Below are 87,340 nucleotides of genomic sequence, written 5' to 3'. Positions count from 1 at the left end.
TTCGGCTGTTAACCGAAGGGTTGTTGGTTCGAGCCCAACTCGGGGAGTGAATGCGACCTGTAAGAAACTCTTACAGGTCAGTTCTTTCAAAAAGTAAATATGGCTCCGTGGTCAAGCGGTTAAGACATCGCCCTTTCACGGCGGTAACACGGGTTCGATTCCCGTCGGAGTCACTGAATATAAAATATTTGTTATGTATGCCGATGTGGCTCAATTGGCAGAGCAGCTGATTTGTAATCAGCAGGTTATCGGTTCGAGTCCGATCATCGGCTCTTTGGACCTTTAGCTCAGTTGGTTAGAGCAACCGGCTCATAACCGGTCGGTCCCGGGTTCGAGTCCCTGAAGGTCCACTTTAGTTCTATATTTTATATTCTGTATATGTCTGGCCCGGTGGCTCAGCTGGTTAGAGCGCCGCCCTGTCACGGCGGAGGTCGTCGGTTCGATCCCGATCCGGGTCGCTTTAAAAAGTCTGCGGAAGCAGGCTTTTTTCGTGTATAAAATTTCTTCCAGCTATAAAAGATGCCGTATTCCAGACATAGAAAAAAGTCTGAAAGACGGCATCTTGCTTAACAGATAAATTAACGGATAAAGTTTGTGCCGACGCGCGGTTCCTTTTCCGGAAGACCAAAGGATTCTTTTCCGAGCTGGATGCTCTTCATCAGAAAACTCATATTCCGTGCAAGGGTACGCATGATCTGCAGGCCTTCGAGATCTTGCTGCGCCTCGTCCGCATTATTTCCATGGATACTGTTCCAATACTGGCCGGAAGCAACCGGCATGCCGGAGATGGTGAAGTATTTGTTCAGCTCATCAAAGGTAGCGGAAAGACCGCCGCGGCGTGCAGAGACAACCGAAGCGCCGACTTTCATGGTCTTGTCAAAGTGTGTGCTGTAGAACAGCCGGTCAAGAAAAGCAATAAGTGTTGCATTTGCAGATGCATAATAAACCGGACTTCCGACAACAAGGCCGTCAGCCTCTTCAAATTTCGGAGCAACCTCATTTACCATATCGGAAAAAGCACATTTTCCGAGCTTGGAACAGGCACCGCAGGCAACACAGCCGCGGATATCTTTATTTCCGATATGTACGATTTCCGCCTCAATACCATTTTCTGTAAAGACTTTTTCCATTTCGTGCAGGGCAGTATAAGTGCTGCCTTTTGCGTGAGGACTTCCGTTGATTAATAATACTTTCATTTGATGGTACCTCTCTTTCGTAATTTTCTTTATTATAACACCGGAAAAGATGCAAATAAAGACGCTTTTTTGGGCAAAAACTGATCTTAACAGAAATAGCTGCTGGACGGTATAATACAATCAGCAAAGAAGGCAAAACTTGCAATGGGAGGTTACCAAATGAAGATAGAGAGAATTCTGATTGAAGATCAGATGGCACCGATCGGGCTGGATGAGAAAAAACCGGCATTTTCCTGGCTGCTGACGGCAGAAGAAGGAGAACAGAATCTGATGCAGAGCGCATGCCGGATCGTTGTGCGCACCGGAGAAGATACTGTGTGGGACAGCGGAAAAATGGAAACCGGCGTATCAACAGGGATTGGTTATGAAGGAGAAGCACTGCAGCCCTGTACCAAATATGAGGTAAAAGCAGAGGTGTGGGATAACCACGGCGGAAAAGCAGAAGCAGAAAGTTCCTTCGAGACAGGCCTTATGGATTCTTTGTATGCAGCATGGGAGGGAGCTGAGTGGATCGGCGCACCGCATGCGACGGTATGCGCGGAAAACCGCGGTGTTTTTACGATCGAGAGTGAATTTCGGATGGAAGGCGGGAAGGGAGAAGCGGGTATCGTCTTTGGAGCCAATGACTTCCGTCTGAACGATCATACGAAAAATGAGCTTGGCATGGAAGGGGAGAACTATATCCGTTATGCTGTGTGCCTTGAGGAGGGAGATGCACGCCTCGAAATTTACCGCGTGGGCTATGCGCCGGAGGATACAGCGGAAAAACCGTTTGCCGTTACGAAACTGGTCAACTGGAAAGAGAAAACACAGGAAATCCTGACACCAGAGAATGCCAATGCCTTTCATAAGCTGACCGTAGAGGTTGACGGCAATGTGGCATACGCCTATGTCGACGGCATCCTCGTGGATGCCATTGAAGAGCATGGATTTTTTGGAACGAAAGTATCAGGCCGCCAGCTGAATCCGAGAGGAAATAACGATGTGCTGCCGTATCCGAGACTGAATGAGATCGGATTTTATGCAGGAAAAGGGACGACAGGATATTTTAAGAATCTGACCGTAAGAAACGTAAGAAAACCATCCGCGGAAATTGTTCGTGAGACGCCGGAAGGACGGCTGGATGGGGGAAAAAGTATCTTTGCGGATCAGATTCCGGTGGAAAACGGATACTTTAAAGTAGAAGACAGCCAGATTACGGCAGATCCGTCCCATCATTCAATTCCAATGCTGCGGTCGTGTATTTCCTGCCAGAAAGAGAAAAAACTGGTATCGGCACGCCTTTATATTACTGCGCGCGGTATCTACGACTGCCGGATCAACGGACAGGAGATCACGGAAGATCTGCTGCGTCCGGGTCTGACACAGTATGACCACAGAATGAACTATCAGACATACGATATCACAGGGCTGATGAAACCGGGCCGAAACGGAATCGGCGTGACGCTGGCATCGGGCTGGTGGAGCGAGGCACAGACCTTTGTGGTGAAGAACTTCAATTACTTTGGAGACAAGGAGAGTCTGCTTGCCAAGGTTGTCATGAAGTACGAGGACGGCAGCCGCGAGGTCTTTGGAACAAATACCGAGGATTGGAAGTATTTCGGAGAAGGTCCTTACCTGTTTTCCAGCTACTTTGCCGGAGAGCAGTACGATGCGCGCCGGGCAGAGGTTTACGAAACTTATTCTCTGCCGGAGTTTGATGACAGCACCTGGGAAAAGCCAGTTGTTGTGGATACCGTCATGATCGAAGAGTTCTGCACGATGCCGGGCTTTGGACGGTCCTGGCCGGCGGTTCATGAGCAGAAGCCGGAATATATCGGTGAGTACGATGCGCCGGTGCGGATTGTGGACCGGAGAACGGCAAAGACGAGAAAAGAGCTGTTCCCGGGTGTGTATCTCTACGATCTGGAACAGGAGATGGCTGGTGTACCGCGGATTACACTGCATGAGAAGGCGGGCACAAAGATCATCATCCGCTATGCGGAGGTGCTTTATCCGGATCTGCCGGAGTATGCCGGAAAAGAAGGCACGATGATGCTGGAAAATTACCGGGATGCGACGAGTACGGATGTTTATATCTGCCGCGGCGGGGAAGAGGTGTTCCAGCCGAAGTTTACCTTCCACGGCTACCGCTATATTGAGATCAGCGGTGTGGAGCATGCGCCGGAGCTGGAAGAAGTAGAGAGTCTTCAGTATTCTTCTGTGACGGAATTCCATGGAAGCCTTACGAGTAGCCATAAACTGCTGAACCGGTTTGCCGAGAATGTTTCCTGGTCACAGAAATGCAACTTTATCAACATTCCGACCGACTGCCCGCAGAGAAATGAGCGCATGGGCTGGGCGGGCGATACGCATATTTTCTGCCATACGGCGCTCAACAACAGCAGCCTGAAGAAATTCTATGAGCGGAACCTGCAGGCGATGTGTGATCTGCAGACACCGGAAGGCCAGTACCCGGAGATTGCACCGGTGGGCGGCGGATTCGGCGGCATTACGTATGAGTGTGCGAGTATTTTTATGGCGTGGGAACTGTATGAGCAGTATGGGGATATCCGCACACTGGAGAAATTTTATCCTGGCATGCAGAAATATATGGACTATATGAAGGATAAGGGTCTGCCGGGAACGAAGGTAAATCCGGCGATCGGACCGCTTGGCGACTGGCTGGCACCGGAAGAGACGGATCTGCTGCTTTTATGGAATGCATTCTATTATAAAGAAGCCGATCTGATGAGCCGGATTGCCGATGCGCTCGGAAGAACAGAGGAGCAGCATCAGTATGAGGCGCTTGCTGCGAAGGTGAAGAAATTCTGGAATGAGACATTTGTACTTCCGGATTCCGGAAAGACCTGCAATGCGGACGGAACGCTGTGTGATACGCAGTGCTCGTATGCAATTGCACTGTCTTATGGTGTGGCAGAAGACAGAAAGAGAATAGGAGAGCATCTGATCCGAAAGACGAGAGCGATCGGCCATACGGTCGGAACGGGATTCTTTGGAACGGGTATTCTGAACCAGATGCTGACCGAGCAGGGCGCTGTGGAGGATGCCTGGAAGATGATGCTGCAGACGGCATTCCCGTCGTGGCTGTATCCGGTGACCCAGGGAGCGACGACGATCTGGGAGCACTGGGATTCCTACACGAAGGAAAAAGGCTTCGGCGGACAGAATGCGATGAACTCGTTCAATCATTATTCTCTCGGAAGCGTTCTTTCCTGGCTGTATCACACGGGACTTGGTATCCATAGAGACGAGACAAAACCGGGTTATCAGCACATTCTGCTGAAACCGCAGCCGGGCCCGCTCGAGTTTATGAAAGGTTCCGTAGACAGCCCGTACGGCGTGATTTCTGCCGGATGGGAGCGGAAAGGTGACAAAATAGAGTATCAGGTTACGATTCCGGTCAATACAACGGCAACCCTGTTTAAAAACACGCAGGATCCGGCGGATACCGTGGAACTGGGAAGCGGAACGTATACTTTTATGCTGTAAAAAGAAAACCCGAAAGGCTCCGGCAAAGAAATGGGAGACTTTCGGGCGGAAAGAGAAACGCTGTCGGAGAGAAGAGAACTCCGGCAGCGTTTTCTTTGTCATGTTTATTTTTCGGCAGTCATGTGCAGATGACGTTTGATCGCTTCAAAGCTTTCCTGGCTGATGACATGCTCGATGCGGCAGGCATCTTCCGTGGCGGTCTGCTCATCAACACCAAGGCTCATCAGGCCGCGGGAGAGGAGCTGGTGGCGCTCATAGATCATCTCTGCGATCGCGCGTCCGCTGTCGGTCAGGTAGATGTAGCCTTCCGGCGTTACGCGGATCTGCTCTTTTTCTCTTAAGTTTTTCATGGCAACGCTGACACTTGATTTTTTAAAGCCAAGTTCTTCTGCAATATCAACACCGCGTACAACGGGTTTTTTCTGACTTAAGACTAAAATAGTTTCCAAATAATTTTCTGCGGATTCGTTCGTTTTCAGCAAGATGTTCACCTCGTTTTTCTAAATAGCTGAAGATTCATAAATATATATACATATAGAATAGCATATTTTTCGGAATAGGGCAATGATGGTTTTTGATGGTTTTTCTTAATTTCAGAAAAGTTGTAAGATTTCAGAAAAAAAGACAATGAGGATAGAAGAAGAAAAGCAAGATAAAAGATGACAGGGGGCAAAAAGAGAGGTAAAATAGGAAAAAACAATGAAATTTAGATGGAGGTTAGGACATACCATGGAACAGGTGATAAAGAAAAGACTGCAGCAGGTGATGGATGCGTCCGTTGCAAAAGGAGAGACACCGGGCTGTCTTCTGATGGTGATCAAAGACGGAGAGGAGCAGGTTTATCTGGAGAGCGGATATGCGGATATCGAAGCAAAAAAGCCGGTTTCCCGCGATAATATTTTCCGTCTCTACTCCATGAGCAAGCCGATTACCGCGACGGCCATGATGATTCTGGTAGAGCGCGGAATCGTCGATCTGGCGGATCCGGTCAGCAAGTATCTGCCGGGCTTCCGGAACCCGGTTGTATGTACAGCGGATGGGAAGATAGAAAAAGCGGAGAGGGAGATCCTTCTGGAGGATATTATGAATATGACATCCGGGCTGACGTACGGCGGAACGGATGAGACGGGACGGCAGACCGATGAACTTTTTCAGGAGGTGATCCACGGACTTGAGGAAGAAAACGGCGGAACGATCAGTACAGTAGAATTTGCAAACCGTCTTGGAAAAGTCCCGCTTCTGTATCAGCCGGGCCAGTCCTGGAGTTATGGAACGTCGGCGGATGTCGTAGGTGCGGTGATTGAGGTGGCAAGCGGCATGCGCTTTGGGGATTTTCTGAAAAAAGAAATTTTCGAGCCGCTCGGCATGAACGATACCGATTTCTGGGTTCCGGCAGAAAAGCAGGATCGTCTGGCGAAGGTGTATGACTGCAGGGAGGGACAGCCGTCCGTCCGTTATCTGGACAATAACCTTGGCATTCAGAACGATATGGCGTACCGCCCGGCATATGAGGCAGGCGGAGCAGGCCTTGCATCTACCATCGACGATTATGCGAAATTTACGCAGATGCTGCTGAACGGCGGCACATACAACGGTGTACAGATTCTCCGTCCGGCGACGGTAAAATTTCTGGGAGGCCACACATTAAGCGCAGTACAGCAGGCAGGCTTTGATAACTGGATCGGCCTGGAAGGATTTTCCTACGGAAATCTGATGCGTGTTCTGGTAGATCCGACGCGTGCGGTAACGCTGGGAAGCAAGGGTGAGTTCGGCTGGGACGGCTGGCTTGGATGCTACATGGAAGTCGTGCCGGAGCAGAATATGACATTTCTGATGATGACCCAGAAAAAAGATGCCGGAACGTACACCCTGTCCCGGAAGATCCGAAATATTATTTTCAGCGAATAACTTTTCATGAGAGTGATTCTCAAGTAAGGCCTTCCGGCCCGTCAGATCAGACGAAAAAAGTGCCGGAAAAGAAACAACTTAACGAATCAGACGGAACATATGAGCAAATTGCTGTAAAACTACGTCGAATTTTGTCTAAAACGGATATTTGCAGTGAGACAGATGTATGCTATTTTAGTGTCAGTCGAAAATGAAGGCGATTTCATTACTACTTTCAGAAAAAACAGCAAAAAAGGGATATCGTGTAAGCTTTTGACCGATTTTGAAGGAAATAAAAGAAAGAATTCAAAATCATGAAAAAAAGACCAAAAAGCAGAAAGGATGCAGAAAATATGATTTCGTTACCGTTAAAGTTTGATGAAGTAGAGAGTGTAGAAGAATTTGTAAATATGGTGAAACGCCTGGATTACGACGTTGACGTAAAAATAGGACGATGCGTCTTTGATGCGAAATCCCTGATGAGTGTCCTGATGATCGCCGGAAACCCGGATGCGGTTGTGGAAGCCCATACGAACGATATCGAAGCATTTAAAAAGAAATTTAAGGATTACCTTCAGTAAGAAAAAAAGTCGGAAAGGCACTGTGTGTAAGATGCATGGTGTCTTTTTTGATGCACGAAAAAGCGGGTGAAGTATCTTGCCGGGGAGACGTGTGCATGGTAAAATAAAGTCTATTGGGATGGAAATAAGAGAATCAAAAGAACGGGCTGATGTAGAAGAAGTTTTTCGTAAAAAAGGAGGCACAAAGTGGAAGAAGAGAAACTGGAAAGAAGCATCAGAAAATCAGAGATTCCCGGACTTACGAGGGAAGAGGAGGAAGCACAGCTTGCGAAGGTGATCGGGATTGCCGAGCAGAATCTGGAACAGGCGAAGGCGGATATCCGGCTGGCGAATGAGGACCTGGCGGATCTGATGGAGACGTACGACGCAAAAGAGGCGGAAGGCCTGGCGCTCTGGAACAACGCGACGGCGAAGCTGAATGCGTACCAGCACGGCATGGCGCGGCTGGAAAAAGCGAGAAAGAAGCCGTATTTCGGGCGGATTGATTTTCAGGATCCGCGGCTTTCGTTTTTAGAGTCCTATTACATCGGGCGCGTCGGCATTTCCGATGAGAAGGCGGAACCGGTTGTGCTGGACTGGCGGGCGCCGATTTCCTCCGTCTATTATGAGAACAGCACCGGGCCGTGCAGCTATACGGTGAGTTCAGAGGGTACTTTTTCGATTGATCTGAAAAGAAAGCGGACGTATGAGATTGAAAATGACCATCTGAAAGACTTTTTTGATTCCGATGTGGTAGCGAACGATGAGCTGCTGACAAAGTATCTGGCGAAGAACAAAAAAGCGGTGCTCGGTGAGATCATTGCGACGATCCAGCAGGAGCAGAACCTCATTATCCGCAGATCCCCGAAGACGAATCTGATCGTACAGGGCGTGGCTGGCTCCGGAAAGACGACGGTGGCGATGCACCGGATTTCGTACATCCTCTATAATTACGAGGAGGACTTCCGGCCGGAGGATTTCTATATCATTGGAAGCAACCGCATTCTGCTGAACTACATTACCAGCGTTCTGCCGGAACTCGATGTGTACGGCATCCGTCAGATGACGATGGAGCAGCTTTTCATCCGGCTTCTGTACGAGGACTGGGACGAAGAAAAGTACACGGTACACACCATCGACCGCGCGGATGAGAAAAACAGCATAAAGGGCGGAAGCGGCTGGTTTTTCGATCTGGAAAATTTCTGCCGTACGTACGAGGCAGAGCAGATTCCGCGGGAGCCGGTGCGGCTGGAAAAAACGGGAACATTGCTTCTGGACGCCGAGTATATTGATAACTATTGCAGGGAGCAGTCCACACTTTCCATGGAAGGAAAGATGTGCATGCTGAACGAGATCCTGCTGGCAAAATTTGAGAACGAGGTTTCGGGAAAAGAAGTGACGTTTCCGGCGCGCGAAAAAAAGGCGCTGAAGCGGAAATACGAGAAATATTTTGGAGATGGAAAATGGCGGGGATCCATTTTTGATCTCTATTTACAGTTTCTGGAGCAGCAGGAGGAGAAAGGAAAAGCGGTGGAAGTGCCGGAAAACTCCTTTGATGTCTATGATCTGGCGGCGCTGGCATACCTCTATAAGAGGATCAAGGAAAACGATCCCGTGCGCGAGGCGAGCCATGTGGTCATCGACGAGGCGCAGGATTTCGGGATGATGGCGTACCAGGTGCTTCATTACTGTCTGCGTGACTGTACGTATACCATTATGGGAGATACGTCGCAGAATATCCATTTTTCCTACGGCCTGAACGACTGGGAGGAGTTGAAAAAGCTGATTCTGACCGGCACGTACGATGCGTTCGGCGTTCTGCGGAAGAGTTACCGGAATACGGTGGAGATCTCCGATTTTGCAAACGAGATTCTGCGGCATGGGGACTTTGCGATCTATCCGGTGGAGCCGGTGCTGCGGCACGGAACGGCGGTGCGGAAAGAAGCATTTGACGATGAAGCGGCGCTGCTCGCCGCGGGTGTTCAGACAATCAAGACATGGCAGGCGCAGGGATATGAGACGATTGCCGTTGTATGCCGGGATGAGGCAGAAGCGGCGGATACGGCGCGGAAGCTGAAACAATACGTGCCGGTTGTGGAGGAGGATCTCGAGACGGCAGAGTTCGGCGAGGGCGTGATGGTGCTCCCGGTGGCATATACGAAAGGTCTTGAGTTCGATGCGGTGCTGCTTCTTGATCCGACGGAAGAAAAATATCCTGAAAATGACGGGCAGGTGAAGCTGCTTTACGTGGCGGCGACGCGGGCACTGCATGAGCTGGCGGTGCTGTATACAGGAGAACTGACGGGAATCCTTGCCAAAGAAGCGCCGAAGGGCCGTCACAATCAGGAATTTGCCATGGAGACGCTGACGAAGGCGAAAGAGTATGAGAAGGTTTCGCTGACGCAGAAGGAGGCGCGTGAGGAGAACCGCGCGATCGGCATTCAGGAGATGGACGAGCGGAACAGCCATGGACCGAAACGGATTGTGATCAAGCCGGAGCAGAGGCCGGGAATGGCGCCTGGAAATACAAGCACGACCGGAACAGCGGTGATGGCAAAAGGCAGTACGGCAACGCGGAGGGGTGCGGCAGAAACGGGAGAAGAAATTGCCGCAAAGACAATGCAGCAGCGTGCACCGGAAGGGGTGTCATCTATTTTTGCTGGTGCGGCTTATCATGGAAAGGCAGGCGGCAAAGCGCCGGGAAGCAGACGGAGTGCAGGAACACAGACAGAAATGCAATATGGAACGGGCACGGCCGGAGTGCAGAGTGCAAAAAGACCGGGCGGAGCAGGTATGGTACCAGGAGAAGCCGAGAAGACGGAGCGCCTGAATACCTCACCTTACGCTTTCGGTGCAATCCCGGAAAACGAGCTGCTGCGCATCAAGGGCCATTCGAAGATCAAGTGTGCGGTGAAATGGGCGAAGAAAGGAAAATCGGCGGTTGAGATTGCCAGCATGTACGGCATCTTACGCATCACCCCGATCACGCCGGAGGTGATCCGCATCAGTTTCGTAAAGGGTGTGACCGCAAAAGTGCAGGACACGTACTGGAAGCCGAAGGCAGATACCGCGTTTCCGTGGAGTGCGAAAGAATCGAAGACGGCGGTGCTGGTCGAGACGGAAAAGCTGCGCGTCATGGTAGAAAAAAAGGACGGCGCGGTGCAGTTACTGACGCCGGACAACAAACCAATCCTTTCCGAGAAGCGTGACGAGCCGCGCATGATCGACGGCGGCATGACATGGACGTTCTTCGACTGGAGCGGTTCCGAAAAGCTGAAAGCAAAAGGCATTCTTTCGACCGAGTGGCTGGATCTGACCGCGAAGGCGCGCTACGTCTCTTTTGGCGGAAAGCAGGCGCGGATGCCGCTGCTTGTTTCGAACCGCGGCTACGGCATTGCGGCCGCCGCGTCCCGGACGGCACTGCTGTGCAATGTACGGACGTTTGGAACGTATCTTCACACCGCAGGGGACGGACAGATTGATTATTACTTCATTCTCGGAAAAGACCGGGAGGAAATTGTAAAACAGTATAAAGAGCTATAAAAGGAGCAGACATTTTATGAAAACTCTGGTAATTGCAGAAAAACCATCCGTGGCACGCGACATTGCGCGCGTACTGGGGTGCAGCAAAAAAGAAAACGGAGCGCTGGAGGGAAACAAGTATATCGTTACCTGGGCGCTCGGCCATCTGGTGACGTTAAAAGATCCGGAAGACTATGACAAAAAGTATAAGGAATGGAATATGGCAGTTCTGCCGATGATGCCGGAAAAACTGCAGATCAAGGTCATTCCGCAGACGGGAAAACAGTACCATGCGGTGACGACACAGCTTGCGCGGAAGGACGTGAATGAGATTGTCATTGCAACCGATGCCGGACGCGAGGGTGAGCTGGTGGCGCGGTGGATTCTCGACAAAGCACATAACCAGAAGCCGTGTAAGCGTCTCTGGATTTCCTCTGTGACGGACAAGGCGATCCGTGAGGGTTTTGCCAATCTGAAGGATGCGAAAGAGTACGACAATCTCTACCGCGCTGCCGTTTCCCGTGCCGAGGCGGACTGGCTCGTCGGCATCAATGCGACGCGGGCGCTGACCTGTAAATACAATGCACAGCTTTCCTGCGGCCGTGTGCAGACGCCGACACTTGCCATGATCGCACAGCGCGAGCAGGAAATCCGTGAATTTGTCCCGAAACCGTATTACACGGTGACGGCCGCGGCGGGCGGTGTGGTCTACACCTGGAAAGATGAAAAATCGGGCGGCACAAGAATCTCCGATCCGGAAAAGGCAAAGCAGATCGCAGAGAAGGCAAAACGGTATCCGCTTGTCTTACAGAACGTAGAAAAGAAGAAAAAGCAGAAAGAAGCGCCATTGCTCTACGATCTGACGGAGCTGCAGCGCGATGCGAGCGCACGGTTCGGCTATTCGGCAAAACAGACGCTGAATCTGATGCAGAGCCTCTATGAGACCCATAAAGTCCTTACGTATCCGCGGACAGATTCACGGTATCTGACGAAAGATATTGTGCCGACGTTAAAAGAGCGGCTGGATGCGGTCAGCATCGGCCCGTACAAAGCACTGGCCCAGCAGGCGAAGCGCAGTCCGCTGAACGGAAAGCTCTCCTTTGTCAATGATGCGAAGGTTTCCGATCACCATGCCATTATCCCGACGGAGCAGTACGTGCAGTTATCCGCACTCTCGAACGAGGAGCGCCGCATTTATGATCTTGTTGTGCGCCGTTTTCTTGCGGTACTGCTGCCGCCGTGTGTATATGAAGAGACGGTGATCCAGGCTTCCATCGAAAAGGAATGCTTTACTGCGCGCGGAAAGCGCATGGTCGAGAAAGGCTGGCAGGAGGCGTACGAGGATAACCGGTACGACGAAGAGGATGAGGCGAAAGAAGAGGTGCGGGAGCAGAATCTGCCGCTTCTGGAGGCAGGCATGAAGATCGGGCAGCCGAAGATCAGTCTCCGCGAAGGAAAGACAAAACCTCCGGCACGCTTCACGGAAGGCACGCTGCTCTCCGCGATGGAAAATCCGGTCCGCTACATGGAAAACCGCGACAGCAGCCTGGTAAAAACGATCGGTGAGGCGGGCGGCCTTGGAACGGTTGCGACCCGTGCGGATATCATCGAGAAGCTGTTCCGCAGCTTTCTGCTGGAGAAAAAAGGCAATGAGATCTATCTGACCTCGAAAGCACGCCAGCTTCTGAAGCTGGTTCCGGCGGATTTGAAAAAGCCGGAGCTGACGGCAAGCTGGGAGATGCAGTTAAACGACATTGCAAAGGGAAAGAAGCGGCGCGATGTGTTTATGAAGGAGATCCGCAGCTACACGGTGGAACTGATCGATGAGATCAAGACGGAAGAGGGAACGTTCCGCCACGACAACCTGACGAACAAGAAGTGCCCGAACTGCGGAAAACGGCTGCTTGCGGTGAATGGAAAGAACGCAAAACTGCTCGTCTGCCAGGACAGAGAGTGCGGCTACCGCGAGACGGTTTCCCGCACGACGAATGCGAGATGCCCGGTCTGCCATAAGCGCATGGAGATGATCGGAAAGGGCGAGGATGCGACGTTTGTCTGCGCCTGCGGCCACAAAGAGCGCATGACAAAATTCCAAGAGCGCCGCAAAAAAGAGGGCGGCGGCGTGACGAAGCGCGATGTGGCAGCTTATATGAAGAAACAGAAAAAAGAGGCCGAAGAGCCGGTGAACAATGCGTTTGCCGCAGCATTAAAAGGAATTAAATTATAAAAAAGGGAGCGAGTTCTGCCGAAAATCAAAAAACGGCGGAACCCGCTTCTTTTGTTAAAATCGTTGAGGAAAAGGTCAAAAAAAGTGATTGTTTTATGCAGAGTTATGCCGTAAAATAGAAACAAATGATATAAGAAACAGGAAAATTCTGAAAATAACAACAGGGAGGTTTTTCAATGAAACAGACAGATCTGGAAAAACTGCTGGCGGATATGTCGCTGAAAGAGAAAGTAGATCAGATGCTTCAGTTAAGCGGAGCATTTTACCTCGGGGATGAAAACAGCGTCCTGACCGGCCCGGCAAATGACATGGGAATCGGAAAAGAGGACCTGGAGATGGCCGGTTCCATTCTCGGTGCAGCCGGTGCCGATACGATGAAAAAACTGCAGGATGACTACATGGCAAAACAGCCGCATCACATCCCGATGCTGTTCATGATGGATGTCATTCACGGCATGAAGACCATTTTCCCGGCGCCGCTGGCGCAGGGAGCCACTTTTGATCCGGAGCTCTCCGGCGAGTGCGCGTCTGCAGCCGCAAAAGAAGCATCCGCGGCCGGACTTCACGTTACCTTTTCTCCGATGGTTGACCTTGTGCGCGATGCGAGATGGGGCCGCGTTGTGGAATCCACAGGCGAAGATCCGTACCTGAACAGCCGCTTTTCCGAGGCGATCGTAAAAGGCTTCCAGGGCGATGATTTAAAAACACCGGGAAAAGTTGCCTCCTGCATCAAACACTTTGCAGGCTACGGCGGAGCAGTCGCAGGAAGAGATTACAACACCGTAGAGCTCTCAGAGCATACCTTCCGTGAATTCTATCTTCCGGCATACAAAGCAGGCATTGATGCGGGCGCAGCGATGGTGATGACATCATTTAACACGATCAACGGCGTTCCGGCGAGCACCAACAAATGGCTGATGCGCGATATCCTGCGCGGCGAGATGGGATTTGACGGCGTGCTGATTTCTGACTTTGCAGCCATTCTGGAAACCGTTGCCCACAGAAGCTCGAAAGATGCCGCCGATGCAGCGAAAAAAGCGCTGGAGGCAGGCGTGGATATTGATATGATGACATCCGTTTACGCCGCAAACCTCTGCCGTCTCGTAGAAGAAGGTGAAGTGGACGAGCATCTGATTGACGAGTGCTGCCTGCGGATTCTGGAGCTGAAAAACAAACTGGGACTGTTTGAAAATCCATATAAAGATGCGGATGCCGAGAAAGAGAAAGCATACAACCTCTGCCCGGAGCATCGTGCACTGGCGAAAAAAGCAGCGGAGGAATCCTTCGTCCTGCTGAAAAACGACGGTGTACTGCCGCTCGACACTGCGAAAAAGATCGCATTTGTCGGCCCGTATACCAACAATCATGAAATCAAGAGCAGCTGGTCCTTCACCGGCGACAGCAAGGACTGCGTGACGATTCAGGAAGCAGCCGAGAAAGTATTCGACGCATCACGCACCACGTATGCAGAAGGATGCCCGGTTATCGGAAACGATGTGGAGCTGATCGGATTTACCGAGACGACACCGAAAAAATACAGTGAGGAAGAGCTTGCTGCCATGGAGCAGAGCGCACTACAGGCAGCAAAAGAGGCCGATCTCGTGGTCATGCCGATGGGTGAGCATTATCTGCAGAGCGGCGAGGCGACCAGCCGTGCCATGATCGATGTGCCGGAAATCCAGATGGAGCTGTTCCACAAAGTGCTGGCCGTCAACCCGAATGTGGTTGTCGTTCTGTTCAACGGCCGCCCGCTGGATCTGCGGGAAATCAGCGTTAAAGCAAAAGCCATTCTCGAGGTATGGTTCCCGGGAACCGAGGGCGGAAGCGCTGTTGTGGATGTCCTGACCGGAAAGAAAAATCCGTCCGGCAAGCTGCCGATGAGCTTCCCGTACTGCGTGGGCCAGGCACCGGTCAGCTACAACGAGTATTCCACCGGAAGACCGAATCTGCCGGGCATGAAAGAGCGGTTCCGCTCCAAATATCTTGACATTCCGAATGCACCGCTGTATCCGTTCGGCTATGGTCTTTCCTACACGACATTTGCCGTTTCGGATGTCGTGCTTGACCAGAACGAGATGGATAAGAATGGCAGAATTGCAGCAAAAGTAACCGTGAAGAATACCGGTGATGCTGCAGGCTGCGAGGTTGTTCAGCTGTACATCCGCGATGATTATTCCGATGTGGTTCGTCCGGTGAAAGAGCTGAAAGGTTTCCGGAAAGTAGAGCTTGCCCCGGGTGAGGAGCAGGAGGTTACGTTCTATATTACCGAAGAGGATCTGCGCTACTACCGGCTCGACGGAACCTTCGGCAGCGAGCCGGGTACCTTTACGGTGATGATCGGCAACAGCAGCACGACGGAAAATAGTGTGGTATTTACTTTAAAATAAATTGGGAAAAGAAAGGTGAAACTTATGGAGAAAACAACGAAAAACGGAATCCACCGGATCCGCCAGGAGGGCGGAAAAACGATCGCCTGGGCAGAGGAGTCCGGAGTTAAGGTACTGGAAAAAGACGGGTATTACTTTAAAGACCTGGCAAAAACCGGCGAACTGCTGCCGTATGAGAACTGGCGCCTCTCCGATGAGGAGAGAGCCGCAGACCTTGCGGGCCGTCTTTCCATCGAAGAGATCGCTGGCCTTATGCTGTACTCACCGCATCAGGCCGTACCGCCGATGCCGGGCGGTCCGTTCCAGGGAACGTTTGACGGAAAAACGTATCTGGAATCCGGCAAAGAACCGTATGCGATTTCCGATCAGCAGAAAGAATTTCTGGAGGACGAGCACATCCGCCATATCCTGTTGACGAACGTGGAAAGCCCGGAGATTTCCGCAAAATGGAGCAATGAGCTGCAGAAACGGGCAGAGACACTGCCGTATGGTATTCCGATCAACCTCTCCTCTGATCCGCGGAATGGAGCAAAGGATTCCGGCGCAGAGTTCAAGAGCGGCGGAAGCGAGATCAGCAAATGGCCGGAGGGTGTCGGCTTTGCAGCATGCTTTGACCCGGAAGTAGCCGGACAGTTTGCAAAGGATGCCTCCCGTGAATACCGGGCACTCGGCATCACAACGGCACTCGGACCGCAGATCGACCTCTGCACCGAGCCGAGATGGATGCGCTTTGTCGATACGTTAGGCGAAGAAGTGGAGATGTCCAAAAAGCTTACCAAAGCGTACTGTGACGGTATGCAGACAACGGAAGGGGAAGCAGACGGCTGGGGAAAAGACAGCGTCAACACGATGGTCAAACACTGGCCGGGCGGCGGCACCGGAGAGGCCGGACGCGATGCACACTATGCATTCGGACAGTTTGCCGTTTATCCGACCGGAAATTTTGAGGAGCATTTAAAACCGTTTACCGAGGCAGCCTTCCACCTGGACGGACCGACCGACTGCGCATCCGCGGTTATGCCGTACTACACCGTATCCTACGGCGTGGACAAGAAAAACGGCAAGAACGTCGGAAACTCCTACAGCGAGTACCTGATCAAGGATCTGCTGCGCGGAAAATATGAATTCAAAGGCATTGTCTGCACCGACTGGGGCATCACCCAGGATCCGGAGAAGACGATTGAGGGATTTGGAAGCCGCTGCTACGGCGTGCAGGATATGACCGAGGCAGAACGGTGTCTGCTGGCGATCACAAACGGCGTTGACCAGTTCGGCGGAAACAGCGAGTCCGGTCCGATTGTCGAGGCATATAAGATCGGCTGTGAGAAATACGGCGAGAAAGCGATGCGTGAGCGCATGGAGCTGTCCGCCAAACGTCTTCTGATCAACATTTTCCACTGCGGCTTGTTTGAGGACCCGTATCTTGATCCGGAAGAATCCGCAAAGATTGTAGGATGCGAAGAGTTCTGCCGCCATGGCTATGAGGCACAGCAGAAATCCATCGTCCTGCTGAAAAACAGTGCGAAACGCGCACCGGAAGGACAGAAGGGTGTGCTGCCGCTGAAGAAAGGTTTGAAGGTTTATATTCCGGAGAGAAAGATCGGACCGTCCAAAGCGTTCTTCCGCATCGATCTGCCGGCAAAAACCGAAGATCCGCTGCCGGATGGACTGCCGTCCAAGTACGGTACACGCGTGGTATCACCGGAGGAGGCCGATGTGGCGCTGGTATTTATCGAAAGCCCGGCATGCAACCCGTATTCCACCGAAGATCTTGCGAACGGCGGCAACGGCTATCTGCCGATTACACTGCAGTACCGCCCGTATACGGCGAAAAAAGCGCGTGAGGTGAGCATTGCCGGCGGTGATTTCCGCGAGAATTTCACGAACCGCAGCTATCTTGGAAAGACAAACACTGCCTACAACGAGGCTGATCTCGACAATATTCTCGAATGCCGCCGCGCGATGGGCGACAAGCCGGTGATCGTCTGCGCAACCGTCAACAACCCGATGGTGATGCATGAATTTGAAGCCGAAGCCGATGCGATCGTCGCAGAGTTCGGTGTTTCGAGAGCCGCTGTGCTCGACGTTGTCTTCGGCGGTTACAACCCGACCGGCCGTCTGCCGATCCAGATGCCGAAGGATATGGATGCGGTTGAGGAGCAGAGCGAGGACCGTGCGTTGGATATGGAAACCTATATTGACAGCGAAGGACATAACTATGACTATGGTTATGGCATGAATTACGAAGGCGTTCTTCCTGCATGGAAAAAGTAAAAGAATAACAGAAAACCTGATCGGCACCGGGACCGCGTGTGTTTCGGTGCCGATATTGGAAACAAAAGACAGAATAAGGAGGACTTAAAAAGAGATGATTGTTCCAAAATATTTCGAAGATTTCGATCACCTGCATGTGAATACCATGCCGAACCGTGCCTACTACATTCCGGCATCCCGCCGCATGGAGGATCTGGTGGAGAACCGGGAGGCGTCGGACCGCTTTTTCCTGCTTTCCGGCGACTGGAAATTCCGCTATTTTACCAGTGTTTACGATGTAAAAGAGGAGTTTTTCGCAGAAGGATACGACACTTCTGCATTCGAGACGATTCCGGTGCCGTCCGTCTGGCAGAATTATGGCCATGACCACCATCAGTATACGAACGTCCGCTACCCGTTCCCGGTGGATCCGCCGTATGTGCCGTATGAGAATCCGTGCGGTGCGTACGTGAGAACGTTCGAGTGGAAAAAACAGGAGGAAGCACCGAGGGCATTCCTGAATTTTGAGGGCGTGGATTCTTGTTTCTACGTATGGATGAACGGCAGCTTCGTCGGCTACAGCCAGGTGTCTCATTCTACGAGTGAATTTGATGTAACAGACTTCTTAAAAGATGGCACCAACACCATCGCCGTACTGGTGCTGAAATGGTGCGATGGAAGCTATCTCGAGGATCAGGACAAATTCCGCATGAGCGGCATTTTCCGTGATGTCTATCTGCTTGCAAGACCAGAAAAAGGCATCCGCGATTACTTTGTAAAGGCAGCGCCGGACGCATCGTACCAAAATGGAGAAGTTTCGATTGCGATTACCTGGAATGACGGGGAACCGCAGGAAGGAACGGCAAAGCTGTTTGATGCAGAAAATCATCTTGTGGCAGAGGCAGCGTTTGGCGGCGATACGGTTCAGATGCATGTAAAAGATGCACATTTGTGGAATGCCGAGGAGCCGTATCTGTATACGCTGGTGCTGGAGACGGCGGGTGAGGTGATCACTGATCATGTCGGCATCCGTGAGATCCACGCGAAGGACGGTGTGCTGTACCTGAACGGCGTGAAGATCAAATTCCACGGAACAAACCGCCACGACAGCGATCCGGTGACGGGATTTGCAATCAGCCTTGCACAGATCAAAAAAGATCTGAAGGTAATGAAAGAGCACAACATCAATGCGATCCGGACCAGCCATTACCCGAATGCGCCGTACTGTTATCAGCTTTATGACCGTCTCGGTTTTTATGTCATCGATGAGGCGGACAATGAGAGCCACGGCACAGAGGCAATTTATGCGGATTACACGAGCTGGGAAGAGTATGCGAAGAACTGGAATAAACTAATTGCGAACAATCCGGTATTTACCGAGGCAACCGTAGACCGCACACAGCGTTGCGTGGAGCGCGATAAAAACCGCCCGAGCGTTGTCATCTGGTCGATGGGAAATGAATGCGCATACGGCTGTACCTTCGAGGCGGCCTTAAAGTGGACGAAGGAATTTGATCCGACGCGTCTGACGCACTATGAGTCGGCACGGTATGTGGATGATCCGAAGAAATACGATTACAGCAACCTCGACCTCTACAGCCGCATGTATCCATCACTCGAGGAGATCAAAAAAGAGCTGGTGGAGTACGGGGATAAGCCGTATATCATGTGCGAATACTGCCATGCGATGGGCAACGGCCCGGGAGATCTTGAAGACTACTTTGAACTGATCCACAGCGAGGAGAAGATGTGCGGCGGCTTTATCTGGGAGTGGTGCGACCACGCGATTGATATGGGAAAAACGATCGAGGGAAAGAAGATGTACGCGTACGGCGGCGACCACAACGAGTATCCGCACGACGGCAACTTCTGCATGGACGGACTTGTTTATCCGGACCGCACACCGCATACGGGACTGATGGAATTTAAAAACGTGTATCGTCCGGTGCGCGTGACGGGATATGATGCCGAAAAGGGTACACTGACCATCAAAAACTATATGAATTTTGTGAATCTGAAAGATTACGCTGTGCTCGGCTATGAGGTGCTTGTGGACGGCGAAGTGACGGAGAGCGGCAAGATTACAGATGAAGCACTGCTGGAGCTTGCGGCAGGCTGTGAGAAGACGATTCCGCTTGCCATTTCCGTGCCGGAGCAGGGAAAATGTGCGCTGAAGGTTACCTGGTATCAGAAACAGGCCACTGAGGTGCTGCCGGAGCAGTTCGAACTGGGATTTGAAGAAGTTCCGGTGAAAACGAAAGACAATCAGAACCAGAAGGCAAAAGAGATGATGAAGCGCCCGGAGGGAACGGCTTCGTTTGGATGGAAAGAGGACGATCATTATCTGACGGTATCGACGGAACAGTTCAGCTATACCTATAATAAGTTCACCGGCCTGTTCGAGAAAATGTGCTATGCCAACCAGAATCTGCTCGACCGCCCGATGGAGCTGAACATCTGGCGTGCGCCGACAGACAATGACCGCAATATCAAGAATACCTGGATGCGTGCGCAGTATGACCGCACCGTGACGCGGGCGTATGAGACAACGGCAAAAGAAGAAAACGGCTGCGTGGAGATCGAGACAAGCTATTCGATTTCGTCTCCGGCTCTGCAGCGGATCCTTGCAGGTGTGATCAAATGGACAATTTACAGCGACGGAACGACCGATGTCCATGTAGAAGCAAAGAAAGACCCGGTATTCCCGGTTCTGCCGCGTTTTGGCCTGCGCCTGTTCCTGCCGGAATCGTTTGCAAAACTGACCTACTGCGGCCTCGGCCCGGTGGAGAGCTACGTGGATAAGCACCAGGCAAGCTATCACGGCGTTTTCCACAGCACACCGGCAGAACAGCAGGAAGACTATATCCGCCCGCAGGAGAACGGCAGCCACTACGACTGCGATTATGCAAGTCTTGCCAGTGATCGTGCGGTATTGACGGCAGTGGGCGAGAAAACCTTCTCATTCCAGGCATCTATTTACACGCAGGAGGAGCTGACCGCGAAAGCCCACAACTATGAGCTTCGGCCGTGCGGAAGCACTGTTTTCTGCATCGACTACCGCCAGGCCGGGATCGGATCGGCAAGCTGCGGACCGATGCTGCTGGAAAAATATCAGCTGAAAGAAACCGAAATCAGCTTCGATGTGCGGCTGAAACCGGAACTTCTGTAAAGTGTAGAATTTGAAAAATAAGAAAAGCGCTGTGCCCTCTCTCTGAAAGGTGAGGGAACGGCGCCTTTTTATATGATGTACAAAAAAAGTCTTGATAAACCTATTGAATTGCTATGAATATAGGATTATAATGGACGAAATTATAATTCAAATCCAATCCAGGTGATTCTGGAAAGAGAAAAGGGAAGGAGAAAATCAAGCATGAGTGAAATTACAAGAGATGAGGCATTTACTTTATTAAAAAAATACAACAAAGATCCCTTCCATATTCAGCATGCGCTTACCGTAGAGGCCGTGATGAAATGGTATGCAAGAGAGCTTGGCTATGGGGCAGAAGAGGAGCACTGGGGTATTGTCGGACTGCTGCATGACATTGATTTTGAGCTGTATCCGGCAGAGCACTGCCTGAAAGCACCGGAGCTTCTGCGGGGAGGCGGCGTGTCGGAAGATATCATTCATGGTGTCGTTTCCCATGGCTGCGGCATTACCATTGAGTGCGGCGTCACACTGGATGTGGAGCCGGTGCATGAGATGGAAAAAGTTCTGTTTGCAGCAGATGAGCTGACGGGACTGATCTGGGCAGCTGCGCTGATGCGGCCTTCGAAGAGCACAAAAGACATGGAACTGAAATCCTTAAAGAAGAAATATAAGAGCAAAGGCTTTGCAGCAGGATGTTCGAGAGAGGTCATTGAGAGGGGCGCCGATCAGCTTGGCTGGCCGCTGGAAAAATTACTGACTATGACCCTGCAGGCAATGGCCGACAGCGAGGATGAGATCAACCGGGAAGTGGAAGCGGAACAGAACGCATAAAAACAGTCTGAGTTTCGGTGTAAAAACGGGAACTCAGGCTGTTTTTTTGCATGGCGCATCTTTTCCCAGGCATTACCATTTCTTTTTTTGTTAGATCGCAAGAAGAAAATACGGAATCCGCACAGGGCAGGAAGAGGCGTTTTTTCAGCATTGGAGGAAGTGACGGACAGGGAATTTTGTGATATAGTAAAACAAAATCTGAGTGAAAAGGTGAAATACAAAATGATCAGTGAAAAAATTTTTGAATTAATTCTTCGAAACGGGGTGACCCAGAAAGAATTCTCTGAAGAAACCGGAATTTCACAGAGCACCATCAGCGACTGGAAAAGAAAGGGGACGAATCCGTCGGCGGATAAGATACTGAAAATCTGCGAAGTGCTGAAGGTTACGCCGTATGAGCTTTTAGGAGAAAATGAGATCGAACGGAAAGCAGTGGATCTCGAAATGTGCGCGGCAAACACAGAGGAGAAAATGATTCTGGAAGGCTTTCGTAATTTGCCCGACAGAAAAAAGGAACGAATTCTGGGATATCTGGCGGCATTGCAGGAGGAATAAAAGGATGCAGAAACCATCTGTGAATATCCTGGCCTCTCAGATGAGGAAAATATTTCAAAAATCTGAGATTTTCTATCGCGAATCTTTCTTAGGAGTGATAAAATAAACCATAATACGTTCGGCAGAAAGAGGGAATCGAGTATGAAATATGCCTACAAAAACGGAAAAATTTTAAACGGAACGAAAGAGATGCAGGTCCAGACCGGTCTTACGATCCTGACGGAGGGAGAAAACATCACGGCGATTGTCCCGGAAGAATCGACCATCCGCAGGTAAAACGTAATCCGGTCGTGACGGCGGAACTGGATAAATTTCTGGTGGATTAAAAACAGGATGGAGAAGACAAACAAGATGGAAGAAACGAAAGAAACACAGGAAAGCTTACAGCGAAAAAGAGAACAGGCCCTGCAGCGGCTCCGCAAGGAGCGGACAGAAGAAGCCCTGTGGGACTGTGTTACTGCGTATCAGGATTTTGAGTTCCATACGTATTCCGGCCTGCCGTATTCCTACCATATGAAATACGGCAGAAGCGGCACCTATACAAAAGAGCTCTGGATCAACCGCAGAGAAAAAAGCAAAAGTCTTGTCTGGAGCTCCGTCCGGAGTGCATATCAGAAAGTGCTGGAATTACAGCAGGAGAGCGAAAGACCGGTTGTCGAGCGCCCGAAAGCGCTGGGCGATATCCGTGGAATCACGTATATTTACGGCATCTTTTACGAGTTTGCCCTGCTGGAAATGCCGGAAAAAGCAAAAGAAAAAATTGCTCTGCAGACAGCAGGACAAAAATCGCCGGAAAAATAAATTTTTCGCCCATGCAGGTCTTGACAACCACGCATTGGGTGATATAATCTAAAACTATCGGGAGCCGAAAAGCACCGAACACAAAAAACAAAGCGTAGAAGAGACGAGTAAATCACAGTGAATGTGACAGAGAGAAACCCCGTTTTGTGGTGCAAGGGTTTTAACAGGAACGTGATCGAAGACCAGCTCTGAGCGGCCCCAATCCGGCCCGGTGATTCCGTTATCGTCAAATGAAGTGGTTTGAAAAAACAAAATGGGTGGAACCGCGGTGAATGAAAATACATCGTCCCTTTTGACAGCATAAGCGTGTCAGAAGGGACTTTTTTGTTGCTGTAAAAAGTATAAAAATTCTGAAACACGCTTGCGAAAAATATACAAAGAAAGAGGTAAAGCAAATGATCATCACACTGAAAGATGGAAGTGCCAAAGAGTACTCCGAACCGAAATCCATCATTGAGATCGCAGCAGACATCAGCGAAGGCCTTGCAAGAATGGCCTGTGCAGGTGAAGTAAACGGAGAAGTAGAAGACCTTCGTACCGTGATCGACAAAGATTGCAATCTTTCCATTCTGACCTTCAACGATGAAGGTGGAAAAGCAGCATTCCGTCACACAACATCCCATATCATGGCACAGGCCATCAAGAGACTGTACCCGGATACCAAACTGGCCATCGGACCGTCCATCGCAGACGGATTCTACTATGATGTAGACAGAGAGACTCCGCTCACCAGCGAAGACCTTGAAAAAATCGAAGCAGAGATGAAGAAAATCGTAAAAGAGGATCTGAAACTGGAGCGCTTCGAACTGCCGAGAGCAGAAGCCATCGCCTTCATGAAAGAAAAAGAAGAGCCATATAAAGTAGAACTGATCGAAGATCTGCCGGAAGACGCAGTCATCAGCTTCTATCGCCAGGGCGAATTCACGGACCTGTGCGCAGGCCCTCATCTGATGAGCACAAAGCCGGTCAAAGCCTTCAAACTGACCAGCCTTGCAGGCGCATACTGGAGAGGCAGCGAGAAAAACAAGATGCTGCAGAGAATCTACGGAACTGCATTCACAAAGAAAGCAGAGCTTGAAGAGTACCTCCACATGATCGAGGAAGCAAAGAAGCGTGACCACAGAAAACTCGGAAAAGAGCTCGGCCTGTTTATGATGAGTGAGGACGGCCCGGGATTCCCGTTCTTCCTTCCAAAAGGAATGGATCTGAAAAATGCACTGATGGATTACTGGCGTGAAATCCACAGAAAAGCAGGATACGTAGAAATCTCCACACCGATCATCCTGAACCGTCGCCTGTGGGAGACCTCCGGTCATTGGGATCACTACAAAGAAAACATGTATACCACCGTCATCGACGATGAAGATTATGCAATCAAACCGATGAACTGCCCGGGCGGCGTTCTCGTTTACAAATCCGAGCCTCGTTCCTACCGTGATCTGCCGCTGCGTCTGGCAGAGGTTGGCCTGGTACATCGTCATGAGAAATCCGGCCAGCTGCACGGCCTGATGCGTGTACGCTGCTTCAACCAGGACGATGCCCATATCTTCATGACACCGGAGCAGATCAAAGATGAAATCAAAGGCGTTGCAAACCTGATTGACCAGGTTTACAAACTGTTCGGATTCAAATATCACGTAGAGCTGTCCACCCGTCCGGAAGACAGCATGGGAAGCGATGAGGACTGGGAGGTAGCAACCGAAGGTCTCCGTGGCGCACTCGATGATCTTGGACTTGACTATGTAGTCAACGAAGGCGACGGCGCATTCTATGGCCCGAAGATCGACTTCCATCTGGAAGACTCCATCGGAAGAACGTGGCAGTGCGGTACCATCCAGCTTGACTTCCAGCTGCCGCAGAGATTCGAACTGGAATACACAGGAGCAGACGGAGAGAAACATCGTCCGATTATGATCCACCGTGTTGTTTACGGTTCTGTTGAGCGTTTCATCGGTATCCTGATCGAGCACTTTGCAGGTGCATTCCCAACCTGGCTTGCACCGGTACAGGTAAAGGTTCTGCCAATCTCCGACAAATACGCAGATTACGGCAAGAAGGTTCTGGACGCCCTTCACGAGGCAGGCATCCGCGCAGAGATGGATACCCGTTCCGAGAAGATTGGATATAAGATCCGTGAGGCACAGGGACAGAAGATTCCATACATGCTGATCGCCGGAGCAAAAGAGGAAGAGGCAGGTCTTGTATCTGTCAGAAGCCGTTTTGCAGGTGATGAAGGCCAGAGAAGCCTGGAGCAGTTTATCGCAGATATCAAAGAAGAAATCGCAAGCCGCGTTAACCGCCCGGTTACTGTTGAAACAAAAGAAAATAAATAAGGTAGGTGTCAAAAAAATTGACACCTATGATACCAGATTGCTCCGTACTTCGTACTCCCGCAATCTTCAAAACATTCGTACTCCGCTCATTTTTCTTCGAAAAATGGCTACTTACTCATGTTTTGGCGTGTCCAAAATTTAAAAATCCTCGTGCAAGCTTTGCTTGCGTCGGATTTCCAAACTTTGGACACTGGTATTATCAAATAAATAAAGCATAAAAAATTACCTCTTGGAAATAATGGTTTCTATGCGGGCGAAACCGCAGAAAACTAAATTTCAGGAGGTAATTTATTATGCCAGCATTAAGTTGTTCCGCTATGACCTGTGTTTACAACCAGAACGAGCTCTGTTCCAAAGGAGATATCCGCGTAGGCGGAAGCGGAGCCAAAAGCTCCATGGAAACGTGCTGCGAGAGCTTCAAGGAGCGCGGTGAGGGCACGATGTCCAACTCCACCGGCTGTGGCTGTACGAAAATCGGTGTCGACTGCAAGGCGCAGAACTGTACCTTTAACGACAACTGTAAATGCGAAGCCGGAGATATCCATATCGCCGGAGACAGCGCATGCAGCTACCAGGAAACCGAGTGCAGCTCCTTCCGCTGTGGCTGCGGGAAATAAATACGAAAAAATGCGAAAATCAGTATTGACAACAGGATGGGAGAGTGCTATACTATAATAGTCTGAGAAAAAGAAAGTAGAGTATCCACTCTCACCCTAGCGCAAACACGCGACTACGGTTCAATATTGATCTTAAGTTCTCTTTGTGTAGAGATTTATGTACAATGTTAAGTGGATAGTCTGTCTATCCACTTTTCTTGCGTTATCAGTCAAATCCGGTCCGGTGAGCCGAGTTTGATTTCGTTACACCGCAAAAGCGGGAACACAGTCTTTTATAATGATGGAGGTGCACTACAATTAGCGAATTAATGATTAATGAGCAGATCAGAGACAGAGAAATTCGTCTGATCGGTCAGAACGGAGAACAGCTTGGAATTATGTCTGCCAGAGATGCGTACCTGAAAGCACAGGAAGCAGGTCTGGATCTTGTGAAAATTGCTCCGACAGCGAAACCGCCGGTTTGCAAAATTATCGACTACGGAAAGTACAGATATGAACTGGCCCGCAAGGAAAAAGAAGCAAAGAAAAAACAGAAAACAATTGAAATCAAGGAAGTTCGCCTTTCTCCAAACATTGACACCAATGATCTTAATACCAAAGTAGGTGCAGCCCGCAAGTTCATTACAAAGGGAGACAAAGTAAAAGTAACACTTCGTTTCCGCGGCCGTGAGATGGCACATATGAACAGCAGCAAATACATCCTCGATGAATTTGCAGAGAGTCTGTCCGATATTGCAACGGTTGACAAAGCGCCAAAGGTGGAAGGCAGAAGCATGACCATGTTTTTGACGGCTAAACGTTAAAATACATTTGAATCAATATCAAGGAGGAAATTAAAATGCCAAAGGTAAAAACAAGCAGAGCAGCTGCAAAGCGTTTTAAAACAACAGGAACAGGAAAATTAGTAAGAAATAAAGCTTACAAGAGCCATATCTTAACCAAGAAATCTCAGAAGAGAAAAAGAAACCTGAGAAAACAGACTACTGTTGATGCAACAAACGTAAAGAACATGAAGAAAATCTTACCTTACATGTAATTTTTGCAAGGTAGAGTTACGCCCAACAGATCAAGGAGGAAAATAAGAAATGGCAAGAATTAAAGGCGGCATGAACGCTAAGAAAAAACATAACAGAGTATTAAAACTGGCTAAAGGTTACAGAGGAGCCAGAAGCAAACAGTATAGAGTAGCAAAACAGTCCGTAATGCGCGCACTGACCAGCTCCTACGCAGGAAGAAAACAGAAAAAACGTCAGTTCCGTCAGCTGTGGATCGCTCGTATCAACGCAGCAGCAAGAATGAACGGTCTGTCCTACAGCAAATTTATGTATGGTCTGAAACTGGCAGGCGTTGAGCTGAACCGTAAAGTTCTGGCTGACATGGCAGTTAACGATGCAGAAGGATTTGCAACACTGGCTGAGCTTGCAAAAAGCAAAGTAGCATAAGTAAAAACATATTCTGTGTGAATATACGAAGAAGCTGTGAGAACCGGTAAGGGGATCGCAGCTTCTTTTGAAATATAGAAAAACATGAGGTGAATATGGAAAAAAGCAAAGTGGCAGTGGTTGCCTGTCCCGACTATGAGCCGGCGCGCGTAAAGGAAAGCCTGCAAAAGGGATTGGAAGCAATTGGCGGCCTGGAATCTCTGATCGGAAAAGAAGAGAATATCTTATTAAAACCAAACCTCGTCCGCTCCGCAAAACGCGAACGCGCCGTCGTGACCGACCCGGAAGTCATGGATGCCCTGATCACGATTTTACAGGAAAATGGCTATGAGAATATTTCCTGCGGCGATTCCTGCGGCCTTGGCACCCCGGAGGGCATTACAAAGGAAGCCGGGCTGAAAGAGGTGCTGGAAAAACACAACGTTCCGCTGAAGGATTTCCTTACGAGCGAGCGCGTAGAAACCGCCGATGGTAAATTTCTGATGATTGCGAAAGATGCACTCGACTGCGACGCCCTCATCAGCGTCAGCAAAATGAAAACCCACGCGCTGGAACGCATCACCGGAGCTGTCAAGAACCAGTACGGCTGCATCAGCGGCGTCTACAAAAAACTCGGCCACACGCAGTATCCGAACGCTGAGAGCTTCGCGCACATGCTGATCGAGCTGAACCAGAAAGTCGCCCCGCGTCTCTATATCTGCGACGGCATCGTAGCAATGGAAGGCAATGGTCCGACTTCCGGCGACCCGGTTTCGATGGGAGTTCTTCTTATGTCCACCGATCCGATCGCACTGGATACCGTGTTCTGCCATCTGGTGAACCTCGATCCGTCGTATGTGCCGACAAATCTCTACGGGGAAACGCTCGGCCTTGGAACGTGGCACGACGACCGCATCGAAATCGTGACAGCGGATGGCACCATATCCGAGGAAGAACTGAAAAGAAAGTACGGAAATCCAAACTTCAACGTCGACCGCCGCAAAGCCCGCAAAAAAGGAGCCCTCGACCTGCTCGAGATCCTCGGGGTCTTCCAGAGCCGCCCCTATATCATAGAAGAAAAATGTAAAAAATGCGGCGTCTGCGTCGAGAGCTGCCCGGTGGAAGGGAAAGCCGTCCGCTTTGATAACGGCCGCAGAAATCCGCCGGTCTACGATTATAAAAAGTGCATCCGCTGTTTCTGCTGTCAGGAAATGTGCCCGCATCAGGCAATCCAGGTAAAGAAACACCGTCTGCCGTGGGGAAAATAAGGGAGCTATCCTACAAAGTGACTGGAAAAGCAAAAAGAGAAGTGTTATACTTGAAACCGGACAAAATTTAGTACAGGAGGAACAACACCATGGAATTAGAAACTTTAAGAAGTGATATGATAGCAGCAATGAAAGCCAAAGACAAAGCGAGAAAAGAGGCCATCTCTTCCCTGATCTCCGCAGCAAAGAAAGTAGCCATCGACGAGGGCTGCCGCGATGACATCAAACCGGAGCTGGTAGACCGCGTCATCTTAAAAGAGCTGAAGACCGTAAAAGAGCAGATCGATACCTGCCCGGCATCCCGTGAGGACTTAAAAGCAGAGTATCAGTTCCGCTATGACGTCATCAGCGAGTATGCACCGAAACAGATGAGTGCAGACGAAGTCAAAGCCTACATCAAGGAGAAATTCGCAGACGTTCTGGCAACCAAGAGCAAAGGTGCCATCATGAAGGCCGTTATGGCAGATATGAAAGGTAAAGCAGACGGAAAAGTCATCAACCAGACCGTTGCAGAACTGTGCAAATGAATATCATCAACATCGAACACATCAGCAAACTGTTCGGCGATAAACTGATTTTTGACGATGCTTCCTTCGGCCTGCAGGAGGGCGACAAGGTCGGCATCGTCGGAATCAACGGAACCGGAAAATCCACGCTGCTGCGCATAGTAGCAGGAGATGAGACCCCGGATTCCGGCCAGATTATCCGCCAGAACAACCTCAAAATGGCCTATCTTCCGCAGACACCGGAATTTCCAAAGGATGCCACCGTGCTGTCCTACGCCCTTTCCGGCGATGAGGAGGACTGGCAGGTGCAGAGCAACCTTGTACAGCTCGGTATCACCGAATACGACGCAAAAATCGACACCCTCTCGGGCGGCCAGCGCCGCAAGGTTGCCCTGGCAAAAGTGCTTGCGTCCGATTTTGACGTCCTGATCCTCGACGAGCCGACAAACCATCTCGACAATGCGATGCTCTCCTGGCTCGAGGATTACCTGAAAAATTACCGCGGAACCGTCTTTATGGTCACCCATGACCGTTATTTCCTGGATAAAGTGTCGAACCGCATCCTCGAAATCAGCCACGGAAAAATGTACAGCTACGATTCCAACTATTCCCGTTTTCTGGAACTGAAAGCTGAGCGCGAGGAGATGGAACTCGCCTCTGAACGGAAACGCCAGAGCATCCTGCGCATGGAACTCGAATGGGCGAAACGCGGCTGCCGCGCAAGAAGCACAAAACAGCGCGCAAGACTCGAACGTCTCGAAGTACTCAAAAATGGCACGGCACCGACCGCAGACGCTGTCGTGGAGATGGATGCTGTCGAGACCCGCATGGGAAAGAAAACGATTGAATTCCATAACGTCAGCAAAGCCTTCGGCGATAAAACGCTGATGAAAGATTTCGAATACATCTTCCTGCGGAACCAGAGTGTCGGCATCATTGGCCCGAACGGCTGCGGAAAATCCACAATGCTGCGGATGATCACCGGAGAAGTCCTGCCGGATGCGGGAACCATCGAAATCGGCGACACGATCCGCATCGGCTATCTGGCACAGGAAGAGCCGGACATGGATACGAATCAGCGCGTGATCGACTACGTGAAAGATATCGCTGAGTATGTCCAGACCCGTGACGGCCGCATCAGCGCATCGCAGATGCTCGAACGCTTCCTGTTCACACCGGATATGCAGTACACCCCGATTTCCAAACTCTCCGGAGGCGAAAAACGGAGACTGTATCTCTTATCCGTCTTAGTGAGCGGCGCCAATGTTCTGATCCTCGACGAGCCGTCCAACAACGTTGATATCCCGACCCTGACCGTGCTTGAGGATTTCCTGAACACGTTCGTCGGCATCGTCATCACCGTTTCCCACGACCGCTATTTCCTGGATAACGTCGTGGACCGCATCTTCGAATTCGACGGAAACGGAAATCTTCTGCAGTACGAGGGCGGCTACACCGATTACCTCGAAGCAAAAGAACGCCGTTTCGGCGGAAGTGCGGAAGAAACAGCAAAAGCAGCGCCGTCCAAAACGTCCGCGGACGAACCTGCAAAGTCAAAGAACAATGACTGGAAGCAGAACCGTCCGACCCGCCTGAAATTTACGTTCAAAGAACAGCGCGAGTACGAGACCATCGATGACGATATCGCTGTACTCGAGGAAAAGATTGCATCGCTTGACGATCAGATGCTCAAAAACGCCACCAACTCTGCAAAGCTCGCCGAACTGATGGTGGAAAAAGAGAAGACCGAAGCTGCTCTGGAAGAAAAAACCGAGAGATGGGTTTATCTCACCGACCTCGCAGAACAGATTGAGGCGCAGAATCAGAAATAAAAGAAGCAAAGGAACTGTCCGCAGAAGAGAAAAAATATGCGGGTCGTTCCTTCTTTTTTTATCGAGAAATTCGACGCGGAATTACCAGAAGTTGTAAAAAACTTGTATTTTTCCCTGAACACCCACAGAAAATCTGGACAGAATGCCCAATCGGTGTTATAATTCAAATACTGGACATAGTGGCATTGCCATGCCCTTATCCGGGTTTTTCGAAGCGCGGAGGCAACCGAAACCCGGCAGAACACCAACCTGAGAAAAGCCAAAGTAATTTTTGGTCATCATTTTTTAAGGAGGATAAAATCAAATGGCTAGAAAGATGAAAACCATGGATGGTAACCAGGCTGCAGCACATGCGTCTTATGCGTATACCGACGTAGCAGCTATTTACCCAATTACCCCTTCATCCGTTATGGCGGAGCATACCGATGAGTGGGCAACCCAGGGAAGAAAGAACATTTTCGGACAGGAAGTTCAGGTAACTGAGATGCAGTCTGAGGCAGGAGCAGCAGGTGCAGTACACGGATCACTGGCAGCCGGAGCTCTTACCACAACCTACACCGCATCCCAGGGACTTCTTCTTATGATCCCGAACCTTTATAAAATTGCCGGCGAGCAGCTCCCGGGCGTATTCAACGTATCCGCTCGTGCCCTTGCAAGCCACGCACTTTCCATCTTCGGAGATCATTCAGACGTTTACGCCTGTCGTCAGACCGGAGTCGCAATGCTCTGCGAATCCAGCGTACAGGAGGTTATGGACCTGACACCGGTTGCACACTGTGCAGCACTGAAAGGCAAAGTTCCATTTATCAACTTCTTCGACGGATTCCGTACCTCCCACGAGATTCAGAAAATCGAGACATGGGATTACGAAGATCTGAAAGACATGGTAGATATGGATGCAGTAGATGCATTCCGTAAACATGCCCTGAACCCGAACCATCCGTGCCAGAGAGGATCCGCACAGAACCCGGATATCTTCTTCCAGGCAAGAGAAGCATGTAACCCGTACTACGATGCTCTTCCGGCAATCGTACAGGAGTACATGGACAAAGTAAACGAGAAAATCGGAACCGATTACAAACTGTTCAACTATTATGGAGCAGCAGACGCTGAGCACGTAATCATCGCTATGGGTTCTGTCTGCGATACCATCGAGGAGACCATCGATTACCTCGTAGCAGCAGGCAAGAAAGTCGGCGTTGTAAAGGTACGTCTGTACCGTCCGTTCTCCGCAGAAGCACTCATCAGCGCTATTCCGGAGACTGTAAAACAGATTTCCGTTCTGGACAGAACAAAAGAGCCAGGATCTCTTGGCGAGCCTCTGTACCTGGACGTAGTAGCAGCATTAAAAGGCAGCAAATTCGAGAGCACACCGGTATTCACAGGCCGTTACGGACTTGGTTCCAAGGACACCACACCGGCTCAGATCGTTGCTGTATATGAAAATACAGAGAAACAGAGATTTACCATTGGTATCGTAGACGATGTTACCAATCTGTCTCTGCCGGTTGGCGCTCCTCTGGTAACAACTCCGGAAGGAACCATCAACTGCAAATTCTGGGGACTTGGCGCAGACGGTACCGTAGGTGCAAACAAGAACTCCATCAAGATCATCGGTGACAACACAGACATGTACGCACAGGCTTACTTCGACTATGACTCCAAAAAGTCCGGCGGTGTAACCATGTCTCACCTGCGTTTCGGAAAGAAACCGATCAAATCTACATACCTGATCCACAAAGCAAACTTTGTTGCATGCCACAATCCTTCCTATGTGAACAAATATCACATGGTAGAAGAGCTGGTAGACGGAGGAACCTTCCTTCTGAACTGCCCATGGGATGAAGCAGGCCTGGAAGAGCATCTGCCGGGACAGGTAAAAGCATTCATCGCAAACCACAACATTAAATTCTACGTGATCGACGGCGTTAAGATCGGTATCGAGACCGGCATGGGACCGACCCGTATCAACACCATTCTTCAGTCTGCATTCTTCAAGCTTGCGAAGATCATTCCGGAAGAAAAAGCCATCGAACTCATGAAAGCAGCAGCAAAAGCTACCTATGGCCGTAAAGGTGATGATGTCGTAGCAAAGAACTGGGCAGCTATCGATGAGGGTGCAAAACAGATCAAAGAAGTTGCAGTTCCGGAAAGCTGGAAAAATGCAGAAGACGAAGGTCTGACCACAACTCATGCAGAGAGCGGCCGCGCTGACGCTGTTAAATTCGTAAATACCATCCAGGCAAAAGTAACTTCCCAGGAAGGAAACAACCTGCCTGTATCCGCATTTGCAGACTACGTAGACGGAACAACTCCGTCCGGCACATCCGCATACGAGAAACGTGGTATCGCCGTAAACGTACCTGTATGGAATCCGGAAAACTGTATCCAGTGTAACAGATGTTCCTTCGTCTGCCCGCACGCTGTTATCCGTCCGGTTGCCATGACCGCAGAAGAAGCAGCAGCAGCTCCGGAAGGCATCCAGACCATGCCGATGACCGGTATGCCGGACTACACCTTCACAATGGCTATTTCCCAGCTTGACTGTACCGGATGTGGTTCCTGTGCAAACGTATGCCCGGGCAAGAAGGGTGTGAAAGCACTGGCTATGGAAAGCCTTGCAGCACACGAAGCAGAGCAGAAATACTTCGATTATGCAGCAGCTCTTCCAGAGAAGACAGACGTTGTAGCAAAATTCAAAGAGAATACCGTAAAGGGCAGCCAGTTCAAGAAACCGCTGCTTGAGTTCTCCGGCGCATGCGCAGGCTGCGGCGAGACTCCTTACGCAAAACTGATCACCCAGCTGTTCGGTGACAGAATGTACATCGCAAACGCAACAGGATGCTCCTCTATCTGGGGTAACTCCTCACCGTCCACTCCTTACACTGTAAACGAGAAAGGACAGGGCCCGGCATGGTCCAACTCCCTGTTCGAGGACAACGCAGAGTTCGGTTATGGTATGCTTCTCGCTCAGAAAGCAATCCGCGGCGGCCTGAAAGCCAAAGTTGAGGATGTTATGAATTCCGAGAAAGCTCCGGAAGAAGTAAAAGCAGCATGCAAAGAGTATCTGGATACCTTTGAATGCGGCGCAACCAACGGAACCGCAACCGATAAACTCGTAGAAGCAATCAAAGATGCCGACTGCGATACCTGCAGAGAAATCGTAAAGAACAAAGACTTCCTCGCTAAGAAATCCCAGTGGATCTTCGGTGGCGACGGATGGGCTTACGATATCGGATTCGGCGGCGTAGACCACGTACTTGCCAGCGGAAAAGATATCAACGTAATGGTATTCGATACAGAGGTTTACTCCAACACAGGCGGACAGTCCTCCAAAGCTACTCCGACCGGTGCAGTTGCACAGTTCGCAGCAGGCGGTAAAGAAACCAAGAAGAAAGATATGGCAAGCATCGCAATGAGCTATGGCTATGTATACGTAGCACAGATCGCTATGGGCGCTGATTACAATCAGGCAGTCAAAGCAATCGCAGAGGCAGAGGCATATCCGGGACCGTCCCTCATTATCGCTTACGCTCCATGTATCAACCATGGTATCAAGAAAGGTATGAGCAAAGCACAGACCGAGGAGCAGCTCGCTGTTCAGACCGGATACTGGCATTGCTTCCGCTTCAACCCGGCACTCGCTGCAGAAGGCAAGAGCGCATTCACACTGGATTCCAAGGCTCCGTCAGGAGATTATCAGGAATTCCTGAACGGCGAGGTACGTTACAACTCTCTGAAACGTGCAAACCCGGCGAAAGCAGAAAGACTGTTCGGCAAGAACGAGCAGGAAGCAAAAGACCGTTACACTTACCTGAACAAACTCGTAAAACTGTACGGCGCAGAAGAAGAGTAATTCTTTTTCCTTAAAAAGAATTTGAAAAAGGAGAGAAGTCATACTTGAGAGAGTATGGCTTCTTTCTTTTTGGGAGAAAAAATGAATTAGCGACATTTGGCAATAGTTTTGTATCGTTTGTCAACATTTTTATCCCGGAAAATGTTGACAAACGATACATTTTTGCGCAAGAAGGCTTTGAGATATGGTATAATGTGCGTATCACGATATAATGAGCGTTAGCGAGAGGAATTTTATTATGTTGAAAATATATCTTGGAGAAATGAAAGGTGCAATCTATCATCCGCCAACCTATTTTGATAATTGTTATGAAGATGAATGGCTGACCACGCCACTGGCAAAAGAAATGATCCGCGATGTGGATCGCTCGGAGGTAATCAGTGCGCATCTGATTGACAGCCCGGTGCTTGGTCCGATTCCACCGAAAGATTTATCCGGAGGAATCAAAACGTTGCTGCTGATGGCATACGATACAGACGGAAAGATCTTTAATGCCTCCGTATGTGGAGATAATTGTGCAAAATGGATTTTAAAATTAGGAGAGCAAAAGGATCTGACGATTAATCTGCGTCATGTGATGCGGTTTGGCAAAGATCCTTTTGAAATCCTGATTTTAAATACAGGGACTATTGTGCGGAATATGTCCGAATTTGTAGATGTTGCCGAGGCTTATGTATAGGTGGATGTATGAAGGGAAAGAAAAGAGTTATTATTCAAAATAACAGAGTTCATTATGAATTTGTGATAAAGCGTAATATTACAATCATCCAGGGGGATAGTGCATCAGGAAAAACAACACTGGTAAATATGATCCGGCAGGCAGAAAATTTAGGGGAGTCCAGCGGAATCAACGTTTCCTGTGAAGTACCGTGCAGAGTGCTGGAAGGTGTTAATTGGAAAATTATTTTGGAAAACAGCCGGGAAAGCATCTTTTTCATAGACGAGGAGAATTATTTTATAAAAACAGAAGAATTTGCTTCTGCCATACGGGGTTCAGAAAATTATTTTGTATTGATTACGAGAGAAAACTTATATAATTTGCCGTATAGTGTAGAAGAGATTTATGGATTGCATGTTTCCGGAAAATACAGAGATACCAGAAAAATATATCAGAAAATGTATCAGATCTATCCCAAAACAGCACGGCTTCCTGTTAGAGTACAAAAAATAATTACGGAAGATTCCAATTCTGGGTATCAATTTTTTGAAAATGTATGTGCAGAAAGGAATATTACATGTGAAAGCGCTGGTGGAAAAACAAAAATACCGGAAATGATCGGCAAGGCAGGAACAGAAGAAACCTGTATTATTGCGGACGGTGCTGCAATTGGAGCAGAAATGAATCTTCTCAGCAATAAAATAGAGGAAAAACAGAACGTACATTTATATTTACCGGAGTCTTTTGAATGGCTGATTTTAAATTCAGATCTTTTACAGGACAAAGAGGTTCGTAAAATTCTGGAAAATCCAGAAGATTATATCGACAGCACAGAGTTTTTTAGCTGGGAACAATATTTTACAAAATTGCTGATTCAGAAAACAGAAGGAACATATTTGCAGTATAAAAAAGCAAAATTAAATCCATCTTATTTGCAGGATAAAAATAAAAACAAAATACTGGAGAGTATACAAGGGATTCAGTGGAAAATAAAATCCTTAAAATAGCAAAAATAATGAAAGAATAGAGAGAAGAACATGAACTATACAATTTATGACTATCTCGGCCTGTTTTTCTTTTACGCCTTCCTTGGATGGCTTCTGGAAACTTCTGTGGCCGCGATCCGGAAAAAACATATGGTAAACAGAGGATTCTTAAATGGTCCGCTCTGCGCCATCTATGGAATCACAGCTGTCTTTATGACACGTTATCTGTATGAACTGCAGTCAAGCCCCGTCTTTTTGTTCCTTGGCTGTATGATTATCGCTACCGCAGTCGAGTGGCTGGCCGGTCACGCACTGGAACGCATTGGCCATGGCAAATGGTGGGACTATTCCAATAAAAAATGGAACATGGACGGCTATATCTGCCTTCAGTATTCTGTACTATGGGGAATTTTAGGACTGCTTGCCATGAAAATCGGCAATCGCCTCTGCTTTACAGTTCTTCATTCAATTCCGGCCGGTTTTCTGCATATCACATCCTGGATTCTCTTTGGTATATTGATAGTAGATGCCGTCGGTTCCTATGCTGTTCTGCACCACATCACGAAAAAAATGCCGCGGATCAGCGCTATGAACGATCAGATCGACGCCTTCACCAGACGCCTTTCTGTCCGTGTTTACCGCTATCTGGAGCGTCGTGTGGAACGTGCCTATCCGGCCGTACAGCCAGTTTCGGAGAAAAAAGAGAAAACAGAAACCGGCGTATTTGCCGAAGGATGCAGCTTTTACAAAATCGTTCTTCTCTTCATCATCGGCGCATTTTTGGGCGATATTACAGAAACCATATTCTGTCGCATCACCGCCGGTGTCTGGATGAGCCGCAGCAGCCTTGTATGGGGCCCGTTCAGCATCGTCTGGGGCCTGGCCATCGCCCTCGCTACCTGGTTCCTCTACAACTACCGCGACCGCTCCGATGGATTCCTGTTTGCCTTTGGTACCTTCCTCGGCGGAGCCTACGAATACATCTGCAGTGTGTTCACCGAAATCGTATTCGGAAAAGTCTTCTGGGACTACAGCGACATTCCCTTCAACCTCGGAGGCCGTATCAACCTCCTGTACTGTTTCTTCTGGGGAATAGCCGCCGTCGTCTGGCTCAAAAAATTCTATCCTGTCATTTCGCGCTGGATTGAAAAAATCCCGATGAAATTCGGAAAAATCATCACTTGGATCCTGATTGTGTTCATGGTGGCCAACATACTCGTATCTACCCTTGCTCTCGCCCGATACGACGAACGCGCCCACCAAAAGCCCGCTGCTAATGCCATCGAGCAGACCATAGATGCCCATTTCCCGGACGCCCGAATGGAAAAAATCTACCCCAATGCCAAAGCGATTAACTAGAATGTGTTAAAAAACAATTCCGTAGTCTGCACGCCCCAATTACAGACTACGAAAAGCCCTCTCCCTCCGTCATGCAAAGTCAGGCCCCGTTTCGACAGCTTTGGTCTGCGCGGTCCGTTACCCCCAAAGAAAACCTTTGGCAACCCACCAAAAGTATGATATAATGTCACATAGATATTTTGGGGATACCATATCCTCTAAGAGCGAAGAAAGGACTCAACCACAAATGACAGTAGACAACAGCTTCACAATGAAGAAATTTCAGAGCATGGAAATCATCTATGTCACATTTTCCCAGATCACGAAACTCCCATACGTAGAGTGCGATCCGGAAACCTTTGATGATCAGGTATACATGTTTACCGAAGAAGAAGCAGCTAAAGAATTTGCAAAATCCTATGTAGAGAAGAATACCCCGCTGCTTACCGTAAAAGTACTGCGCAAGCAGATGCCGAACTTCTATATGGGCCTCTACGCAGAAGGTGTCAACATGGTCATCTTCCACGAAGGCGATCAGACCCGCCGCATCGAGCTGGAGCAGATCTTCCCGAAACCAGACATGGAGAAAATGAACAAACAGCACCTCCCGGTTCTGAACCCGGGCGTACAGCTCACCGTCGTATACTTTCTGCAGGAACTCAGAAAACCAAACCAGAGAAGAGACGATGCCGAGCGCATGCAGCACCTGCGTGAACTCGAGGAAGAAATGCTTGTCAACCTGATGCGAAGCAAATTCATCCTTGCCATCGACATTTCCCAGGTACAGGGCGAATTCGATCCGGCCAACCCGGGACCAGACGTGCGCATCCCGTACATCAAAAACCAGAACGAAGACATCTTCCAGCCGCTGTTTTCCGATATTGGTGAATTCCAGAAATTCCGTCCGGATCCGCAGGCAAAACTCCGTCTGGCAGCCATCCCGTTCCAGCACCTTCTGCCGTACCTGATGAAACAGGCCAAAGGCTTCGTCATCAACCCGTCCGGCTTCAACCTTCTGTTGACCAGAGAACAGCTCCAGAGAATCATGGGAGCCCAGGCACAGAGCGTCCGACCGAACCTTGAGGCAATGATGGCACAGGCCGCTGCAGCACAGGCACAGAAAAATGCACAGAACAACGCTGCAAACGACGAAGTAAAAGAACACGTCGACGAGACAGAGAACACCGCAGCAGAAAACGACAACGAAGAATAAAACCGACAGGGCCGCAGAAAATCCCAGTAAACGGGCACTGCGGTCCGTTTTTGACTGCATAAAACCGGAAATAATAAAGAAAAACAAGAAAGGATATACAAAAATGAACGCAGAACATTGCAAAGCCTATACCCTGCTGCAGGAACAGCAGATTGATGATATCCACGCACATGGCTACCTACTTCGCCACAACAAAAGCGGAGCCCGCGTGCTGCTTCTCGAGACGGAGGATGACAACAAAGTATTCAACATCGCGTTCCGTACCCCGCCGTCCGACAGCACCGGCGTAGCCCACATCCTCGAGCACAGCGTCCTCTGCGGCTCCCGCGAATTCCCGTTAAAGGATCCCTTCGTAGAACTCGTCAAAGGATCCCTGAACACCTTCTTAAATGCTATGACCTACCCGGATAAAACCATGTACCCGGTAGCCAGCACCAACGATGCCGACTTCCAGAACCTGATGCATGTCTACATGGACGCCGTATTCTACCCGAACATTTACAAACACGACGAAATCTTCCGGCAGGAAGGCTGGAGCTATCATTTGGAAAGCGAAGACGGCCCGCTGACCTACAACGGTGTTGTATACAACGAGATGAAAGGAGCCTTCTCCTCCGCAGACGATGTCCTGGAGCGTGAAACATTCAACACCCTGTTCCCGGACACTCCGTACGGCGTAGAATCCGGCGGAGATCCGTCCTGCATCCCGAACCTGACCTACGAAAACTTCCTGAAATTCCATCAGACCTATTACCATCCGTCCAACAGCTATATCTACCTGTACGGAAACATGGATATGGAAGAAAAACTGGCATGGATGGATGAAAAATACCTGTCCCATTTTGATGCAAAAGAAGTAAAATCCGAAATTCCGTATCAGAAACCATTTGCAGAGACCCTCGACATTGTACACGAGTACCCGGTACTCGACGGCGATCCGCTTGAAAACAATGCGTACCTGTCCTACAACATGGTCATCGGCAGCGGTCTGGATGTAAAATTAAACGTGGCATTTTCTGTTCTGGAGTATGCACTCCTTGACGCACCGGGAGCCCCGGTCAAACAGGCACTCCTTGACGCACACATCGGAAAAGATGTTTACGGCTCCTACGAGGACGGCATCCTGCAGCCATTCTTCTCCATCGTAGCCAAGAACGCCGATGAAAATGAGAAAGAAAAATTCCTGTCCATCATCCGCGGCACCCTCAAGGATATCGTGAAAAACGGCATGGATCGGAAAGCCATCGAGGCAGGCATCAACTATTTCGAATTCCGTTTCCGTGAGGCGGACTTCTCCAGCTTCCCGAAGGGCCTGATGTACGGCATTGACGTCTTCGACAGCTGGCTGTATGACGAGAACAAACCGTTCGCCTACCTGCAGCAGCTTGCGATCTACGATGAGCTGAAAAAACTGGCAAAAGAAGGCTATTTCGAAAACCTGATCCAGACGTATCTGCTGGACAACACCCATGCCTCCATCGTGACCCTCATTCCAAAGACCGGTCTTGCCGCAGAAAATGATGCAAAGACCGCAGAAAAACTGCAGAAATACAAAGAGAGCCTGTCAAAAGAAGAGATCGAGAAAATCATTGCTGACACCAAAGAGCTGGCAGCATATCAGGAAGAAGAGGAGAGCGAGGAAGCACTCGAGACGATTCCGCTCCTGAAACGAAGCGATATCAAACGTGAGTCTGTCAAACTTTACAATGACGAGCATGAAGTCGATGGAACGACGGTTCTTCATCACAACGTATTCACGAACGGCATCGGTTACTTAAGCTTGCTGTTTGATACGAAAAATGTGCCGAACGATCTGATCCCGTACATGGGCGTATTAAAATCCGTTCTCGGCTATGTGGACACCGAACACTACACCTACGGCGAACTGTTCAACGAGATCAATGCACAGACCGGCGGCATCAACTGCGGACTGCAGGTATTCCGCATTCCGGAAAATGATGACGACTGCCGCAGAATGTTCGGCATCCGCGCGAAATTCCTGTACGACAAACTGGATTTCGTCATGAAAATGATCGAGGAAATCCTGAATACCTCCCGCCTGGATGACGAGAAACGTCTTCACGAGATCATCTCCAGCATGAAATCCGGCCTGCAGAACCGCCTGTCTTCCGCCGGAAATGCAACGGCTGTGATGCGTGCAGCTTCCTATTACTCCCCGATGAGCAATTTCCAGGACCGCATCGCAGGCATCGGCTTCTGCCAGCTCTTAAAAGATCTGGACGAGAACTTCGATGAGAAAAAAGCAGAACTGATTAAAAATCTGCAGATCCTGATGAAATACATCTTCCGCAAAGAGAATCTGACCGTCTCCTATACCGCAGACGAGACAGGCTACGCACCGCTGGAAGAAAAAATCGCAGCATTCAAAGAGAATCTGTACACCGACGAAGTGGAGCCGGGCAGCATTGTGTATGACTTTGAACAGAAAAACGAAGCCTTCCAGACCTCCGGCCAGGTACAGTACGTGGCACTCTGTGGAAACTTCGAGCGCGAAGGCTACGACTACACAGGAGCCCTGCGCATCCTGCGTGTCATGCTGAGCTATGACTATCTGTGGATCAACATCCGTGTCAAAGGCGGCGCTTACGGCTGCGGCGGAGCTTTCGGAAGAGGCGGAAACGCGTGCATTTCTTCCTACCGTGACCCGAACGTCGGAAGAACCCTTGAAGTATACCGCGGTATCGGCGATTACGTGCGCAATTTCGAAGCAGACGAGCGCCAGATGACCAAATACATCATCGGAACGATCAGCGAACTCGACGTCCCGATGAACCCGTCCGCAAAAGGCCAGACCTCCGAGAGCGCATGGTTCAACGGCATCACCGAAGCAGACTTCCAGCAGGAGAGAGATCAGATCCTCGATGCAACCCTGGATGACATTCATGCACTGGCAGACCTTGTAGATGCAGCCTTAAAACAGAACAACATCTGCGTTGTCGGAAGCGAAGCAGCCATTCAGAAAGAGAAAGAACTGTTTAAGAACGTAGAGAACTTATAAATGAGGAGAAGAGACAGCAATGGAAAACAATGCAAATTATAAATCCGGCTTTGTAGCCCTGATCGGCCGTCCGAACGTGGGAAAATCCACGCTGATGAACCACCTGATCGGACAGAAGATTGCGATTACATCCAAGAAACCGCAGACCACCCGCAACCGCATCCAGACCGTTTATACGTGTGACGAGGGACAGATCGTGTTCCTCGACACACCGGGTATCCACAAGGCGAAAAATAAGCTCGGCGAGTACATGGTCGATGTAGCCGAGAAAACGTTAAAAGAAGTCGATGTGATTCTCTGGCTGGTAGAGCCGAGCAACTTCATCGGAGCAGGAGAGCGCCATATCGCAGAGATCCTGGAGAAAGTCAATGCGCCGGTCCTCCTCATTATCAACAAGACCGATACCGTGGAGAAAGACAAAATCCTGGAATTCATCGATACGTACCGCAAGCTGTTCCAGTTTGCCGAGATCATTCCGTGCTCGGCACTCCGCCATCAGAACACCGATGACATCATTCCGAGCATCTTCAAATATCTGCCGTACGGCCCGCAGTTCTACGATGAGGACACCATCACCGATCAGCCGATGCGCCAGATCGTGGCTGAGATCATCCGCGAGAAAGCACTGTACGCCTTAAACGAAGAGATCCCGCACGGCATCGCCGTTGTGATCGACCAGATGAAAGACCGCCCGAACGGAAAAATCGTTGATATTGATGCGACCATCATCTGCGAGCGCGATTCCCACAAGGGCATCATCATCGGAAAACAGGGCGCGATGCTCAAGAAGATCGGAAGCAACGCGCGGTATGAGCTGGAGCAGATGCTGGAGCAGAAAGTCAACCTGAAGCTCTGGGTCAAAGTCAAAAAAGACTGGCGCGACAGCGATTTCCTCGTGAAGAACTTCGGATATGATAAAAAGAAACTCGATTTATAATATTGCATTATAATAAGGAAGAAACATGCGAGAACCAATCAATGTAAGCGGAATGGTATTATCCGCCTCCCCGGTCGGAGAGTATGACAAGCGCGTCGTGATCCTGACCCGGGAGCTCGGCAAAATCACCGCCTTCGCGCGCGGCGCCCGCCGCATGAAAAGCCCGCTGATGGCCGTCTCCAATCCGTTCGTCTTCGGCGAGTTTCAGGTTTACGAGGGCCGTGACAGCTACACCCTCTCCGGCGCAAACATTAAAGAATACTTCCTCGACCTGGCGCAGATGCAGCCCGGCGTTTATTACGGCTTTTATTTTCTGGAACTGGCCGAATATTTCGGCCAGGAAGGAAACGATGAAACCCAGATGCTGAACCTTCTGTACGTGACGATGAACGCCATCCGCCGCGGAAAACAGGACCTCCGCCTGATCCGGTGCATCTTCGAACTGCGGACGATCACAATCAGCGGAGAAGCACCGCAGATGTTCTCCTGCATGGAGTGCGGCACGAAAGAGAATCTGACCGTTTTCTCCCTGCGCGACAGCGCCATCTACTGCCCAAACTGTGGAAAAACCATCAGAGATCCATGGCCGCTGCAGCCGGGCACCGTGCTGGCATGCCGCTATATCATTGCGGCACCGCTCGCGAAGCTGTATGGTTTTACCGTAAATGAAGAGATCCTGGACGAACTGGAACAATTGCTGCGTGCATATCTCCATCGCTATGTCGAAAAGAAGATGAAAACATTACAGATTCTGGATGTGATGAAATAATATAAAATGTAATAATTTGCAAAAATGTGAAATAATTATGTCCAAAAGTGTGTCCACACCTTTACAAATAAGTAGAAATGGGATAGAATATTTGGAATAAAGAAAAAAATGGTTCTGTATTCGTCACAGAAGATATTGCAAATGCATAGTACCAGAAAAAATGAGAAGGTTTTAGTGAAAATGGTAATATAAAAGCTAGAAAAACTATGCGAAACAAGAGAATGTTACGAGTACGGCGAAAAAAATACGACAGGGGAGAAAGGTATGTACAAAAAATCATCCACAGGATGGCTGAAGCATCTGGATTTTATGGTTCTTGATATTATCTGTCTTCAGCTGGCTTTCGTCATGGGTTATTTCTTAAGACATCACAGTTTTAAGCCATATGGAAGCCCAATTTACCGAAATGAGGCTATCGTATTCGCTCTGATCCAGCTGATGATCATGTTTTTTGACGATTCCTTCAAAAACGTCATGAAGCGCGGATACCTCGTGGAAATCGGAATGACTGTAAAAAATATGGTATACATCATCGTTCTTGGTGTATTCTACCTGTTCCTGATTCAGGAGGGAGATCAGTTCTCCAGAGCAACCATTATGCTGACCGGTGCTCTGTACGGAATGCTTTCCTATCTGATGCGCATCGGATGGAAGGCTGTGGTAAAGAAACGCAGCAGCGGGGAACACAGCGGCCGTTCGCTTCTGATCATCACGACCGAAAAACAGTCACAGTCCATTGTAAAGAGCATGCTGGATTTCGATTACATCGGCGTTCGTCCGACTGGCGTTGTTCTCGTAGACCAGGACAGAACCGGACACAAAATCCACGGCGTACCGGTGGTATCGAACCTTGCAGATGCAGCTGAGTATGTCTGCCGTGAGTGGTTCGACGAAGTGCTGATCGTTCTGCCGGAAGGCAGAGAAATCCCGCAGAAAGTATTCGACGCATTCGCCGAGATGGGCATTACGATCCACGTAAAAATTGCGGACGTGAACGAAATGCAGGGAAAAAATCAGACTGTAGAGCGCATGGGCAACTATACCGTGGTCACCACCTGCATCAATATGGCAAGCGCAGGACAGCTTGTGCTGAAACGAATCATGGACATCTGCGGCGGTCTTGCCGGATGTATTCTGACCGGAATCATCTTCCTGTTCGTTGCCCCTGCGATTTATATCAAGTCTCCGGGCCCGATCTTCTTCTCACAGTACCGTGTCGGAAAGAACGGAAGAAAATTCAAAATTTACAAGTTCCGTAGCATGTACATGGATGCGGAAGAGCGGAAAAAAGAACTGATGAAACAGAACCGCGTCAGCGATGGTCTGATGTTCAAAATGGAGAATGACCCGCGTGTCATCGGAAGCGAAAAAGGACCAGGCAAAGGAATCGGAAACTTTATCCGCAAAACCTCGCTGGATGAATTCCCGCAGTTCTTCAATGTGTTAAAAGGCGACATGAGCCTTGTAGGAACCCGTCCGCCGACAGTGGATGAGTGGGAGAAATATGAGCTCCATCACAGAGCAAGACTGGCAATCAAGCCGGGACTGACTGGTATGTGGCAGGTAAGCGGACGAAGCGAGATTACAGATTTTGAAGAGGTTGTAAAACTGGATACGAAGTACATTTCAGAATGGTCCTTTATGCTGGATATTAAGATTTTGTTTAAAACTGTACTGATTGTATTAGGCCAGAAAGGTTCTATGTAAAAAAAATGAAAAATGGAGATATATTGTAGTTTTGGGAGTAGTGTGGTAAAATAAAGGTAAATTTTAAGAAAAATTTATGAATGGAAGCGCAAAGAAGTCCTGATGACGGCGAAAAGGAAAAAGGCTTCCTTTGACAGGTGGTCCAAATAATGTTAATTATTTGGACCTTTTTATGTGAACTTCCTGAAATATTAACTCTCGTTTCGACATGTTCTTGCTTTAAGCCAGTTGTAGCATACTTTAAAAGGAATTTTATGAGAGTTAATTTTATAGGAAGTTCACATATATACTACCACAAAAGTAATTATCTTTCACTGACAACTATCCTAACACACAGGGGATTGAAAAAGTCATAAAGTTATGGTATAATCGAAAACAAAAGTTCATGAAAAATGAAAGAAGGAAGTATATGAACAACTCAAAACAAGATATATTGAACAACCTGATAAAAGAACCCTTCATCAATCAGCGTATCCTTGCCGCACAGACCGGCCATTCGCTTGGAATCGTCAATCGTTCGATCAAGGAACTGATTTCAGAAGGTTACCTGGATGAAGAGATCCGTCCGACGGAAAAGACACTGCGTGAGGCAAAAGAGAAAGCGCCGAAAAACGCCATTATCCTTGCCGCCGGATTTGGTATGCGGATGGTTCCGATTAATACAGAGACACCGAAAGGACTTCTGGAAATCAAGGGAGAGCGGCTGATAGAGCGCACAATCCGTCAGCTTCATGAAGTCGGCATTACAGAGATTTACGTCGTTGTCGGATTTATGAAAGAGCAGTATGAATATCTGATCGATGAATACGGCGTAGAATTGATCGTCGCTCCGGACTATGTGTCGAAAAACAATCTGCATTCCCTGAAAACGGCGGCAGCCCATTTATCAAACAGCTACATCATTCCCTGTGATATCTGGTGTGAAAAGAATCCATACAGCAGAAACGAATTATATTCCTGGTACATGGTCAGCGATCTGGTGGATGATGACAGTACCGTCCGCGTAAACCGGAAGCAGGAGCTGGTCGTACAGAAAGAACAGGCAGGCGGAAACGCGATGATCGGCATCTGTTATCTGCTGGAAACAGAAGCGGAGATCGTGCGGGAGCGTCTGAAAGAACTGGGAAGAGATTCCCGATACGACGGAGCGTTCTGGGAGGAAACCTTATACCGGAAAGACAGAATGATTGTGACGGCCCGTGTTGTACATGCTGCCGATGCCGTAGAAATCAATACCTATGAGCAGCTGCGTGAGATTGACAGCGATTCCAGCCAGCTGCAGACGGATGCGATTCAGGTAATCTGTGAAGCACTTGGAGCACAGCAGAACGAAGTGACAAACATTACAGTTCTGAAAAAAGGAATGACAAACCGATCCTTTTTATTCTCCTGTAAAGATAAAAAATACATTATGCGAATTCCGGGAGAGGGAACCGATCAGTTGATCAACCGCAGGCAGGAAGCCGCTGTATATCAGACGATCGCCGGCCGCAGGATCTGTGATGAGATTGCCTATATTAACCCGGAGAACGGCTACAAAATCACAGAATATCTCGAAGGTGCGCGGGTCTGCGATGCAGAAAATGAGGAAGATCTTCAGAAATGCATGAAGAAACTGCGGGAGTTTCACGGGCAGAAATTAAGAGTAGACCATTCCTTCGACCTGTTCGGACAGATGGAATACTATGAAAGCCTCTGGGAAGGAACTCCGTCAGCATATAAAGATTACGAAAAGACGAAAGCGCATGTGCTTCAGTTAAAGGATTACATCGAAGCAAATGCCGGAGAGTGGGTGCTCACTCACATTGATGCTGTGCCGGACAATTTTCTGTTTGTGGAAGAAAACGGAAAAGAGGAGATCCGCCTGATCGACTGGGAATACGCCGGAATGCAGGATCCGCATGTGGATATTGCGATGTTCTGTATCTATTCTCTTTACAAAAAAGAGCAGGTGGACCATCTGATTGATCTTTATTTTGAAGGAAACTGTGACGACAGAACACGCATAAAAATCTACTGCTACATCGCAGTCTGCGGTCTGCTCTGGAGCAACTGGTGCGAATATAAACGGAAATTAGGCGTGGAATTCGGAGAATATTCCCTGCGGCAGTACCGTTACGCAAAAGATTATTACAAAATTGTCCAGCAGGAACTGGGAGAGGAAGGAAAAGAAATATGTACAAAGTAGAGCGCGCCATTATTATGGCGGCAGGCCTCGGAAACCGGATGAAGCCGGTAACGTTAAAAACACCAAAACCGCTGGTCCGGGTAAACGGTGTGCGGATGATTGATACCGTCATCAATGGACTGCACAAAAACGGAATCACAGAAATTTACGTGGTAGTCGGTTACCTCAAGGAACAGTTCCAGACACTGGAAGAGGAGTACCCGGGTCTGAAGCTGATCGACAATCCGTGGTACGATACCTGCAACAACATCGCATCGCTGTATGTGGCGCGGGAACATCTGGAAAATGCGTTTATTCTTGACGGTGACCAGATCATCTATCATCCGGAAATTCTGGCACCGGAGTTTGAGCGATCCGGTTACAACAGCGTGTGGACGGATGATGAGACCGACGAGTGGCTGCAGACCGTGGAAAACGGCATTGTGACAGGCTGCAGCAGAACCGGCGGAAAGGGCGGCTGGCAGCTCTACAGCATTTCCCGATGGACAGCAGAAGATGGAAAGCGGTTAAAAGGCCATCTGGAGCAGGAGTTTGAAGTAAAGAAAAACCGTCAGATTTACTGGGACGATGTGGCAATGTTCTGCTACCCGAAAGAGTATCAGCTTGGCATCCGGCCAATGAAGGCAGAGGATATCATAGAAGTAGACAATTTCAGCGAGCTTGTTGCACTCGATGCATCGTATGCGGATTACGCAGAAAGGGAAGAAAATGAACAGTAAGAACCAACAGAAGAAAAAAGAAATCGACTGGATGATTACGCTGGTGCCTCTGGCGCTGATCGTTGCTCTATGTATCGTATTTTTCTTTGCACCGGAGCAGTCGAATCAGGTACTTGGCCAGATTCGATTTCTGTTTGGAGACACCTTTGGAACGTATTACCTGGTCATCGGACTTGGCATTTTCTTTCTGTCTCTGTTTCTGGCAGGCTCCAAATACGGAAATATTGTGCTTGGAAAGCCGGATGAGAAGCCAAAATATTCCTTTTTTGCATGGGGATGCATGATGTTTACCTGTGGTCTGGCAGCAGATATTCTGTTTTATTCGTTCTCTGAGTGGATTTTGTACGCAACAGATCCTCACATCGCAGAACTTGGCAGCATTCAGGACTGGGCAGGCGTATTTCCACTGTTTCACTGGAGCTTTATCCCGTGGGGATTCTATCTGGTACTGGCTGTTGCGTTTGGCTTTATGCTTCATGTAAGAAAACGAAACCGTCAGAAATACAGCGAGGCGTGCCGTCCGATTCTGGGAAAACAGACAGATGGAATTGGCGGCCGTCTGATTGACCTTCTGGCTGTCTTTGCATTGCTGGCCGGAACTGCTACCACTTTTAGTGTGGCAACTCCTCTGATGGCGGAAATCATCGGCGAGCTGTTCCATATGGAAGTCAGCAGAACTGTGATTAATATTATCATTCTTCTGATCACCTGCTGTGTTTATACCTATTCTCTTCTGCATGGATTCAAAGGAATCAGCATTCTGGCCAAGGTGTGCATTTATCTGTTTTTCGGACTCCTTGCCTTCGTCCTGCTGTTTGGGGGAGAGACGCGGTATATTATTGAAACTGGATTTTCTTCTCTTGGAAAAATGATTCAGAACTTTATCGGCTTATCAACGTATACGGACCCGATGCGTACGACAAACTTCCCACAGAACTGGACCATTTATTACTGGGCATACTGGATGGTATGGTGTGTGGCAGCACCGTTCTTCATTGGCAGCATTTCCCGCGGAAGAACAGTGCGCCAGACGATTCTCGGCGGATACGGTTTTGGTGTGGGTTCCACGCTTGTCAGCTTTATTATTCTTGGAAATTATTCGATGGGAAAGCAGATTTCAGGTGCAATTGATTTCATTTCGCAGTATAATGAAAGTGGAGATTTATATCATCTGATCGTGTCGATGATCAAAACCATGCCGTGTGCACCGCTGATTATGGTTGTTGTATTAGTTACGATGGTTGCATTTTATGCGACATCGTTCGACTCGATCGCATTGACGGCATCGTGCTACAGCTACCGGAAACTGGAAGACGGCGAAGAGCCGGCAAAAGGAATTCAGCTGATGTGGTGTATCCTGCTGATCCTGCTTCCGATTGCACTTCTTTTTGCAGAGAGTTCCATGAACAGTCTGCAGTCTGTCAGTATCGTAGCGGCATTTCCGATCGGCATTGTGATCGTGATGATTGCGGTCAGCTTCTTAAAAGATGCAAAACTGTATTTAGAAGAATTGCAGGGAGGAAAAGCGCATGGAGAGGAGAAAAAAGAGAATCGTTAAACTGACAGCATTTTTGTTTCTGCTTGCGGCATCCATTTTTGTGATGCCGCAAAAGGCGTTTGCGGACGAAAATGAGGATGTTACATTGCCGACGGGCGATATTAAACCCATGGAACCACAGCAGGATGAGTCCGGGATTGATACATACGGGGCCGATGAAGGCGATGAGTTCAGCGGAACGGAGTATGAATTGTATACGGTTCTGGAGAATCGTGTGAAAGAAGCGATGCTGGCTGGAAATGAATGGGTATCCATTAAAGATTTAAAAATAAGAAGGGATACCTATGACTTAAGCTTTTATTATGGCTATTCGCCGTATTTTCCGAGTGATACGTATAATAGAATCATTGCCTGGTATGGTGATGCATACTATACAGGTTTGAGAATTACCAATACATTCGGAACACCGGAAGAAACCAAACAGATTTTTAATGCAGTGGATGAGAAACTGGCATCCATCTATAAACTGATGAACAATTCCATGACAGATGAGTAGAAGGCGTTTGTAATTCACGATTATCTGGTATTGCATGCAGAGTATGATCTGAATTATAAGAATTATACCAGTTATGGTGTGCTGATGGACGGAAGAGGTGTGTGTCAGTCGTATGCATTGGCCTATATGTATATTCTGAATCATTTGGGAATCGAAACACATAAAGCAGTGAGAATCCCCCATGGTTGAATGGAAGCGTTCAACCATGGGGGATTTTAATGGATGTTCCTCTTGCAGTCCCCCCCATTTTGTGTTAACATAAAACACGCAAATAACCAACAGCAAGGAGTTCTATTTTACATGAACATTACCTCAAAATACCGTTCTCTCTCCGTCCAGGCGAAGGCGGCGCTTTGGTTTACGATCTGCAGTTTTTTACAGAAAGGCATTTCGTTCATCACAGTTCCGATTTTCACGCGTCTGATGAGCACCGAGGAGTACGGAACCTATACGGTTTATCTGTCCTGGCTGCAGATTTTGACGATTATGACATCGCTGTATTTATTTAATGGTGTTTATGACAATGCGATGGCAAAGTACGAGAAGCAGCGGGATGAATATACATCTGCAATGCAGGGACTGACGCTTGTGATTACGGGTGCGGTTTTTGCATTGTATTGTTTTACATCGGGTTTCTGGGAGAAGATTTTAAATCTGCCGAAATCCATGATTCTGCTGATGTTTCTGGAAGCGCTGCTGAGTCCGGCGCTTTCTTACTGGTCGGGGCGGCAGCGGTTTGAGTATCGGTACCGGATTCTGGTCTGCGTGACGATTCTGCAGGCGCTGATGAACCCGATCGCGAGCCTGGTGCTGATCCGTATCAACGGCGGTACGGCCATGATGCGGATCTTAGGTATCGTCGGGGTGCAGGTCTGCATCTGTGTGCCGATTATTGTGTTCCAGTTTTGCAAAGGAAAAGAGTTCTTTTCGAAGGAATACTGGGGCTACGCACTGCGGATCGGAATTCCGATTGTGCCGCATTATCTGTCCGGTATTATCCTGAATCAGGGCGACCGCATCATGATCGACAAGATGGTCGGAAAGACGGAAGTTGCGCTGTACGGGCTGGCGTACAGCATTGGTATGCTGGTGCAGCTTTTCATCAGCGGTATGAACAGTGCATTGACACCGTGGATGTACAGCAAGATCAAAAAGGGCGACATCCGCTCGATGCGGAAGGTGCTGCAGCTGCTGAGCATTGTAGTGGTCGGCATAGCCGTGGCGCTGATGCTGATCAGCCCGGAGCTGGTGCTGATTTTCGGATCACCGAAGTACCGCGAGGCGGTGTACGTCATTCCGCCGGTGGCAGCGAGTGTGTTCTTTATCTTCATTTATAATATTCTCTCGATGCCGCAGTTTTATTATGAAAAAACACAGTTTCTGATGGCTGCATCCATGGCGGCGGCTGGAGCGAATGTGGTGCTGAACTTTATTTTTATCCGCCTGTTCGGTTACATCGCGGCCGGTTACACGACGCTGGCATGCTATATGCTGTATTCGGTCGGCCATTATATTGTGAGCAAACGGATTCTGGTGAACGAAGGAATCCAGGAAAATCTGATGAGTCCAGGATTTCTTGTGGCGTGCTCCGTTTTTCTGATTGGAGCAAGCATCATCTGCAATCTTATTTTCCCGTACAGAATCCTGCGTTACGCGATTCTGCTCGCAAGTGCAGGGCTGGTCTTCTGGAAGAAAGAACTTCTGCTGAAGACGATGGCGGATATTCGGAAAAAATAAAAAAGTGGGGGAGGATTTGAAACGAATGTTCAGAGACTCCCCGTTTTTGCGCGTTTTTTCTTGACAGCCACAGAAAAAACGATACAATGAAAGAATGAAGAAAAGTAAGGCATTTTAAATTAGAAAAGGAAAAATTACATGAGTACCAGTATTTCAATAAAAGAACTAAAAGAGCTCGATCCGTCAAGCTATCAGATCGTCGATATCCGCGATGCGGTAGAGATCTCCCACGGCGCGATTCCGGGAGCGCTTGGGATGAAGACAGAAGAAATCGAGACAAGTGATGCGATTGACCGGAGCAAAAAGACGATTATCTGCTGCAGCCGCGGCCGGTTCAGTGTGGCTGCTGCGGAAGAACTGCAGGAGAAGGGCTGGGACGCTGTGAGTCTGGAGGGCGGTTACATCGCCTGGCTGATGGACGTGATGAGCGCGCCGGAGGAGCAGGACAAGGCGGCGGATGTCGAGAAGAGTCTCCGCAAGAAGTTCAAAAAGGCGATCTGGTCCAAATTTACGAAAGCGATCAACACGTATGAGCTGGTAAAGCCGGGTGACAGAATTGCCGTCTGTATTTCCGGCGGAAAAGATTCGATGCTGATGGCGAAATGCTTTCAGGAGTTAAAGCTTCACAATAAATTTGATTTCGAAGTAAAATTCGTTGTCATGGATCCGGGATACAGCCCGGAGAACCGCAAAGTGATCGAGGACAACGCAAAGAGCCTCCACATTCCGATCACCATTTTCGAGACAGACATTTTCGATTCGGTCTACCATGTGGAAAATTCCCCGTGTTATCTCTGCGCGAGAATGCGCCGCGGCCATCTGTATCATTTTGCACAGCAGCTCGGCTGCAACAAGATTGCACTCGGCCATCATTACGATGATGTCATCGAGACGATCCTCATGGGAATGCTCTACGGTGCGCAGGTGCAGACGATGATGCCGAAGCTTCACAGCATCCACTTCGAGGGCATGGAGCTGATCCGCCCGCTGTATTTGGTGCGTGAGGACGATATCAAGGCGTGGAGAGATTATAACGGTCTGCATTTCATCCAGTGTGCCTGCAAGTTTACCGATACCTGCACGACCTGCAATAACGAGGAGAATCGTTCGAAACGCGTGGAGATCAAGGAACTGATCAAAAACCTGAAAAAGGTGAATCCGTTCGTGGAGAGCAATATTTTCCGCAGTGTCGAAAATGTCAACATTGACACCGTGGTCGGCTACAAGCAGCACGGCATCCGCCACAATTTCCTGGAAGGATACGACGACAATCCGGGGTATGTGCCGGAGGCAGAAAAAGCAGCGGCGGAAACGGAGCAGGAAAAAGAAGGAAAGTAATGCACAGAAAAATAGAAGAAACGCCGGAGCGGGAGAAAATGCTGATCCGGCTGAAAGAGCTCCGTCTGGAACGCGGTTACTCGATGACACAGGCGGCGCGGAAGATTTTCAGTCACCCGGACACCTACAACCGGTATGAAAAAGGCATCCGTGAGATTCCGTTGGACTGTCTGATTACGCTGGCAAAGCTGTATGACTGCAGTCTCGATTATCTCGCGGGTGTTTGCGATCAGCCGCGAAAATACGGAAGGTGATGTAAATGGCAATTCCTCTTTATCTGACAACGATTGAACAGGATATTTTTGATACATTCCGGTATCTGCCGCATGCGGTTGCAGTCGGTGTCGGCTTTGTGACGGTTGCGGCGGCGTGGAAAAATCAGCAGATACAGAAGAAACGGAAACGGCTGGAGCAGTACCGTGCGCTGCACGGCGGGCAGCTTCTGGCGTGGTTTCTGGTAGCCGTCTATTTTGCCATGCTGATTTCGATTACACTGCTTTCGAGAGAACCGGGTTCGAGAACCGGTGTGGATTTGAAGCTGTTTGAAACCTGGGGAAACCAGTGTCTGCCGGACCGGTATTTTGTGGAAAATATTCTGCTGTTTCTGCCGTTCGGTGTATTACTGCCGGCGGCGGTGCCGTTTCTTCGGAGATGGTGGTACTGCGTGTATGCGGCATTTGCCACGAGCATGATGTTGGAAACTGTGCAGCTTTTAACAGAGCGCGGCTTCTGCCAGTTAGATGATGTTGTGACGAATACGCTTGGAGCAGCCATCGGGTATCTGGTGTTTGCACTGGTGCGGAAATGTTGGAGAGGGAAGATAGAAGAATAGAAGGAAAACAAGAAGGCTCTGCCCAAATGGACAGAGCTTTTTTCTTCCCTGTTTTTATAGCAAGACCCGAAAATAATGCAAAAAATTCAGCACCGCAGAGCGTGAATTACTGCGTCACAGATTTTCGTCGTACCCCGGTACGCCTTCAAATCTGTTCCTTGCAATTCGCGCTCTGCAGCACTGCCTTTTTTGCATTATTTTCGGGTCTTGCTATAGATGGAAGTGCAGGAGAGTTAATCCACCCGTTCTTTCCCCCAGAAAAACAATGCCACGGTTCCTGGCCCTGTGTGGCTGCCGATGGTGGTTCCGATGTTGTTGATCTCGACTTTTCCGTTCAGATTGGGAAAGCGTTCCTCGATAAGATCTGCAACGGCCCGCGCATCTTCGTAGCAGGCGGACTGGGAAATGTAGCATTTGCCGGAGTAGGAGAGGCCGCCCTCGGCGTTTTCTTCCATCTGGTCGACGATTTTTTTGATGACTTTTTTCTTCGTACGGATTTTGAACCGCGGAATCAGCCGTCCTTCGTTGTCCATGTTGAGCAGCGGGCAGATACCGAGGAGGCCGCCGATTGCGCCGGAGGCTTTGGAGATGCGGCCGCCGCGCACGTAGAAGGTGAGGTCCGTGGAGAAGAACCAGTGATGGACTTTGAGGCGGTTTTTCATCGCAAAATCGTAAACCTCTTCCAGCGGTTTTCCTTCATCGCGCAGGTCGGCAAGGCGGTCCATCAGAAGACCATAGCCGGAGGAAGCGCCGAGGGAATCCACGATGAGGATTTTCCGTTCAGGGTAGCGCTCTTCAAGGTCGGCTTTGGCGATCATCGCAGAATTCAGGACACCGGAAATGCCGGAGGAGAGGCAGACGTGGAGAATGTCTTTGCCGTCCTGCAGGAATGTTTCAAAATAGGCTTCAAATTCATCGGCATTCACCTGGGATGTTTTCGTGGAAGCGCCGGCGGCCATGGCGGCATAGAACTGATCGAACGGCATGGACTTGCCGAGATCGTCCGCGTACTCGGTGTCATTTAATTTGTAATGGAAACAGATGTATGAGATTTCCCGTTTGGAGAAATGTTCTTCGGTAAGGTCTGCCGTAGAGCAGCAGCTGATGACATAGGAACTCATAAAATAATCCCTCCTCGTAAAAATGAAAGTAAGAACTCTGGTTCTGTGCCTATTGTAGCATCTCGAATGGAAAAAGGCAACTGCGGAACGTGATTATATCCGTAATGAAAGGGGAAGCGAAATGGTGTCAAGCCTTGTATTTGCGGTGCGGCCTGTGGTAAAATAGAACTATGAGAATACGAAAATACGAAGGAGGTTTTTGCATATGCAGAATTATTCAGGAGAAGAAGGGCTGCAGTATCATCTGCAGATCCGAAAAGGCGATGTGGGACGGTACGTGATTCTGCCGGGAGATCCCAAACGGTGTAAAAAAATTGCAGCTTACTTTGAGAACCCGGTGCTCGTCGCAGACAGCCGGGAATTTGTGACTTATACGGGTACTTTGGACGGTGTAAAGGTTTCCGTTACATCTACCGGCATCGGCGGTCCGTCGGCTTCCATCGCGATGGAAGAGCTGATCCAGTGCGGCGCCGATACGTTTATCCGCGTCGGAACATGCGGCGGTATGGCACTCGATGTAGAGGGCGGCGATATCGTGGTGGCAACGGGAGCGATCCGTGCGGAGGGAACGTCAAAGGAATACGCACCGATCGAGTTCCCGGCAGTCGCAGACCTTACCGTGACGAATGCGCTGGTGCAGGCGGCAAAGAATCTTGGGAAAAAATGGCATGCGGGCGTGGTACAGTGCAAGGATTCCTTCTACGGCCAGCACGACCCGGAGCAGATGCCGGTCGGCGATGAGCTGCTGAAAAAATGGGATGCATGGATGAAGCTTGGATGCAAAGCGTCAGAGATGGAATCGGCGGCACTCTTTATCGTGGCAAGTGCCCGCGGCGTCCGTGCCGGATCCGATTTTCTTGTGATGGGAAATCAGGAGAGAGTGAAACGCGGCATGGAGAACCACATTACGCACGATACGGAAGGTGCGATTCAGGTAGCCATCGAGGCGCTGCGGATTCTGATCCGGGAAGACCAGAAATAAGAAAGAAAAATAGGGGGATACTGGAAAGGGGATGCTGGATATGAAACAGGAAATCAGTACAGAAATAAAACAGGAGCTGGTAAAACAGGCTCTGGCAGCGCGGAAATTTGCGTATGTGCCGTATTCGAAGTTCCGCGTAGGCGCGGCGGTTCTGGCAAAGAATGGAGCGATTTATACCGGATGCAACATTGAAAATGCGGCGTATACACCGACAAACTGCGCGGAGCGCACCGCGGTCTTCAAAGCCGTATCCGAGGGCATAACGGAATTTGACGCGATCGCCGTCTGCGGCGGCCCGGGAGAGGCAGAGCCGGAGGATTTCTGCACACCGTGCGGTGTCTGCCGCCAGGTCCTGCGGGAATTCGTTGATCCGAACGAATTTCTCGTCCTTCTCTGCAAGGGCGACGGTTCCTGGAAAGAAATGACACTCGAGGAGCTGCTGCCAATGGGATTCGGAAAAGAAAATTTATAAACAGAAGCCGGAAAAGAAAAAATCCAGGGCAGGTACGGAAAGTACCGTATGCCCTGGATTTTTTATGTCCAAGATATAAAAATTATTTACTGAAATTTCGGCTCACAGGTCAGATCGCATCCCAGACGCTGGAACATTTTGCGGTCCACATCGGAGAGCATAACGCTGGAGTGCACCTGGCAGCCCTTTAACTGCGGCAGGCAGGAGAGTGCTTTCTGTGCATCCTCGCTCTGTGCAGCGGTAGCGGACAGGGCGATCAGAACTTCGTCAGTATGGAGACGCGGATTTTTGCTTCCGAGATACTTTGTTTTCAGTGTCTGGATCGGAGCGATGGATTCCGGTGAGAGAACGTGTACGTCGTGTTCAATACCGGAAAGGTCTTTTAAAGCATTCAGCAGAAGTGCTGCGCTTGAGCCGAGCAGATCGCTTGTCTTTCCGGTGATGATGCGTCCGTCCAAAAGCTCCATGGCAGCAGCCGGTGCGCCGGTCGCTTCAGCGCGGACAAGAGCCGGGGAAACGGTGGTGCGGTCTGCGGCAACGATGTTCTCCTGTTTCATCAGAAGCTCGATTTTGTAAGCCTCTGTCTCGGAACGGGAACCGTCTGCGATGCCGTCCACAGCGTTATAGTAGCGGCGGATGATCTCCTGGCGGGAAGCCTCGCAGCATGCGGCATCATCGACAATGCAGTTTCCGGCCATGTTGACACCCATGTCGGTCGGGGATTTGTATGGGCTCTCGCCGAAAATCTGCTGGAAAATGGCGCGCAGAACCGGGAAAATCTCAACATCACGGTTATAGTTGACGGTTGTTACATCGTATGCCTCAAGATGGAACGGGTCGATCATGTTGACATCGTTCAGATCGGCGGTAGCAGCCTCATAGGCCAGGTTGACCGGGTGCTTCAGCGGCAGATTCCAGATCGGGAAGGTTTCATATTTGGCATAGCCGGCGTTTACACCGCGTTTGTGCTCGTGGTAAAGCTGGGAAAGACAGGTTGCCATCTTTCCGCTTCCCGGTCCCGGTGCGGTAACGACAACGAGCGGGCGTGTCGTTTCGATGTATTCGTTCTTTCCATATCCCTCATCGCTTACGATCAGCGGTACATTGTGCGGGTAGCCCGGAATTGTGTAGTGAATGTAAACCGGGATGCCGAGCTTTTGCAGTCTCTTTTTAAAGGCATCTGCGCTGTGCTGGCCGGAATACTGGGTAATTACTACGCTTCCGACGTAGAGGCCGCGTCCGCGGAACTCGTCGATCAGACGGAGTACATCACTGTCGTAGGTGATGCCGAGGTCACCGCGGATTTTGTTTTTCTCAATATCGGATGCGGAAATTGCCATAACAATCTCGGCCTGATCGGAAAGCTGCATCAGCATGCGCAGTTTTGCGTCCGGTGCAAAGCCCGGAAGAACGCGGGATGCGTGGAAATCGTCGAACAGCTTTCCACCGAATTCCAGATACAGCTTGTTGTCAAACTGGTTGATGCGGTCGCGGATGTGCTCGGACTGCATTTTCAGGTATTTTTCATTGTCAAATCCAATTTTCATGGTATTTTTCTCCCTTTTTTCCATGGTATTTGTTTGAAAGAAACGGATCATTCCTGCAGGGATGATGCAAAGTTTTCCCCATTGGGTTCTGAAGAGTTACAAACAACTGATTTTATTTTACTATAGAGAAAAGTCACGTGCAAGAAAAAAATGCGGCAGGAATAGAAGCGATTCAGAAAAAGCACTCCTTCGCGCAAGCATGATTCGCGATTTTTCCGGAATTTCGCATGGATCTGAATCGTTACAAAAAAAATCTCCCCAAAAGGAGAGAGGCCGGGACTTGGTTGAAGCCCCGGCGGTATGAAAAAGAAATCTATCTATTAGAAAGGTTGGCGTTGGAGACGTGCTTCCAGAAATGCTTTGCCGTCTCCGGTTTATTTATAGAGAAACAATGGAGGTTGTTTTTTACTTCCTTTGTTGTTGATAAGATTAGTATACGGGAAAATTGTGACCAGAATGTGTACACGGGATAAAGCTTTTCTGAAGAGAACATGAAAACAAAAGGAAGAAAATCTGACGGAATTGTAAAGAAGTAGTCAAAAAGGATTCATGCACCGTGGAAAAGGCGCATAAAATGCAGGAGAAGAAAAAGAGCATTTCCGGCAGGAAAACCGATAAGACCGGAAAACCGGCTATCTGGCAGCTGCGGGGAAGAGGTTTCTATGCCGGAAATGAAAAGGAAGAGAAAAATTTGCAGAGCGTGATTCTGGATATGGTCAACCGTTTTGGCTATCTTGGTATTCTGATTCTGATTGCGGTGGAAAATGTATTTCCACCGATTCCCTCCGAGGTGATTCTGACCTTTGGCGGTTTTCTGACAACGTGTACTCGGCTGCACCCGGCGGGGGTTGTGCTGGCATCTACGGCGGGCTCACTGCTTGGCGCGCTGGTGCTGTACGGAGCCGGAACCCTCGTCAGCCCGGAAGGGCTTGCCGAGCTGCTCGAGAGCCGGCCGATGAAGCTTCTGGGGTTTCGGGCAGAGGATGCCTGGAAGACCATTGCCTGGTTTCAGAAAAAGGGGCAGCGGGCTGTGCTGCTCGGCCGATGCATTCCGATTATCCGAAGTCTCATCTCGGTTCCGGCCGGCATGGCGGGGATGAAGATGCCGGGATTTCTGCTATATACCATAGTCGGGAGTACGGTCTGGAATCTTCTTCTGGTTGGCATCGGTGCAGCGGTCGGCGCTGCATGGGAGCAGGCGGCAGAATATGTGAAGCTATATGCGGATGTGGTTTTCCTTATTTTAATGGTGGGAACCGTATGCTTTCCGGCATTCCATTTATATAGGAAGAAACACCGTCAAAAATAATAGGATGCATGAAATCATGCATGATATGCAAAAAATATGCTTGCAATTTAGCAATAAGTGTGCTAAGATTCATCTCAACAAATAAAAGGGAGTAGCGAAACGCCGCGGGATCTGAAATAAAAACATCCCGTGCGGGTTTGAAACCGTCAGCCGATGTTGAGAAACATCCGTATCAAATGAGAACGCAAGACTTTTATTGTGGCAGATGTCATGATAGGAGTCTTTTTTTATCCTTCGACTCCTGAATACCAAACATGAACTGCCATCCGTTGCCAGCGAAAGAAGCGTGGCGGAGAGAGAGGAATGTATGAGCAGCCAAAGAGTAAAAAAAGAATTGTACGAAACTGCAATGACAGGAGAAAAGGCACTGACCAGCCTGATGTATGTACAGATGACACTGTATGCAGCAAAAAGCCAGAAAACGTATGCCAGGGTGCGAAGCGAGGGGCGTGCAAGGATGCGCCACACGGGGCTTCATATGAATCAGTATTTAAGAGCGGCAGGAAAGGATCTGGAAAGCTTTCGAAACCGTCTGAAAGAGACACATCTGCCGGAAGAGCTTCAGTCAAAGGCAGAAACATTTCTGGTCCAGACGGTACATGCGCTGGATGTGACGGAGAAAAAACAGATGTACCGCAGGGAACTGATCGGGATGGAAGAGAAAGTAAAGGAAACAGCAGAACAGATCGAGGAGCTGCTGAAAAGCATGCGGGAGCTTGGAGTATAAGTCACCGTCTGGCAGGCTCTGCGTGACCCGTAACGTGTAGTATCCGCAGGGGAGTCGGCGAAGGGGAATGCGCATGGTGGACTTTTCAAAAACAAAATGTTAAGATAAAACATATGGTAATGATTCAGAGCCATGCGAAATAGAAGAGAAGATGCAGGAAAGAAAAGGAGTAAGAAACGTGGCAGAAGAAATTGCAATGAAGGTGATCGCCCGAATCCACACGGATTTCCCGGAAAAATTCGGGATTCCGAGGCAGAGCGGACTGATCGAAGAACTAAAGAGTACGATCGTTTTTGAACCGGAGTTCCGCGATGCAAATGCACTGAGGGGGCTGGAAGAATATTCCCATCTCTGGTTGATCTGGGAGTTTTCGGAAGCCGTGCGGGATACCTGGTCTCCGATGGTGCGGCCGCCGCGGCTTGGCGGAAATAAGCGTGTCGGCGTATTTGCTACGCGTTCGCCGTTCCGTCCGAATCCGATCGGTCTTTCTTCGGTAAAGCTGGAATATGTGGAGCAGCATCCGTCGCTTGGTCCGGTATTGCACCTTACGGGAGCAGATCTGATGGACGGCACACCGATTCTGGATATCAAACCGTATCTGCCGCATGTAGACAGTCACGTGGAGGCACTTGGCAGCTTTACGGAAAAGACGAAAGAATACTTTATTCCGGTTGAGATTCCGGACGAGCTGCTGGAAAAGGTTCCGGCAGACCACCGTGCGGCGCTGAAAAAAGTGCTGGAGCAGGATCCGCGTCCATCGTATCAGAACAGCGAAGAACGCGTCTACGGACTTTCCTTTGCGGGAATGGAAATCAAATTCCAGGTAAAGGACGAGGTACTGCATGTTGTGGGAGTAGAAATGTGAGGAAGAAATAAAGATCGGGAGAAAAGACCGAAAGCAAGGATCGAAAGCAAAGATCAAAAGCGAAGATCAAAAGCAAAGATCAAAAGCAAGGATTAAAAGCAAAGATCGAGAGAAGAGACCAAAAGCAAGGATTAAGAGAAAAGATAGGAAGAAAAAATGGAACGAAATGTAGAGATAGATAAAATTTCAGATGGAAAACGATACGGAGCTAATGATCTTGTAAAAGTGGGCTGCGACGACTGCCGCGGATGCTCCGCCTGCTGTCATGGGATGGGAGATTCGATTGTACTCGACCCGATGGATGTCTACCGCCTGGAGAAAAAGCTGGGAAAGACGATGGAAGAGATTTTGCTGGCTGGGAACGTGGCGCTTCGTGTCGTGGACGGTGTTATTCTGCCACATCTGAAGATGACAGAGCAGTCAGACCGGTGCAGCTTTTTAAATGAAGAAGGCCGCTGCAGCATCCACGATGCACGCCCGGGCTTCTGTCGGATGTTTCCGCTGGGTCGGCTGTATGAGGATGGAACATTTTCTTATTTCCTTCAGGTGAACGAATGTCCGAAGGAGAACAAGACAAAGGTCAAGGTCCGCCGCTGGCTCGATACGCCGGAGCTTGGGAAATACGAAGCCTTTACGACAAAATGGCATTATTATCTGAAGGAAAAACAGAATGCGGCGCGCGAAAGCGAGGACGATGCATTCCGGCAGCAGATCAGCATGAACATTCTGAAGCTGTTTTATCTGCTTCCGTATGACGGAAATACAGATTTTTATACACAGTTTGCAGCTCGAATGGAGCTTGCAGCAGACAAGCATTAAGCAAAAACATATATTAACAGGAGAGGCTGTCGCACGAAGCGAAAACACTACAAAATCTATATTTTGTGGAAATTTTTCTTCGTGCGGCAGCCCTCCTGTTTTTTTATATCGTTTCGTAGGAAAACTTTCCTGCTCCGGCGTAGACCAGGAAGGCTTCCCGGGTCTCACGCCTTCGCCGGCGGCTGCAGAAAATGATCTGCCCATTTTTCAGCAGAACTTCGCCAGTTACCTGTACAAGGGAAACGTGGGCAAAGTTGATCAGCAGACCTTTTCCGCCGTGGAAAAAACGATCACTTGGTGTAAGGCAGACCGTCAGGTCGGCAAATGTGCAGCGGGTTGTAAAATCTCCCTGAATGGTGTGGAGAATCAGTCGGTGCTGGCAGGCTTCAACGTAAATCAGGTCGTCGAGCGCCAGCCGGTATTTTTGGGAAACACCCTGTGAGATAATGACTGGAATTTCGAGCAGAACAGAATCGTTTGGATCGAGTGGGAATATTAATTTGGAATACAAGAAAAACACCTCCGGGAAAGTATACCGTTTGCGTCGAAGTGCAGCCGTTCAAGTCGAAGCGGTTGTCCAGCGCAAAGAAACATGATAGGGTACAAAATAAAAGCAGGAGGAGAGCATTACAGCAAACATCATAAAAATACAAAGTGTAGTTTAACACAGTGACAGAATCTCATTCAAGCCGAATTGACGGACTTCTGTTAAAATCGTTCGACAGAAAGTGACACCGTATGGCAGAAAGGGGCGAAAAAAGTAAAAAAAGGAACGATAGACAGAAAAAGCAGAAGAAAAAAACAGGAAAATCAAAAGAAAATCGAAAGAAAAGGAGGCAGAGAAGATTGACGATGCGAGATTGATTTGGTATAATATTCCAAAAATAATTATTACATATAACATTACCATAAAAGAATAAATATCATATGGAGAGAAATATGAACAGAGAAGTAGAAACAATCAGAGAAAAAGTACATACAACAGCAGATGCAGCATTATTTTTATGCTTTCAGGAAGTGAAGGGAAGCCATTCCAAAGGAGTGATCCGGCTGCCGCTGCTTCATTATGACATTCCGTTTGAGGGATACGGAGAAATGCTGCTTCGGATGAACCGCATTTATGACCTGCTCGGCATGCCGGATGCAGGAAGCTGTATGCGGAGCCTTTCAGAAGGGGAAAAAGAAGAGTGGGAATTTACAGATGAAATGAAGAACAATCAGGATACAACGCTTCCAGCCGGAACCGAGCGTATGGTCAGTATTCAGATTCAGTTCCGACAGCACTGTAGTCTGCAGGGATTTCTGATCTGCGGAAAACAGAAAGCAGGTTTTCGTTCAGCACTTGAAATGCTGTATTTACTGGAAGATTGTCTGCAGGAACAGGATAACTGAATACGGGAGAAAAACGCAACAGAATGAGAGTGGGAGCTATGAAGGAAGAAAAAAAGATCAGAAAGAAAATAAAAATTGAGGATTTGTTGCCAAGAGATCCCATCCGGGTGGATCTCGATGCAATCCTGGGCTATGTGAAGGGAAAAACAATCCTGGTAACAGGCGGAGGCGGTTCGATCGGAAGTGAGATCTGCCGCCAGCTGGCCGGACACGACGTCGGGCATCTGATCATTTTTGACATCTACGAAAACAATGCGTACCAGATTCAGAAATCTCTGGAATGGGAGTTCCCAGATCTCAATTTGACAGTACTGATTGGTTCTGTGCGGGATGAGCGGAGGCTGGAATCAATTTTTTCGAAGTACTGGCCGGACATCGTCTTTCACGCAGCAGCCCACAAGCATGTGCCGCTGATGGAGGACAGCCCGAATGAAGCGATTAAAAACAATGTTATTGGAACCTTAAAAACGGCGCGCACAGCAAGCCATTATCAGGTAAAGAAGTTTATCCTGATATCAACAGACAAGGCAGTCAACCCGACCAACATCATGGGAGCGAGCAAGCGGCTCTGTGAGATGGTGATTCAGCTGATCGGAAGACACAGCACGACAGAGTTTGCGGCAGTGCGCTTTGGAAATGTACTGGGAAGCAACGGAAGTGTCATTCCGCTGTTCCGCCGTCAGATCGAACACGGCGGTCCGGTGACGGTTACGCATCCGGATATCATTCGATATTTTATGACGATTCCGGAGGCAGTCAGCCTTGTACTTGAGGCAGGCGCCTATGCGAAAAACGGTCAGATCTTTGTCCTGAATATGGGAGATCCGGTCAGAATCGCAGACCTGGCCAAAAATATGATCCGCCTTTCCGGATATGAGCCGGAAAAAGAAATCAAGATCAAATACATTGGCCTGCGACCCGGCGAAAAGCTGTATGAGGAACTTCTGATGAATGAAGAGGGCATGCAGACCACAGAAAACAGCCGGATTTTTATCGGCAGACAGATTGCATTTGACGAGAAGGTATTCCGGGAGCAGATAAAGGAACTCGCGAAGGAAGCGGAAAACGAATGTCCGGACATCTGTTATCTGGTAAAGAAAATGGTACCGGAATACCAGTACGAAGGAGAAAAACAGGGATGACGGACCTTCATGTACATATTCTGCCGGGAGTGGACGACGGATCCCCGAATTTGTCCACCTCCCTTGAAATGGCAGAAATGGCGGCACAAAGCGGGGTGCGTATCCTCGCGGTGACGCCGCATGCAAACCAGACGGGAATCGAAGGCGTGGAGGACGGATACGTCAACTACGAATCGGAACAGTTAGAAGAGCAATTTTACCGTCTGGAGAGGGAAATCAACAGAGAACACATTCCCATCAGCCTGGTGCGCGGCATGGAAATCATGAGCATCGGACCGCTGGAGAAAAAAATCAGAGAGAGAAAGCTGATACCGCTCCATGAGAGCCGCTATTATCTGATCGAGGTGCCGTTTGATATGGCGCCGGACGGAATCAGAAAGCGGCTGCTGGAATTTCCGGCGATGGGAAAAATCCCGGTGCTGGCGCATCCGGAGCGGTATTTCTGCGTGCAGGATACACCGGAGCTTCTATACGAATTCCGGGAAATGGGCGCGGTTTTGCAGATCAACAAAGGAAGCGTGTTTGGAAGATTTGGAGAAGAGGCTGAGCGGACAGCAAGGTTTCTACTGGAAAACCGCCTTGCGGGCTGTGTGGCAAGCGATGCCCACGGAGCCGATTACCGGACCACGGACATGCGGCCAGTCCGGCAGTTTCTGGAGGAGCGGTATGGAGAAGCGTATGCACAGCTTTTAGTGAAAGTGAATCCGAGAAGAATCCTGGAGGACCGTCAGATTTTCTATGAACCGTCCCCGGAACGAAAACGGAAAAGACGCTGGTTCCTCTAAAAACAGGAAGAATGGCGTTACAGAAACGAAAGGAGCATCTTTGATATGCACAAAACGAGAGCGGCAGTTCTCATTCTGTTTCTGGCTTCCACACTTGCCTTTGGCGGGTGTCTGGTGCGGCAGCAGACGGGAAAAGACGGAAAAGGGCCGGAAATTACGATGGACAACAGTGAGATTTCTGCCAGCATCCATGCAGAGGAGTCAGAACTTCTGGCCGGAGTAACTGCTTACGATAAAAAAGACGGCGATGTGACGAGTTCTCTTGCTGTGGAACATATTTCGAATTTTGTGGAAAAAGGGCGGCGGAAAATCAGTATCGTCGCCTTTGATTCCGATAACCACGTTACGCATGCGGAGCGGGAACTGGTGTATAACGATTACACCTCACCGGTCTTTTCCCTGGATCGCCCGCTGCGGTTCAGCCTGAATGCAGATGATCTGACAGAGGGACTTTCCGCGGAGGACTGCCTGGACGGAACGATTACCGACCGCATCCGGATTTCTTACGAGGATGAGATCAGCAGTACACCGGGACTGTACCACGTGACATATTCGGTTGCAAACCGCGCCGGAGATGTGACAAGTCTTCCGGTGACAGTAGAACTCTACGATCCGGCAGAGGAGAACGGAAGGCCGCAGATTACCCTGAGCGATTACCTGATTCATCTGGATCTGCAGCAGCCATTTGATCCGCAGGCATATCTGGAAAGCGTGAGTGTGGATCAGATGCTGTATGAAAAGAGAGAAGACGGTGCGCTTCATGCAGCTTCGTATGAAGAAGAGCTTCTGGGAGAAAATCAGTTTTCCATTGACAATCCGGTCGATACCGGCAGTGCGGGTGTTTATGAAGTGACATACACTGCGACAGCGGAGGATGGGCAGACAAGCTCCGTCCGCCTGATCGTCTGTGTAAACGAATAGGGGGGATCCAGATGGGAGAATACGACAGAACAGGAAACGGGCAGAGCAGCAAAACAGACTGGGATCTCCGAAGTATCCTGTGCGACATTGCAAAAAACTGGTGGGTCATCCTTCTGATTGCCTGTTCGGCGGCAATGATAACCTATACTGTGATGGCGACCGTACACAAAGACCGGTATACGGTAAAAACCACATTTGCCGTTATGGGACGCGGGGTGGATGCCAATGCGGCATCGAGCCTGTCGGCCACATATGAGATGGCACAGAAATTTGAAGCAATTCTGGAAAATACGATTTTGAAGAAAAAAGTGATGGAGGAGCTCAGCCTGTCCTCGTTTCCGGCAAAAATGAATGCTTCCATTGTGCCGGAATCCAATCTGATGGAGCTGTCTGTGACCGCAGATTCGCCGGAAATGGCATTTCGGATCTTAAAGTCGGTACTGAACAATTATACGAGCATTTCCGACTATATTATTCCGAATGTAGTGTTGGAGACACTGCAGCAGCCGCAGGTTTCCGGTGTGCCATCGAACCAGATTCCGACCAAAAAGTATGCCGCGACCGCATTTCTTGCGGCAGCCCTTGCTATGGCGGCACTCATCGGACTCTTTTCCTTTCTGCGGGATACCGTCAAAAATGAGGCAGAATTCACCCGCAAAATCGATGCGGACCTGCTGGGCGTTGTGTATCACGAAAAGAAGAAGAAAAACAGCTCCATGCTGATTACCAATCCGGCGCGGAGCTTTCTGTATGTGGAATCCTTAAAGCGTATTGCATCGCGTGTGCGGGGGCGTCTGGACCGAAAAGGCGGAAAAGTGCTGCTGGTGACCAGTGTGGCGGAAAATGAAGGAAAATCGACCCTTGCGGCAAATCTGGCGCTTGCTCTTGCAGAAGAGCAGAACCGTGTACTGCTTTTGGACTGCGATTTCCGACAGCCGGCGTTACATAAAATCTTTGAGATTCCGGAAAAAGACGGAAAGGATTTCGGAAAGGTTGTCCTCGGAAAAGAGTCGGCATCCGGCGTTTTTGAGAAACACAAGGATACCAACGTATATACCGGAATCTGCCGTAATCGTCTGGAAGAGCCGTCGCTTGCAATCGGCGGTGAGATTTTCCACCGGATTCTGGAGACATGCCGGACCAATATGGACTACATTATTCTGGATACGCCGCCGATGGGAATGACGGCGGATGCAGAAGAGCTTGCAGAGTATGCCGATGCGGCAGTTCTTTCCGTGCGGCAGGACGGCGTACTGACGAGGGATATCAACGATGCGATTGATGCATTGAACCAGAAAGAGGAAAAAGTGATCGGCTGTGTATTTGGAAATGTTTACCCGGGATTCGGTGAGCGGATCGGCAACAGCTACGGTTATGGATATGGATACGGCACCTACAGCAGGGCAGAACGATAAGAGGGAGCAAAGAGCATGAGCAGAGAAACGTATGAAACCTATTCGGCGGAACCGGAGAAAATCGATCTGATCGCCTTTCTGGCAGAATATTTCCAGGCATTCCGAAAATTCTTTTTGGGCGTGCTGATTCTTGTGATCCTCATGGGAGGCGGCTCCTTTCTGACGGCAAAGCTGCGGTATCAGCCCATGTATGAGGCATACACCTCATTTGTGGTCGGATCAAACCGCGCGGTCGGCTATTCCTATTATGACAATGTGACGGCGCAGCAGCTTGGAAAAACCTTTCCTTATATCGTAACAAGCGGTGTATTAAAGGATGTTGTAGCACGGGATCTTCAGGTGGGAGCAGTGACATCCCAAATTGAGGCGAGCGTGATGGAAAACACCAACCTGTTCACAATTCGCGTAAAAGATTCTTCACCGGATACGGCATATCGCGTACTTCAGTCCGTCATTACCAATTATCCGGAGGTAGCAGAGTACATAATCGGTGCGACAACGCTGACGGTGGTAGACGACAGCGGCGTACCGGTATCCCCGATCAACAGCCAGGATGCGGTACATGCCGGAATGATCGGAGCAGCGGCGGGACTTGCCGTTGCACTGCTTTTGGTCTTCATCTATGTGAGAACAAGAAAAACAATTCGCCAGGCAGATGACGTGAAAAAGCTGACGAACGCAGCGTTCCTTGGAAATCTGCCGGAGGCGAAAATCAAGAAACGAAGCAACGTAAAAGAACAGACCATCACGATCTGTAACCCCAAAGTGCCGGATTCCTTCAAAGAAGCAATGCAGCTCATCCGGACAAGAACAGAGGACGGGCTTGGAAAAGCCGACTGTCCTGTTTTGCTTGTGACAAGCTCTGTGCCGGGAGAGGGAAAGACAACCGTTGCCGTGAATCTCGCAGAAGCATTCGCAAAGAAGAAGTACCGCGTAGTGCTGCTGGACGGAGATCTGCGAAATCCGTCGGTATTGAAGTGTATCGGACTTTCCGAGCGGAAGGGACGTGGAATCATAGGAGTGCTGAAAGGACAGATCAGCCTGGATGAGGCACTTACCGATTATCGGGATCTGTCGCTGAAAATTCTGCCGGGTGTCGGAAGTACACAAAATCCGGCCGGCCTGCTGCGTTCCGCGCGGATGAAAACGCTGATCGAAGAATTGAAAGAGGATGCGGATCTTCTGATTATTGATACGCCGCCGTGCGGAGTACTGTCGGATGCATCCCTTTTGGGCGGAATCGCAGATTCTGCAGTTCTTGTCGTACACCAGGGAACTACCAAGGACCGTGAAGTACAGCGGGCACTGGAATTCTTCGAGGATTCGCAAATTCCGGTCTGCGGCTATGTACTGAACGGCGTGCCGGAGGGTGCGACAGGCTACGGATACAGCACCTATGGCGGTTATGGCTACGGAAAATATGGTTATGGTTACGGAAAGTACGGCTATGGAAAAGAAAAAGAAGGCCGGAAAAGTAACCAGTCGGTGAAAGAATAGGGGGAAGAAAACATGAGGGAATCTGGAATTTATCAAATGTATCTGAAAAATCTGCTGGACCGGCTGCTTGCACTGGTTGGAACGGCAGCACTGTCGTGGTTGCTGATTTTGCTTGGCATAGCGATCCATCTCGATTCGCCGGGACCGATTTTCTTCCGGCAGAAGCGGGCAGGAAAGAACGGCACGTATTTTTACATATATAAATTCCGCACGATGCGTATCGATACCCCACATGATATGCCGACCCATATGCTGAATAATCCCGATCTTTTCATCACAAGAGTCGGACGGTTTCTCCGGAAAACATCCCTCGATGAGCTGCCACAGCTCTTTAATATCCTGAAGGGCGATATGGCGCTGGTTGGCCCGCGTCCGGCACTCTGGAATCAGTATGACCTCCTTGTGGAGCGTGAGCAGTACGGCGCAAACAGCGTCCGTCCGGGTCTTACCGGATGGGCACAGATCCATGGACGGGATGAGCTGCCGATCCGGCAAAAAGCTGAACTGGATGGATATTATGTGCACCATATCCAGCTCAAAATGGATCTGGAATGTCTCTGGAGAACAGCAGGAGCCGTACTGCGGCAGGATGGAATTCACGAAGGCAGACTGGAAAAACAGCAGATGAAGGGTGCAAAAGAGGTTGTGAAGGTTGGAAAATAGAAGAAGATAAAAAAGATAGAAAAAGACAGAGAAAGATAGAAAAACAGCAAAAGATAGAAAAAGTAGTAAAAGACAGCAAAAGATAGAAAAAATAGCAAAGATAGCAAAAGATAGGAAGAAACGGGCAGGATGTTTTTGGGAAGGAAAGCATGCTGCCTCGTTTTACATAGAAGCTGGAAAATAATGAGAAAAGTAATTGCATATTGATTGAAAGATGATATAATTTATAAAGAAAATAATGAAATTAGTAATGAAACAATGCGGAATATTACACCGAAACAGGAAAGAAAAATGAAAAAACGAATTCTAATTGTAACCAATCATTCGTATATGTTCTGGCAGTTTCGCAAAGAATTGGTGGAAGCCTTGCAGAAAGAGCATGAAGTGATTCTTGCCATGCCATTTGTCGGGCATGAAGAAGATTTTCGGAAAATGGGAATCGAGTGTATTCCCGTATCCATGAACCGACGTGGCGTGAATCCTTTTGCCGAGGCAAAGCTGTTGCGGGACTATAAGCGGCTTCTGCAAAAAATCAGCCCGGACTTTGTGCTTACATATTCCATTAAACCAAATATCTATATGGGTCTGCTCTGCAGTTGCAAAAAGATTCCCTATTATGCCAACGTACAGGGACTTGGAACTGCATTCCAAAAACCAGTACTGGCCGGATTTGTTACGGTACTGTATCGAATCGCTTTCCGAAAAGTAAAATATGTCTTTTTTGAAAATAAAGAAAACGCCCGCGAATTTGGCGAACGAAACATCGTATCGGCAGATCGTCAGGTTGTTCTGCCCGGTGCGGGAATTAACCTGGAAAAATACAAAATGGAACCTTACCCGAATCACAGCCGTGTCCATTTTCTGTATCTCGGACGAATCATGAAAGAAAAAGGAATAGAAGAACTCTTTTATGCCGTTCGGCGGCTGAAAGAAGAAAACGAAGACTTTGTCCTTGATCTGGCCGGATTCTTTGAAGATATCTACAAAAAGCAGGTAGAAGAACTGGAACAGCTTGGAATCGCCCATTTTTACGGCTTTCAGTCAGACCCGCGCCCATTTTATGCAGAAGCAGACTGTGTCGTTCTTCCCAGCTATCATGAAGGCATGAGCAACGTCCTCCTGGAAGCAGCGGCAACCGGCCGCCCTGTTATCACAAGCAATATCCCGGGCTGCCGGGAAAGCGTAGAAAATGGAAAAAGCGGTCTGCTGGTTGAAGTAAAAAACAAAGAGATGCTGTATCAGGCAATGAAAAAGATGCTGCATTGCAGCAGAGAAGAACGGGAAAAAATGGGTAAAGCAGGAAGAGAGAAGATGAAAAGAGAGTTTCGGAAGGAAGCTGTGGTGGAGAGAACGGTGAGAAGTCTGGAGTAAGATGAAAGAGGAAAGAGAAAATTTTAGTAAGACAAAAGGAGAAATGTAAAAGATGTCCATAACGAATTATTGGTTTCAATTAATCTGGCTTTTGACAGTAGGAATGGTTCTGGCAATATCTCTGCCGAAAAAGCAGGAAATCGTTATGGGAAGGATAGAAGAAAGATGGCAGATAGCACCGGCAGTGCTTCTAGTGGTTCCATATATATTGGCGGCAACACTAAGATCCGATAATTTTGGAGATACCTATGCCTACCGAAGTGTCTTTAGAGAAGCACCTAGTAAAATAGCTGCGCTTCCACTCTATCTCGAGGGAATAAAAAAAGATAAAGGTTTTTCGGTCTTAATTGTGATTATAAAAGCTCTTATTGGAAATTCACCTATTCTGTTTTTCATGTTCATAGCTACTGTGCAAATGTTATGTATGGCATTTATTTATCGAAAATATAGTGAAAACTATTGGATGAGTATTTTTGTTTTTGTTGCGGGAACAGACTATATGTCTTGGTGTCATAATGGTATCCGACAGTTTTTGGCAATTGCCATTATCATGGCAGGATTTCCATTACTGCTAAAAAGAAAATATATACCACTGATAGCAATTATTCTATTAGGAGCGACATTTCATGCGTCAGCATTGCTTATGATCCCGATCATTTTTATTGTGCAGGGAAAGGCATGGAATAAAAAGAGTGTGCTGTGCATTTTGGGATGTATTTTAATATTAATATTTGTAAATCAGTTTACAGATGGAATGAACAATATACTATCAAATACACAATATTCTAATATGGTAGCGGATTGGAAAGAGTGGGAAGATAACGGAACTAATCCGATCAGGGTATTTGTCTATTCCATTCCCATGATTTTATCTATTATTGGACGTAAGCAAATCAAAGAAGCAGACAATCCGGTAATTAATATTGTGACAAATTTCTCGATTTTGACCAGTGTAATTGCAATGGTGTCTATGAAAACTTCTGGAATATTTATAGGACGATTGATTTCATATGGATCTATGTATTCTGCATCCATTTTACTACCTTGGGAAATTGAAAATATTTTTACGAGAAATTCAACCATAATCATAAAAAGTGCTACTGTGTTAGGATATATTGGATTCTTTTATTATCAGATGCATTTTACATGGGGGCTTATATGAAAAATCCAGAAATTAGTGTAATTATGGGGATATACAATTGTGCAGATACGTTGTCAGAAGCGATTGAGTCTGTTTTAGGTCAGACGATGAGTGAATGGGAATTGATTATGTGCGACGATGGATCATCCGATGCAACGTCTGAAGTGGCAGAATTCTATATAAAAAAATATCCAGAAAGAATGGTATTGCTGAAAAATAAAGAAAATAGAGGACTTAACTATACCTTAAATCGTTGTTTAAAAATGGCAACAGGAAAGTATATTGCAAGAATGGATGGAGATGATATTTGTTTGCCAGAACGATTTGCGGTTGAGTATGAAATATTAGAAAAAGAAAAAGCAATTTCGATTGTAAGCACAGATATGGGGTATTTTGATGAGACAGGAATATGGGGGAATATAAGTCATCCTGAATATCCCAAGAAAGAGGATTTTTTGCATGGATCTCCGTTTTGTCATGCACCATGTATGGTGAGAAAAGAAGCATATGATGCGGTGAAAGGATATACAGAGAAAAAGCGTTTGTTGCGAGTAGAAGACTATCATTTATGGATAAAAATGTACGAGGTCGGATATAGAGGCAAAAATATTCCCAAACAGCTTTATCTTATGCGAGATGATAAAGCAGCATATAAGAGAAGAAAATTTCGATATAGAGTAAATGAAGCATATGTACGAGGAATGGCAGTGCGAAAACTTGGACTGCCGATAAGCGGATATCTATATGCGATACAACCAATTATTATAGGCATTTTACCTAAGGTGGTATATGACTATTTTCATAAAAGAAAATTGGAAAGTAATTCGAAAAAAAATAATGTGTGCAAAAATAAGTGATAGGAAGGGATGGATACATGATACCGAAGAAAATACATTATTGTTGGTTTGGAAAAGGGAAGAAATCCAAATTAGCTTTAAAGTGCATAAGGAGCTGGCGTCAGTATTGTCCAGAGTATGAAGTTATTGAATGGAATGAGGAAAATTTTGATATAGATATGAATGGGTATACGCGAATGTGTTATGCCGAAAAAAAGTATGCGTATTTAAGCGATTATGTCAGACTTTGGGTAGTGGAAAAGTATGGAGGAATCTATTTTGATACAGATGTAGAAGTAATTAGATCGCTGGAAGAATTGTTAAGAAATGATGCATTTTTTTGCTTTGAAAATAAGCAATATGTAGCTTCGGGATTGGGATTTGGATCTGTTGCACATGGAAAAGTGATTCAAGCGATGTTGAAAGAATATGAGATATTACTGGACGGGAAAAATGGAGTAAGAATGTGTCCGAAATTGAATACACAAGCGTTGGTAGCATTGGGGTTAAAACAGAATGGTAGAAAACAAAATGTGTGTGAAGCGGTAATATATCCTATGGATGTTTTGAATCCATATAACAGCGCTACCGGAAAATTAGAAAAAACAGAAAATACATTTTCCATTCACTGGTATGAGGCAACGTGGATGAGTAAACACTTAAAAATTCGTGGCATGATAACAAGACCAATACACAGAATATTTGGTGTAGATGTCTTTCAGAGGTTCCGCAAATGAAAAAGAAATTGCTAATTGTGTCTCATGCTTTAGAATTAGGTGGAGCAGAAAGAAGTCTTATCGGGTTATTAAATGCATTTGATTTTGAAAAATATGATGTAGATTTATTTTTATTACGGCATGAAGGGGAATTAATGAGAGAAATCCCATCAGCTGTTAATTTATTGCCAGAAATTCGCGCTTATACAGTATTAGCGCGACCGATAAAGCGGACTTTAAAGGAAGGACATTTCATATTAAGTATGGCAAGACTTGCGGGGAAAATGGCAGCGGCAAAATATAATCGAATACATAAATATACAGACAGTGATGTGGCGTTAGAATATAGTCATAAATATACTTGTCCATTTATGCCAAAAATTCAATCCAATGAAGTATATGATTTAGCAATCAGCTTTTTGACACCGCACTATTTTGTTGATAGAAAAGTACATGCAAAAAGAAAAATAGCCTGGATTCATACAGATTATTCTCGTATACAGGTGAATATTGCTTCTGAAACCGCAATGTGGAAGAACTATGATTATATTGCTTCGATTTCTGATGCAGTAACAGAGAATTTTCTTTCGGTTTTTCCTATGTTCAAGGAAAAGATTATTTTGATTGAAAACATCTTGCCGGAAGAATTTGTGAAAAAGCAGGCAAATGAATTTTTAGTGGATAAAGAAATGAATGCAAAAGGGATAAAAATACTATCTATTGGGCGATTCTGTAAGGCTAAGAATTTTGATAATGTACCAGAAATTTGTCAACGGATACGTGAAAGAGGGATGGATATAACATGGTATTTGATTGGTTTTGGCAGAGACGAAGAATTGATTAAAAGAAAAATTGCAGAAGCTAATATGCAGGAATATGTAAAAATTCTTGGAAAAAAAGAGAATCCATATCCATATATTCAGGCATGTGATGTTTATATACAGCCTAGTCGATATGAAGGTAAATGTGTTACGGTTCGTGAGGCTCAGATGTTAGGAAAACCTGTAATTATTACAAATTATGAGACAGCTAAGGAACAATTGGAAAGTGGTGTAGAGGGCATAATTGTACCTATGCAAAATCAGGAGTGTGCGGATCAAATATTTGATTTGCTAAATAATAATTGTCTGTTAGAGCAACTATCATTCAACTGTCAAATGAGAAAGTATTCAAATAAGGAAGAAGTGAAAAAAATATATCGTATATTGGAAAAGAGTAATTGTGTGGGTAAAAGGTAGAAATGGTGCAAAACAATTATAATAATGATGTTGGTTAGATATTATAGCTATCCATAAGTGGGAGTATCTGAGGGTGTTATATTGAGAGCAATAGTATGTTGCGATTTGTACAGGATATTTTATAGATGAAAATAAGGCAATTGATGTTGATAAGGGAGAAATTTCTATGCCTAAAATAAGTGTGATTGTACCAGTGTATAAAGCAGAAAAATTCTTAGCTACTTGCATAGAAAGTATTTTAAATCAAACATATGGCAATTTGGAAATAATATTAGTCGATGATGGATCACCTGATTCATGTGGAAAAATTTGTGAAAAATATGCTTTAAGTGATAGTAGAGTTAAGGTGGTTCATCAGAAAAATGCAGGAGTTGCTGCTGCAAGAAATGTAGGATTAGATTTAGCTGAGGGAGACTATGTAACTTTTGTTGATAGCGATGACTATATTCAACCTCAGATGTATGAAAAAATGATAAGATGTGCGGAACATAATCATTGCGATTTAGTAATGTGTGATTGTATAAAGGTATATTCGGATGGAAGAAAAACTATTTATTCTCACAATATTCGTGGCGGGTTATATGAGGAGAAACAATTGCATCAAGAATATTATCCTCATTTACTAATTACTCGTTCGATAGAATATCCTGCTACAATTTCCAACTGTGTGTGCATGGTAAAAAATATGCGACAAAGAATGCCACGATATGAGATTGGAATTCGATTTTCTGAAGATTGGTTTTGGGGATGTCAATTGATGCTTAGAATACATTCGTTTTATTATATGAAAGGACAAGCCTACTATATGTATAACTGCAGCAATCAAAGTTCAGTAACACATACATTTACGTCTGATAAATGGGACGATTATAAGGCTTTGTATGCACGATTCCAGGAAGAATTTGGTCGAAGCGAAATATATGATTTTAGGGATCAACTTGACAAGGTATTATTATTTTTTATTTATAACGCTATTGGGGATATATTCTGTTCGAGTGTTCTTACTATAGGTGAAAAAAAAAGAATGGTTAATAAAATATTATATGAAGATAGCGTTAGGAATATGTTTAAACAGTTGAAAATTGGCAAATTGTGTGTTCCTAAAAAACAAAAACTATTAACATTTTGTTATTCGCATCCTGTTTTGCTATCGTTGATATCTTTTTATTTTGAAAAGAGGTATAGAGTGTAATGAAAACACAGCTTTCTGTAATAGTACCAGTTTATAACACAGAACGGTTTTTAAGAAGGTGTATTGAAAGTATTTTAAACCAGAATGTGGAAAAATGTGAATTGATTTTAATTAATGATGGAAGTACGGATTCTTCTGGAAAGATCTGTGACGAATATGCAAAAGAAAATCAATGTATAAGCGTAATTCACCAGAAAAATCAAGGGGTTGGAAAAGCTCGAAATAACGGTGTTTTAGCATCAAGTGGGAAATATATTACTTTTGTAGATAGTGATGATTATTTACCAGATGATCCTACTATATACAGTAAAGCAATTTCAATTTTAGAAAACCATGATGTTGATATAGTAACGTGGCTTTGGCAATTTCAGAATGAAGAGGGAAAATTGACAATAGATCCACATAAAATCCCAACATTTTTTTGTGGAAAAAAATCCATGTTAGAATTTGCAAAAGGGTTGTATTATGGTAGCTATGCAAATGGATTGGTTGTTGGAGTTTGTAATAAGCTGTATAAAAGAGATTATATAAAAAACATTCCATTTGAGGGACGGATATATGAGGACGATGATTGGATGAGCCAGGTGCTAGCTAAAACAGGAAAAATTTTTTGTGAAAAGAAATTCTGGTATATATATGTTCAAAATAATACTTCGCTGACGCATCAAAAATTTCAAGAGCAGAATTTGGTAATGTTGGATATTGTGAAAAGACGAATGTGCTTATTTAAACAAGATAGTTTTATTTGTAGGGAATCGATGAAACTATTTCTGAATTTATATATAGAATTTTGGTTTCGTGCAAAGGAATCGAAAATACAGCCCTATCATGACAGTCAAACATATATACAATTTATGCGAACATTGATGAGGGGAAATGGACTTTGTCTTAAAGATTTTATACGTTACAGTATATTTTATGTTTCACCCAATTTATATCAAATATTAATTTTTAAAATGAGAAAAAGAAAACTATGAAAATTAGTGTTGTTATTCCCGTATATAATAAAGAAAAATATATGGATGATTTATTTCAATGCTTGCTTAGCCAAACATTTGAAGAGTTTGAATGTATTTTAATAGATGATGGATCTACGGATGCATCAGGGGAAATTTGTGATAAAGTTGCTTGTATTGATAAAAGATTTGAAGTAATTCATATTCCAAATAGTGGCGTATCTCATGCGAGAAATGTTGGGATTGATGCCTCGTGTGGAGAATATATTACATTTATTGATGCAGATGACCGCATACCAAATAACTATTTGGAAAATTTGTATGAAACTATTATTGAGAGCGGTGTAGATCTTTCAATATGCACGATTACAAAAATATGGCACTCAGGAAAAAAAAAGAAAATACAATTACCTGGAAGTGGCACTTTTGATATAAGTGAATTGCTTTTGAATTTTGCGGATTATCAAAAAAAAACAGGTATTTATGGATATTGTTGTGGAAAGATAATCTTAAAAGAATTAGTTGGGAATATCCGATTTGATGAAAGAATTAAATTGGCGGAGGATTTTGATTTTTTTCTGAAATTATATCCTAAAGTGAGCAAAATTTGCTTTAATGATAAAACAGAATATTTTTATCTTCAGGAATCAGAGAATTCATCAGCTATGGTTAAGGATAGTGAAATTGACTATAGAACACAGCTGTTTATTAATATTCGCTATAAACATTTTCTTGAAAAAGAAAATGTTTATAGCGGAAGTAATGAGTTGATTGTTTCACAGTTGCTAAGTAATTATGTGATTTTTTCATTGTTGTATTGCAATATTGAAAAATTGAAAAACTGTTTCGAGGAATTACAATTAATTTGTAAATCTGAGGGAATTAAAGCATGCGGACGGAATTTCTTTGAAAAATGGATTTTGTTATTACTATATGAAAACAAATACTATTTATTGAAGATAAGTTTACAGTTAAGACGTTTAATGAGACATTTAATAAGGCGTTTGCTAAGGAGATGATGAGATGCCATATTTTACGGTATTTACTTCGACATATAATAGAGGATATACACTTTTCAGATTATATGAGTCGTTGAAAAATCAGGGAACGACAGACTTTGAATGGTTGATTGTTAATGATGGATCGACAGACAATACGCATCAATTAGTTGAAGAGTGGATCAGGAAAGAAAAAGAATTTTCAATTAGATATTTGGAAAAAGAAAATGGAGGAAAACCAAGAGCAATCAATTATGGGATTCGGTATGCGAGAGGTAAATTCTTTTTTATGGTTGATTCTGATGATTTTCTATTACCGAATGCGTTATCAAAAATGAAAAATTGGTGCAAAGAGATTGAAAATAATTCAGATTATATTGGTGTTGGAGCAGCCAGGGGATTTCCAGATGGTTCTTATATAAAGGGTGTTTCACCTATTGTAAACGAACAAGGATATGTAGACGCTACGAATCTACAGAGAATACAATTTAATTTGGATGCAGATATGTGTGAGGCATATAAGACAAAAATATTGAAAAAATATCCGATGCCGGAATGGCCGGGCGAAAAATTTGCACCAGAACAAATCGCATTGAATGAAATTGCGTTGGATGGTTATAAATTGCGGTGGCATTCAGATATTATTTATCAGTGTAATTATCTGGATGATGGCCTTACCAAGGGAAGCAAAGTATTAGAAAAAAATAACCCAATGGGTTATGCGATGATGTATTGTCATATGCTGAAATATCCTGAGGGTTCAAAAAAGCAAAAATTTTATGCTGCCTGTCAAGTGGTTGCATTATCAATAGTTGGGGGACATATAGAATATGGTTTTCAAGGACAGAATAAAAGATTGATATTATGCGCACTTATTCCGGGTATTTTTTTAGCAATTCGGCGTAGATATCAATTCAGAAAGGTATCAACATGATTTCAATTATTATACCTATTTTTAACGCAGAAAATTATTTGAAAAGAATGTTAGAAAGCATTTTGGGTCAATCATATCAAAAGTTTGAGTGTATTTTAATTGATGATGGTAGTAGTGATTCATCTTATAGTATATGTAAGGAGTATGAAGAAAAAGATACTCGCATGCGTTGCTTTACGCAGAAAAATCATGGAGTTTCTTACACAAGAAATAAAGGAATAAGTTTGGCAAGAGGAAAATTCATAGCGTTTTTGGACGCTGATGATTTTATTCCACCCAATTATCTGTATGAACTAGTAAAATGTTGCGAAATAGGCGATGTTGCAATATGCGATACAGTGTTTCTTGATGAAAAAGCGGTGAAATTTAGATTTACAGTAGGAAAAACTGTATTAACACGAACCGATGCGATAAATGCTCTTTTGATTCGGAAATCTATTAATTCGGGTCCGGCAGGAAAATTGTACAAAAAAGAATTGATTGCAAATTTAAAATTTCCGTCAATAAAAACATATGAAGATATTCTTTTTACATTGGACGCGTTATTAAATGCAAATAAAATTGTAACGACAGATCGAACACAATATTTTTATGTTGAAAATAATAATGGAGCAATGAGTAAGATGATAAAAAATCCTTCATTGGATATCATTATTGCAACAGAAAGGTTGCTTCAGGTTATCGCACAAAGGAAGGATTTAAAGCCAGAATGTTGTTATGTTACAGTATCCCATTTGTTTCAATATGTAATAGGACTTTTTCAGGAGAATAATTATAGAAATTCAGAATTTGTTGATGGGACAAGAAAATTATTCCGGAAATATATGTGTCTTATTCTTACTTGTAGAGCAATTCCTTGGAAAGAGAAACTTGTGTTTTTTTTATTTGGTCAGGGAATATTTTTGCAAAATGGAAAAAGAATTCATTGGATAAGGAAGGAATGAAAATGGCAAAAATTTATATGTATGCTCATGGCGGGAGTGGAAATCATGGATGCGAAGCAATTGTGCGTTCTACATGTGATATGTTAAACAATCCATTATGGGATGAAATATTGCTCATTTCTTCTAAAACGGAAGAAGATATAAAATATGGGTTAGATAAAATTTGTACAATTAAGAAAGATGTACAGTCATATTCCAAAATAACTTTACCATTTATTCGGGCATATATAGCATTAAAATTAAAAAATGACTATGTGCCGTTAGATAAACTTAACTATAAGAAAACCATTGACATGGTGCATAAAAACGACATTGTATTATCTATAGGCGGTGATAATTATTGTTATGCTGATGTGAATAAATATATTATGCTACATAATATGATGATTTCTAGGGGAGCCAAGACAGTATTATGGGGATGTTCTATCAATCCGGAAGTATTGAGTAATCCGGAAATTGTTAATGATGTGAGACAATATCAGCTTATTACAGCAAGAGAATCTATTACTTATAATGCACTGAAAAAAATAAATCCCAATACCATACTTGTTGCAGATCCTGCATTTGGACTCAAAACAGCATATGCAGAAATTCCATCTAAGTTTATCAATAAAAACATGGTAGGAATTAATTTGAGTCCGATGGTACAAAAAGAAGAAAAGATTTCAGGAATTATAATGAAAAATTATGAGATCTTGATAGAACATATTTTGAAAGAAACAGATATGGCAATTGCATTAATTCCTCATGTAATCTGGGATGACAGTGATGATAGGATACCATTAATGCAGTTGTATGAACGTTATAAAAAAAGTGGAAGAGTTTTAGTAATAGAAGATCAAAATTGTTCAAAACTTAAGTATGCGATTTCAAAATGTAGATTTTTTGTTGGGGCAAGAACGCATTCCACTATTGCGGCATATTCTTCGGGGATACCAACACTGGTTGTAGGATACTCTGTAAAGGCAAGAGGAATTGCTAGGGACTTGTTTGGAGATGAAGAACAGTATAGTTTATCTGTTCAAAGGCTGAAAGAAACAGATGAGTTGCTTAAAAAGTTTAGATGGATATTAGAAAATGAAGAATTAATCAAAAAACAATTAAATAGCAAAATACCAGAAGTTATTAAAAGAGCATTAACTGCAAAAGAATATGTTGAGCGATTACTTTAAAGAGGAGATGGTTCATGTCTAGATTAGAAAATTCTGCTAAGAATATTTTGGGGTCATTTGGGAATAATTTTGTGGCTTCTTTATTAGGCTTGATTTCTAGAACTGTGTTTATCTATACATTGGGAGCGGATTACTTGGGACTATCTGGGCTCTTAAGTAATGTTTTAGGATTTTTGGCGATTGGTGAATTGGGGATTGCAACTGCAATTGGGTTCAGTCTTTATAAGCCCTTAGCTGAGAAAGATTATAAGTCCATCAGTACATTAATGTCCGTCTATAGAAAAGCATATTCGGTTATAGGTGTTATTGTGCTTTTAGCTGGAATTATTCTATTTCAATTCTTAGATTTTTTTGTTCCCGTAGAACAACAGCCAGACGGAACAACCTTTGCTTACTTTGCGTTTTTAATTAATACTGTTATTGGTTATTTTTTATCATATAAGACCACACTGATATCCTCAGATAACCAAGCGTTTAGACTGATTCCAATTAATGTATCAATAAATTGTGTTCAAACACTTTTGCAGATTATTGCATTGTTAATTTGGAAAAGTTATATTGTATATTTAACAATACAGATCGGATGCTCGATCGTTTTGATGGCCGCACAAAATTTATACATAACAAAAAAATATGATAAAGTTACTTTTTATTCAAAGGATAGACTGACAGGTGCTCAAAAACAGGAAATTCAAAAAAATATATCAGGATTGATTGTTGCAAAAATAGGAGACTATTTGGTTAATTCAACGGATAATCTTATTATTACAAAACTTGTAAGCTTAGTAGCCACAGGAATATATTCCAACTATCTTTTGATTCGGAATCTGATCAACGGATACATAAGTGCTTTGTTTGCAGGTGTCACTGCTGGAATAGGAAATATAGTGGCAGTGGAGAATGATGAAAAAAAATTAGATGTATTTAATACAATGTTTTTCATTGCCTTTTTTATTTATAGCATAGAAGCTACATGTTTTATGTGTTTATTTAATCCATTTATTGGTGAAATTTGGATTGGTGAAAAATACTTATTTAGAACAGGAACTGTAGCAATTATTGTAATAAATAATTATCTGACAGGATTACGAATGCCACTCATTACCATGAAGGGAGCAGCGGGGAAATATTTAGAAGATGCTTGGGTTCCATTTGCTTTTGCGATTATTAACTTGGTTGCATCTATCTTATTTGCTAAGCCGTTTGGGGTTTCAGGAGTTTTTCTGGGTACAATTGTTGGCAGTCTACTTACTGCTGATTGGTATAGGCCAATTGTAATCTATAGATCTGTATTTCATTGTCCTGTTAGAGCGTATTATAAACGATATGTATTATATGTTTGCTTAGGGATTATCTATATTGCACTGGCATATTGGACTTGCACCTGGATTTCTAGGGGAAATATCTACTTTAGATTTGTAGAAAAAGCGGTTGTTGCTATTGCTATTCCAAGTGGATTTAATTATATTTTGTTTCACCATACCAATGAATTTAATTCTGTAATGAAGCTTATGAAACGTATTGGAAAAAGACCGTTGGGCAAAATTAAAGACTTTTTAAAACGGAGAAATTATGAATAAAAAAGTTAGCATTATTATTCCATGCTTTAATGGAGAACGTTTTATTGATAGATGTTTACATTCTATTGAAATTCAAAATTATCCACATATTGAAGTGGTTGTGGTAAATGATGGATCGATAGATCAAAGTGAATCCAAGATATTGGAATGGAAAGAAGTACTGGAAAATAAAAAGATTTCATTAATATATATTAAACAAAAAAATCAAGGGATTGGAAGCGCAATAAATACCGGCCTGAAATATATTTCTGGAGAGTATTTATTATTATTGGACATCGATGACGAGTATTTGCAAGGTGCATTGTTAGAGCGAGTACAGTTTTTAGAAAGTCATAGGGAAATGGATGTAGTGCGTTCGAATGGGTGGTATGTAAGAAAAAATGGAAAAAGCCTGTTTATTTATGATGAATGTGAGAAAAATATTCAGGATGTTTTTACGGCATTATTGGAAGGGAAGACAAATAATTGGGCTGGAAGTTATATGGTTAGAGTGTCTTCCTTGTTTAAATTTTATCCTGAAAGAGAAATTTATCAATCAAAATATGGACAAAATTTACAACTGTTATTGCCATTGCTTTACAATAAAAAATGTGGATTTATTGATAAACCACATATGAATTATAACCAGCAAGAAAATTCATTAACCAAAACTAATGTTGAAAAGAGTAAAAAGAAAAAGAGTTTAGATAATGCGAATGGTTTTCGTGATATTAGAGAACATATGGTTCAGATTATTATTCATGATGAAAGGGAACGAGAATATTATCTAGATATTATACAAAATTTTTACTGGAGAAGTGTCATGCAGATTGCAGGGGTGTATAATGATGACATTTTGATGAAAGAAGCTTTTTTGAAATTAAAAATAAATAAAAATGTACAATTGGATGACTATATTATATATTGTCGTTTGACACATCCTGAACTTGTTTTATTATTACGTTTGTTTAGAAAAATAAAATCTAAATTAGGAAATTTGTGAAGGCAGATCATGCAAAGGGCTATGATGATTATATATATGGCCGTGAGACTATGTGATGCTTATGTCAAAAAAAGTGCAAAAGAATTACAGTATGATTACAACAGGCTTTGTTGAACAGGAAGGTGAAGATTATGCCTAAATTCGCAGATAAAAGTCAATGCACAGGTTGCACTGCCTGTGTAAGCATTTGTCCACGGAACTGTATTCAGATGAAAAAAGATAATGCAGGATTTGAGTTTCCGGTAATTATGGAGCGGTCTGCGTGTATTGCTTGTGGGGCTTGTGAAAGAGTATGTCCCGTGTTAATGAAGAAAAAAGATGATGAAAACCTATCAACGTCTGCATATGCGGCATTCTCTAACAATAATGCACTTCGACTGGAGAGTTCCTCCGGTGGAATTTTCTCTGAGTTAGCAGCTACCATTTTACAGCGAGGCGGAGTGATCTATGGTGCAAGCTATGATGACGAAGGCGTAGTCAGACATATTGAGATCAAAGAGCAAACAGAACTCGGCAAACTACAAGGAGCGAAATATTCGCAAAGTATTTTAGGAGACTGCTTTTTAAGCATAAAAAAACAACTGGATTCCGGACGAATAGTGTTGTTTTCAGGTACACCTTGTCAGGTAGCCGGATTGAAAGCTTTTTTAAAACGAGATTATGAGAATTTGGTCTGCATAGATTTTGTATGTCATGGAGTGCCGTCTCCGATGGTATGGGAAAAATATGTAAAGTATCGATCTCTAACGGATAATAGTGATTCATTTCCACAGCATATAAATTTGCGAAATAAGGAAAGTGGTTGGAGTCATTACGCATACTCGGTTGAATTTGCTTATGCAGACAAGAAACGCTATTTATGTAAAAATGGTGATGATCCCTTCATGCAATTATTTGTAAAAGATTGTATTTTGCGGGAATCTTGTAGTAGCTGTCATTTTAAAGGATATCATCGTGTTAGTGATATAACATTAGGCGATTTCTGGGGAATATGGAATATTAATCCCAAAATGGACGATAATAAAGGAACATCTCTTATATTAACGCATACTGCAAAAGGCGAAAAAATGATGAACGCAGTTTCTGAAAACATAAAATGTGAACAAGTTTATTTGGAACAGGCGGCAAGAGAAAATCCATCGTTATTGAGATCATCAGTTCATAAACAAAATAGAGATATTGTTTTAAAAACTATTGAAAGCGAAAATTTTCAGGAAATATTGCCATTACTTCAAGTAAAACAACCACAAAGGCGAAGTAAGAAGGAAATAATTAAGCGTGTACTCAAAAAGCTGTGTGGGTTAGGATGAGTCACGATAACGGAGGACATTATCAATGAAATGGCTACGGCAGCACAAATGGACGCTCATTATCAGCGTACTTCTATTCCTCGGAATCACAAACTGCCAAAACCTCGACCAATCAAAACACTCCCTAAGCTACTCTTCCTATCAGATCCCCTCCGACAAAATCGATACCCCAATCCGGATTTTGCAGCTGACGGATCTGCACAACAGCGAGTTTGGAGAAGACAATCAGGAGCTGATTGACCGGATAGCAAGTCAGTCTCCCGATCTGATCCTGCTCACGGGGGATCTGTTAAATTCCGGAGAGCCTGTCACAGAGATTGCTACCAATTTGATTTCTTCTCTATGCGAGATTGCTCCCGTCTATCTGTCCTTGGGAAATCATGAGATAGAATACCAGGACAATTTTGGCACAGACGTCACACAATTGTATCAGGCCGCCGGTGCAATCGTTCTGGAGCACCAATACCGGGATATCACCGTAAAAGGCCAGTCTCTTCGCATTGGCGGCATTTACGGTTACTGCCTGCCGGACAAATACCTGGAAACGGAGGAAGCTGATCTTAGCGAATGCATGTTTTTATGGGATTTTGAGAATACCGACCGTTACAAGATCCTGCTTAGTCATCTTCCGATTGCCTGGCTGAAAAATGATGCCCTGGAGGAATGGAACATGGACTGCGTGTTTTCTGGTCATCTTCACGGAGGGCAGGTCATTTTGCCTGGAATCGGCGGCGTATATGCGCCGGATATGGGCTGGTTTCCGGGACGGCTGAAGGGTGTTTTTGATTCAAAGGATGGAAAACGGCATCTGGTTCTGTCTGCGGGGCTTGGAAATACGGAGGTGATTCCGCGGTTCAACAATATTCCGGAGATTGTCTGCGTGGATCTTGTACCGGAAGGAGGATGGTGAAAAAACTTGCACATGGATTAGGGCTGCGAATGTTACGGTTCGCTGGGAACCAGTGAACCGTAACTTAATCTGGGCATATTGTTTCACAGGATCGGCTGGCAGCTTGACATGTCGCCGGTCCTGTATTATAATAACGATGTTCACGAAAATGAAAGGATAGATGTACATGAACAAACAAGAATCTGATATTTTGAACGTGATCCTGCAATACCACTGCCGGAACCAGCGTGCGCTGGCGGAGCGGTGTGGGTTTTCACTGGGAATGGTAAACCGTTCGGTGAAAGCGCTGCAGGGGCAGGGTTTTTTAACAACAGATATGGAGCTGACGGAAAAAGCCAGGCTTGAGATGGCAAAGCATCGCCCGAAAAACGCGGTGATTCTGGCTGCCGGATATGGAATGCGGATGGTGCCGATTAATATGGAAACGCCGAAAGGACTTTTGGAAGTAGAGGGGGAACCGCTGATCGAGCGGCTGATCCGTCAGCTTCATGCGGTAAAGGTGAAGGAAATTTATGTTGTCGTTGGTTTTAAAAAGGAACAGTACGATTATCTGGTTGACCGGTATGGCGTGAAGCTGGTTGTCAATATGGAGTATGCAGAGAAAAACAACCTGCATTCCCTGGCAAAGGTATTGCCGCAGCTTGGTGAAACGTATCTTATGCCGTGCGACCTCTGGTGCCGGGAAAATCCGTTTTCGGAGTATGAGTGGTATTCCTGGTATCTGGTGAGCGATGCAAAAGATCCAGACAGTACGGTTCGTGTGAGCCGGAAGTGGGAGCTTGTGCCCTCAGGCGGGGAAAAAGAAGGAAATCATATGATCGGCATCAGCTATCTGACGGATTCTGTGGCACAGTCGATGGCGCGGCGAATCGAAACGATGGTACAGGATCGCCGGTATGACCATGTTTTCTGGGAGGATGCCCTTTTTGCGGAAAACGGAATGCCGGTGCAGGCAAAGCTTGTCCCGGAAGGAGCTGTGGTGGAGATCAATACCTACGAGCAGCTGCGGGAACTGGATGAAAATTCGGATCAGCTGAAGTCGGATGCGATGGCAGAAATTGAACGGGTGCTTTCGGTTTCCGGTGAGGAGATTACGGGAATTGAGGTCCTGAAAAAGGGAATGACAAACCGTTCGTTTTTATTCCGCTGTCGCGGCGGGCGGTATATTATGAGAATTCCGGGGGAAGGCACGAGTCTTCTGATCAACCGCAGGCAG

71 protein-coding genes, 4 tRNA genes and 1 pseudogene (1 of these 76 cut by a window edge) are annotated in these 87,340 nt (G+C 46.6%); 71 read left to right on the top strand and 5 right to left on the bottom strand.

The window, feature by feature from the left end:
- The first annotated feature begins 101 nt into the window (after positions 1-101).
- From DXD02_RS07145 to DXD02_RS07130, 4 genes are all read left to right on the top strand, one after another.
- Positions 102-173, top strand: a tRNA-Glu gene (locus DXD02_RS07145).
- Between the two features lie 26 nt (positions 174-199).
- Positions 200-272 (top strand) — tRNA-Thr (locus DXD02_RS07140).
- Positions 273-276: 4 nt separating this feature from the next.
- A tRNA-Ile gene (locus DXD02_RS07135) sits at positions 277-350 on the top strand.
- A 34-nt stretch (positions 351-384) separates the two neighbouring features.
- Positions 385-458, top strand: a tRNA-Asp gene (locus DXD02_RS07130).
- Positions 459-578: 120 nt separating this feature from the next.
- On the opposite strand, the gene DXD02_RS07125 is transcribed toward DXD02_RS07130, so the two are convergent.
- Positions 579-1,196, bottom strand: coding sequence for a flavodoxin family protein (locus DXD02_RS07125; protein WP_022461984.1), 618 nt, complete (start codon positions 1,194-1,196; stop codon positions 579-581).
- Between the two features lie 159 nt (positions 1,197-1,355).
- On the opposite strand from DXD02_RS07125, the gene DXD02_RS07120 reads away from it, so the two are divergent.
- A complete protein-coding gene (locus DXD02_RS07120) occupies positions 1,356-4,688 on the top strand; it encodes an alpha-L-rhamnosidase (protein ID WP_158581237.1) in 3,333 nt (1,110 codons plus the stop codon).
- 104 nt (positions 4,689-4,792) lie between these two features.
- Here the strand turns inward: DXD02_RS07120 and DXD02_RS07115 are convergent, their stop codons facing one another.
- Positions 4,793-5,167, bottom strand: a complete 375-nt coding sequence (locus tag DXD02_RS07115) for a metal-dependent transcriptional regulator (protein WP_055221737.1) — start codon at positions 5,165-5,167, stop codon at positions 4,793-4,795.
- A 250-nt stretch (positions 5,168-5,417) separates the two neighbouring features.
- Here DXD02_RS07115 and DXD02_RS07110 point away from each other — a divergent pair, with 250 nt between their 5' ends.
- The 37 genes from DXD02_RS07110 to DXD02_RS06940 all read left to right on the top strand — a co-directional run bounded on the left by DXD02_RS07110 (position 5,418) and on the right by DXD02_RS06940 (position 54,187).
- Positions 5,418-6,596 carry a serine hydrolase domain-containing protein gene (locus DXD02_RS07110; protein ID WP_118666622.1) on the top strand — a complete coding sequence of 393 codons (1,179 nt, stop codon included), beginning with the start codon at positions 5,418-5,420 and terminating at the stop codon, positions 6,594-6,596.
- 332 nt (positions 6,597-6,928) lie between these two features.
- A complete protein-coding gene (locus DXD02_RS07105) occupies positions 6,929-7,156 on the top strand; it encodes an HPr family phosphocarrier protein (RefSeq protein ID WP_147326098.1) in 228 nt (75 codons plus the stop codon).
- Between the two features lie 186 nt (positions 7,157-7,342).
- Positions 7,343-10,678, top strand: a complete 3,336-nt coding sequence (locus DXD02_RS07100; RefSeq protein WP_243108242.1) for a 3'-5' exonuclease — start codon at positions 7,343-7,345, stop codon at positions 10,676-10,678.
- Positions 10,679-10,694: 16 nt separating this feature from the next.
- Entirely contained in the window at positions 10,695-12,884 is a 2,190-nt protein-coding gene (locus tag DXD02_RS07095) for a DNA topoisomerase III (protein ID WP_118666621.1), read from the top strand.
- Positions 12,885-13,060: 176 nt separating this feature from the next.
- The gene (gene bglX, locus DXD02_RS07090; protein WP_118666620.1) at positions 13,061-15,271 is read left to right on the top strand and encodes a beta-glucosidase BglX; all 2,211 of its coding nucleotides are present in this window, start codon (positions 13,061-13,063) and stop codon (positions 15,269-15,271) included.
- Positions 15,272-15,295: 24 nt separating this feature from the next.
- Complete coding sequence (locus tag DXD02_RS07085; RefSeq protein WP_118666619.1) at positions 15,296-17,545, top strand: glycoside hydrolase family 3 protein; 2,250 nt, start codon at positions 15,296-15,298, stop codon at positions 17,543-17,545.
- 94 nt (positions 17,546-17,639) lie between these two features.
- Positions 17,640-20,693 (top strand): glycoside hydrolase family 2 TIM barrel-domain containing protein, encoded by a 3,054-nt coding sequence (locus DXD02_RS07080; RefSeq protein ID WP_118666618.1) that lies wholly within the window; start codon positions 17,640-17,642, stop codon positions 20,691-20,693.
- A gap of 201 nt (positions 20,694-20,894) precedes the next feature.
- On the top strand, positions 20,895-21,503 hold the full coding sequence (locus tag DXD02_RS07075) for a hydrolase (protein ID WP_118659296.1): 609 nt from the start codon (positions 20,895-20,897) through the stop codon (positions 21,501-21,503).
- A gap of 222 nt (positions 21,504-21,725) precedes the next feature.
- The gene (locus DXD02_RS07070; protein ID WP_070103703.1) at positions 21,726-22,058 is read left to right on the top strand and encodes a helix-turn-helix domain-containing protein; all 333 of its coding nucleotides are present in this window, start codon (positions 21,726-21,728) and stop codon (positions 22,056-22,058) included.
- Between the two features lie 141 nt (positions 22,059-22,199).
- Positions 22,200-22,334 (top strand): hypothetical protein, encoded by a 135-nt coding sequence (locus tag DXD02_RS15950; RefSeq protein WP_256359690.1) that lies wholly within the window; start codon positions 22,200-22,202, stop codon positions 22,332-22,334.
- A 75-nt stretch (positions 22,335-22,409) separates the two neighbouring features.
- Positions 22,410-22,859, top strand: coding sequence for a hypothetical protein (locus DXD02_RS07065; protein ID WP_172680781.1), 450 nt, complete (start codon positions 22,410-22,412; stop codon positions 22,857-22,859).
- Positions 22,860-23,254: 395 nt separating this feature from the next.
- Entirely contained in the window at positions 23,255-25,192 is a 1,938-nt protein-coding gene (gene thrS, locus DXD02_RS07060) for a threonine--tRNA ligase (protein ID WP_118666617.1), read from the top strand.
- A 293-nt stretch (positions 25,193-25,485) separates the two neighbouring features.
- Positions 25,486-25,809, top strand: coding sequence for a DUF1540 domain-containing protein (locus DXD02_RS07055; protein ID WP_118666616.1), 324 nt, complete (start codon positions 25,486-25,488; stop codon positions 25,807-25,809).
- 308 nt (positions 25,810-26,117) lie between these two features.
- Positions 26,118-26,612 (top strand): translation initiation factor IF-3, encoded by a 495-nt coding sequence (infC, locus tag DXD02_RS07050; protein ID WP_022461743.1) that lies wholly within the window; start codon positions 26,118-26,120, stop codon positions 26,610-26,612.
- Positions 26,613-26,647: 35 nt separating this feature from the next.
- Positions 26,648-26,845, top strand: a complete 198-nt coding sequence (gene rpmI, locus DXD02_RS07045; RefSeq protein WP_022461742.1) for a 50S ribosomal protein L35 — start codon at positions 26,648-26,650, stop codon at positions 26,843-26,845.
- A gap of 49 nt (positions 26,846-26,894) precedes the next feature.
- A complete protein-coding gene (rplT, locus tag DXD02_RS07040) occupies positions 26,895-27,251 on the top strand; it encodes a 50S ribosomal protein L20 (protein ID WP_022461741.1) in 357 nt (118 codons plus the stop codon).
- Between the two features lie 95 nt (positions 27,252-27,346).
- Positions 27,347-28,498: a DUF362 domain-containing protein gene (locus DXD02_RS07035; RefSeq protein WP_118666615.1), complete on the top strand. Its 1,152-nt coding sequence runs from the start codon at positions 27,347-27,349 to the stop codon at positions 28,496-28,498.
- 89 nt (positions 28,499-28,587) lie between these two features.
- Entirely contained in the window at positions 28,588-29,025 is a 438-nt protein-coding gene (locus DXD02_RS07030; protein ID WP_022461739.1) for a GatB/YqeY domain-containing protein, read from the top strand.
- On the top strand, positions 29,022-30,836 hold the full coding sequence (locus DXD02_RS07025; RefSeq protein ID WP_055227893.1) for an ABC-F family ATP-binding cassette domain-containing protein: 1,815 nt from the start codon (positions 29,022-29,024) through the stop codon (positions 30,834-30,836). Before DXD02_RS07030 ends, DXD02_RS07025 begins: the two co-directional genes overlap by 4 nt.
- A 304-nt stretch (positions 30,837-31,140) precedes the next feature.
- The gene (gene nifJ / locus DXD02_RS07020; RefSeq protein WP_118666614.1) at positions 31,141-34,692 is read left to right on the top strand and encodes a pyruvate:ferredoxin (flavodoxin) oxidoreductase; all 3,552 of its coding nucleotides are present in this window, start codon (positions 31,141-31,143) and stop codon (positions 34,690-34,692) included.
- Positions 34,693-34,930: 238 nt separating this feature from the next.
- Positions 34,931-35,371 carry a DUF4869 domain-containing protein gene (locus DXD02_RS07015; RefSeq protein WP_055227895.1) on the top strand — a complete coding sequence of 147 codons (441 nt, stop codon included), beginning with the start codon at positions 34,931-34,933 and terminating at the stop codon, positions 35,369-35,371.
- A gap of 8 nt (positions 35,372-35,379) precedes the next feature.
- A complete protein-coding gene (locus DXD02_RS07010; protein WP_055227896.1) occupies positions 35,380-36,357 on the top strand; it encodes a hypothetical protein in 978 nt (325 codons plus the stop codon).
- Between the two features lie 30 nt (positions 36,358-36,387).
- Positions 36,388-37,695, top strand: a complete 1,308-nt coding sequence (locus DXD02_RS07005) for a putative ABC transporter permease (RefSeq protein WP_117804766.1) — start codon at positions 36,388-36,390, stop codon at positions 37,693-37,695.
- A gap of 226 nt (positions 37,696-37,921) precedes the next feature.
- A complete protein-coding gene (locus DXD02_RS07000; protein WP_022461182.1) occupies positions 37,922-38,887 on the top strand; it encodes an SseB family protein in 966 nt (321 codons plus the stop codon).
- A 103-nt stretch (positions 38,888-38,990) separates the two neighbouring features.
- Positions 38,991-41,906, top strand: coding sequence for an insulinase family protein (locus DXD02_RS06995; RefSeq protein WP_117804764.1), 2,916 nt, complete (start codon positions 38,991-38,993; stop codon positions 41,904-41,906).
- 19 nt (positions 41,907-41,925) lie between these two features.
- Entirely contained in the window at positions 41,926-42,843 is a 918-nt protein-coding gene (gene era, locus DXD02_RS06990) for a GTPase Era (RefSeq protein WP_117509404.1), read from the top strand.
- 25 nt (positions 42,844-42,868) lie between these two features.
- Entirely contained in the window at positions 42,869-43,612 is a 744-nt protein-coding gene (recO, locus tag DXD02_RS06985; protein ID WP_118666613.1) for a DNA repair protein RecO, read from the top strand.
- Between the two features lie 264 nt (positions 43,613-43,876).
- Complete coding sequence (locus tag DXD02_RS06980; RefSeq protein ID WP_118666612.1) at positions 43,877-45,319, top strand: sugar transferase; 1,443 nt, start codon at positions 43,877-43,879, stop codon at positions 45,317-45,319.
- A 409-nt stretch (positions 45,320-45,728) separates the two neighbouring features.
- Positions 45,729-47,507 carry a phosphotransferase gene (locus DXD02_RS06975; RefSeq protein WP_118666611.1) on the top strand — a complete coding sequence of 593 codons (1,779 nt, stop codon included), beginning with the start codon at positions 45,729-45,731 and terminating at the stop codon, positions 47,505-47,507.
- Positions 47,495-48,226, top strand: a complete 732-nt coding sequence (locus tag DXD02_RS06970) for an NTP transferase domain-containing protein (protein ID WP_117760619.1) — start codon at positions 47,495-47,497, stop codon at positions 48,224-48,226. Before DXD02_RS06975 ends, DXD02_RS06970 begins: the two co-directional genes overlap by 13 nt.
- A complete protein-coding gene (locus tag DXD02_RS06965) occupies positions 48,216-49,784 on the top strand; it encodes a BCCT family transporter (protein WP_055227905.1) in 1,569 nt (522 codons plus the stop codon). Before DXD02_RS06970 ends, DXD02_RS06965 begins: the two co-directional genes overlap by 11 nt.
- Entirely contained in the window at positions 49,756-50,280 is a 525-nt protein-coding gene (locus tag DXD02_RS06960; RefSeq protein WP_055220421.1) for a hypothetical protein, read from the top strand. Before DXD02_RS06965 ends, DXD02_RS06960 begins: the two co-directional genes overlap by 29 nt.
- 12 nt (positions 50,281-50,292) lie before the next feature.
- Positions 50,293-50,469 carry a transglutaminase domain-containing protein gene (locus tag DXD02_RS16360; RefSeq protein ID WP_416388105.1) on the top strand — a complete coding sequence of 59 codons (177 nt, stop codon included), beginning with the start codon at positions 50,293-50,295 and terminating at the stop codon, positions 50,467-50,469.
- Between the two features lie 111 nt (positions 50,470-50,580).
- The gene (locus tag DXD02_RS06955; protein ID WP_055220423.1) at positions 50,581-52,017 is read left to right on the top strand and encodes a lipopolysaccharide biosynthesis protein; all 1,437 of its coding nucleotides are present in this window, start codon (positions 50,581-50,583) and stop codon (positions 52,015-52,017) included.
- Positions 52,018-52,155: 138 nt separating this feature from the next.
- Positions 52,156-53,355: an ATP-binding protein gene (locus DXD02_RS06950; protein ID WP_118666610.1), complete on the top strand. Its 1,200-nt coding sequence runs from the start codon at positions 52,156-52,158 to the stop codon at positions 53,353-53,355.
- Positions 53,355-53,609 (top strand): helix-turn-helix domain-containing protein, encoded by a 255-nt coding sequence (locus tag DXD02_RS06945; RefSeq protein ID WP_118666609.1) that lies wholly within the window; start codon positions 53,355-53,357, stop codon positions 53,607-53,609. Before DXD02_RS06950 ends, DXD02_RS06945 begins: the two co-directional genes overlap by 1 nt.
- A 5-nt stretch (positions 53,610-53,614) precedes the next feature.
- Positions 53,615-54,187 carry a VanZ family protein gene (locus DXD02_RS06940; protein ID WP_117509397.1) on the top strand — a complete coding sequence of 191 codons (573 nt, stop codon included), beginning with the start codon at positions 53,615-53,617 and terminating at the stop codon, positions 54,185-54,187.
- Positions 54,188-54,420: 233 nt separating this feature from the next.
- Here the strand turns inward: DXD02_RS06940 and DXD02_RS06935 are convergent, their stop codons facing one another.
- Complete coding sequence (locus DXD02_RS06935) at positions 54,421-55,308, bottom strand: DegV family protein (RefSeq protein WP_117509396.1); 888 nt, start codon at positions 55,306-55,308, stop codon at positions 54,421-54,423.
- A gap of 205 nt (positions 55,309-55,513) precedes the next feature.
- Between DXD02_RS06935 and udp the strand changes: the two genes are divergently transcribed.
- Together udp and DXD02_RS06925 are read left to right on the top strand one after the other, a co-directional pair.
- The gene (gene udp / locus DXD02_RS06930) at positions 55,514-56,290 is read left to right on the top strand and encodes a uridine phosphorylase (protein ID WP_055220432.1); all 777 of its coding nucleotides are present in this window, start codon (positions 55,514-55,516) and stop codon (positions 56,288-56,290) included.
- Between the two features lie 40 nt (positions 56,291-56,330).
- Positions 56,331-56,762, top strand: a complete 432-nt coding sequence (locus DXD02_RS06925) for a cytidine deaminase (protein WP_117760908.1) — start codon at positions 56,331-56,333, stop codon at positions 56,760-56,762.
- An 86-nt stretch (positions 56,763-56,848) separates the two neighbouring features.
- Here the strand turns inward: DXD02_RS06925 and DXD02_RS06920 are convergent, their stop codons facing one another.
- Positions 56,849-58,309: a DUF1846 domain-containing protein gene (locus tag DXD02_RS06920; protein ID WP_117509441.1), complete on the bottom strand. Its 1,461-nt coding sequence runs from the start codon at positions 58,307-58,309 to the stop codon at positions 56,849-56,851.
- Between the two features lie 574 nt (positions 58,310-58,883).
- Between DXD02_RS06920 and DXD02_RS06910 the strand changes: the two genes are divergently transcribed.
- The 4 genes from DXD02_RS06910 to DXD02_RS06895 all read left to right on the top strand — a co-directional run bounded on the left by DXD02_RS06910 (position 58,884) and on the right by DXD02_RS06895 (position 62,029).
- Positions 58,884-59,618 carry a DedA family protein gene (locus tag DXD02_RS06910; RefSeq protein ID WP_319638341.1) on the top strand — a complete coding sequence of 245 codons (735 nt, stop codon included), beginning with the start codon at positions 58,884-58,886 and terminating at the stop codon, positions 59,616-59,618.
- A gap of 307 nt (positions 59,619-59,925) precedes the next feature.
- Entirely contained in the window at positions 59,926-60,345 is a 420-nt protein-coding gene (locus DXD02_RS06905) for a hypothetical protein (protein WP_117509394.1), read from the top strand.
- Between the two features lie 178 nt (positions 60,346-60,523).
- Entirely contained in the window at positions 60,524-61,210 is a 687-nt protein-coding gene (tsaA, locus tag DXD02_RS06900; protein ID WP_117509440.1) for a tRNA (N6-threonylcarbamoyladenosine(37)-N6)-methyltransferase TrmO, read from the top strand.
- Positions 61,211-61,366: 156 nt separating this feature from the next.
- On the top strand, positions 61,367-62,029 hold the full coding sequence (locus DXD02_RS06895; RefSeq protein ID WP_117509393.1) for a YkgJ family cysteine cluster protein: 663 nt from the start codon (positions 61,367-61,369) through the stop codon (positions 62,027-62,029).
- Positions 62,030-62,132: 103 nt separating this feature from the next.
- Here DXD02_RS06895 and DXD02_RS06890 read toward each other — a convergent pair whose 3' ends face one another.
- Complete coding sequence (locus DXD02_RS06890; RefSeq protein WP_158554971.1) at positions 62,133-62,540, bottom strand: LytTR family DNA-binding domain-containing protein; 408 nt, start codon at positions 62,538-62,540, stop codon at positions 62,133-62,135.
- Positions 62,541-62,968: 428 nt separating this feature from the next.
- Between DXD02_RS06890 and DXD02_RS06885 the strand changes: the two genes are divergently transcribed.
- From DXD02_RS06885 to DXD02_RS06775, 23 genes and pseudogenes are all read left to right on the top strand, one after another.
- A complete protein-coding gene (locus DXD02_RS06885; RefSeq protein ID WP_022461015.1) occupies positions 62,969-63,421 on the top strand; it encodes a hypothetical protein in 453 nt (150 codons plus the stop codon).
- Between the two features lie 62 nt (positions 63,422-63,483).
- Positions 63,484-64,563, top strand: a pseudogene (locus DXD02_RS06880) (UDP-N-acetylglucosamine 4,6-dehydratase family protein); the annotation flags it as partial.
- Complete coding sequence (locus DXD02_RS06875; protein WP_055266469.1) at positions 64,560-65,348, top strand: tyrosine-protein phosphatase; 789 nt, start codon at positions 64,560-64,562, stop codon at positions 65,346-65,348. The pseudogene DXD02_RS06880 and the gene DXD02_RS06875, both read left to right, overlap by 4 nt.
- Positions 65,349-65,393: 45 nt before the next feature.
- Entirely contained in the window at positions 65,394-66,269 is an 876-nt protein-coding gene (locus DXD02_RS06870; protein ID WP_055266467.1) for a hypothetical protein, read from the top strand.
- An 11-nt stretch (positions 66,270-66,280) separates the two neighbouring features.
- Positions 66,281-67,684 (top strand): polysaccharide biosynthesis tyrosine autokinase, encoded by a 1,404-nt coding sequence (locus DXD02_RS06865; protein ID WP_055266465.1) that lies wholly within the window; start codon positions 66,281-66,283, stop codon positions 67,682-67,684.
- A 15-nt stretch (positions 67,685-67,699) separates the two neighbouring features.
- Positions 67,700-69,181 (top strand): polysaccharide biosynthesis tyrosine autokinase, encoded by a 1,482-nt coding sequence (locus DXD02_RS06860; RefSeq protein WP_117509390.1) that lies wholly within the window; start codon positions 67,700-67,702, stop codon positions 69,179-69,181.
- A 12-nt stretch (positions 69,182-69,193) separates the two neighbouring features.
- Positions 69,194-69,844, top strand: coding sequence for a sugar transferase (locus DXD02_RS06855; protein WP_227093694.1), 651 nt, complete (start codon positions 69,194-69,196; stop codon positions 69,842-69,844).
- Between the two features lie 291 nt (positions 69,845-70,135).
- Positions 70,136-71,215: a glycosyltransferase family 4 protein gene (locus DXD02_RS06850; RefSeq protein ID WP_117509438.1), complete on the top strand. Its 1,080-nt coding sequence runs from the start codon at positions 70,136-70,138 to the stop codon at positions 71,213-71,215.
- A 52-nt stretch (positions 71,216-71,267) separates the two neighbouring features.
- Positions 71,268-72,377 carry an EpsG family protein gene (locus DXD02_RS06845; protein WP_117509389.1) on the top strand — a complete coding sequence of 370 codons (1,110 nt, stop codon included), beginning with the start codon at positions 71,268-71,270 and terminating at the stop codon, positions 72,375-72,377.
- The gene (locus DXD02_RS06840; protein WP_117760625.1) at positions 72,374-73,213 is read left to right on the top strand and encodes a glycosyltransferase family 2 protein; all 840 of its coding nucleotides are present in this window, start codon (positions 72,374-72,376) and stop codon (positions 73,211-73,213) included. Before DXD02_RS06845 ends, DXD02_RS06840 begins: the two co-directional genes overlap by 4 nt.
- A gap of 17 nt (positions 73,214-73,230) precedes the next feature.
- Positions 73,231-73,929, top strand: coding sequence for a glycosyltransferase family 32 protein (locus tag DXD02_RS06835; RefSeq protein WP_117509387.1), 699 nt, complete (start codon positions 73,231-73,233; stop codon positions 73,927-73,929).
- A complete protein-coding gene (locus tag DXD02_RS06830) occupies positions 73,926-75,146 on the top strand; it encodes a glycosyltransferase (RefSeq protein ID WP_117509386.1) in 1,221 nt (406 codons plus the stop codon). Before DXD02_RS06835 ends, DXD02_RS06830 begins: the two co-directional genes overlap by 4 nt.
- 166 nt (positions 75,147-75,312) lie before the next feature.
- Positions 75,313-76,338: a glycosyltransferase gene (locus tag DXD02_RS06825; protein WP_118666608.1), complete on the top strand. Its 1,026-nt coding sequence runs from the start codon at positions 75,313-75,315 to the stop codon at positions 76,336-76,338.
- Positions 76,338-77,315 carry a glycosyltransferase family 2 protein gene (locus tag DXD02_RS06820; RefSeq protein ID WP_118666607.1) on the top strand — a complete coding sequence of 326 codons (978 nt, stop codon included), beginning with the start codon at positions 76,338-76,340 and terminating at the stop codon, positions 77,313-77,315. The genes DXD02_RS06825 and DXD02_RS06820 overlap by 1 nt, the downstream gene beginning before the upstream one ends.
- Positions 77,312-78,313 (top strand): glycosyltransferase family 2 protein, encoded by a 1,002-nt coding sequence (locus DXD02_RS06815; protein ID WP_117760626.1) that lies wholly within the window; start codon positions 77,312-77,314, stop codon positions 78,311-78,313. The genes DXD02_RS06820 and DXD02_RS06815 overlap by 4 nt, the downstream gene beginning before the upstream one ends.
- 4 nt (positions 78,314-78,317) lie before the next feature.
- Positions 78,318-79,226: a glycosyltransferase family 2 protein gene (locus tag DXD02_RS06810; protein WP_118666606.1), complete on the top strand. Its 909-nt coding sequence runs from the start codon at positions 78,318-78,320 to the stop codon at positions 79,224-79,226.
- Positions 79,223-80,170, top strand: coding sequence for a glycosyltransferase family 2 protein (locus tag DXD02_RS06805; protein ID WP_117509381.1), 948 nt, complete (start codon positions 79,223-79,225; stop codon positions 80,168-80,170). Before DXD02_RS06810 ends, DXD02_RS06805 begins: the two co-directional genes overlap by 4 nt.
- Before the next feature lie 2 nt (positions 80,171-80,172).
- Entirely contained in the window at positions 80,173-81,342 is a 1,170-nt protein-coding gene (locus DXD02_RS06800) for a polysaccharide pyruvyl transferase family protein (RefSeq protein ID WP_117509380.1), read from the top strand.
- 14 nt (positions 81,343-81,356) lie between these two features.
- The gene (locus DXD02_RS06795) at positions 81,357-82,922 is read left to right on the top strand and encodes a lipopolysaccharide biosynthesis protein (RefSeq protein WP_117760627.1); all 1,566 of its coding nucleotides are present in this window, start codon (positions 81,357-81,359) and stop codon (positions 82,920-82,922) included.
- Positions 82,915-83,904 (top strand): glycosyltransferase family 2 protein, encoded by a 990-nt coding sequence (locus DXD02_RS06790; protein WP_117509378.1) that lies wholly within the window; start codon positions 82,915-82,917, stop codon positions 83,902-83,904. Before DXD02_RS06795 ends, DXD02_RS06790 begins: the two co-directional genes overlap by 8 nt.
- A 131-nt stretch (positions 83,905-84,035) precedes the next feature.
- Positions 84,036-85,214, top strand: coding sequence for a Coenzyme F420 hydrogenase/dehydrogenase, beta subunit C-terminal domain (locus tag DXD02_RS06785; protein ID WP_117760629.1), 1,179 nt, complete (start codon positions 84,036-84,038; stop codon positions 85,212-85,214).
- 25 nt (positions 85,215-85,239) lie between these two features.
- The gene (locus DXD02_RS06780) at positions 85,240-86,124 is read left to right on the top strand and encodes a metallophosphoesterase (protein WP_117760630.1); all 885 of its coding nucleotides are present in this window, start codon (positions 85,240-85,242) and stop codon (positions 86,122-86,124) included.
- A gap of 166 nt (positions 86,125-86,290) precedes the next feature.
- A protein-coding gene (locus DXD02_RS06775; RefSeq protein WP_117760631.1) for an NTP transferase domain-containing protein crosses the window boundary here: on the top strand, positions 86,291-87,340 show its 5' portion. 723 nt of this gene lie beyond the right edge of the window; the window shows 1,050 of its 1,773 coding nt (coding positions 1-1,050); it begins with the start codon at positions 86,291-86,293; the stop codon falls past the right edge of the window.

It is taken from the genome of Blautia sp. TF10-30 (assembly GCF_003481245.1).
GTDB lineage: Bacteria > Bacillota > Clostridia > Lachnospirales > Lachnospiraceae > Fusicatenibacter > Fusicatenibacter saccharivorans.
Note: the sequence above shows the minus strand (reverse complement) of the source record. Positions and strands in the feature narration are given on the sequence as shown.

What these genes read in the sequence shown, in the direction of transcription:
- DXD02_RS07125 (WP_022461984.1), bottom strand. Translation starts at nt 1,196, where the DNA reads ATGAAAGTATTATTAATCAACGGAAGTCCTCACGCAAAAGGCAGCACT.
- DXD02_RS07120 (WP_158581237.1), top strand. Translation starts at nt 1,356, where the DNA reads ATGAAGATAGAGAGAATTCTGATTGAAGATCAGATGGCACCGATCGGG.
- DXD02_RS07110 (WP_118666622.1), top strand. Translation starts at nt 5,418, where the DNA reads ATGGAACAGGTGATAAAGAAAAGACTGCAGCAGGTGATGGATGCGTCC.
- DXD02_RS07105 (WP_147326098.1), top strand. Translation starts at nt 6,929, where the DNA reads ATGATTTCGTTACCGTTAAAGTTTGATGAAGTAGAGAGTGTAGAAGAA.
- DXD02_RS07095 (WP_118666621.1), top strand. Translation starts at nt 10,695, where the DNA reads ATGAAAACTCTGGTAATTGCAGAAAAACCATCCGTGGCACGCGACATT.
- bglX (WP_118666620.1), top strand. Translation starts at nt 13,061, where the DNA reads ATGAAACAGACAGATCTGGAAAAACTGCTGGCGGATATGTCGCTGAAA.
- DXD02_RS07085 (WP_118666619.1), top strand. Translation starts at nt 15,296, where the DNA reads ATGGAGAAAACAACGAAAAACGGAATCCACCGGATCCGCCAGGAGGGC.
- DXD02_RS07080 (WP_118666618.1), top strand. Translation starts at nt 17,640, where the DNA reads ATGATTGTTCCAAAATATTTCGAAGATTTCGATCACCTGCATGTGAAT.
- DXD02_RS07075 (WP_118659296.1), top strand. Translation starts at nt 20,895, where the DNA reads ATGAGTGAAATTACAAGAGATGAGGCATTTACTTTATTAAAAAAATAC.
- DXD02_RS07070 (WP_070103703.1), top strand. Translation starts at nt 21,726, where the DNA reads ATGATCAGTGAAAAAATTTTTGAATTAATTCTTCGAAACGGGGTGACC.
- DXD02_RS15950 (WP_256359690.1), top strand. Translation starts at nt 22,200, where the DNA reads ATGAAATATGCCTACAAAAACGGAAAAATTTTAAACGGAACGAAAGAG.
- DXD02_RS07065 (WP_172680781.1), top strand. Translation starts at nt 22,410, where the DNA reads ATGGAAGAAACGAAAGAAACACAGGAAAGCTTACAGCGAAAAAGAGAA.
- thrS (WP_118666617.1), top strand. Translation starts at nt 23,255, where the DNA reads ATGATCATCACACTGAAAGATGGAAGTGCCAAAGAGTACTCCGAACCG.
- DXD02_RS07055 (WP_118666616.1), top strand. Translation starts at nt 25,486, where the DNA reads ATGCCAGCATTAAGTTGTTCCGCTATGACCTGTGTTTACAACCAGAAC.
- infC (WP_022461743.1), top strand. Translation starts at nt 26,118, where the DNA reads ATGATTAATGAGCAGATCAGAGACAGAGAAATTCGTCTGATCGGTCAG.
- rpmI (WP_022461742.1), top strand. Translation starts at nt 26,648, where the DNA reads ATGCCAAAGGTAAAAACAAGCAGAGCAGCTGCAAAGCGTTTTAAAACA.
- rplT (WP_022461741.1), top strand. Translation starts at nt 26,895, where the DNA reads ATGGCAAGAATTAAAGGCGGCATGAACGCTAAGAAAAAACATAACAGA.
- DXD02_RS07035 (WP_118666615.1), top strand. Translation starts at nt 27,347, where the DNA reads ATGGAAAAAAGCAAAGTGGCAGTGGTTGCCTGTCCCGACTATGAGCCG.
- DXD02_RS07030 (WP_022461739.1), top strand. Translation starts at nt 28,588, where the DNA reads ATGGAATTAGAAACTTTAAGAAGTGATATGATAGCAGCAATGAAAGCC.
- DXD02_RS07025 (WP_055227893.1), top strand. Translation starts at nt 29,022, where the DNA reads ATGAATATCATCAACATCGAACACATCAGCAAACTGTTCGGCGATAAA.
- nifJ (WP_118666614.1), top strand. Translation starts at nt 31,141, where the DNA reads ATGGCTAGAAAGATGAAAACCATGGATGGTAACCAGGCTGCAGCACAT.
- DXD02_RS07015 (WP_055227895.1), top strand. Translation starts at nt 34,931, where the DNA reads ATGTTGAAAATATATCTTGGAGAAATGAAAGGTGCAATCTATCATCCG.
- DXD02_RS07010 (WP_055227896.1), top strand. Translation starts at nt 35,380, where the DNA reads ATGAAGGGAAAGAAAAGAGTTATTATTCAAAATAACAGAGTTCATTAT.
- DXD02_RS07005 (WP_117804766.1), top strand. Translation starts at nt 36,388, where the DNA reads ATGAACTATACAATTTATGACTATCTCGGCCTGTTTTTCTTTTACGCC.
- DXD02_RS07000 (WP_022461182.1), top strand. Translation starts at nt 37,922, where the DNA reads ATGACAGTAGACAACAGCTTCACAATGAAGAAATTTCAGAGCATGGAA.
- DXD02_RS06995 (WP_117804764.1), top strand. Translation starts at nt 38,991, where the DNA reads ATGAACGCAGAACATTGCAAAGCCTATACCCTGCTGCAGGAACAGCAG.
- era (WP_117509404.1), top strand. Translation starts at nt 41,926, where the DNA reads ATGGAAAACAATGCAAATTATAAATCCGGCTTTGTAGCCCTGATCGGC.
- recO (WP_118666613.1), top strand. Translation starts at nt 42,869, where the DNA reads ATGCGAGAACCAATCAATGTAAGCGGAATGGTATTATCCGCCTCCCCG.
- DXD02_RS06980 (WP_118666612.1), top strand. Translation starts at nt 43,877, where the DNA reads ATGTACAAAAAATCATCCACAGGATGGCTGAAGCATCTGGATTTTATG.
- DXD02_RS06975 (WP_118666611.1), top strand. Translation starts at nt 45,729, where the DNA reads ATGAACAACTCAAAACAAGATATATTGAACAACCTGATAAAAGAACCC.
- DXD02_RS06970 (WP_117760619.1), top strand. Translation starts at nt 47,495, where the DNA reads ATGTACAAAGTAGAGCGCGCCATTATTATGGCGGCAGGCCTCGGAAAC.
- DXD02_RS06965 (WP_055227905.1), top strand. Translation starts at nt 48,216, where the DNA reads ATGAACAGTAAGAACCAACAGAAGAAAAAAGAAATCGACTGGATGATT.
- DXD02_RS06960 (WP_055220421.1), top strand. Translation starts at nt 49,756, where the DNA reads ATGGAGAGGAGAAAAAAGAGAATCGTTAAACTGACAGCATTTTTGTTT.
- DXD02_RS06955 (WP_055220423.1), top strand. Translation starts at nt 50,581, where the DNA reads ATGAACATTACCTCAAAATACCGTTCTCTCTCCGTCCAGGCGAAGGCG.
- DXD02_RS06950 (WP_118666610.1), top strand. Translation starts at nt 52,156, where the DNA reads ATGAGTACCAGTATTTCAATAAAAGAACTAAAAGAGCTCGATCCGTCA.
- DXD02_RS06945 (WP_118666609.1), top strand. Translation starts at nt 53,355, where the DNA reads ATGCACAGAAAAATAGAAGAAACGCCGGAGCGGGAGAAAATGCTGATC.
- DXD02_RS06940 (WP_117509397.1), top strand. Translation starts at nt 53,615, where the DNA reads ATGGCAATTCCTCTTTATCTGACAACGATTGAACAGGATATTTTTGAT.
- DXD02_RS06935 (WP_117509396.1), bottom strand. Translation starts at nt 55,308, where the DNA reads ATGAGTTCCTATGTCATCAGCTGCTGCTCTACGGCAGACCTTACCGAA.
- udp (WP_055220432.1), top strand. Translation starts at nt 55,514, where the DNA reads ATGCAGAATTATTCAGGAGAAGAAGGGCTGCAGTATCATCTGCAGATC.
- DXD02_RS06925 (WP_117760908.1), top strand. Translation starts at nt 56,331, where the DNA reads ATGAAACAGGAAATCAGTACAGAAATAAAACAGGAGCTGGTAAAACAG.
- DXD02_RS06920 (WP_117509441.1), bottom strand. Translation starts at nt 58,309, where the DNA reads ATGAAAATTGGATTTGACAATGAAAAATACCTGAAAATGCAGTCCGAG.
- DXD02_RS06910 (WP_319638341.1), top strand. Translation starts at nt 58,884, where the DNA reads ATGCAGGAGAAGAAAAAGAGCATTTCCGGCAGGAAAACCGATAAGACC.
- DXD02_RS06905 (WP_117509394.1), top strand. Translation starts at nt 59,926, where the DNA reads ATGAGCAGCCAAAGAGTAAAAAAAGAATTGTACGAAACTGCAATGACA.
- DXD02_RS06895 (WP_117509393.1), top strand. Translation starts at nt 61,367, where the DNA reads ATGGAACGAAATGTAGAGATAGATAAAATTTCAGATGGAAAACGATAC.
- DXD02_RS06885 (WP_022461015.1), top strand. Translation starts at nt 62,969, where the DNA reads ATGAACAGAGAAGTAGAAACAATCAGAGAAAAAGTACATACAACAGCA.
- DXD02_RS06875 (WP_055266469.1), top strand. Translation starts at nt 64,560, where the DNA reads ATGACGGACCTTCATGTACATATTCTGCCGGGAGTGGACGACGGATCC.
- DXD02_RS06870 (WP_055266467.1), top strand. Translation starts at nt 65,394, where the DNA reads ATGCACAAAACGAGAGCGGCAGTTCTCATTCTGTTTCTGGCTTCCACA.
- DXD02_RS06865 (WP_055266465.1), top strand. Translation starts at nt 66,281, where the DNA reads ATGGGAGAATACGACAGAACAGGAAACGGGCAGAGCAGCAAAACAGAC.
- DXD02_RS06860 (WP_117509390.1), top strand. Translation starts at nt 67,700, where the DNA reads ATGAGCAGAGAAACGTATGAAACCTATTCGGCGGAACCGGAGAAAATC.
- DXD02_RS06855 (WP_227093694.1), top strand. Translation starts at nt 69,194, where the DNA reads ATGAGGGAATCTGGAATTTATCAAATGTATCTGAAAAATCTGCTGGAC.
- DXD02_RS06850 (WP_117509438.1), top strand. Translation starts at nt 70,136, where the DNA reads ATGAAAAAACGAATTCTAATTGTAACCAATCATTCGTATATGTTCTGG.
- DXD02_RS06845 (WP_117509389.1), top strand. Translation starts at nt 71,268, where the DNA reads ATGTCCATAACGAATTATTGGTTTCAATTAATCTGGCTTTTGACAGTA.
- DXD02_RS06840 (WP_117760625.1), top strand. Translation starts at nt 72,374, where the DNA reads ATGAAAAATCCAGAAATTAGTGTAATTATGGGGATATACAATTGTGCA.
- DXD02_RS06835 (WP_117509387.1), top strand. Translation starts at nt 73,231, where the DNA reads ATGATACCGAAGAAAATACATTATTGTTGGTTTGGAAAAGGGAAGAAA.
- DXD02_RS06830 (WP_117509386.1), top strand. Translation starts at nt 73,926, where the DNA reads ATGAAAAAGAAATTGCTAATTGTGTCTCATGCTTTAGAATTAGGTGGA.
- DXD02_RS06825 (WP_118666608.1), top strand. Translation starts at nt 75,313, where the DNA reads ATGCCTAAAATAAGTGTGATTGTACCAGTGTATAAAGCAGAAAAATTC.
- DXD02_RS06820 (WP_118666607.1), top strand. Translation starts at nt 76,338, where the DNA reads ATGAAAACACAGCTTTCTGTAATAGTACCAGTTTATAACACAGAACGG.
- DXD02_RS06815 (WP_117760626.1), top strand. Translation starts at nt 77,312, where the DNA reads ATGAAAATTAGTGTTGTTATTCCCGTATATAATAAAGAAAAATATATG.
- DXD02_RS06810 (WP_118666606.1), top strand. Translation starts at nt 78,318, where the DNA reads ATGCCATATTTTACGGTATTTACTTCGACATATAATAGAGGATATACA.
- DXD02_RS06805 (WP_117509381.1), top strand. Translation starts at nt 79,223, where the DNA reads ATGATTTCAATTATTATACCTATTTTTAACGCAGAAAATTATTTGAAA.
- DXD02_RS06800 (WP_117509380.1), top strand. Translation starts at nt 80,173, where the DNA reads ATGGCAAAAATTTATATGTATGCTCATGGCGGGAGTGGAAATCATGGA.
- DXD02_RS06795 (WP_117760627.1), top strand. Translation starts at nt 81,357, where the DNA reads ATGTCTAGATTAGAAAATTCTGCTAAGAATATTTTGGGGTCATTTGGG.
- DXD02_RS06790 (WP_117509378.1), top strand. Translation starts at nt 82,915, where the DNA reads ATGAATAAAAAAGTTAGCATTATTATTCCATGCTTTAATGGAGAACGT.
- DXD02_RS06785 (WP_117760629.1), top strand. Translation starts at nt 84,036, where the DNA reads ATGCCTAAATTCGCAGATAAAAGTCAATGCACAGGTTGCACTGCCTGT.
- DXD02_RS06780 (WP_117760630.1), top strand. Translation starts at nt 85,240, where the DNA reads ATGAAATGGCTACGGCAGCACAAATGGACGCTCATTATCAGCGTACTT.